Consider the following 112,553-nt stretch of genomic DNA (forward strand, 5'->3'; position numbering starts at 1 on the left):
GCAAAGAAGGGCCATACACCTTTCAGGGATTTGACCTTCTCAGCCGCATTCGAACGCTCGCCTCGCGGAGCGTGTTCTGGGCGCAGGATCGCCACGACGTAGATCGCGAGCATATAGAAGGCGAGCCCGAGCAGGCCGGGGATAACGCCGGCAATAAACAGCTCACCAATATTGGTCTGCGTCAGAATGCCGTAGATCATCAAAATGATCGATGGGGGAATCAGGATGCCAAGCGTGCCACCTGCGGCAATCGAGGCTGACGCGAGCGAGTCTGAGTAGCCGTACTTCTTCATGCTTGGGTAGGCGACCTTTGACATGGTGGCCGCGGTCGCTAGGCTTGATCCACAAACCGCGCTAAAACCGGCGCAAGTTACCATGGTAGACAGTGCTAAACCGCCGCGGATGTGGCCAAGATAAGCGTTAGCTGCGCGGAACAAGTCCGCTGCTATTCCGGTCTTCGATAGGATGTTTCCCATTAGTATGAATAGCGGTACAACCGCTAGGTCATAGGAGAATACCGCGTCAGAAATTGTCATCGATAGCATGGTGATTGAGGTTGAGTATCCATAATCCCAAGCGATACCGAAAAAACTAACGGTCATTAGAGAGAAGGCCAGAGGTACGCGCAAAAATGCGAGTAGTAGTACCGCAGCCAGACAAATTATACCCAGAGTCATAGCGCCTCCTCCGTGTGAACATCGTTGTGGCGACGCGCTGGAAGTAGACTCGCCAGGGCGCCTGCAAAAGCGCCAACAGCAAATAGGTAGTACATGTAAGCGCGCGGAATCAGCAGTTCGTGGCTTACTTCTAGGATGTCTGCGGCGTCTTTAGCAGCGACGATAAACTGGTAACCGATCAGGCCTAAAACGGCTGCTACCAGCAGTTGGATAAGTAAGTGCCACCAGCGCATGGAGTCGCGCATCAGAAAGCGGTCGAGTAGGTCGACACAGAGGTGTCCACGAGCCGCAGTCAACAGTGGTAAGCCGGAGAAGACGATGATTGCCATTAGGTGTTCAGTGAGGTCATGCGCGCCGTAGATCGGAGCATTAAAGAAACGCCGTCCAATAACATCAGCAAAGGTCAGTAGGACCATCGCAAGTAGTGATAGGATTAGTACAACCTCAATCACCTTGAACAACCTGCTAATTAAAGTACTCATCGCACTTCCCCATATTGCAAAGCGGCTACCAAGGTAGCCGCAATTTTAGTCGTATTGCTTAGTTAGTAGCGTAAGACTCGTAACGCTCACGGTGGTACTTAACGACCTCCCATGGGCTGTTAACACCGAAATCTTTCGCTTCAGCAGCCCACTCTTCAAGCAGTTTTTGGCGAGAAGCGATGATCATGTCCATCAACTCCTGTGAAGGTGCATGGAATTGATGACCTTCCGCCTTCAGTTTCGCCTCAGCGTCAGCACTCTGAGTGTCAAAGGTTGAACCCCAAAGACGCGCGAATGCATCACCAGATACTGCCATTACCGCTTCCTGATCAGCAGCAGACAGCGTGTTCCATTTGCCTTCGTTCATTGCGAGGAAGAACGCCGCATCGTAGAAGCCATTCGGGATCTTAGTGTGGTGGTTCAGGACGCCGTCAACACGGAAGTTAACTACGGACTCCATTGGGTGGAGTGAACCATCGATAACGCCGCTGTTTAGCATTTCGTAGGCTTTGGTGGCTGGCGCCGCAACTGGAATAGCTCCTAGACCTTCGATCAGAACTTTCTGGATCGGACCGCCCATGCGGAACTTCTGGTTCTCGAAGTCAGCAGGTTTAGACATCTCAGCAGTGCCGTGGTTGATAACGCCAGGGCCCAGTGTGCCTACACCTAGCACTTTTACGCCGTCAAAGACCGGATTTGACGCCAGATGCGTGTTGTACGTATCCCAGAGTGCCTGTGATGAAGCTTCAGCACTGTCACCGGTGAATGGCACTTCTGCAAACCATACAGCTTTGAAACGTTCTGGTTCGTATGTCCAGTTACCCCAGGTGATGTCAGCAACGCCTTTACGTGCCAGTTCCCAATGCTGTGGTGGGCTACCAACAGCTTTTGGCAGGATGCGAACAGTGACGCGACCTTCGGTCGCTTCGTTAACATCTTCAGCCCAATCTTTCAGGATGCCACTGACAAAGTGCGCCGGTGGTACCCAGTTAGACATTGTCAGTGTCGTTGCGTTTACGTTGAATGATAGTGTGGTTGCTAGCGCTGTTAGTGCTGCACCGCCTACTATTTTTGTTTTTAGGTTCATAGGTCAGTCCTCTCGATCAGATTCTATCGGTTTTGGTCGTGGAAAAAATGCTCACAGAGTGCCAGCCATAGCTGAGCACCCGTAGAGAGCGATTCGTCGTTGAAGTCATAGTGTGGATTGTGCACGCTGCACGGCCCAACACGTTCGCCACCGGAGTGGCCGTTATCACCGTTGCCGATCAGCAGGTAACACCCAGGTACCTGCTGCAACATGTAGGCGAAGTCTTCGCTACCGGTCAGAGGGAGTGCTTGTGCATCAACCTCTGCCGTGCTGAATACTTTGGATGCAGCTGCGATAATCTCTTCGGTTGCCGCGCTGTCATTCACTAGGACGGGGTATCCAAACTTGTAATCTATCTGGATTGAACAGCCGAACGACTTTGCCTGAAAGTCGGCCAGTTCACGAATTCTCGCTTCAAGTGTTTCACGCACCTTGGGTTGAAGTGCGCGTACGCTCAGCTCAAGCTCGGCTGTAGTTGGGATAATGTTGTAGCTATGGCCCGCATGTACTTTTCCGACGCTGATTACGCCGGTATGCATTGGATCAATATTGCGTCCTATAATGCTCTGCAGGGCGATGATGGTGCCGGCCAGTGGCTGAGTCGGATCGATCGCCATGTGAGGTAGGCCGCCGTGACCGCCTTTCCCCTTAAAGGTGAGCTTTACAAGATCCGATGAGCACATGAATGGACCCGGACGGAATGCCAGACTGCCCACTGGAACGCCAGGGTAGTTGTGTAGGGCGAATATCAGATCGCATGGGAACTTATCGAATAGTCCGTCTTCCATCATGCGCTGTGCGCCACCGCCACCGCCAACCTCTTCAGCGGGTTGGAATATAAGGTTTAGCGTGCCGTTGAATCCATCGACATCGAGTTCTGATATCGCTTTCGCCGCGCCAAGCAGAATTGCCGTGTGTCCATCATGACCGCAGGCGTGCATCTTTCCAGGATTGCGACTCTGGTAGGGGAGGCCTGTCTCCTCTTGAAGAGGAAGGGCGTCCATGTCAGCGCGAATACCGATTTTAGGGCCGGTACCGTCTCCGAAAACACGTTGGCCAACCAGACCGGTGATCGCGAAGCCTGAAGTGACTTCGTAGCCCCAACTTGTCAGAAGGTCACGAACCAGCGCGCTGGTCGCCTCTTCTTCGAAACCAAGCTCTGGGTTGGCGTGAATCTGATGACGCCATTCGCGCATTAACTCTGTAGGTAGCTCGTATTTGGTCATAATCATTCAATGAGTTTTTCTTGTTTGTAACGCCAATGTATCTCATCTATGATCTGTCAAAAGACTCAAAAGCAACTAGGTGATCTAAATTTGGTGTCACTAAAATGAAGCAACAGCAGATACTTGCACTGGTCAAAATTGCTGATACGGGTTCCATTAGAGGCGCGGCAGAGTTGATGAACACCAGCCAGAGCGCCCTGACTCGGGCGATGCGGGAGCTGGAGGAGTCTCTCGGGGCAGAGATTCTGAATCGTAGTTATCGCGGTGTCAGTTTTACTCCTGCCGGCGAGGCGTTACTAAAACGCGCTCGCCTAATCGTTGAGACCATCGAACGCGCCCAGCAGGAGGTGCGTCAGATCAGTGCTGGTAAAGGCGCCAAGGTCGCTGTGGCGATTACCCCGGTTGTGGCTGCGACGGTTCTGGGTGATATATATCGCCAATTTAAACTGCAGATGCCAGATGCGCAGTTGGTATTCACCGAGGGTTTGCTCACTAGTATTGTGCCAGGATTGATTGAGGGGCGGCTCGACTTTGGCGTGGCTATCGCCTCGCAGGCAGCGCTCCCCAGCGAATTGATATTTGACCCCTTAGCTGATGTGCTCAATGCAGTTGCCGGACGTGAGGGGCATCCTTTGGCGGGAGCGAACAGCTGGAGTGAGTTGTTAGAGGCGCCCTGGGTTCTCAATCAGACCCTGGGCAGCAGCTCAAACGCTTTTCTAGACTGGCTCGAAACAGAGGGGTTAGGACGGCCTAAAGAGGTTGTGCAGTGTACTTCGCCACAGATCATGCTGGAGATGATGCGTCACTCTGATCTGATTGGTCTGGCTCCGGCGCGCTATATCACCGATCCCAAATCGGGCAGTGGTGTTGTCCCTTTCAATATCACTCCGCTTCCGCCGCTCGTTAAGCTTGGTATTGTGCGTGTGCGGGGCGTACCTTTAACGCCGGCGGCGCAGCTGTTTGAGACATTGGTTAAGCGGTTACTGCAGAGTAACTTTGCCGATGAATTGAGCTCGCCGATCTTCGAATAGATGCAAAAGCCGCAACGGTTGTTGCGGCTTGCTAGAGTGATGCTTGGTTGAGATCTAGCCGCGGTAGTAACGCTGTTCGACAAACGGCATTTTGCACACCTGCAGTGGAAGCTGTTTACCACGTACTTCGGCAAAGACTTCAGTATCGACAGCTGCATAGGCCGGATCGATATAGGCCATCATAATCGGCTTTTCAATTGTCGGGCCGAAGCTTCCGCTGGTAACAACGCCAATTTGCGCTCCGTCAGCGTTAAGCAGCGTCGCACCCTCTCGAACGGGCGCTTTGCCCAGAGCGATCAAACCGACACGCTTGCGGCTGTAGTTCTTCTCAGCTATCTGCTGGTAGATAATATTCGCGCCGGGGAAACCGTAAGCACGCTCACCGTCGGCACGACGGACTTTGCTGATAGCCCAAAGCAGACTGGCCTCTACGGGGGTTGTAGTGGGGTCCAGATCATGTCCGTAGAGGCACAAGCCTGACTCCAAGCGCAACGAGTCACGTGCGCCTAAGCCAATCAGTTCGACCTCGGGCTGAGCCAGGATCAGTCGGCAAAGCGCTTCAGCCTGATCTGCCGGGATTGAGATCTCAAATCCGTCTTCACCGGTATAGCCCGAACGACTGACGATGCAATCTACACCCTCTACGCTCAGATAGCGTGAGTCCATGAACACCATATCGGCGCTCTCTGGGCAGAGGCGTTTGAGGACTTTACCGGCTGCTGGGCCTTGAAGCGCAACGAGGGCACGATCCGCCAGTTCAACGACTTCGGCATCGAGTTTATCCTGCATCATGGCGATATCGGCTTGCTTGCAGGCAGCATTTACCACGACGTAGAGATGATCACCAAAGTTCGTCACCATAAGGTCATCTTCGATGCCGCCTTGATCGTTAGTGAAGATCGCGTAGCGCTGCTTACCCTTGGGTAGATCGCAAACGTCAACCGGCACGATTGACTCAAAGCTGATTGCCGCACGCTCGCCTGATACACGAACCTGACCCATATGGGAGACATCGAACAGGCCTGCTTGGTCGCGCGTATGAAGGTGCTCTTTGCGCACACCGAGAGGATACTGCACCGGCATCTCGTAGCCTGCGAAGGGCACCATCTTGGCTCCCATCTCAACATGAAGGTCATATAAAGGCGTGCGTTTAAGCTGCTCGCTCATCGTTTACTCCTGCGCTCGACAGTCTAAATGTCTGTTTCGTTCAAATGATGAAAGTTTCCAATAGGAAACAAAATAGCGGTGCACCTTTGCTGATGCAAGTGAAAATTGATCAAAAAAGAGTCATCAGGCTGTCACCCAGAGGACCTCTGCGTCTACTTCACTAGTAGAAACCAAAGCGTGGCCCATCTCGCAGTCGTAGTAGGCGCTATCGCCTTGGTTGAGTTCGATCGGCTCATAAAATTCGGTGTAGAGAATGATCGAGCCGCTTAAAACATAGAGAAACTCCTCACCCTCATGACGCACCCAGTCAGAGTAATCGTTCCAATCCCGTGCGTGGACACTGGTTTTGAACGGCACCATTTTCTTGTTGGATAACTGCGTAGCGAGCAGTTCATGCTCGTAGGTGGGTGTGGGATGGGGCTTGCCTGTGCCTGCACGAGTGATGTCACGGCGGCCCGCGCTGGGAGCGGGTTTTATGTTTTCATTTTTAGGTTCTGTAAACAGCTGAGGTAGAGCAATACCGAGGCCTTGTGCGAGTTTTGAGACGGCGGCAAAGGTTGGTGAGATCTGCTCATTTTCAATCTTTGAGAGTGTTGAGCGCGCCAAGCCAGTGAGTTGGCTCGCCTGTTCTAGCGTGAGATTTTGTGCCAGACGCAGCTCTTTAACACGTTTACCCAAAGCGAGGGGTTGAACCGTCGATTCGACATTGTTGCTGGTAATTTTCATCTGCGGTTGCGTGCTCATTCTGCTGTCCTGTATTTGACCATCCGTTGGTCACTGGAAGCCCTTTGCGAGCTCTTGAAATCTCGTGGCTAGTCTATCTTTAAATGATTCTTAGGAGAATATTAAGAGACGATCTGAGCCAAAATTCCCTCGATAGTATCATATATTTCCTATAAGAAACTTTTTCATTGATTGAGAGAGGCTTGAGTGGTAATTTTGCGCAATCTAGATTGAGGTGTTTCACCATGACACTTAGCTTGTTTGACCTATTTAAGATCGGTATCGGTCCGTCGAGCTCACATACTGTGGGCCCCATGGTGGCCGCCCGTAGGTTTTTGGACGAGTTGAGCGTTGCGGGTGAGCTACTTCAAGTAAAGCGTGTCAGGGTCGATCTGTTCGGATCCTTGGCCCTGACCGGTAAAGGGCACTCGACCGATTCTGCTGTCATTTTAGGCCTGCTGGGCGAGCGTCCCGATCTAATTGATCCGGCGAATGTTGCCAGCCTGCTGGACGCTGTTGCTGCCACTAAGCAGATCAAGCTGGGTAGAAGTACGTTAGTGGAATTCACCGTAGAGACTGATCTCTGTTTCAATAAACAGACCTTTCTCCCGGAACATGCCAATGGCCTGAGCTTCCTCGCTTTTGATAGTAACGGCATGGTTTTGCATGAGAGCACCTTTTTCTCCATCGGGGGCGGTATTGTTTGTAGCCGTGACGAGCTAGTTCTTCAGCAGACCCAGTCGACTCTTCCCGATGTGCCTTTCCCCTTCGCTAATGCGATTGAACTAGAGAAGCTATGCGACCAGAACGGCTTGAGCGTCGCGCAACTAATGCGCGCCAATGAAGCAGCCTTACATCCAGGGCTCGATATCGATGCACAGCTGATGAAGATATGGGATGTGATGCAAAGTGCAATTGAACGTGGTTGTGCGTCCAGCGGGGTATTGCCTGGGCCGCAAAAACTGCGTCGTCGTGCCCCAGCACTCTTCAAAGAGTTAACCGAACGCTCAAGACGAGGCAGTGTAGATCAGTTCGAAATGATGGATTGGGTGAGCCTCTACGCGATGGCGGTCAATGAAGAGAATGCTGCAGGCGGGCGCGTAGTGACCGCGCCGACAAATGGTGCTGCTGGGGTTATACCGGCCGTGCTGAACTACTATTTGCAGTTTTCTACCGCAGCCACTGACGAGGGGATAGCTGAGTTTCTACTGACCGCTGGCGCTGTTGGGCTGCTGTATCAGCGCAATGCATCAATCTCGGCAGCAGAAGTCGGCTGTCAGGGCGAGATTGGCGTCGCCTGCTCGATGGCTGCAGCCGGTCTTTGCGCAGTGTTGGGCGGAACAGTTGGGCAGATTGAGAACGCGGCCGAAATTGGTATGGAGCACAATCTCGGTCTGACTTGCGATCCGATTGGCGGATTGGTCCAGGTTCCCTGCATCGAACGCAATACTATGGGCGCAGTTAAAGCGATCAATGCGGCGCGTTTGGCGCTGCGTGGCGACGGAAAACATCTAGTGTCTCTGGATTCGGTGATCAGCACCATGCTGCAGACCGGTCGAGATATGCAATCCAATTACAAAGAGACCTCTTTGGGTGGTCTGGCAGTTAATGTAGTTGCCTGTTAATCAGGCAAGCAGTTTAGGAGTTTCAAATGAGCGTTTCGGCTAATTACAAATTCGCAGCATCGCACGAGTGGATCAGCCTCGAGGGTGATGACGTGGTCTGCATGGGTATCTCTGATCACGCGCAAGAGGCGTTGGGCGATCTTGTATTCGTAGAGCTGCCTGAAGTGGGCGCGACCTTCTCCCAAGGTGACGAATTTGGCGTAGTTGAATCGGTTAAAGCCGCGTCCGATATTTACGCACCGGTTAGTGGTGAGGTGATCGAGGTGAACACTGAGCTTGAGGACGCCCCTGAACTGCTGAACAGCGAGCCCTACACAGATGGCTGGATCTTGAAGCTAAAGTTGAGCGATCCAAGCGAACTTGACGAGCTGATGTCAGAAGCGGATTACCTGGCATCCCTCGAAGAATAAGATCACGGAGTAGTTATCATGAGTGAACAGTCTCTCTCTATCGAACAGTTAGTAAATGGCGAGGAATTTATCGCTCGCCATATCGGTGTAGACGCCTCTGCCGAAGCGACTATGCTCGAATCACTGGGTGTCGACTCCGTTGAAGGGTTGATGGCCCAGACATTGCCAGCGGCGATCCGCCAGGCGACGCCTCTAGCAACCGGTGTGTCAGTTACGGAGCAAGCGGCTCTGGAAGAGCTCAAAGCCTTGGCCAAACAGAACAAGGTCAACAAAAGCTACATCGGTATGGGCTACACCAATACGTTGGTACCCTCTGTCATTCTGCGTAACGTTCTTGAAAACCCAGGTTGGTACACGGCCTACACTCCCTACCAGCCAGAGATCTCTCAGGGTCGTCTTGAATCACTGCTGAACTTCCAGCAACTGGTGATGGACCTGACCGGAATGGATCTGGCGAACGCATCGCTATTGGATGAGGCTACGGCTGCTGCCGAGGCGATGACTCTGTGCAAGCGTTCAAATCGTAAGAAGAGCGACAACTTCTTCGTCGCTGACGATGTGCATCCACAGACAATTGATGTGTTGCGCACCCGTGCGGAGTATTTTGGCTTCACTTTAATTATCGGCAAAGCTAATGAACTCGCGGATCATGATGTGTTCGGTGCGCTGGTTCAGTACCCAGGCACCTACGGCAATATTACCGATTTAGAGTCAGTCATTGCTGCGGCTAAAGCCCAGCATGCAATGACCTGTGTCGCCGCTGATCCTATGGCGCTTGTGCTTCTGAAGTCACCCGGTTCGCTGGGCGCTGATGTCGTGCTGGGCTCTTCGCAGCGTTTTGGTGTGCCGATGGGCTTTGGTGGTCCGCACGCTGCCTTCTTTGCTGCCAGTGAAAAGCTAAAACGCTCAGTACCGGGTCGTATCATCGGTGTATCGGTAGATTCACAAGGTAAACAGGCGCTGCGTATGGCGATGCAGACGCGTGAGCAGCACATCCGCCGTGACAAGGCTACGTCCAATATCTGTACCGCGCAGGCACTGTTGGCCAATATGGCAAGCTTTTACGCCGTCTATCACGGTCCTGAAGGTCTTCGTCGCATCGCTGAACGCGTTCACCGCTTGACTGCTATTTTGGCTAAAGGTCTGAAGGCGTTGAGCATCAAGAGCAACGATAGTTACTTCGATACGCTGCAGGTGCAGACCGGTTCAATGACTCAGGCGGCTTATGATCGGGCGCTGGAAGCGGGCTGTAACCTGCGATGGATTGACGGTGAGACACTCGGCGTCACCCTGGACGAGACCACCACACTGGCGGATGTCGATGAGCTACTGACAATCTTTGCCGGCACGCCAAATGGTTTAGATCTTTCCGCCATTGATGCCGAAATCCAAGCTGGCGCTGCGACTGGAATTCAGGCGGATCAGCGTCGCACTGATGCGATTTTGACGCATCCAACATTCAACTCATATCAGAGTGAGACCGAGATGCTGCGGTACATGAAGCGTCTCGAAAACAAAGACTACTCGCTGGTGCACGGTATGATTCCGTTGGGCTCATGTACGATGAAGCTCAATGCGACGACTGAGATGATTCCAGTCACCTGGCCAGAGTTCGCCAATATTCACCCGTTCGCGCCGCGTGATCAGGTGCAGGGATACCTGACGATGATCGGTCAGCTACAGGATCAGCTGGTCGAGATTACCGGCTACGATGCGGTTTCGATGCAGCCTAACTCGGGCGCTTCTGGTGAGTACGCTGGACTGTTGGCTATTCGTAAGTACCAGGCCTCTATCGGCGAGGGCGCGCGTGATGTCTGTTTGATTCCTTCTTCGGCACATGGCACTAACCCTGCTACCGCTTCAATGATGGGGATGCGTATCGTCGTCGTGGGTTGTGACGAGCAGGGTAACGTTGACGTTGAAGATCTGCGAGCAAAAGCGGATAAGCATGCCGCCGAACTCTCCTGTCTGATGGTGACCTACCCATCGACGCATGGTGTATTCGAAGAACAGATCCGCGAGATCTGTGGCCTTATTCACGAGCGTGGTGGCCAGGTCTACATCGACGGTGCCAATATGAATGCGATGGTTGGACTGGCTAAGCCAGGTGATGTGGGTGGTGATGTCTCTCACCTGAATTTGCACAAGACTTTTGCCATTCCGCACGGTGGTGGTGGCCCAGGTATGGGGCCTATCGGTGTTAAAGCGCACCTCGCGCCGCATCTGCCAAACCATAAGGTGAGTCCGATTGCAGGTCTCGCAGCTGAGAACGGTGCAGTATCTGCAGCCACCTATGGCTCAGCTGCGATTTTGCCAATCAGCTGGCTCTACAATCGTATGCTCGGCCAAGAGGGTTTGCGTCGCTCAACGGAGACTGCAATTCTGTCAGCTAACTACATCGCCAACCGTCTACAAGAGCACTTCCCAGTTCTCTATCGCGGGCATGCAGGACGCGTTGCGCACGAATGTATTATCGATATTCGTGATCTAAAAGAGGCGAGCGGAATCTCTGAAGAGGATGTGGCTAAGCGCTTGATGGATTACGGTTTCCATGCGCCAACGATGTCGTTCCCTGTACCGGGCACACTGATGATTGAGCCGACTGAGTCTGAGTCTCTCGCGGAACTTGATCGTTTCTGTGACGCTATGATTAGCATCCGTGCTGAGATCGCGCAGGTAGAGCAGGGAATCTGGCCGCTGGAAAACAACCCTCTGGTGAATGCTCCGCACACCCAGTCTGATCTATTGGCTGAGTGGAATCGTCCATACAGTCGCGAAGTAGCCGTTGCGCCGGCTGGCGTGCGTTTGGATGCGAAGTATTGGCCTACGGTAAACCGCGTTGATAACGTCTACGGTGATCGTAACTTCGTCTGTTCTTGTCCGTCGATCGATAGCTATCAGGACGAGGAGGAGCTCAAGCAGAGTGCTTGAGTGAGTGCTGAACCCGTAAAAAAGGGCCGCTACTGTACTAGGTAGCGGCCCTTTTTTGGTCGCCTAATACGCTTTGCGTACAACACTCGTACCCTAATTCAATTCTGTGACTAAGAGTGGGGATTCCGCCCGCGCCAGCACTCGATCTTCGTCGTCAATCAGTTCAGCAATACAAAAGAGTAGGTTGCGGCCAGGTTTATCAATCCAAGCCCGCACTCGCTGTCTGCCAGGGTAGACCGGACGGTAGAACTGCGTCTGCATATTCACAGTGATCACCGTCTGTCCGGCTTCAAGTGAGGATAGCGCGGCATAGGCGAGGCCCGTGTCTAGTGCCATGGTTGCAGCGCCGCCCTGTATCACACCGTTTCCCTGCGTGAACTGCTCGCTGAGTGTCAATGCCATCTCTACGCGACCTTTCTCTGCGCTCAAAATAACGTAATCGAGCAGCCGGGAGAGTGGTGTGGCTGTGACCGGCACATTCGTTTGAGCGTTCTCGATCATCCCTGCTAGAAGTGCTTGTTCAGAATTTGAGTTCATTGCCATAAGGATCACCTGTCACATAGCGATAGCTTAATAGGAGAAGCATAAAAAAGCGGCACGCCTGTCAAAGCAGGGGTGCCGCTTAATCTCAAAGAGATTACTGGTAGCTACGGAAGGCTGCTAGTGCTGCTTCAGCATCTACACCACGATCAGCGACAGACTCAACCCAGGTTTTGTCCAGACCTTTCATAGTGTTCTTCATGTCAACAGCGAGCTTCTCGTAAACATCAACCATGTGGATGTTGGTACCAACTTCTTTGGCATGAGTCATACCGATAGCGTCCATATCCTGCCAGATTTTACCCTGGGTGCGAGATAGGTTTTCGCCCATCGCTGCCCGGATAGCTGCTGCATCTGCAGGATCCAGATCTTCCATAAACTCTGGGTTCGCAACGAAACTGAATACAGTGGTGTACAGCGCTGTTGGGAATACTGTTAGGTGGTTAGCCACTTCAGAGAGTTTGAAGAACTTGTGCTCACCGATTGGCAGGAAGGTACCATCAACAACACCCTGCTGCAGTTTTTCGTATGAGCTGGGTGCTGAGCCGCCCACTGGAGTGACTTCTAGACGCGCAGCGAGGTCATTGACCATACCACCGCCAAGACGGATCTTCTTGCCCTTCAGATCGTCCAGGCTGTTTACAGGGAATTTAGTGTGCATTACACCTGGAGCGTGTACCCACATACCCAGCAGTTCCAGACCTTCGTACTCGTTCGCGTCTGCAAAGAACTCCTGCTGAACTTTCCACAGTGCAACTGAAGCAGTTTCGGCATTTGTTGTTTCGCCAGGGATCTCTGCAACACCAGTCAGTGAAAAGCGGCCCGGAGTGTAAGCGTTTACGCCCCATGAAGCGTCAATGATGCCATCTTCAACTGAAGAGTAGATAGTTTTTGGGTGACCCTGGAAGTTCTCGATCACAACTTTAACGCGACCCTCAGTCGCCTCTTCAACTGCTTTTGCGAAAGCAGGCATAGCAACAGAGTTCTGCGGGTGAGTCGGCGGCAGCCAGGTTGCAACACGCATGGTTGTTTCGGCCATCGCGTTGAAAGAGATTGCAGCACCAACAGCAGCGCCAAGAACTTTCAATTTCAGGTTAGTCATTTTCTATGTTCCTCGTGGAGTTATTTTTATAGTCAATCAAGCAGTAGAAGGGATTCGACGAGTCACTTCCACTGCACCTTAGTCGAACCCGCTAGCGATAGAGCAGCTCCGGCAAAAATAGAGTGATCGGTACAAAGGCGACAATTAGCGCCAAGCGAACAATATCCGCACACCAGAAGGGAGTTACACCTTTAAAGATGGTACCGGTGCGTACATCTCGCAGCACGGCGCTCAATACAAAGACGTTCATGCCCACAGGTGGTGTAATCAGGCTGATCTCGGTGACAACCACAACCACAATGCCGTACCAGACAAGGTCAAAACCGAGGCTGTCCACCAGAGGGTAGAGCACAGGTACGGTCAACAGCAGCATCGATAGGCTCTCAAACACCATGCCCAGCAGGATGTAGATCCCTAGAATCACCAAGATAACGACCATCGGGGAGACATCGAGTGACTGCACAAATTCCAACAGGAAGGTTGGTAGGCCCGCGCGGTTAATGAAGTCCGAGAAGATCAGCGCACCGATGATGACACCGAATAGCATGGTGGAGGTGCGCGCTGTGTCAGAGAGTACTTCGTAAGTTGAGACCAGTGTCAGCTTTTTACGACCAAGAGCGATAACGAAGGCCCCTGCTGCACCGATACCAGCCGCTTCTGTCGGTGTGAATACACCCAGATAGATACCACCCATTACAATAGTGAATAGCAGCAGTACACCCCAAATGCCTTTGAGTGCGCTGATGCGCGCTGCCCAGGTCGAACGTTCGCCAGCGGGGCCTGATTTAGGGTTGCGCATAACGACCCAGCGCACGGCAGCCATATAGAGGATGATGCCCAAGAGACCCGGAATGAAGCCGGCGGCAAACAGCTCGCGGATACTGGTTTCAGTCAGAAGGCCATAAATAACGAGAATGACTGAAGGGGGAATGAGGATACCTAAGGTGCCACCGGCAGCAATTGAAGCGGTTGCTAAAGAGTCTGCATAGCCAAATTTACGCATCGGTGGCAGCGCAACTTTGGCCATTGTTGCTGAGGTTGCGAGGCTCGAGCCACAGATGGCTGAGAAACCACCACAGGCCACAACGGTCGACATCGCCAGACCGCCGCGACGATGGCCGAGGAAGGTATAAGCAGCGTTGTAGAGCTCGTGAGATAGGCCGGATCGCGTTACGAAGTTACCCATCAGGATAAACAGCGGTACCACTGATAGCCCGTACTCCTGCGCCGTCTCAATAACACGGTTCGATGCCAGTGTTAGCGAGGCTTTCCAGCGGAAGTCGAACATGTTTTCAAACGTGAGGCCCTGCAGAATCGCAAAGCCAAAAAATCCGACAATTGCCATAGCAAAGGCAATCGGCATACGCACGACAAGAATCAGGAAAATTAGAAGAGCAAAACCAATAACGACAGCTTCCATGTTATCTGCTCCTTATTTCGCTGACTTGATGATGCGGTACATGCCATACGTGATCATGCCCAAGGCAGTGAACCAACTCATGATGGCGATATACTCGATGAGGTAGCCGACCGGCAGCTCGAGATACTCGGTCACTTCGCCGCGACGCAGCTTACGAGCGCCGAGTTGCCAGATGCGAACACCGACTACGTAAAAAGAAGTTGAGATCGCGAGCGCGGCAAACATTGATAGCAGGCGAACCAGTTTGGGGCCGAGGATATTGTCGAGTAGGTCAACGAGAATGTGACCGCCACGCCAGGTAACGACGGGCATCTCGGCGAAAATAATAATGGCCAGCCCCAACTGGGTGATCTCAAAAGCGCCATCAACACCATTGTTGAATAGATAACGCCCACCAACATCGGCAACAGTCAGGATCATCAAGAAGAAGAGTCCGGCCGCAGCCACCATTTCTAGACCAAAAGCGATCCATCGCAACGGGCCAGGTTCCGGGTAATGTTGGTCCAACCACTCAGCTCTGGTCACGTTGAGCTCTCCTCAGATATCTCATCAAACAGTTAAAGCACTTCAAAAAACATCAGCTCAACGCAGTCAGGACGACGGATGCCGGTGCCGATAAACAGGCGCTCGGTAATCCATTGAAAGCGTTCCGCTGAGGTTTCAAAAATAGGGGTGCATTTGAAATAGACTTGGTCGGGGTCGACCGGTACACCAGCCATGATGTTGGCGGTTACCTCCTCACTGGCTGCACGCAGTGCGCGATTGGCAACAAAGATGGTTTCACCTTCGTCCGTTTCGAGCACGTAGCGAGCATCGAGTTCAGCTAGGCGAGGTGTAACGATACGCTGATAATCAGCTCCGCCAGCCAATACGCGTCCTTGCCAGCCGTCACCAACCACGGTGCCACCGATAATGGGAATCACTCGGCGAGTGCCGAATTGCGCAGCACCGATCTCTTGTGGCGGTGCAATCTCAACCTTCAGAGTAGCGAAGGGTTTTAATTCCGGTGTCTTCACTGCGTTACTACTTCACTGGTGCTTTGTAATTGTTATTCACGTCAGCTTATCTGACAGTGGTACTGTTGTACTACAACATTGTTGTGAAGTACAACTAATTATCTTTGGTTCTAGACCTTTGTCTTAGCCCGCCTTCTGCACGAGCGTTAAAATATCGTAGCTGGCGACAAGCTCACCATTCTGGTTAGTTACCTCAACATCCCAACTGACAACACCAACCGGATCGCCTTTGGGTGTTGTCTTGCCCTGATCAATCTTCGTTTTACAGGTCAGGCGCGCCTGAATGGTATCGCCAATCCCTACTGGGTTAACAAAACGCAGGGTATCCAGGCCGTAGTTCGCCAGTACAGGACCAACGCCCGGGTCCACAAACAGACCGGCTGCTGCAGACAGCACGAAATAGCCATGCGCGATACGCTTCTCAAACATTGAGTCGCGCGCGGCATCCTCATCAAAGTGCATATAGAAGTGATCGCCCGAGAGGCAACCAAAGTTGACGATATCAGCCTCAGTCACAGTGCGGCGGTGGGTCAGCAGGGTCTGTCCAATCTGCAGCTCATTGAAGTTAAAGCGGAAGGGGTGAATCGGGTTCTCGACTCGATCCGCGCCACGAATATACTCGTTGGTCACTGCGCTGAGCATGGTCGGTGAGCCTTGAATTGCGCTGCGTTGCATATAATGCTTCACGCCGCTGATACCGCCGAGCTCTTCGCCGCCACCCGCACGCCCTGGACCGCCATGCTTAAGCATCGGTAGGGGTGAGCCGTGACCGGTCGACTCTTTGGCGGAGCGCTCATCGAGGATATGCACACGTCCGTGCCATACGGCTATCGCCGGCACCACCTGAGCTGCGATTTGTGGATCGCGTGTTACCAGCGTTGTGACCAGTGAGCCCTTGCCACGGGCTGCAAGCTCCAGCGCCTCTGCGGTATCGCGATAGGGCATCAAAGTACTGACTGGTCCGAATGGCTCGATATCATGTGCGCCACCCTCGGCTTGAGGGTTAGTGTTGAGTAGTAATGTCGGTTCGAAGAAAGCGGCCGCGTCTACACCTTCTGGAGCGCAGTCTGCACCGCGACCAAAGACAACTTCACTGCTCTGTTTAAGTTGCTCTAGCTTCTGTGAAACATCAGCGCACTGATCAGCAGAGGCTAGGGCGCCCATGCGTACGGATTCGTCCGCAGGGTTGCCAACAGTCGTCTTGGCTAGTCGTGCTTGTAAGCGTTCACTTACAGGATCGATCAGATTCTCCGGTACTAGGATGCGACGGATCGCGGTACATTTCTGTCCCGCTTTAACGGTCATCTCGCGCGCAACCTCTTTAACGAAGAGATCAAACTCGGGGTCCTCTGGTTTTACATCAGGTGCCAGCATCGCACAGTTAAGTGAATCCGCCTCGGCATTAAAGGGGATCGAGTGATTAATCAGGTTCTGATTAGCACGCAACATTGCGGCTGTGATGGCCGAGCCTGTAAAGGTAACAATATCCTGGCCTTCAAGCCGGTTGAGCAGGTCGCCTGTACCGCCGATCACGAGTTGAAGTGCGCCCTCAGGCAGTAGACCTGACTGCTGCATCAATCGCACGCACGCCTCAGTGAGGTAACTGGTTTGGGCGGCTGGTTTTACGATACACGGCATCCCTGCAATAAAGTTGGGTGCAAACTTCTCCAGCATGCCCCAGATCGGGAAGTTAAACGCATTGATATGCACCGCCACACCCTGGCGCGGGACCAGTACATGCGAGCCGAAGAACTGACCAATTTTTCCAAGTTGGGTTGCGGGGCCTTCGTGGATCAGGTTGCCTGATGGCAGCTGATTACGCCCCATACTGGCGTAGGCAAACAGCGTCGCCGTACCTCCCTCTATATCGATCCAGCTATCGGCACGTGTTGCGCCTGTATGAGCCGATATCGCGTAGAGTGTCTCTTTATGTTCGACTAGGTACTTGCCGAGCGCGCGCAACGTCGAGGCGCGCGATTGAAAATCCATCTGCAGCAGGGATTTGTGGCCAGTGCTCTTGGCAAAATCCACAGCTTGGCCAAAATCGAGGCTCTCCTCATGGGTGTAGTAGACCGTTTCGCCGGTGATCGCGCTGTTGAGTGGCTGCTTGGTACTAGATCCGATCCACTCGCCGGCAATGAAGCTCTGCAGTGTTGGGGTCGATGACATGGTTTTTAGCTCTCTTTTGTCGTTATTTTGAAAAGGCTGAGTGAATAGGCTGCGTACATCAGGCTGTCTGTTAGATCTCGTCGAAGTCCAGTACAACGCGATCGGAAATAGGGTAGGACTGGCAGGAGAGGACATACCCGGCTTTTACCTCGTAGTCCTCGAGGCCGATGCTGACATCCATATCTACCTCACCCTCGATTACCTTGCATTTACAGGTTGAGCAGACGCCCGCTTTGCACGAGAAGGGCAATTCAGCACCGTGTTCGTTACCAGCATCCAGCAGGTTCTGGCTATTTTGCGCCAGTTCAAAGGTCCGGCGATGGCCATCACGAATCACCTCAATCTCTGAGATATGTGTTTCGCGCTGGGCCGCTTCAGCACGGGCCGCCTGTTTAGCGCCGTCTATCTGTGCGCCAAACAGCTCAAAATGCACGCGTTCTCTGGGTGTGCCCGCTTTAATAAGCTCTTCACTGACCGTCTCAGTCATCTGCTGGGGGCCGCAGATAAAGGCCGCAGTTAGCCCTTTAACATCAATCCAGCGGCTAAACAGTGCCTGACACTTTTGCGCATCAATATGACCGTTGTAGAGATCGATATCCTGCTGTTCGCGGCTGAAGACGAAGATCAGATTAAGGCGCCCCATGTAGGCGTTTTTCAGATCCTCAAGCTGATCACGGAACATGGTCGAACCGGTCGCGCGGTTGCCGTATAGAAGGGTGATGTTCGATTTCGGTTCCTGCGTCAGAATGGTCTTCACCTGCGACAGGATTGGGGTGATGCCGCTACCTGCTGCAACCATTAGATAGCTACCCTGGCGCTGCGGATCAATATCGATATAGAAGTGCCCGGTTGGCTCCATCACCTCAATGGTATCGCCAATTTGCAGTTGATCATTTGCGAAGTTGGAGAAGAGGCCGCCGGCAACGCGTTTGATCGCCACACGCAACTCACCCTCATCAACCCCGCTGCAGATTGAGTAGGAACGACGCACCTCTTCACCGTTGATCTGCGCTTTCAGGGTCAGGTTTTGCCCCTGATGAAAACGGTAGTTGTCGCGCAGAGCGTCAGGAATTGAGAACGCGAGAGATACTGAATCGCGTGTCTCCTGACGGCGGTCGGCGATGCTCAAACTGTGGAAGTGACTCATTCGCGATAAACCTCGTTATATGCACTTGAAGTAGTCGAAGGGTTCAAGGCAGTCGTTGCATTGATAGAGCGCTTTGCAGGCAGTAGAGCCGAATTCGGTAATCTCTTTAGTGTTGCTGCTGCCACATAGCGGGCACTCAATAATCTTGTCGAAGCTTGGCTTGGCGGCACTGCCGACTGGTGGGGCAATGCCGTAGGCTTTAAGGCGCTCGCGGCCGCGCTCAGTAATCCAGTCGGTGGTCCAGGCGGGCGCGAGTTGCTGCTCTATCTGTACCGCCTCAAAACCTGCTCCGGTCAGAGCGTTTTTGGCACTCTGCTCGATATGTTCGGTCGCTGGGCAGCCGGAGTAGGTGGGTGTGAGTACCACACGAAGCTGGCCTGCACGCCACTCGATCTCACGGACGATGCCCAGATCAGTCAGACTGATCACGGGTACTTCTGGATCCATAACCTCGTCTAACACTTGCCAAGCGCGCTCGATCGCTAGTGTATCTGCGGCTGGCTGGTCGCTGGCGATTAGATCACCAGTTGGCATCGGGGTAAGCCCGCGGCAGGAATTGCATCTCGGCCAGAATGTAACCAAGGCTTTCGCTGTGTAGACCGTCTTTGCCGCTCAGATAGTTGCGCGCGGCAGGCTCGGGCTGATTTAAAGTCGCCTCGCTCAAAACCGGAGTAACCGTACCGATCCAGCGTTGATGCAGGCTACTGGCATCGGGAACAACCCTGTCTGCCTCGAGTTGCGCTAGATACTCAGCCGGCATCGCGAACTCAAAAGTGTAGTGCCACACCTTATCTATGGCGGCCTGCATGCGGATATGGCTCTCGTCCGTTCCATCCCCCAGCCGTTTTACCCACTCGCTTGAACGGCGCAGGTGGTAGGTCACCTCTTTGAGGGATTTAGCCGCGACAGCCGCCATGCGCTCGTCGCTGGAGTTGCTGAGTGACTGCAACATGGCGTAGTGCCAACTATCAAACAGGAACTGCTTCGCCATCGTGACACCAAAATCACCGTTGGGTTGCTCTACCATCAGCAGGTTACGGTAATCTGATTGATCACGGTGGAATACCAGGTCATCAGCCGTGCGGCCATCGTTGATACGCTCGGCAGCGTACTCCAACCAGTTACGGGCCTGCCCGACGAGGTCGAGGCCAACGTTCATCAGCGCAACTTCCTCTTCGAGGGCTGGCGCACCGCCGACCAGTTCACACAGGCGCTGGGCCTGCACCATGGCGCTATCACCCAGCTGGAGCAGGAGTTCGGTTAAATCATCATATCTCTGCATCGGATTCGCCTTACATGTGTCCGACTTCGTCAGGCAGTTCGTAGAAGCTGGCATGACGATAGACCTTGTCATCAGCGGCATCGAACAGTGCCTCTTTCTCATCGCTAGCTGTGGCGGTAATCGCGGTAGATGGAACCACCCAGATACTCACGCCTTCGCTGCGGCGGGTGTAGAGGTCGCGCGCATTTTCGATCGCCATCTCAGCATCAGCAGCATGTACACTGCCGACATGCTTGTGGTTAAGGCCGTGTTTGCTGCGCACAAATACTTCAAAAAGGGTCCAGTCAGCCATCGATACTCTCCTGCTGGTTACGCAGCGTTACGTTGTTGTTTTTTCTTCGCGTGAGCGATTGCCGCCTCGCGCACCCAGGCGCCTTCATCGATCGCCTTTTTGCGCTGAGCGACGCGTTCTCTGTTACACGGACCATTGCCTTTGAGCACTTCGTAGAACTCACTCCAATCGATCTCACCAAACTCCCAGTGACCTGTCTCTTCGTTGTACTTAAGGTCTGGGTCTGGGACGGTACAGCCAAGAATCTTCAGTTGAGGAATCGTCTGGTCGATAAAGCGCTGACGTAGTTCATCATTGGAGTGGCGTTTAATCTTCCACGCCATCGACTGCGCCGAGTTAGGCGAGTTGGCATCAGACGGGCCGAACATCATCAGCACGGGCCACCAGAAACGGTTGATGGAGTCCTGCACCATTGCCTTCTGCGCATCATTACCATGCGTCATCATATGCAGCAGGATTTCGTAACCCTGGCGTTGATGGAAACTCTCCTCTTTACAGACACGGATCATCGCGCGTGCATAGGGGCCGTAAGAGGTGCGTTGCAGTGGGACCTGGTTGACGATAGCCGCTCCATCAACCAACCAGCCTATGGTACCCATATCGGCCCAGTTCAGTGTTGGGTAGTTGAAGATACTGGAGTACTTCGCCTTACCCTCGTGCATTCTCTGCACCTCTTCATCGCGATCGGCACCGAGTGTCTCCATCGCAGAGTAGAGGTAGAGGCCGTGGCCAGCTTCGTCCTGAATCTTCGCCATCAACTGCAGCTTGCGCTTGAGTGTCGGCGCACGTGTCACCCAGTTTCCTTCGGGCAGCATACCAACAATCTCTGAGTGGGCATGTTGTGAGATCTGGCGAATCAGTGTCTTGCGATACGCTTCGGGCATCCAGTTTTTCGGCTCAATTTTGATATCCGCGTCAATGCGCTCTTGGAAGGCGCGCTCCTGCTCGGACATCGACTCCAGGTCACGAACACCCTTGCTACCGGTCTCTACCATCTGTGCATACATCAGTCGGCTCTCCTGATTAAACTGCATTTATGATACCTAAAGTAACTTTAATTAGTAAGTTTTGTATCATATTGAATCGAAAAAATAGCCTGAAAAATCTGCATCACAGTTTGATCAGGCTTGCTGGGTCACGGGAGTTAGCTGTTTCTCTCGTCCCAGACGCGTTTTGCCTTACCCTCAGAGCGGGCGATGGTGCCTTGGTCGCGCAGGGTGACGGCTACGCTAATACCCACTGAAGATTTCACATGGTGTTTAAGCTGGCTGACCAGCTCTTGCTGCTCTGCGGTGCTGAGGTTAGCCCCATCCGGGCGCAACTCCACATGTACGTTCATATTGTCGAGGTTGCCTTCGCGCGTCAGGTGAATCTCGTAGTTCTCTGAGAACTGCGGGATCTTAACCACCTCTTCCTCAATCTGCGTCGGGAAGACGTTAACCCCACGGATAATCATCATGTCATCGCTTCGGCCCGTGATCTTATCAATACGGCGCATCGGGCGAGCTGTACCCGGTAGTAATCGAGTCAGGTCGCGCGTGCGGTAGCGGATCATTGGTAGGCCCTCTTTTGTGAGTGTGGTGAACACCAGCTCACCCATCTCACCGTCCGCGACAGGCTCGCCGGTTTCAGGGTTAATGATCTCGGGGTAGAAGTGATCCTCCCAGACGGTTGGGCCGTCCTGAGTTTCGCCGCACTCCTGCGCCACGCCTGGTCCCATAATTTCTGACAGGCCATAGATGTCAGTCGCGCGAATATCGAGTCGACGCTCAATCGACTGACGCAGGTCGTTGGTCCAAGGCTCGGCGCCAAAGATCCCCAGTCGCAGTTTCAGTCTGTGTGGATCAACGCCCTGGCGCTCCATCTCATCCGCGATATTAAGCATGTAGGATGGGGTGACCATGATGATATCCGGATCGAAATCATGAATGAGGCGCACCTGTTTCTCTGTCTGTCCGCCGGACATGGGGATTACCGTACAACCGAGGCGTTCGGCACCATAGTGTGCGCCCAAGCCGCCAGTAAAGAGGCCGTAACCGTAAGAGACATGGACTTTGTCACCCGGTTTGCCGCCGGCAGCGCGAATCGAGCGCGCCATCAATTCGGCCCAAGTGTCGATATCGTTCTGGGTGTAGCCGACAACGGTTGGTTGCCCGGTGGTTCCGCTTGAGGCGTGTAGACGAACAATCTGATTCATCGGCGTTGCAAACATACCGTAGGGGTAGTTATCACGCAGATCACTCTTGTAGGTAAATGGCAGCTTTGCGATATCGCTTAGTTGTTTGATATCACTGGGGTGTACACCTTTTTCATCGAAGCGCTGTTTGTACATCGGTACGTTGTCATAAGCGTGCTGCACGCTCCACTGCAGACGTAACAGCTGCGTGGCGCGTAGCTGATCAACCGATGCAGTCTCTAGTGGATCAAGGCGGTCAGGACGGAATTCGTTTAATTTGTTCATCATCACTCTCCTCAACTACTTGCCACTAAACTGCGCAGGACGTTTCTCTATAAAGGCCATAACACCTTCGCGATAATCAGCTGAAGCGCCGGCCTGACTCTGTAACTGCTTCTCCAGTTCAAGCTGCGCACTCAGATCGTTAGTCTGGCTAGCTGCAAGCGCCTGTTTGGTCAAGGCTAAACCTAGAGTAGGTTGGTTAGCAAAATGAGTCGCCAGTTTGGTCGCCTCTGCCTGCAGTTCCTCATCATCAACCACTGAGTAGATCATGCCCCATTCTAGAGCTTTCTCGGCGCTCAAAGGTTCGCCAAGCATCGCCAGCTGTTTAGCGCGCGCCATGCCGACCAAACGCGGCAGGAACCAGGTTCCACCCGAGTCAGGTATCAGCCCGATCTTACAGAACGCCTGAATAAACTTGGCCGAACGTGCCGCGATAACAAAATCACAAGCGAGCGGAATGTTCGCGCCGGCACCTGCCGCTATGCCGTTTACAGCACAGATGGTTGGCATAGGTAGGTTGCTGAGCTTCTCCAGCATGGGGTTGTAGAAACGCTCGATAACGGGCGCCAGATCTGGCATGGGATCGGCCGGTTTTACCAGTGGATCGGAAAGATCTTGTCCAGCGCAGAAGCCGCGCCCCTCGCCGCTGAGAAGCAACACGCGCACGCTTGAATCCTGGCTAACCTGTTCGAGTGCCTGGTACATCTCAAGGTGCATCGCCTTGTGGAATGAGTTGAGCGTCTCGGGTCGGTTAAGACTGATTCGGGCAATACCCTCCTCGACCGAGAATAGAATGTGTTCAAAGGCCATCGCTCTGAGCTCCGGTTTTTATAATTATCTAATCGATCAATCAAGATTGGCTTAAAAATAGATACAATTCAATCTCAAAAACAATAAATCTTGTATCACTTTTGCTCTAGCCCTACTCTTACTGGACTCCATCAAGATCAACTAAGGTTAGTTAATGTATCAACCCGCCAGCCTGGCATCGCTCTTAGAACACTTTCAGCAGCAGACGCCGCTGCGTGCTTCTTCGCTCATTATCAGTGTCTGGGGTGATGCACTGGAACCGCGCTCGAGTTCGGTTTGGCTTGGCAGTCTGATTAAGCTCTTTGAACCCTTTGGCATAAACGAGCGTCTGGTTCGTACATCGATCTTCCGCTTGGCTAAAGATGGTTGGTTGACTAGCGAAAAGGTGGGGCGGCGCAGTTACTACCAACTGAGCGACTCCGGGCATCAGCGATTCGAGGACGCCTTCCGACGCGTCTACGGCAGTGCCCAGACCAGTTGGGATGGCCGCTGGTTGCTGGTAAATCTGCATCTGTTGAGCACTGAAGAGCGCAAGCTGATTGTAGAGCGTCTGCAGTTACTCGGTTTCGGCCCTTTTGGCAGCTCGCTCTATGCAAGCCCATCGATTGAATCCGCCAGTGTCGAAGCGCTAGTGCGTAAGATGGGTTTAGACAATCGGGTCGTTTTGTCAGTAACCGAAAGCAGAGGCACGAAGGCAGATCCCGCAATGCAGGCTCTGGTCCATCAGGGTTGGAATCTCGAAGAGCTTGAGCAGGGCTATCAGAGCTTTGTGCAGGTTTTTCATAAGCTGTGGCAGGAGATCAAGTCGCGCGAGAACCTCGAACCTCAATCTGCCTTTATGGCTCGTACACTGATGATCCATGAGTATCGCAAGTTGGCGCTTCGTGACCCCTCGCTGCCGGACGCTATGCTTCCGAAAAATTGGTCGGGGCATAGTGCGCACCAGCTCTGCAGGAACCTCTATCACCGGCTTACACCAGCTACAGAGCGCTGGTTAGGGGATTCGCTCGAATCGGCGATGGGTCCGATGCCTGGACCGAATCACAGTTTTTACCAGCGTTTTGATTGCATCTAGCGTTGCAAATGAATGAGCGATGTAGCGCAAAGCGCTGTTTCGCGACCTGCTGCAGCCGACAAATAGAAGCTGTCCTTTTCGCGCAATACGCTGCGCGTACAGCGCTCCTACATAGGAGTGAGAATCGTTCCATTCAAACGGTGTGATTTACCCCGAAACAGCGCGATCAGTTCACCCGCTTCGTTCTCAACCTGGATATCATAAACACCTGTGCGGCCACGCTGCGCCGTGCGACTCGCCTTAGCGGTCAACCGTTCGTCAGTGTGCGCCGCATTCAAGTATTCAATAGCCACAGACGCTGCAACGTTGGGTTCATTCTCACTGTTGCAGGCAAACGCAAATGCGCTATCCGCCAACGAGAAGATCATTCCGCCGTGACAGGTGCCGTGCCCGTTGGTCATCCAATCTTGTACCTGCATGCTCAGTGTCGCTGTGCCCGGCGAAACCGCATCTATCTGGATCCCCAGATGATCGATCAGGCCATCTCCCTGTTTCAGTGCATCGCGACAGGCTTCGGCAAGCTGTTGAGAATCGCTCATCTTCACTCCTCGGTTTAGCGCTTAAAACTCGGATCCTGGCGTTCAACGATTCGAATCATCGCGGCAAGCGAATCTTCGCCTGCGCCGTATTTCGGGTTAAAGTTGAGCGAATCACGTACACAGTTATTCAGTACCTGCTCCGGGATCTCCCTCGCTTTGCCCATGGAGCTGGTCGCCAGTTGCACTTCGCAGGCACGCGTCAGCAGCCACATCAATGAGAACGCCTGCGCCAAGGTGGAGCCGATGACTACCGGCCCATGGTTACGCAGCAGTAACAATTGCTTGTCACCTGCGCTGGCCAAGATACGCTCGCCCTCATCGGCATGCACCGTAATCCCCTCGAAGTCGTGATAAGCGATCTTGCCGTAGAGCTGAGCTGAGTAGAAGTTGGTAAAGCTCAACCCCTCATCCAGACAGCAAACCGCCATGGTCGGCGTGGTGTGCACATGCATCACGCAATGAGCATTAGAAACGCGTTTGTGGATCTCGCCGTGGAAGGTAAAACCGGCTGGGTTAATCGGCCAGTCAGAGTGTCCGATGATATTCCCGTCGATATCGACCTTAACCAGATTAGATGCCGTGATCTCGGAGTAGTGCAGGCCAAAGGGGTTGATCAGAAAGTGATCCGCACCCCCTGGTGCGCGCAGAGAGATGTGGTTGTAGATGAGCTCCTCCCACTTCAGGTGCGCAAATGCTCGATACACCCCCGCGAGCTGAACACGCGCCTGCCACTCTTCATCAGAATACTGAGTTGGGTGCTCATAATATTTGGCCATCGCGATTCTCTTTTCAGAAAATGTATTTCATCTAATGCTATCGGCAATAGGCTGTTGAAACTAGCTTTTGCTAACTAGGGTCAACACTCAGCACGCAATCTCGACCCTCTGGTGCCTGTTGCAAACGGTCGCACATCCATGTGCGCTCGTCTAAACTAGTACACCGAGACCCGGATGACCGGCAGGTTGCCCAGCCCTTCAAGTGTCTAGCTCCCTCAGATGCTGTTAGGGCGCCGGATTAGGCTGACCGGCATGAATCTTATTGATCGCCTTAAGCTGATCCTTGTCCAACGTAATCTCTTGAGATGCGATGTTGGCTTTCAGCTGTTCCATAGTGGTCGCGCCAATAATCGTAGAGAGCACAAATGGCTGCTGACGCACCCACGCCAATGCCATCTGCGCTGGATCCATCCCCCAGCTCTCGGCTAGGTCGCAGTAGGCATCGATCGACTGAGTCGATTGTGGGCTGCTGTAACGGGCGAAGCGTTCGAACAGGGTGATACGCGCTTTCGGTGGTTTGGCACCATTGCGGTACTTGCCGCTCAGAGCGCCAAAAGCCATAGGCGAGTAGGCCAGTAGGCCCACATCCTCGCGGTGCGAGATCTCCGCCATACCGATCTCGTAGACGCGGCTCAGCAGGTTGTAGACATTCTGTACCGATTCGATCTTCGGTAGACCCATAGAGCGTGCCAACTCGATGTAGCGCATGGTGCCCCAGGGGTTCTCATTCGAAAGACCGATTGATCGAATCTTGCCGCTCTTGATTAGCGTCTGTAGCGCCTCTAGTGTCTCTTGAATTGGCGTGTCATCGCTCTCGCGGTGACGGTAGCCGAGCTGACCAAAGATATTGGTGCTGCGCTCTGGCCAGTGCAGTTGGTAGAGATCGATGTACTCGGTCTGCATACGGCGCAGACTGTCGTCGACCGCCTGGGTTAGGTAATCGAGGTTATGCTTAGGGCCGCCGCGCAGGTAGTCCATGCTGGCGCCGGGGCCGGCTGCCTTAGTGGCGATTACCCAATCTTCACGGCGACCATTCTTTGCCAGCCAACTACCGATGATCTCTTCTGAGCGGCCAGCTGTTTCGGCAACCGGCGGTACCGGATACATCTCGGCGCAGTCCATAAAGTTGATGCCGTTATCGAGCGCATAGCTGATCTGCTCATGCCCTTCAGCCTCGGTATTCTGCTCGCCCCAGGTCATGGTGCCGAGGCAAAGCTTGGATACGGCGCGGCCGTTAATTGTGGTTAGCGACATGTTGGCTCTTCCTTAAACGGTATCTTGTTTGGGCTTAACTTTCTTACCCACTTGAATGGTTTTTCGGTTCGGCTCAGCTTCTGTCAGTGCGCTGCACTCGACACAGCTCTCCAGCGAGATCTCGGCCAGCGCCATATAAGCTTCGGTACCCGAGTGTTTCCAGGTCATCTCTTGCTCGCTTAGCGGGCGAGACACTTTTGCAGGAGTACCGAGGATCATCGATTCTGCCGGCATCTGATCGCCGGTTTTCACAAAGCTGTGGGCGCCAACAAAAGAGCGTGCGCCAATTTCAGCCTTGTCCATAATGGTTGCACCCATGCCGATCAGTGCGCCTGTACGAATAACACAGCCATGCAGTGTGGCACCGTGACCGATGTGGCCGTAGTCTTCAACGACAACAGTAATGTCCTGAAAACTGTGTACGACCACACAGTCCTGGATGTTAACACCCTCGCCTAAGTGGATGGGGCCAAAGTCGCCCCGTAGGCTCGCTAGAGGGCCGATATAGCACTTGGGCCCAATATGCACATCACCAATAATAACGGCGGTAGGGTGGACGTAGGCGCTAGGGTGTATAACGGGAGTTACTCCGGCGAGTCTGTAAATAGGCATAGATCAACAATCCGGTACTTTTTAATCGAAAGATGTAATATATTGCATATTCGCGCCAATGAGTAGAACTAATAACAAAGGTCCTTTATGAGTCTCGATGCCGCTCAATTCCCCTCGCTACTGCTGGAGCCACAGGGCTCTGTACTTCTGATCCGCTTCAATCGCCCGCGTGAGCTTAATGCCCTCTCAACCGATATGCTCGGCCAGATAGCCGGCGCTCTCGTGCAGGCGGATGCTGATCCTGAGGTGAAGGTGAGTGTTTTGACAGGTGGTCAGCGTGCCTTTGCAGCGGGCGCGGATATTGACGAGTTACAACGCAAAACCGGCGCAATGGTTGCCACTGATCCGCGCAATGAGCACTGGGCAGCAATCCGAAATCTGAATAAACCGGTTATTGGTGCCGTGAATGGTTTCTGTTTGGGTGGCGGCAATGAGTTGGCGATGCTGTGCGACTTCCTCCTAGCTGGCACCAATGCTCAATTCGGCCAGCCCGAGATCAATCTCGGAATTTTGCCAGGTGCCGGTGGAACCCAGCGTCTGGCCGCACTGGCCGGTAAAGGGATGGCGATGCGCTGGATCCTCACCGGTGAGTTTATTGACGCACAGCAGGCATTGAGTATTGGGTTGGTGACTGAGGTGTGCGAGCCCGAGCTGACTGAGGAGCGCGCCTTAGCATTAGCGCAGATGATCTGTAAGAAGGCTCCATTGGCGATTACCGAAATAAAACAAGCGATCAAAGCGGCAACTGACACTCCGCTGGACGCGGGGCTTGCGGTTGAGCGTGAAGCCTTTGCGCGCTTGTTGGACTCTGAAGATAAACTTGAGGGGATCGCTGCGTTTAAAGAGAAGCGCGGGGCGAATTTCACCGGGAAGTAGTGGATGGAACTATTGTGCATTGACATGAATCACTAAAGCGCACTATAAATCATATTATAATTTATTTGAGGATGAGACATGAGCGTTGAGCGTCTGCATGAAGTGCTGCAGCCCGTGACCGAATGGCTAGCCGATAAGGCGATCGGTTCTGAACTAACCGAGGATCTAAACGCGAGTTTTTCTGCTGGCAGTGATTGGTATCAAGAGGTGCTATCGCTTTGTCAGCAGGGGGCTGCTGAGGGGTGGGTTTGTCAGTATGAGGCCGGCGGCATTAAGTATGGGCGCGTGTTCAAGCCGAGCGCTGAGCTAAACAACTTCTCAGTTGATATCGTGCTAATGAAAGATGTAGTCGGTCCGCATCACGCCCATCCTCAAGGCGAAGTCGATCTGGTGCTGCCTCTGACTGCAGGCGCAGCCTTTGACGGTACATCGGAAGGTTGGAAGGTCTATCCGCCAGAGAGTGCGCATAAGCCGACCGTTACAGGTGGAGAGGCCTACGTAATCTATTTCCTGCCCAACGGAGAGATTAAATTCACCCGCTAGGGCGTGCACACAGAACAAACGAACAGAGTAAGAATCGAACCCCTTAGAATTACTCAGTCTTAAGAATTACATAGAAAGTAACGACCTATATAACAATAAATAGGACACGAGAGATGAACCAGAATCTAAGCAGCGCTGATCACAGCGTCGTGCCTCCTCAGATCACCATTCCACGTCAGTACAACGCCGCGCGTGACCTTATGGGTCGCAACCTCGAGGCGGGGCGTGGAGATAAAACCGCATACATCGACGACCAAGGTAGCATCACCTATGCGCAGCTCGACGCGCGTTCGAGCGCGTTTGGCTCCAGGCTCAACAGCCTGGGTCTGCAGCAGGAGCAGCGACTTTTCCTCTGTGTGCTCGACTGCATCGATTGGCCAGTGGCTTTCCTCGGCTCGATCAAAGCAGGTGTAGTTCCGGTGGCCGCCAATACACTGCTGACGCCGAAAGACTACGCCTACATGCTCAGCGATAGCCGCGCCAAAGTGGCTGTGGTATCGCCAACGCATCTGGAGATGTTTTTAGAGCTGCGCAACGAAATCCCATCGCTTGAGACGATTGTTGTAGCAGGCAGCGAGCGTGATGGCGCCGATCTCACGGTGGCAGAGTTAGAGCAGGGCGGTGATCGCGCGTTTGTGGGGGCTGATACCACCTGTGATGACCCCTGTTTTTGGCTCTACTCGTCGGGCTCCACCGGTGCTCCGAAAGGCACTGTGCACATTCAATCGAGCATCATTCAGACAGCTGAACTTTTCGGTACGCAGGTCTTGGAGATGTCCGATAAGGATGTGATCTTTTCTGCCGCTAAACTGTTCTTTGCCTACGGTTTGGGTAATGGACTGAGCTTCCCAATTGCTGTGGGTGCGACCACCATATTGATGGCAGAGCGTCCCACACCCGATGCTGTCTATAAGCGCTTGGTGGATCATCAGCCAACCGTATTCTGCGGTGTACCAACTTTGTACGCGGGCATGTTGGCGGCGCCTAACAAGCCGTATAAAGAACAACTTGCGGTGCGTGTCGGTACCTCCGCGGGTGAAGCGCTGCCAGAAGAGCTACAGACCCGTTGGCGTGAAGCCTTTGGTACCGAAATTATCGATGGCATCGGTTCTACTGAGATGCTGCACATCTTCCTATCTAACCGACTCGATGATGTGGCGCCGGGCACTACCGGTAAGCCAGTACCGGGCTATGAAGTGAAGTTGATTGATGCTGAGGGTAACGAGGTCCCTCAGGGAGAGATCGGTGACCTGATTATCAAAGGCCCAAGCAGCGCAATCATGTACTGGAATAACCGTCTTAAGTCGGTCGCGACCTTCCGCGGTGAGTGGACTTTCAGCGGCGATAAGTACCTGGTGAACGAACAGGGTTACTACGTCTATGCAGGTCGCTCTGATGACATGCTCAAAGTGAGCGGCATCTATGTGTCACCTGCTGAGGTCGAGGCGACTCTTATCAAACACGAAGCCGTGCTTGAGGCAGCGGTTGTCGGTGCAGCTGATGAAAATGAGCTGATCAAACCTAAGGCGTTTATCGTGCTGCAGCAGGGTGTTAGCGGTGATGATGCACTGCGCGCGCAGCTCAAGGATTTCGTTAAGGCGAATCTGGCACCACACAAATACCCTCGTTGGTTTGAGTTTGTAGAGGATCTGCCAAAGACTGCGACAGGTAAAATACAGCGCTTCAAACTGCGTGCCTGATTGTTACTCAGTTGAGAACAGATAATGACTCAATTTCTAACAGTCAAAGGGGCTCTACTTGAAGTAGAAACCTTCAAGGCAGAGTCCGGTCGTGCTGCGGATACCGCATTGGTGTTGCTGCATGAAGGTCTGGGTTGCATTGCGCTATGGAAAGACTTTCCGCAACGCCTTGCTGATAAGACCGGTTTGGATGTGGTTGCCTACAGCCGTATGGGCTATGGCAACTCCTCGCCAGTCGAGACGCCACGCCCGCTAAATTACATGCAGATTGAGGGAGAGGATTGGGTGCCCGAGGTGCTCAACCTCTTGCCCTACAAACGCTTTATTTTGGTCGGTCACAGTGATGGCGGCTCCATTGCTCTGGTGCACTCCGGCTCTCATCCGGGAGAGCGACTGCTGGGTACGGTGACGCTCGCAGCTCACGTCCACAATGAACCTCTTTGCGTTGCGAGTATCGAGAAGGCGAAAGAGGCCTATGAGTCCGGCACTCTGCGTGAGGGCTTGGCGCGTCATCATGGCGATAATGTGGACTGCGCCTTCTGGGGTTGGAATCAGGCCTGGCTGCATCCAGATTTTCTCGACTTTAATATCGAAGAGTATCTGCCACGCATTGAAGTGCCCGTGCTCGCCATTCAGGGTGAGAAGGACGAATACGGTAGTAAAAAGCAGGTAGACACCATTGTTGCGTTAGCGGGAGGCCCCGCTGAAGGCCTGATGATCCCTAACTGTCGCCACTCGATTCACCGCGATGCGCAAGAGACGCTGCTCAACGCGGTCGATACTTTTTCCAAACAACTAGTTTCTTAATTTAGGTAGTACTTTTTATATGCGTATGCAGAGTTACATTGCAGGGCAGTGGCAGGATAACGGTCAAGTTGTAGGCCAAGCTCACTGTGCTCTTGATGGTTCAGTGATGGCAGAAATAGCTGGGCATGACCTAAACGGCGGGCAGATTCTTGATTATGCTCGCAACGTCGGCAGTCCCGCGCTGCGTGAGCTAACTTACTTGCAGCGCGCCGAACTGATCAAACAGATTGCAGCAGTGCTCGGTGAGAACAAAGATCGCTATGCCGAGCTTAGCGCCAGAAACAACGGCGCAACGGCGATGGATACCTTCCTTGATGTTGAGGGCGGTATAGGCACGATGAAGTACTACGCTTCTATTGGTAAGCGCCTAGGCGAGCGTCGTTGGATGGCGGAAGGGGATTTGGAGCAGCTCACGAAAGATGAGAACTTCCGTGCTCTGCACGTGCTGACGCCGATTCGTGGTGCCGCTGTTCATATCAACGCCTTCAACTTCCCTGCTTGGGGTATGTTGGAGAAACTGAGCGTATCGCTCTTATCAGGTGTTGCGACTGTGGTTAAACCGGCAGCTGCGACCCTCCCGGTAGCTTGGGCTATGGCGCAGGACATCGTAGCGGCTGATATTTTGCCGGCTGGAGCTTTTACGTTCTTGGCGGGCGGTGGCCGAGATCTGGCTGACTATTTAACGTCAGAGGATGCACTGGCCTTTACCGGCTCAGCGGACACAGCTGCCATGTTTGCGGCTCATCCACGCATAATCAGCGAGGCGGTCCGTTTCAATGCCGAAGCAGATAGTATTAACTCGATTGTGATGGGGCCAGATCTTACGCCAGAGTCCGCCGGCTTTAAATCGTTTGTGCATGAAGCCTCAAAAGAGATGACGGTGAAAGCGGGTCAGAAGTGTACCGCGGTACGGCGCATTTTTGTGCCGGCTGCACACCTTGAAGCAGCTCAAGCGGCATTGATCGCCAAGCTCTCCAAAAACGTTCTGGGTAATCCTGCGGATGAGGGCGTAACTTACGGCCCGCTTGTTAGTGCCTCTCAGAAGCAGGCGGCGGTTGAGGGTGTGGCCGCCCTCTCATCCGAGACTGAGGTTGTGTTTGAAGGTGCCGCAGGTGGGAATTCAGAAGGCTTCTACTTCACGCAGAAATTGCTGCTATGTAAGGAACCCGCGACAGCCAAAACGGTACATGAAACTGAGGTGTTTGGTCCCGTTGCGACGCTAATGCCTTACGAGTCCGAAGAACAGTTGTTTGACCTAGTGCGTCGCGGCGGCGGCTCGTTGGTCAGCTCAGTATTCACGAACGACGATAACTTTATGATTGAAGCGGTGCAGCAATTGGGTACTACTCACGGCCGGTTACTGTTTGTAGATGACAGTATCAGTCGCTCGCATACCGGTCACGGTAATGTCATGCCGATGTGTATCCACGGCGGCCCAGGGCGCGCCGGTGGTGGTCAGGAGTTGGGTGGCCTGCGTGGTCTCAATTTCTACCATGCGCGCACTGCGGTGCAAGCTAACTTAGCGCGGGTCACTGCGCTGCAAGAGGGGTAAAAATTCTATGTCACTGTCAAACACCTACGAGTGTCTGCAGGTCAGTGAGGCGAACGGGGTGGTTGAGCTTAAGCTTAGCCGCCCCGATCGTCTTAATGCGTTTAGCAAAACCATGCATGCTGAGCTGAAGCTTGCGCTCAAAGAGGTCGAGCGTTTTGAGGGTTTGCGCGTGTTAGTACTCACTGGCGAAGGCCGGGCATTTTGTGCCGGACAAGACCTTGAGGAGCGTCGTATTCCTGAGGGGGAGCCCAAACCTGATCTTGGCGACTCGCTGAAGAATATCTACAGCCCCTTGGTAATGCGTCTGCGTAAGCTTCCCGTACCTGTTGTTGCGGCCGTGAACGGTGTGGCGGCAGGAGCAGGTGCCTCTCTGGCGTTAGCCTGTGACATTATCATTGCTAAACGTAGTGCTAAATTCACCTTCCCATTTAGCTATCTCGGATTGATCCCGGATGCCGGTGCCACCTCGAGTCTTGTCCGTGCGGTTGGTCAGGCGCGTGCGATGGCGATTGTGATGTTGGGTGAGGTTGTTACCGCTCAGCAAGCAGCCGACTGGGGTTTGATCTGGAAAACGGTCGACGACGAGGCATTTGATGCAGAGGTTGCTGCCTGTGCGCAGAATTTGGCCGGCCGACCTGCTTTGGGTATGGAGATGGCCAAGCGTGCACTCTACCGTGCGTCGGAAAATGATTTTGAAACTCAGTTGGAGCTCGAGAGCCAGTGCCAGAAGTTGGCCGGTCGTAATCCGCTCTACTGGGAAACCGTGCAACAGTTTTTGGATAAGAAGTGAGCCTTATGAACTACAGAACTCAAGCAGAGATTAAAACTGTTGGCGTTATCGGTGCTGGCACCATGGGAGCGGGTATCGCTCAGGTCGCTGCGCAAGCGGGTCTTGATGTAGTGCTGTTCGATTTGAGCTCAGAGGCTCTCGAACGTGCTAAAGCGAACCTGCGCAAATCGATGGATAAATTGGTCGCTCGCGGCAAGTTCAGTGCTGCTGATGCTGAGGGTATCTGTGCTCGTGCCAGCTACGCCAGTGAGCTGCAAGCAGTTTCTGGCTGTGATCTGGTGGTAGAGGCGATTGTTGAGCGCTTGGATGTGAAACAGAAACTGTTTGCTGATCTTGAGGCGATATGTGCGCCAGAGACGATTTTGGCAACGAATACTTCGTCGATCTCCGTGACAGCGATTGGTGCTGGGCTCAAAGACCCTGCACGTCTGGCGGGTCTGCACTTCTTTAATCCAGCGCCCATTATGAAGCTGGTTGAGGTGATTAAGGGTCTGGCAACCGACCAGGCAGTTATCGATACCTTACTGGGGCTTGCCAAAGGCTGGGGCAAGGTTGCAGTAGCCGCGAAGAGCTCGCCTGGCTTTATCGTAAACCGGGTCGCGCGTCCGTTTTATGCCGAGGGTCTGCGCCTCGCTGAAGAGGGTGTGGCTGAACCTGCGCGCATCGATACCCTAATGCGTGAAGCGGGCGGATTTCGCATGGGTCCATTCGAGTTGATGGATCTGATCGGACAGGATGTAAACTACGCAGTGACCTGCTCAGTCTTTGATGCTTACTATCAAGACCCACGATTTAAACCGTCGTTGATGCAGAAAGATCTGGTCGACGCGGGATGGCTTGGCCGCAAGAGCGGGCGTGGATTTTATCAGTACTCTGAGGGTAAGCCTGTCACGGCTCCACTGGAGTGGGATGAGATCCGCTTTGGCGGCTTCTTTAATATCAGCAGCGTGGTTGAGTCCGCTGCGATCAAACCGCTGATCGACCGTATCCAAGCACGCGGTATCGAAATCCCCTCGCGCTCTGAGGGCGTTGATGGTGAGATCCAGTTCAATAATGGCGCGACCCTTGTGCTGACAAACGGCCAAACGACTCTCGAGCGATCGCTGGAAGAGGATAATCCGCTGCTGATCCAGATGGATCTGGCACTGGATTACGGCAGCTGTGAATCACTGGCGCTATCAACGCATCCAGAGTGTCCCGAAGAGGTGTGGACGGAAGTCTACGCAATGTTTGATTTCATAGGTGTGAAAACCCGTGTCGTAAAAGACCTGCCAGGGCTGGTCGTGATGCGTACGGTGGCAATGCTGATTAACGAAGCGGCTGATGCGCTGCACTACGATATTGCGGATGCGGCCGGCATTGACGCTGCGATGCAGTCAGGCGTCAACTACCCAACAGGACTGTTAGGCTGGGCCGACAAAATTGGTACGGCTTATATCGCAGATGTACTCGATAACATTAGCCTCTTCTACGGTGATGACCGCTACCGCTTGTCGCCCGCTTTGAGTCAGCGTGCGCTGATCAATGCGCCTTTTTACCCAGTTAACTAATCGGAGATCAATCATGAGTGAAGCTTTTATTTGCGCGGCAAAACGTTCGGCGATTGGTCGTTACGCGGGTGGTCTGGCAGCGGTACGTCCAGACGATATGTTAGGTCAGATTATCGCCGGTACCTTGGCGCAGGTTGAGGGTCTCGACCCCGCGTTGATCGACGATGTGATCATGGGCTGTGCTAACCAGGCCGGTGAAGATAACCGTAACGTGGCGCGCATGTCGGTGCTGTTGGGTGGTCTGCCGACTTCGGTACCGGCTGCGACTATCAACCGTCTCTGTGGTTCTGGTTTGGATGCTGTTGGCACCATTGCGCGAGGTATTCGTGCCGGAGATCTGCAGATTGGCCTCGCTGGTGGTGTGGAGTCTATGACGCGTGCGCCTTTTGTTATGGGCAAAGCCGACACTGCTTTCGGTCGGGCACAGAAACTTGAAGATACCACGATGGGCTGGCGCTTGATCAACCCTGTGATGAAAGCGACGCACGGTATCGATTCGATGCCGCAGACGGCCGACAACGTGGCGGTTGAGTACGGTATCTCACGCGAGGCGCAGGATGAGTTCGCCTTTCACTCTCAGGCTAAAGCCGCTGCTGCTCAAAAGGCCGGTCTGTTTGCCGAGGAGATCCTGCCGATTGAGATCCGGGATCGCAGAGGCAATGTGACTACTTTTGAAGTCGATGAGCATCCGCGTGAGACCACTTTGGAGAAACTCGCGACGCTGCGCACAGTTAATAATGATGAAAGCGCAACAGTCACCGCTGGTAACGCTTCAGGTATTAATGATGGCGCCTGTGCGGTTCTGATTGCCAGTGAAGAGGCGGCCAAGCAGCATGATCTAACGCCGCGTGCGCGCGTGTTGGGGATGGCTACTTCCGGCCTTGATCCGCGCATTATGGGCGTTGGCCCAATCGAAGCGGTGAAAAAGGCGTTGCGTTTGACTGGGCTCACGCTGGATCAGATGGATATCATCGAATTGAACGAAGCCTTCTCTGCGCAGGCCCTTGGTGTACTGATCGGTTTGAACCTAGATCCAAAAGATCCGCGTCTTAACCCTCAGGGCGGTGCAATAGCGCTGGGCCACCCTCTTGGTATGAGTGGTGCACGTCTGGTGACGACTGCACTGCATCAATTGGAGCGAAATGGCGGTAAATATGCACTATGCACCATGTGTATCGGTGTAGGGCAGGGTATCGCTGCCGTTATCGAGCGAGTTTAGAGCGGCTCTAGTGAACTATATTGGTAGTTGTGTGCGTAGGAGTGCATAATATTTCGAGTTGTGTGGAAAAATATTGCATTTTATTGTTGTAAATCAATTTAATGTGAAATATAGTGCATATCAACAAGTGAGAAACATAAGCACAACTATAAAATTTTTCGGAAATATGCAGAGATGATCAACTTTCAGACCAGCCCAGCCCAGTACAACCACTGGAAACTAGAATTCGAAGGCGAGGTTTGTCGCCTGATTATGGATGTAAACCCGTCGGCTACGTTGGCAGAGGGCTACGAGCTCAAGATGAACTCGTACGACCTCGGCGTAGACATTGAACTGAACGATGCACTCCAGCGCATCCGTTTCGAACACCCTGAGGTTAAGTCTGTTGTGATCACCTCTGGCAACGAGAAGATCTTCTGTGCCGGTGCGAACATCAAGATGCTGGGTCTCTCGACGCACGCTCACAAGGTCAACTTCTGTAAGTTTACCAACGAAACTCGCAACTCTATTGAAGATTCAAGTGAGAACTCTGGCCTGAAATTCCTCTGTGCGGTGAACGGCACAGCTGCGGGCGGTGGTTACGAGTTGGCGCTGGCAGCTGATGAGATCTACCTGATTGATGATGGTAAAACGTCTGTCTCTCTGCCAGAGGTACCGCTGTTAGCAGTACTGCCCGGTACCGGTGGTCTTACGCGCGTAGTCGATAAGCGTAAAGTACGTCGCGACCGCGCAGACATCTTCTGTTCAATCGAAGAGGGTGCCGTAGGTCAGAAAGCGGTTGATTGGCGCTTAGTCGACGCATCAATTCCGCGCTCGAAGTTTGCTGATGCCGTGAGCCAGCGCGCAGCAGAACTGGCGGCACTGTCTGACCGTCCAGGTGGCCAAGGCTGTGAACTCCAGCCGCTGACGCGCACAATCACCGATAGCGGTGTTGAATACTCTACGGTTTCAGTTGAGGTAGATCGCGAAGGGCGCACTGCAACTGTGACCATCAAAACGAATGATGCCGCGATGCCAGCTGATGCTAATGCTGCTTTGACTCAGGGTTCTGACTTCTGGGCGCTGCGTATGACGCGTGAACTTGACGACGCAATTCTGCACCTGCGTGCAAATGAGCTGGAAGAGGGCGTTATGATCTTTAAGACAGCAGGCGACCTAGATGCAGTCCTCGCGGCTGATGCCTTCTTGCAAGCAAATGCGGGTCACTGGTTCATTCGTGAAACCATCGCTTACTTCAAGCGTGTAATGAAGCGTGTTGATATGACATCTCGCACGTTGGTAACCCTAGTGGAGCCAGGCAGCTGTTTCGGTGGTCTACTGGCCGAACTGATGTTTGCCGCTGATCGCTGCTACATGCTCGAAGGTCAGTTCGAAGGCGACGATACCCCAGAAGCACAGGTTGCTCTGACAGCAATGAACTTCGGCACGCTGCCAATGAGTAATGCTATCTCACGCCTGGATACCCGTTTCCTGGGCGAGCCAGAGTCAGTTGAGAAAGCGCAGACAACGATCGGTCAAAAACTGGATGCTGCGGCCTGCAATGAGCTGGGTCTAGTGACTGACGCACTTGACGATATCGACTGGGAAGATGAAGTACCACACGTGATTCAGTCACGTGCGAGCTACTCACCGGATGCTCTGACTGGCTTGGAAGCTAACTTGCGCTTCGCTGGCCCAGAGACCATGGAAACTAAGATTTTTGGACGTCTCACTGCTTGGCAGAACTGGATCTTCCAACGTCCAAATGCAGTTGCAGAGGGTGGCGCCCTGAAACTGTACGGTACAGGTACACGCCCAACTTACGATTTCAAACGTGTGTAAGACACTGTTAATACACACTAAATAGTACGGAAGGTTTGGAGATTACAACAATGAGCACTGATGTTCGCGTAGAAGTAAATTACGATGACCTGATTCCAAACAACGTCGGCCTGTCGGAAGACCGTCGTCTGCTGAAAGCATTGGAAGAGTGGCACCCTAAGTTTCTAGAGTGGTGGGGTGACCTGGGTCCAGATGGCTTCAATGACAAGGAAGTTTACCTGCGTACCGCGGTGGGCGTAGATCCTAAAGGCTGGGCTGTTTTTGGCCACGTTAAGATGCCTGAGTACCGTTGGGGTGTCCTGCTGGCTCCACAGGTCGAGGGTCGTACCATTCCGTTCGGTAAGCACAAAGGCGAGCCAGCTTGGCAGGAAGTTCCAGCTGAGTACCGTTCACTACTGCGTCGCATGATCGTGGTACAGGGTGACACTGAGCCTGCGTCAGTAGAGCAGCAGCGTCATCTGGGTGCGACAGCGCCCTCACTGTACGACATGCGCAACCTGTTCCAGATCAACGTGGAAGAGGGTCGTCACCTCTGGGCAATGGTCTACCTGCTGATGAAGTATTTCGGTAAGGAGGGTCGTGAAGAGGCGAAGATGATGCTGGAGCGTAACTCAGGCAACGAAGATAAGCCGCGTATCCTGGGTGCTTTCAACGAAGAGACACCAGACTGGTTGTCATTCTTTATGTTCACTTACTTCACTGACCGTGACGGTAAGATGCAGCTTGAGTCTCTGGCTCAGTCCGGTTTCGACCCACTCTCTCGTACCTGCCGATTCATGCTAACCGAAGAGGCGCACCACATGTTCGTTGGTGAGTCTGGCGTGATGCGTGTGTTGGAGCGCACCTGTCAGGTGATGAAAGAAGCGGGTGTCACTGACCCTAGCGACATCGAAGCAGTGCGTGCGTTGGGCGTAATTGACCTGCCGACCATTCAGAAGAAGTTGAACTTCCACATGGCTGTAACGCTGGACCTGTTCGGTGCTGAGCTGTCGACTAACGGTGCTGCTGCGTTTGAAGCGGGTATCAAAGGTCGCTACATGGAAGAGAAGCTCGACGACGATCATCAGCTATACAACGACAAGTACCCAGTACTGCAGGTTGTTGACGGTAAACTGGTTGAAGTTGAAGAGGATGCAATTGCTGCGATCAATGGTCGTCTGCTGGATGACTACATCAAGGATGCAACTAGCGGAATCAAGCGTTGGAACAAAGCGATCGCTAAAGCTGGCGTTGAGTTCGAGCTGGTACCACCGCACAAAGCCTTCAACCGCAAGATTGGTACATTTGCTGATATTCACGTTACACCTGCTGGTGAGATCGTTGATGCGGCTACCTTTGAAGCGAACCTGGAAAACTGGTTGCCAAATGACTCGGATCTTGAGTTTATCAACAGCTTGATGGTTCAGTGCACCGAGCCAGGGCAGTACGCGAACTGGATTGCACCACCGAAGGTGGGTGTTAACCAGCAGGCGTCTGACTTCGAGTACGTCAAACTGGCTTAAGCCTCTGCCTCTAAATTGAGGCAACTCGCTCGGCGCCGCTCCTCCCCTGAGCGTGCGCCGAGCAGACTAATAAAAGAGAAAAATTCGAGAGTTATCATCATGACATCTTTGCGCCAGCACCTAATTGATCCTGAAGTTTGTATTCGTTGTAACACCTGCGAAGAGAATTGCCCGGTAGAGGGTGCGATTGAGCACAACGATGACAACTATGTTGTTAATGCCGACCACTGTAACGGCTGTATGAGCTGTATCGCACCTTGTCCGACAGGGGCAATCGATAGCTGGCGCATGGTGACTGAGGCCTACTCGCTAGAGGATCAGTACTCTTGGGATGAACTGCCTGAAGAGATTGAGTTTGAGAACCTCGAAGAGGGCGAGGCTGGCAACTCAGAGGTAACTGAAATTTTGGATGTGGCTCATGCTGGCAGTGGCGCAGTACCTGCCCCAGCTACGGCGAGCACGCCGCAAGTAAACCTCTGGACTCGTGAGAAACCCGCTATCGCCAAAGTGACCGGTAACTTCCGCATCACTGACGAAGATACCGAGTCAGATATTCACCACATCGTTCTAGACTTTGGCTCCCAGAGCTACCCGGTTCTCGAGGGTCAGTCGATTGGTATTATTCCTCCCGGCGTGGATGCTAAGGGCAAGCCGCATCTGGTACGTCTCTACTCTATTGCGAGTGCACGCGATGGCGAGCGCCCGGGGTATAACAACCTGGCTCTTACGATTAAACGCGTCACTTTTGAAGCCGATGGCGAGCAGAAGCAGGGTGTGGGTTCGGGTTACATGTGTGACCTACAGAAGGGTGATGAAGTTCAAGTGACTGGCCCCTTCGGTAGCACATTCTTGATGCCTAACGATCCAGACGCAAATCTAATGATGATCTGTACTGGCACAGGTGCAGCACCTTTCCGTGGTATGACGGAGCGTCGTCGCCGTCTTGCTGCGAATGGTAAGGGTAAGATGATGCTCTTCTTTGGCGCGCGTACGCCGGCTGAGCTGCCGTACTTCGGTCCGCTACAGAAGGTTCCCGTCGGTCTGTTGGAACAGGAGCTGGTATTCTCCCGCTCGGGTGATGAGAAAGAGTACGTGCAGGATCGCATGCTTAAACGCGCTGATGACGTCGCTGCCTTGCTAGCTGACAGTAACACCTACATCTACATCTGTGGCCTCAAAGGCATGGAAGAGGGTGTAGAGGCGAGCTTCAATCAGATTTGTGCCGATAAAGGGTTGGATTGGTCTGAACTGCGTGCTGAACTCAAGTCTCAGGGCCGTTACCATATCGAGACCTACTAACCAGCGTTAAGGGCCTAAGATGCAGGCACCGCTTATCTACAAACGTCGCCCCCAGTGGGGCGACACCGACGCTGCCCGTATCGTCTACACGGGTAAGATCGCTGACTATATTCTCGAGGCGATCGATCACCTCATGCGTGAAGTGCTTGAGATGCCTTGGTTCGAGCTCAACCTTGATGAACAGATTGGTACTCCCTTCGTCTCCGTGAAATATGATATCTTTGCGCCGTTAACACCGCGTGGTGAGCTGGAGTGTAAAGTGCTGGTTAATAAGGTTGGCCAGTCCTCCGTAGGCTTTCATGTGGTGATTCGAAATCACGAAGGGAAGCGCTGCGTCGAAGCAGAGACGGTTAACGTGTTCGTCAATAATAAGACGATGACTAAGATCGATATCCCACCCAAATACAGAGAGCGACTGGAGGCCTACGTGGCCGCTTGCGGAGAGATGGATGTCTGAACTACGAACTCAACTGCCTCAGGGCGAAGCTGACCTCGATACCTATATCGAGCTGATTGGCAACCGAGTTCGTGCGCTGCGTGCCAAACGCGGTATGACCCGCAAGGGTCTGTCGAAAGACTCTGATGTGTCGGAGCGCTATCTGGCGCAGCTCGAGACCGGCAAGGCCAATATCACCCTAGCGGTGCTATGGCGTATAGCAGAAGCCTTCGATATACCCTTCTCTGAACTGATTCCCGACAAAAGCCGTGATGGCATTAGCCCGCTGCTCTCCAACTTCCTTATTCGTCTGGATGCTGATAAGCAGATGACTGCGCTGCAGTTACTGAAGCGCCGCTTCAGTGAGCAGATTAATGCGGGTCACGGTATTGCACTAGTAGGCTTGCGCGGTGCCGGTAAGACAACGCTGGGTCAGCAATTGGCTGATCAGGCGGGTGTGCGCTTTATCCGTCTCACTAGTCTGATGGAAGAGCTGGCGAATATGTCTGTGGCCGAGATGCTCGATCTGGGTGGCCAGAAGAAGTTCCGCCGCGTAGAGGCTCAGGCGCTGGAACATGTGTTGGAGTTGAATGAGCCAGTTGTGCTTGAGACTGGCGGATCGCTGGTATCGCAGACTGAGACCTTCAATGCGCTGCTTGAGAACTTCTTCTCTGTATGGGTTAAGGCCTCTCCTGAAGAGCATCTGCGTCGTGTAATGGACCAAGGCGATACGCGCCCAATGGATGGTTTCAAAGAGGCGATTGAGGATCTGAAGCTGATCCTTGAAGAGCGCGAACCTGAGTACCGCCAAGCGGACTACGTGTTAGATACTTCTGAACGCACCGAGGTAGATTGCCTTTCAGAGCTGCGAAAAGTGGCCGGTGCCTTTCTGGCGTCCGAGCGAACTTAGGTTAACACTACTCACGAGAAAGTATCTCGATCCGCGAAGAGTCTGCGTCGCAGGTAACCTTCACCAGAAGTTTCGGACAATCGGTTTGCGTAGCTATAGTGAAGAGCTCTTTTATTGGGAAGTCGATAGGTACCGGAATATCCAGCGCCATAGCGGATGCGCATACACTGCGAGCTATACCCAACGCGGAACCGTAGTCGGTTGCAAGTTCTCTATTGAATAAAAAGTATGCAGACGCATCCGAGCGCGTGATCGTTAGCTCGGTCAGATAGAGGTGAGATTTCTCTTGCCTACCCATTTGTATGTCCAGCAGTTATGAGTAATAAGCATAACCTGTTTGCAATCACTTGCAATTCAAACGTTAAGAATAATTCTCATACCCTACTACCAAAAGGAATGTTTTCGGTTGAAGTGCAGTCATCCCAGAGGCCAGCGGTTTTTATTCTGCTGCAAATAGTTAATAATCGTTGTATATAACAACAATTCGCCGGAGCCTGTGCCGTGCAACTCTACAGTTTCTGTTTTAGCTCAACTTCATATCGTGTCCGCATCGCGCTGTCGCTGAAAGGGATCGAACACGACTACGTGGGTGTCAATTTGCGCGCCGGTGAACAGCGTAGCGAATCATACGTTCAGTTGAACCCGGCGAAAGGCGTTCCTGTGCTGGTAACTGATGCTGGCGATGAGATTACTCAATCGATGGCGATCCTCAACTACCTCGAGGAGTGCTTTCCAGAGCCGGCTCTGCTACCGACTGATGCTCTGGCTAAAGCTCGAGTACTGGAACTGTGCAACATCATTGCCTGCGATATGCATCCTGTGAATAACCTGCGCATTCTGGCCTATATCCAAGGTGAATTGGGTGCCAGCGATGAACAGAGGGATGCGTGGTACAAGCATTGGATTGCGGAAGGTATGAGCGCTGTTGAAGCGCAACTGAATAAGCACGGTTTTGGGGACTTCTGTTTCGGTGATACACCGACGCTTGCCGATGTCTGCTTGGTTCCCCAGGTCACCAATGCGCTGCGCTTTAACTGTGATATGAGTGCTTATCCAAGAGCTATGGCAATCTATCAGCACTGCACCGCGCTACCCGAGTTTGAGCGTGCAGCCGCCGCAAATCAGCCCGATATGATCAAATAATAGGGGCAGTATCATGACCACGTTAGGAACCCTCGAAGAGTTACCCATTGAGTATCGTGATGCACTGACTGAACGCAATCTAGTACCGCTTTGGCCAGCAATGCGCTCGGTGTTGCCATACAAAGTGCCGACGCGAGACACCTCGGTTATCAACTGGGACTACCAGAGCATTCGTCCACTGCTGATGCAGGCCGGCGAACTGACACCGATTGAGAAAGCCGAGCGTCGCGTGCTGATTCTGGCCAATCCCGGTCATGGACTAGAGAATATCCAAGCTACGCCGAGTATCTACCTTGGTATGCAGCTGATTCTGCCCGGTGAAACTGCTCCTAACCATCGCCATACCCCCAGCGCAGTGCGCGTGATTGTGGAGGGTGAAGGTGCCTTTACCACTGTGGATGGTGAACCCTGCAAAATGGAGCGTGGCGACCTTATTCTTACGCCCGCCGGCAAGTGGCACGAGCATACTCATGAGGGGGATGGCCCGATCGTATGGTTGGATGTGCTCGACCTGCCGCTGATGTACCGTCTAAACGGCTCTTGGGCGATTGAGGGCGAGTTACAGAGCAGCGATAAAACCCGCGATAAATCCTACTCGGACTACAGCACTTCAGGCGTGGTGCCTAATATCGGGTTCCAGCGCGTGAACGATAGTTCACCCCAGTTGCGTTACCCCTGGTCGAAAACTCGTGCCTGTCTGACGGAGATGGCGCTTGAACACGCCGAGGGCCTGCTGAGCATCTCCTATGTGAATCCCGAAAGTGGCAAGAGTATCTTCCCGAGCATCGGCTTTGGGGCGATTATGCTGCGCCCGGGTGAGAGTCAGCGTCTTCCTAAACGCACGACACCGGTCGTGTTTCATGTAATCGAAGGCGCCGGAGCCATGGCTGTTGAGGGGCATCCTTCAACGGATGGTTCACCGCTCGCTTTTGTCGAAAAAGATACACTGAGTGCGCCGGGTTACACCCATATCACGCTAACTAATAGCTCAACGACTGAGCCCCTTTTCTTGATGACGGCTGACGAGAGTCCGCTGCATGAATATCTGGGTATTTTTTAAACCCTTTTTGAATGAGACTGATCAGATGAGCGATAACCTCCTTTTCGCCCCTGTGCCACAAGCAACCGCTGAGATTGCTGGCACCGATGTACGTTTCCCTGTTAACCGTATTTTTTGCGTAGGCCGTAACTACATGGCGCACGCGCAAGAGATGGGCGCGCCGGTCGACAAGAACACGATGGAGCCCTTCTACTTCATAAAAGATGCGCGCACAGCCTTGATTCCCAGTGGTAGCAGCATCGACTACCCGTTGAAGTCCAACAACTACCACTACGAGATGGAGTTCGTCATCGCTATCGATAAGCCCGGCTTTATGGTGGCTGAAGAGGAAGCAGACGAGATTATCTACGGCTACGCCTGTGGTCTGGATATGACTCGCCGAGACCTGCAGTTGATCGCGCGTGAAGTGGGCCGCCCTTGGGATTTCGGTAAGAACTTTGAGCAGTCGGCAGTACTCTCGCCGATCGTTCCGCGCAGCGAAGTGGGTACGATTACCGAAGGTGCCATTGAACTGCGTGTTAACGGTGAAACTAAACAGTCTTCGGACCTCAACATGTTGATCTGGAATGTCCGCGAGATCATCGCGCACCTGTCTCAGTTCTACCATCTGCAACCGGGTGACCTGATCTACACCGGAACGCCTGAGGGTGTGGGTCCGGTGGTATCGGGCGATAAGATTGAAGGCAGCGTAGCGGGTGTTGGCTCGATTGAGTTGACCATTCGTTAAGTCGGATTAGTTAGTAGGGGAAGCGCATGCTCTATCGTAACTTTGCAACCGCAGAAGAGATCCAGGCTGAGTACGATCCTGCTTTAGTCAGCGATCGTGATGCTGCAATAGAGCGCTTCGCCGAATTAAGCGCAGCAGCCACAGAGGCGATGCCAAACTGGTATTCACATCAGTTTGGTGCCACTGAGGCTGAGTACATCGATATCTTCCCCAGCGGCGTCCCTGGGGCGCCTGTGCATATCTTCATCCACGGCGGCTACTGGCGCGCAATGAGCGCTCGCCAGTTTGCGTTCGTGGCGCAGAAATTGGTCGAGCAGGGCGTCACAGTGGTGCTGACCAACTACGGCCTCTGCCCTGATGTGCGCATGGGTGATATTGTTGACCAGACGCGCGAAGCGATCGCTTGGGTCGCACGTAATACGTCCCAGTTAGATGTGGATGCGAGCCGCGTGACGATCTCAGGTCATTCAGCCGGCGGCCATCTTGCGGCAATGATGCTGGCGACTGATTGGACAGGCTACGGCCTACCGAAAGATCTGATAAAAGGTGCGATCCCATTGAGTGGCCTGTTTGATCTGGGTCCTTTTCCGCACTCTTGGTTGCAACCGGCACTCAACCTGACCGATGCAGAAGTGGCTGGAAACAGCCCTCTGTTCCTGCCTGTGCATACCAGCGCCAAGGTGCTGATTCGATATGGCGGCAAAGAGCAGTCCGAGTTCGCGAGACAATCTAACACCTACGCTGAATACCTCGCTTCCCAGGGCATAGACGTGGACTGCAAACCTCAAGAGGGCGCAGACCACTTCACCATCCTAGACCCCTTCCTGCTCGACGAAGCCGAGTTCGTACAGGACATACTCAATTTCGTGTAGAGGCCTCGTGTAGGAGCGATCTGCGCAAAGCGCACGTTCGCGACCGATTAGGGTCGGCCAATACGCTTCGCGTACAAACCTCCTACAGAGCGATCGGCATAAAAGCCTACCTACTTAGGTTGGGTATATTTGTGGGTCAAAAAAGCGGGTGGTACCCCTTTTCTAGACTCTTGTTTGCCAAGGATGGCAAACACGAAGCGCCCAAGGACGGCTCGCAGCGTGTCTAGAAAAGGGGTAGCACCCGCTTTCGGTGGATCTCTCCGCTAAAGGCCTAGGTAGTTATGCCGTGCGTCTTCGTCGGCGTTGAGCTCATCGGAGGTGCCCGACCAAACAACCTGCCCCCTCTGCATGATGTAGTGCACATCTGCCAGCTTCACTAGGTCGTGCAGGTTCTTATCGACGACAAGAATAGACAGCCCGCCTTGGCGAATCTCTGCCAGTGCCTGCCAGATACGCTGGCGCACTAGTGGAGCGAGACCCTCGGTTGCTTCATCAAGAATCAGCAGCTTCGGGTTTGTCATTAGCGCACGGCCGATCGCTAGCATCTGCTGCTCACCGCCGGATAGCAGGTTACCCATAGAGCTGGCGCGCTCGCCAAGCTCGGGAAATATCTCCAACACACGTTCAACCGTCCAAGGATTGTCATTGCCCAGCGGATTGGCCGCGGTGGCAATAAGGTTCTCCATGCAAGTCAGGTTAGGGAAGATCTGACGACCCTCGGGAACCAGCCCCAAGCCCAAACGCGCGATCTTGAAGCTTGGCTGCCCAAAGATCTCTTTGCCTTCAAATTTGATACTGCCGGCCTTAGGTTTTACCACACCCATAATTGAGTTGATGGTCGTGGTTTTACCCATACCGTTACGGCCCATCAGCGTCGCGACCTGACCAGCCTGAATCTCCAGATTCACACCGAAAAGCGCCTGGCTGTTGCCGTAACTGGTCTCTAATGCTTCTACTTTTAGCATCGGTTACTCCTCACCCAGGTAGGCGTGCTGAACTTTCTCGTTATTGCGAATCTCGTCCGGTGTGCCGGTGGCAATAACATGCCCGTAAACCAATACCGATATACGATCCGCCAGCGCGAAGACCGCATCCATATCGTGCTCGATGAGCAGAATGGTGTGGTCGCCTTTGAGCGAAGTTAAGAGTTCGATCATCTTGCCTGTCTCGTCAGGACCGAGGCCAGCCATGGGCTCGTCGAGTAGCAACAGGTCAGCATGTGCAGCCAAAGCTACACCAAGCTCCATATTGCGGTGCTCACCGTGCGAGAGCTCAGAGGTTTTCATCTGCGCTTTTTCGGCCAGTCCTACCTTTTCCAAGATCTCCATGGCACCGTTTTGCAGACGCTTAACGGAACGCGCCGGTTTGAAGAAGCGGAAAGAGTGGCCATCACGCGCCTGCAGCGCTAGGGCGATGTTCTCCTGCACGGTCATATCCAGAATCAGCGAAGTGATCTGGTAAGTGCGTGCAATACCCATGTGCGCACGCGTATGCGGCGGCTGATGGGTAATGTCTTTGCCCTTGTAGATAATCTTGCCAGATGTAGGCGTTACAAAGCCCGATAACTGCGACACCAGCGTCGTTTTGCCGGCACCGTTAGGGCCGATGATAGCATGCAGCTCGCCCGGAATTAGCTCAAGGTTAAGGTCGTCCGTAGCCGTTAGACCGCCGTACTGTTTAACCAGATTTTGTACCTGAAGAATCGCCGACATCACTTATCCTCCTTGCCACGCAGCAGGGCAGAGATGCCGCCACGGCTAAACATCACCACCAGAACTAGCATCAAGCCAAACGGCAGGTGCCAGTAGACGGTGTAACCAGAGAGGATCTCCTCAAGTACGATAAACGCAATCGCACCCCAGACAGGGCCAAAGATGGTCGCAACACCGCCCAGAATCACCATAAACATCAGGTTGCCCGAGCGCGACCAGTCCATCATCTCGGGTGAGATAAAGGCGGTAAAGTTGCCCAGCAGCGCGCCGGCGTAACCACAGATAGCCCCTGAGATTACATATGCAACCAGACGGTAGCGGTAGGTCGGGTAGCCGATCGAGACCATACGCGCTTCGTTACCTTTACTGCCGCGCAGCACCATACCGAAGCGTGAGTTCACCATCAGATGTACCAGCCACATGATCAGCGCCAAAGAGGTGAACGAAATCAGGAAGAACTGAATTGGGTCATCAAGCGAGATCAGCGGGAACTCTGAGCGCATATCAATTACTAGACCGTCATCGCCGCCGTACTCCTCGATCGACATGATCAAGTAGTAGATCATCTGGGCGAAGGCCATGGTGATCATAATGAAATGGACGCCTTTCACTTTCAGGCTGATTGCGCCGGTCAGCAGCGCAAACAGAGCACCAACCCCGATTGCGAGGCCAAAGTGGAAGAAGCCGTTGGTGCTGGCAATCGCATCCCAGCCACCATAGATCTCATGGTAGGCGGGGATGCCGACTGCATAGGCACCTAAACCAAGGAAGGCAGCGTGGCCGAAAGAGATTAAGCCACCAAATCCCAATACGAAGTTAAGACCGACAGCCGCGATCGCAAGGATCACCAAGCGCGTAGCCAAATCGAGATAGAAAGCATTGCCGGTGTAGTAAAAGATGAGTGGCACAATCAACAGCAGCGCCATCATGCCCCAGCTGCTCAGCCCCTTACCCAAAATATTGCGCATCATAAACTCCTTAAATTAACGCACTTTAGGTGGGAACAGACCCGCCGGTTTGAAGTAGAGCACCGATGCCATCAATAGATAGATCAGCATGGACGAGATCGCCGGTGCCGAGTTCTCAGCCGCTTCTGAGGACATAAATAGCGCGAAGATATCGTCCAAAAAGGCGCGGCCTAGCGTGTCGATGACACCGATAATAATGGCTGCGATAAACGCACCTTTCATCGAACCGATACCGCCAACAATGATCACCACGAAGGCCGTGATAATAATGTTGTTACCCATACCCAGCGAGGCTTCGGTAATCGGAGCGATCAGCATGCCCGCAAGGCCTGCCAATACGGCACCCATCGCGAACACGAGCGAGAAGAGCGTTTTGATATCCACGCCCAGCGCAGAGACCATGGTGCGGTTAGATGCACCGGCACGAATCAGCATGCCCAGGCGCGTATAGTTCACCATCCAGAAGAGACCCGCCGCCGAGGCAAGCCCCGCAGCGATAATCAGTAGACGGAAAACCGGAATTTGAATGTCGGAGGTCAGTGACACCTGCCCTTCGAGATAATCTGGCAGCGGTACAGAGATGCCATTAGCGCCCCAGATGATGTGCGCCACGGTATCAATAACCAAGATCGCGCCAAAGGTACCCAGTACATGGTCTAAGTGGTCTCGCTCATAGAGCTTGCGGGCGACAATAATCTCAAACAGATAGCCAAAAATGCCGATCAGCGGTAACGAAATGACCAAGGCGATTAAGAAACTGTCGAAATAGAAGGTCAACGAAGCACAGATAAATGCGCCCACCATATAGAGCGAGCCATGTGCGAGGTTAACAAAGTCCAAAATACCAAAGACGAGGGTCAGGCCAGACGCTACCAAGAAAAGCAGTAGGCCGAGCTGTAGACCATTGAGTCCCTGAATGACCAGAAGTGTGGTATCCACGATGCCACTCCGTGTAATTGGGTAACTTAATTAAAATGAGGGGGCGCAATGCCCCCTCGGGTAGATCAGCAGATGCTTACTTGAGCTTACACTCAGGTGCGTAAGGGTCCTGACCTGGCTCGTATACAGTGCCAACAATCTTCGAAGTCCAAACGCCGTCTGAACCTTCTACGAATTCACGTAGGTAGAGGTTCTGGATTGGGAAGTTGTTGTTACCGTAGCTGTATTTACCACGAACTGAGTCGTAGTTGACCGACTTGAATGCTGCGCGGAACGCATCACGATCTTTAGCGCCATCAGCGGCTTCAACGGCTGCTGCGATCGCCTTAATAGTGTCGTACGCCTGTGCACCGTAGTAAGAGGGGTAGTGACCGTACTCAGCTCTAAAGTCGGCTACGAATTTTTTGTTTGCAGCATTGTCGATGGTTGGGTCCCAGATCTGCGTGGTCTGTGAGCCCAGCGCTGCAGTGAAGCCTGCACCCTGCAGTTTAGGCAGAGAGATCGCGTCGATAGTGAAGGAGGTGTAGAGCGGCATAGACTCTTCAAGACCTGCCTGCTGGTACTGCTTGATGAATGCACCCGCAGCTGCACCAGGGTAGAAGACCCAGATTGCCTCTGCGCCAGACGCTTTAGCTTTTGCCAGTTCTGCAGAGAAGTCTAGCTGAGCATCTTTACCCCATTTGGTCAGATCCTTACCAACGATCTCGCCTTTGAAGGTGCGCTCAACGCCTTTCACCATGTCCTTACCGGCAGCATAGTTTGGCGCCATCATGTAGAGCTTCTTGATGCCAGCTGCATTCATCTGATCACCCATAGCCATTGGGCCCAGGTCGTTCTGTACGCCGACCGAGAACTGGTCCTCGTGACAGAGTTTACCCGCGGCCGGTGATGGGCCTGCGTTTGATATGATCAGGAATTTATCATTATCCAGAACAGACTTACGTGAAGCCAGCAGTACGTGAGACCAGATGTAACCTGCAACGATGTCTACGTTGTCCTGTTTAACCAGACGGTCAGTCGCCTGCTTACCCGTGTCGGGTGCGAAGCCGTCGTCTGCAAAGATGACTTCGAGGTCGTGGGAGCCCGCTTTGCCACCGAGGTGTTTCATCGCTAGGTTTACGGCGTTCTGCATATCCTGGCCGATGATCGCCGCTGGAGTGGTGAGGGTGGTTACGTAACCGATCTTAACTGTGTCTGCGATTGCAGAACCGGCTATAACGCTAGTTGCGAGCGCAACTGCAGCAGTAAGTTTTTTCATTATTCTATCCTGTCGATGGTTAAGCCGAGTATTAGTCAGCTCTTATTCTTATACGTCTGCTCTCACTGTTTTCGTGTCGCTCAGATTCGAGAGCGGCCTCAAAAACATGGTCTATGATGCCGATAAAATCTACATCTTTATGCACTATAATGCAACTTCTTCTGTATTTCTACACTTTGTTGCAGGTTAATGCATGCCCTTATCCTACATAAGTGGATGGATTTTTGTAGTGAAATCGGCTGGTTTTTGCTCCTCTTTGGTTGTAGGTCTCTTAAATCGGGTAGATCAGTGAGTTGAGAATCATATCGTTGTCGAATACACAGATACGCGACTGCAGCTTTAATCCGCCATCAGTCTGTTTCAGCTCATCGATGTAGCGCCCTACATTAAACACCTGCGCGATGCCGTCATTCTTGGTGCGAAAGACGGCGTAGTTTGCTTCAGAGTGAATCCTGTCGCCTTCGGTTCTGATCACTCGGGGCGCCGATACCAGATGGGTTTGGTGATAAGGGTCATGAAAGATCGTTTCGGTGACACCGTAGATACGATCTTTGAGCATTCCCATCCCCTCCATCGAGAGGGTAGCCATCGGTAGATTACGATCGAAGTTCTCACGCGATTGGATGCGATAGAGACAGTCATCGGTGAACATCGCCATCCAGTCGTCCCAGCGCTCTTGATCAATCGCGGCGGCGTTGTCTTGATAAAAATTGGCAAGTTCCAGATAGAGATGGGTCGTCATTTTTAAATCTCCATCATCTTGCGCCAGTAGTCGTACATGCCGCGGATGAGGGTCTCCGAGACCATATGATCGGTGTTTTCTATGCCTCTGCCGCCGAGTTCAGCGAGTGCGCGGTGGAAGGGTTTCTGCTCGAAACCTTGTTGCGAAAACTCTATCACTTCCCCGTCGTCGGCCGAGACAAAGCCGGCCGGCCCAAATAGGTTTGCCTGGCGCAGACGCCGCTGAGTCATCTCAGGGGTGTCATCCTCATACCCGAAGTGTGTCCAGACAAAATCGAATGAGCCGTGGCCATTAGGTTGTATATGGCGGGTGCTCACACTGTTGACCTGCTGTTGCAGAATGACACTGGGGAATATCGTCATCATTACCGCTGTTGGGCCGTTCCACCAAGGCTCCACCTCTACATCAAGGAAGCGTGGATCGTTTAGCTCCATGTGCTCTTTGAAGCTCGAGACATTGGTGGTCTGCTTATCTTTGCCGCCCGATCCGCGAGTGGAGATCATCGCTGCGTGGCGGAAGTGCGGATCCATTTTCAGTTCGGACCGGTTATCAGCGCGCCATAGACCAAAGGTGACAAACCAAGTGTGGAGCAGCCCTGGATGGTAGGGGTCTTTAATGTTCTCCATCATCAGCTTCCAGTTACCCGGAATGCGCTGCTTGTTGTAACCTAGCAGGGTGAGCTTACGGCCGTTAAACATGCGATCGAAGTAGTGCAGCATATCGCTGCCGATATACTCTTCGAACGACTCCATGCCTAGGTCGAAGGTGGCAAAAACCACACCGCCACGACGTGCTACGCGCAGTTTGTTGAGACTGTGTTCGGCGGTGTCAAAATCCTTTGGCATGCCGCCCTTCCACTCGCCGTCTTGCTTTACGCCGCGTTTGAATGGCACGCCGAGAAGCTTGCCTTCGAGGTCGTAGTACCATTGATGATAGGGGCAGGTGAAGTTGTCGGTATTGCCATGGTTTTTGCGGCAGAACTGCATCCCGCGGTGGGCGCAGACATTCTCAATGACCTGGATGTCCGCTTCGCTCGAGCGCACCATAATCACTGAGCGTTCGCCAATAACCGTGCGTTTGAAATCACCGATTTCTGGAATTTCAGCCTCGAGGCCAACGTAACACCAGTGGTTGGTGTAGAAGAGCTTTTCTAATTCGCGTTTGTAGATATCCGCATCGGTGTAGGCCCAGAAGGGGATGCGGCTGGTGTCTAACTGATCCCATACCTGATGAGTCGGTATGATCTGATCCTTGTCCATGAGAGTATGCTGCCCTCTATTCGGGTTTAGTTATTATGGCCCTAGCTAATCACAAACCTTATGATTTGGCACCCGTTAGTTGAACCGCATCGCGATTGGAGAATCAATGTTCCGAGGTATTTTCCCAAAAACGCACTGGAGCGATCTGCTCGATCATCTTGAGCGTGACGCACAAGAGATCGTGGAGGTGGAGATCTGTCGTGATGGAGTGGTAGTCGACCATACACTGGTGTCGTTTATCTCAGAAATTGATGATGACGTGACGCTGCTGATTGAGCGTGATGAGCTGCTGAAGACTCGTACACAGGGGTTGGTGGAGTTGAAGTACGAGTCGAATGACACGCTGCTGGTCGAGGATTCTGCTAGCGGCCAGCGCTGGATCGTGCCGCTGGTGCGGCCGATCTACCTGCACTGATTAAGTGGCTGTCAGAAGCCGACGCCGAACATCGCCTCCAGGTCATGCGACGAGTAGGCCTTGAAGGCGAGCATGGTTTCGGTCGCTTCTATTGCATCAAAACCCGCTAGTCGGTTGGTAATTAGCTCAGACAGCTCGTCGTTAGTGACGACACGTGCCAGTGCTACGAGGTCGTAATTACCGCTGACAGAGAAGACTTCAGTGAAGCCTTTAATGTCGGCTAGTTCGGCAGCGGTCTGCTGGATTTTCTGACGCTGAACTTTCAATAGGACAATTGCAGTTACCACAATTAAATCTCCTCTTTTTGGTCAGTTTAGGCGCTGGTCGTTGTGCTGGACAAGTGGTTCGGCCATTTCGTTGATTTTGTGGGTGAATTTAATGTTCAAACAGCGATTCTTAATTTAATCTTAAGAGGTGTTGTTGCGGGGGCGTGATTTAGGTGTACGGCGATCCAATTAAGGTGTTAGTTACAGGGGCGAATGGCCAGATCGGTCGGGCTTTTGTGCAGCAGGCGAAAGATGAAGAGAACTTCGACGTCGTTGCCTACGACCACAAGCACCTAGATATTTCTGACGCAGCTGTCGTGGATGCGCGCTTGGCTGATGAGCTGCCGCACTACGTGGTAAACTGCTCGGGCTTTAATAGCGTTGACTCTGCTGAGGCGAACTCTAGCCTGGCGATGAGCGTGAATGCTGACGGTGCGGGTAACTTGGCCAAAGCCTGCGCTGAACTCTCTATCCCACTGCTGCATATATCAACCGACTATATCTTCGATGGTCACTACGACAGTGGCTACACCGAGAATGATGAACCTGCACCGCTCGGTGTGTTTGGCAAATCCAAACTGCAGGGTGAACTCAATATCCGCGCGCAACAGCCGCGTCATATTATTCTTCGAGTCAGTTGGCTGTTCAGTGAAACCGGGCGCAACTATTTAACTCGCGTCCTTGAGCAGGCGCGTGAGTACAAGGTACTGCGCGCGGTTGATGATCGTCGCGGCTGTCCGACCTCATCAATGGATGTGGCTCGCGTTCTGATAGCTATTCTTAAACAGCTTGAGTGCGGCTCCGAAGCCTGGGGTACCTATCACTACTCCGGCGCAGAGATCACCACACGCTACGCTTTCACCGAGGCAATTATCGCCGCAGCCAGCCAGTATGAAGAGCTGGCCGTGCGTAAGATCAAACCGATTCCCAGCACCGAAGAGAGCGGCGCCGAGCGTCCAACCTCTGCGGTTCTTAAATGCACCCGTATCCTCAACACCTTCGGTATCCGCCAGCGTCCTTGGCGTGTGGATCTGCAGCGATTAATTCGTGAGATTTATGGCGAGGATGGGTCTAAGGTGGTGCAGCCGACCGTTGAGACTCGGGCTGAGGCGCTTGGATCCTAGATACGGCATGATCGTCCTGTAGGAGGCATCTTCGCGAAGCGAAGGTGGCGACTTTCTGCGTCTTGAGAGGGCTGCTCTGCTCGCGGTGGGGTAGCTAGAGACGCCGTAAACACATCCGTATGGGCTTGGTGTTCGCATCCATGCGAACAACACTCTAGCTATCCCCACCCCGAGCTGAGCAGCCCCCGCGATGTGAGTATCCCGAGTCTCTGAGCTTATAAAGAGTGGTGCGCAGCGTTGCTGCGCTAATTCACCTTCGGTGAATTGAGGCATCGCTCGGGGCCAACTGTAGGAGCTCAATTTATTGAGCGGCCCTCCCACAGTATGCTGAAGAATCGCCGCCGTTTTTTCGGTCAGGCCATGCTGCTGTCCTAGTAATTCATCTTAGTGCAGTGCAGTATAAGGAGGTTCAGCAACAGGGATGTGTTGTGAGCCTGTAAAGATTGATAAAGTTGGGCTCTATTTTCGTGGCAGGCGCGTAGATAGAGAGACATGGGCACTAAAGTGCTATTTAACTGAATAACAAGAAAACACTAAGATTTCAGTATGACAGTCCCACTCAAACTCATCGATAAATTTGGCCGTCACATCGACTATGTGCGCCTCTCCGTCACCGATCGCTGCGATTTCCGGTGTGTCTACTGCATGGCCGAAGAGATGACCTTCCTGCCACGTGATCAGGTGCTAAGCCTGGAAGAGATCTATGAGGTTGGGGCGGCTTTCGCTCGTTTGGGCGTGAATAAACTGCGTCTAACAGGCGGCGAACCGCTAGTTCGTAAAGGTATTCTTTCGCTGATTCGGCGCTTGGGCAAGCTTGATGTTGAGTTAGTTATCACCACCAATGGCTCGCAGCTACCAACGATGGCAGATGACCTTGTGGCTGCGGGCGTGAAGCGCATCAATATCTCTTTGGATACGCTCAACCCAGAGCGTTTTAAGGAACTGACGCGCAAAGATAAGTTCGATCAGGTGATTGCCGGTATTGAGGCTGCGTGCAAAGCAGGCTTCAAGAAGGTCAAGCTCAACGCAGTTATTCTGAAGGGTCGTAACGATGATGAGGTTGTCGATCTGGTTGATTTTGCGCGCGAACGCGGTTTGGATATCTCCTTCATTGAAGAGATGCCGCTGGGTGTAATTAGCGAGCACGATCGTGAAGAGGCTTACTGCTCCAGCGACGAAGTACGTGCGATGATTAACGCGCGCTATCCGTTGACCAAAACTGAAGAGCAGACGGCAGGGCCATCAACCTACTACCGAATGGCTGACTCTGAAACGCGTGTTGGGTTTATCTCGCCTCATTCACACAACTTTTGCTCAGAGTGTAACCGTGTTCGCGTCACTGTTGAGGGGCGTTTGCTGCTCTGCTTGGGCAATGAGCACTCGATGGATCTGCGTGAGTTGTTGCGCTCTGAGCCGGATGAAGCCAAGCGCGCTGCAATGTTAGAGAAAGCATTGATCGATTCGATGGATCTCAAACCTGAGAAGCATCACTTTGATCTGGCCAACGAGCCACAGATTTTACGTTTCATGAACGCCACAGGCGGCTAATTTAAAGCGATTAAAATCCCTGAATGAACGATCGTACTGTCGATTTTTTATCTGAGCTAAGCCTCGGCCAACTTGAGGCGCTTCAAGCTAAATTAAATGCAAAGATAGCCGCTGAGGCGGAGCGAAAGCGCCGCCCCGGCACGATTCCACCGGTTATGTCGAATGACGTCAGTAAGGCCGCGGAGGCACTGGGTTTGGATATCTCCAGTTTGATGCGTGATGTGCAGCGCAAGAGCAGCAAATGATCTCTGCGCTGTGTAGATTGATTCTGAAGTTGATTGGCTGGCGTATCCCTGCTGAGTTGCCAGCAGCAGATCGCTACGTGCTGATCGGCTACCCGCACACATCAAACGTAGACTTTTTTATCGCGATGCTAGCCAAGGGCGCACTGGGCCTGAAATTTCATTTCGTGGCCAAACACACGCTGTTTTGGTGGCCGCTGAGCTCCATCCTTCGCGCATTGGGCGGTATTCCGGTAGATAGGCGCTCAAGCAACGGTTTTATTGGTCAGCTTGTACAGCGCTTTGAGCAAGCCAAAGCGAAGAACGAGCCATTGGTTGTGGGCATGATGCCGGAGGGTACGCGCTCGTACCGTGAGTTCTGGCGATCAGGATTCTACTATTTGGCAGGTGAAGCTGGTGTGCCGCTGGTGGCTGGATACATCGATTACAAAACCAAGACGCTGGGATGGGGGCCGCTGACGCAGCTCAGCGGTAATCCGGAACAGGATCTGGCACAATTAAACGAGTTTTACGCCGATATTCAGGGTAAGTTTCCTGAGAAAGCGGCACCAATACGTTTTCGCTCCGCAGTTGAAAAACGCGGATAAGAGCAAAGGAAGCAGAGATGGCAGCAAGCGATACAAAAGCGAGTTTAGGAATTGCGGTACTGACGGTGTCAGATACACGTAGCTTCGAGAATGATACTTCGGGTGATTACCTGGAGAAGGCGGTAAAAGAGGCGGGCCACGAAATGTTAGACCGTGCTTTGGTGCCTGATGATGTCTACATTCTGCGTGCGCAGGTGTCGCACTGGGTGGCGGACCCTGAAGTTCAGGTGATTGTGAGCACTGGCGGTACTGGCTTTGGCCTGCGTGATTCAACCCCCGAAGCGCTCAAGCCACTGTTTGATAAAGACGTTGAAGGCTTCGGCGAGATGTTCCGTAAAGAGAGCTGGAATAAAATCGGCACCTCCACCATCCAGAGCCGCGCCTTTGCTGGCCTCGCGAATGGTACGCTAATCGTCTGCTTACCCGGTTCTACCGGTGCCTGCCGCGATGGCTGGGCGATTCTGGAGTCGCAGCTCGATAGCACCCACAAGCCGTGTAACTTCGTTGCGCTGCTGAATCAGGTCAAAGAGATGCGCCTCGAGCTGCAGAAAGGCTGATACGAACGTGACCGAAGACAGCCGTTGGAAACAGCGCTTTCAGCAATTTGATAGCGCACACTCCTTGCTGCTGCAGGCGTTAACCATAGAGACGCCGTCAGTGGTTGAGCGCGCGGGTGTCGTGCAGTTTTTTGAGATCTCCTTTGAGCTGGCGTGGAAGTTGTTGAAGGACTATTTAGAGGCTGAGGGCTTCTCTCCAGTCGGCCCGCGCGATGCGATTAAACAGGCATTTCAGTCTGGTTTAGTTGAGGATGGTCACGCTTGGATGCAGGCGTTGACCGATCGTAACCTTACAACGCACACATACAACGAAAAGACAGCTGTTGAGGTAGACGACAAAATTCGGAACCGATACGCACCGCTGTTGGCCGCATTGCACGCCAGTTTCAAGGAGCGGATCGGTGAGTGATACGGGGCTAACTGAGAATGACTTGGATGTCATTGTATCAGCCGTTGCTGCGTTTAAATCGGTTCAGGATCTTGTACTCTTTGGTTCGCGTGCCAAGGGTAGTTATAAACGGGGATCTGATGTGGACCTTGCGCTCAAAGGTGATGAGCTGACGTATGAAGACCTAGTTCAGATCGAACTAGAACTTAATGAGAATCGTCCATTGCCCTACAAATTTGATGTTGTTGACTACCACCGGCTTGATAATCCAGAACTTAAATCACACATCGATAGAGTCGGCGTGAATTTGTATCACCGCGAGGCGTGACTTGAAGAATCTTCCCCCTTTGATGCCGCTAGACGAAGCACGCGATAAGCTGCTTGCGTCACTACCACTCCTCTGTGGGACAGAAACCCTGCCCACCGATCAGTGCGCGGGTCGAATTTTGGCTGAAGACGTGGTTGCGCCGATCAATGTTCCGCCGGCGCCGAACTCGTCGATGGATGGTTACGCAGTGCGTTTTGCGGACCTTGATGGCTCAGAATTACCGGTTAGTCAGCGAATCCCAGCGGGTCATATGCCGCAGCCACTGCAGCCAGGCACCGCAGCGCGCATCTTTACCGGTGCAGAGATGCCACCGGGTGCCGATACGATCGTTATCCAAGAGGATGCACAGGTTACTGAATCCGGCGCCATCCGCGTTACGGATATGCCAAAACCTGGTGAGTGGGTGCGCCCGGCCGGCATGGACCTGAAACAAGGTGAAACCATTCTGACGGCTGGCACGCGCATTACACCGCCCGCCGTTGGTGTAAGTGCGTCAATGGGGCTATCCCATCTCAACGTTTACAAGCCCTTAAGAGTAGCGCTGATCACCACGGGTGACGAACTGGTGGAGCCAGGGCAGCCGCTGGCACCGGGCAAGATCTATAACTCCAATATTCAGATGATCGGTACGCTGCTGGAGCAGGCTGGTTTCGAGTGGGTCCGCATACCTCGCGTCGAGGATGACCGCGAGGCCACCGTTGCTGCTCTGAAAGAGGGTGTTGCGCAGGCGGATGCGGTACTGACCATTGGCGGTGTGTCGGTCGGTGAAGAGGACCATGTGAAAGCGGCGATTGAATCACTGGGTACGCTGAATCTATGGCGCATTCGCTTGAAACCAGGTAAGCCCTTTGCCGCAGCAGAGATAGAGGGTACGCCGATATTCAGCTTGCCAGGCAACCCCATGTCGTCGCTGGTCACCTTCTCACTGTTGGCTCGCCCCTGTTTGATGCACCTGCAGGGCGCTGTTTATAAAGCGCCACTGTCTATACCGGTAGAGGTTGGCTTTTCGCGCGAGGAGCAGAAACGAGATGAGTACGTGCGTGTTGCTCTTATTGATGGCGTCGCGAAAACCTTGGTGAGTCAGAACTCTGGCGTGCTGAGTTCGGCGCTGACAGCGGACGGGCTGCTACATCTTCCTGCATTCGAACCTATTGAGGCCGGGAAGTCTTACGCCTTTATCCCCTTCAGCGCGCTATTGAATACCTAACGGTGTTTATTCCTAAGTGCTGTTTGTAGACAAGAACGATGCATAACGCCCGAGAAACACATAGAATAGGCGGCTAATTCAAGCTATCTCCCTGAATCGATGACCGACTCCCAAGCTATCACTGCCGACAATCATACCGATCAAGACCCGTTCCACGATATTCGTCCTTACCGTGATGATGAAGTCTCGCAGGTGCTGTTTAACATTCTGCACGACAATGAATTTATCGATGCGCTGACCAAGTATCAGTTTCCCAAAGCGTCAAAGTATGTCGGGTTCCTGCTTCGACCGGTGGTAAAACAGGTATTAGCAGCTCGTATTGGCGACGTGTCGAGCGTCAAAGAGTTCCAGCAGTTGGTCGAAAGCTACATGGCGAAGATGATCAACCGCACCACAACGAAGTTGAGTTGCAGTGGTATCGAGAATCTTGATCCTGAAGAGGCTTACCTGTTTATCTCCAACCACCGTGATATCGCAATGGATCCCGCATTCGTTAACTGGATGCTCTACCACAACGGTATGGACACGGTGCGTATTGCGATTGGTGATAATCTGCTGCGCAAGCCCTATGCGTCGGACCTGATGCGACTGAATAAGAGTTTTATCGTTAAACGCGGTGTGCAGGGGCGTGAGCGCCTAACTGTGCTGACTCAGCTGTCGCAGTATATCGACCACTCTATTGTCGGCGGTCACTCGATTTGGATTGCGCAACGCTCTGGCCGCTCCAAGGATGGCGACGATCGTACCGATCCTGCGATGCTCAAGATGCTGCATATCGGCCAGCGCAAAGCGCGCAGCTTTGCGGAACAGGCGAAACGCCTCAACATTGTTCCGGTTTCCATCTCATACGAACTCGACCCCTGTGATGCTATGAAGGCGACGGAACTGGCTGCCTTGGCTGAGGATGGCGAATACAAGAAGAGCGAGTTTGAGGATATCCAGAGTATAGTGCGAGGTATCACCGGCGATAAAGGCCAGGTGCATGTGGCGTTTGGTGAGGTGATCACTGCTGATTTCGAAGATGATGAAGCACTGGCAGCAGAACTAGATCGCCAGATTCATGCGAACTACCGACTGCATGCGACCAATCTCGCTGCGGCTGGCGAGGGTGATGCAGAAGCGAATGCCAAACTTGAAGAACGTTTAGCGCAGGTAGATGGCACTGCTCGCGAGATTCTGCGTAAGATGTATGCCAAACCGGTTGAAAACCAACGCGCTGCCTTGAAGGCGAGTGAAGAGCTAGGCACTGGAGAAGAAGAATAATGTCTGAATTTACCCATATCGATGCTAAAGGTCAGGCGCGCATGGTGGATGTCTCTGAAAAAGAGGTGACCTTCCGTGAAGCCCGCGCTGAAGGGCGGGTCCGCATGAATCCTGAGACGCTGTCTTTGATTATTAATGGCGGTCATAAAAAAGGTGACGTTATCGCCACCGCACGTATCGCCGGCATTATGGCGGCCAAGCGCACTTCCGATCTGATACCAATGTGCCATCCGCTGATGCTCAGCTCGGTGAAGGTTGAACTGACACCCAACGAAGCCGATAGCTGCGTGGATATCACTGCCGTTTGTAAGCTCTCCGGCCAAACTGGCGTAGAGATGGAAGCGCTTACGGCGGTTTCGGTAGCAGGGTTAACCCTTTACGATATGTGTAAAGCCGTTGATAAGGGCATGATCATCGATCAGGTACGCCTGATAGAGAAGAAAGGCGGTAAATCAGGACACTGGAGTGCGGAATAAATAATTATGCTAAAAATAATCTACTTCGCCAGCCTTAAAGAGAAAATCGGCCGCTCTGAAGAGCAGCTTGAACTGCCCGCGAACGTTGAGACGCTTGCCGAGCTAATCGCGCACTTAGGTGAACTCCACGGATCTGCTTGGACTGATGCAATTACCAGTACTCCAGTTCTAACCGCTGTTAACCACGAAATGTGTGAGCGCGGTGAAAGCATCAAAGATGGTGACGAGATCGCCTTCTTCCCGCCGGTAACCGGGGGTTAAGCGGTGAAGCTCATCGGCGCTATCCGCGCACTTATCTATTACGCGGCCTTCTATCCCATGACGATTTTCTGGGCAACGCTATCGCTTATTGTTGCGCGTTTTTTGCCGTTCAAGCCGCGTTTCTATTTCGTCACCGCCATCAACTACTTCTACATCTTCTGGTTACGCATCGCCTGTGGCGTAAAAGTGAATGTTCAGGGGCGTGAGAACCTACCCAAAGAGGGCGCTTACGTTGCTATCGCTAACCATCAGAGTGAGTGGGAGACGATCTACTTCCAGCTTTTAATTCAGCCTCAGGTGGTTGTGCTCAAACAAGAACTTCTAAAAATTCCGTTCTTCGGTTGGGCGCTGGCGCTGCTAGAACCCATTGCGCTGGACCGTAGCCAAAAGCGCGGCGCACTCAAAGTGCTGCTAGAGCAGGGTAAAGACCGGCTATCGCGCGGTATTCCGCTACTAATATTTCCTCAGGGTACACGACTGCCCGCAGGCGAAATGGGCAAGTGGAACAAGGGTGGTGCGATGCTTGCCGTCAGTAATCAGGTGCCGATGGTCGGCATCGCCCACAATGCAGGCCGCTTCTGGCCCGGCAAAAGCTTGATCAAAACACCGGGCACCATCGACGTGGTGATCTCTCCTGTGATCACGACTCAAGATCGCACTGTTGATGAGGTTCACACTGAAGCGGTTGAGTGGTTAACGCCCACCCTAAAAACCATCAACGCCTAATTACTGTTAATTCATAACTCTTCTGCTATTATGGATATACCTATTGTATATCCGTGAGGCGTGTATGGAGAGTAGTTCTGTTTTCAAAAGTAATACGACCCAAGCGGTTCGCCTGCCAAAAGCCGTCGCCCTACCCGATGAGGTGAAACGGGTCGATATTATTGCGCTTGGTAGAGCCCGTTTGATCGTGCCTACGGGAGAAGGGTGGGATAGTTGGTTTGATGGTCCGAGGGTTACTGATGACTTCATGTCTCTCCGTGATCAGCCTGCTGATCAGGAGCGCGAAGGTTTCTGATGCTCAAATACCTCCTGGATACAAACATCGTTATCTACACAATGAAGAACCGTCCCCCTGAGGTTAGAGCTGCGTTCACGCAACACAATGACCAGATGGCGATCTCAAGTATCACCTATATGGAGCTCGTTTATGGAGCGGAGAAATCCTCTAATCCCGAGGCGAACCTAGTTGCGATTGAAGGATTTGTAGCGCGACTCGAGGTGTTAGATTATGACACCAATGCTGCTGCTCATACTGGGCAACTCAGAGCCGAGCTTGCAAAACAAGGAACACTAATCGGGCCATACGATCAGATGATCGCCGGGCATGCGCGCTCACTTGGTTTAGTCTTAGTCAGTAACAACGAAAAAGAGTTTGCACGAGTCCCTGGAATCCGACTTGAGAACTGGGTGTCTTAGTGCATTATTACACCGCGTCGTATCGCCATTTCAAACAAGTCTAAAAACCGCGACATTTTCTTTTTGCAAGTCTTACAACCGTCTCATTTCCTATGTTAATCTCTGTTCACAACTTGAACATATAGAAACCGCACGGTGGCAAGCCGGGGCGGTAGCGTGTCTAAAGCCCTCTAATGCCTGATACTAACCTCGAATACGACTACCGGATTCTCGAGAAACTCGAGGATCAACCTGATATTAGCCAGCGCGAGCTCGCTGAGCATCTCGGGGTGAGTGTGGGTAAAGCGAACTTCGTCCTAGGTGCGCTTATCGATCGCGGACTGGTAAAGGCCGAGAATTTCAAGAAGTCGAACAACAAAGCGGGTTACCTGTATCTTCTGACGCCCAAAGGGCTGACAGAAAAAGTAGCGATTACCGCACGCTTTCTGCACAGAAAGCAAGCGGAGTGCGACCGACTCAAAGCCGAGATCGAACAAATTCAGGCCAAGCTAAATGGCTAGTAGTCACATGGTTTATTTACCCAAAGCGCGGGCTGCACAGAAGGATTCGCAGAGATGAAAATCGCAGTAGCAGGCACAGGCTACGTCGGCCTCTCAAACGCCGTTCTCCTCGCACAACACAATGAAGTGGTAGCCGTTGATATTCTCGAAGCGAAAGTAGAGATGATCAACGCCCGTAAGTCACCCATTGAAGACAAAGAGATCGAGGATTTTCTAGCTAAGCGTGAGTTGAATCTCACTGCGACAACCGATAAGGCGAAGGCGTATTCGGGGGCTGATTTTGTCATCATCTCCACCCCAACGGATTACGACCCGAAAACTAACTACTTCAACACCTCCAGTGTCGAAGCGGTCATACAGGATGTGATAGCGGTAAACCCCGATGCGCTGATGGTCATCAAATCGACCATCCCAGTTGGATTTACGCGCGAAGCGCGCGAGCGATACGAGACAAATAATTTGATCTTCTCGCCAGAGTTCCTACGAGAAGGCCGTGCGCTTTACGACAACCTGCACCCATCGCGTATCGTAGTGGGTGAGCAGAGCGATCGCGCCACAACGTTCGCTAATCTGTTGGCGCAGGGCGCGGTGAAAGAGAACATTGATATCCTCTTCACCGGTAGCACCGAGGCAGAGGCGATTAAGTTATTCGCTAATACCTACTTAGCTATGCGTGTTGCGTACTTCAACGAGTTAGATACCTATGCCGAGACTCATGGGCTAGATAGCCGCCAAGTGATCGACGGCGTATGTCTAGATCCGCGTATCGGTAATCACTATAACAACCCAAGTTTCGGTTATGGCGGTTACTGCTTACCTAAAGACACTAAGCAGCTCCTGGCAAACTACGAAGATGTGCCGTCAAACATCATTCGCGCAATTGTGGATTCGAATACCACGCGTAAAGACTTTATTGCAGATTCGATTATTCGCAAGAACCCAAAGGTTGTTGGTATTTACCGTTTAGTCATGAAGACCGGTTCTGACAACTTTCGCGCATCTGCAATCCAAGGCGTGATGAAGCGTATAAAAGCCAAGGGTATTGAAGTGGTTATCTATGAGCCGGCGTTACATGAAGATGAGTTCTTTAAATCGCGTGTGATTCGAGACCTGGATGCATTTAAGGCTGAGAGCGATGTGATCATTGCAAATCGACGGTCAGACGCATTGACTGACGTAGCTGATAAGGTCTACACCCGCGATCTGTTTGGATCTGATTGAGCCTTCGTACTGGGTTCGTCCAGCTCTGCTGGATTAACATCATCCACCCAGCTCTGAAGGTATCGAAGAGTTGTGCTCTCTTTAGTCCACCCGCCGCGCAGCATGATTTTTTCGATGGGTACACCCGCGCGCAGAAGATCCAGCGCAGCGCCGACTCGGAATGAGTGCCCCGATAGGTTGGGTAGATGGCGTAACCGCGAGCGGTATTGAAGGTCTACTAGGATTGCAGTGACTGACTCCGGGCGCAGAGGGCCTGCAAGGTTGTTACCTCTGCGAACTGCTCTGAGAATCTGTCCTTCATTAAGAGAGATGCTCTCGCTCCAGGCCTTGATTAGGTTACTGAGCGTGTCGCTTATAGGAATTAAACGTCCTTTGCCCGTTTGGTCGGTCTTGGAGAAACGCAAAAAGAGACCACAATTTCCGTCCGGCAGTTGTTGTAGATCTTCGAAGCGAAATGAACAGATCTCAGCTCGGCGTCGCATGGTTTCATAACCGAGCCTTAATAGAAGTTGATTACGTTGGCCCGTGAGAGAGTCATCGCAGCGTGTCAGTATCTGTTCAATGAGATCCCAAGTAAGCGGGTAAGCCTGTTTTTGATGCCGCCCAATCTGGCGGTGCATGCGTTTTAAGGCAAGTTTTACCTCAGGTGACTTAGTGGGGTCTTCTAACTTTGCGAAGAAACAGATGCTACTCAGCGCATCAACTCTGCGACGGATTGTGGCGCTTTTATGTACCCTTTGCATAGCCGCAATATAGCTTGCTACGGCTTCAGCCGTCACTGGAAATAGCGAAAACTTCGTCGTTGATATCCAGTTTGCATAGTGCAAAAAGTCACCCCGGTAAGCGGTGCGAGAGTTGGCCGAGAAGGCGCCATCGATGGAGTCCAAGAGCGCATCGATAAACTGTTCGGGACTAGGCTGCATGGCTATTTCTCGCCTCGTTGCGGGGGTGTTTGGTGTTGTAGAGCAAGCTGAACCTCGAGAGATGCGGGGTTTACATCATCGACCCAGGCTTTGAGATAGCGCAGGGCAGTGGAGCGTTTACGCCAGCCACCGCGCAGCATGATTTTCTCGAGCGGAACGCCACTGCGCAGCATGTCCAGTGCCGCACCGACACGAAAAGAGTGCCCTGTGAGTTTGGGTAGATGCGACAACTTCGCGCGGTTCTGCAGATCGCACAGAATCGGGTTGATCGCGCCGCTTTTAAGTGGTCCGAGTTCGCGCTTGTCTTTGCTAATAGCACGCAAGATAGGGCCCTGTTTTAGTGCTAAGCGTCGGCTCCAGCGATCTATGCGTCGCGCTAGCAGGTCGCTAATGCTAATGATACGTCCCTCGCCCTCTTGGTCTGTTTTTGAGAAGCGCAGTAGTAGTGCATGGCGAGCGTCAGGTAGTTTGATGAGGTCGTCGAATCTGAAGCTGCAGATTTCAGCACTTCGGCGCATGGTTTCGTAACCGATCCGCAGCAAAAGTTCGTTACGCCGACCCATAAGAGAGGCGTTACAGCGGTTAAGGAGTTGTTCGAGGATGTCACGCGTGAGCGGGTAGGCCTGCTTCTGGTGCCGGCCCAGTCTGCGATACATGCGTCGCAGGGCGAGCTTAACCTCGGCGGATTTAGTGGGATCGTCTAGTTTTGCGTAGAAGCAGATTGCACGAAGCGACGTTATACGGCTATGAATCGTGGCGCTTCTGTACCCGCTCTGCATGGCTTCAATATAACTTGCTAGATGCGCCGGCTGTATTGGAAAGAGGGGTAGAGCATTAGACTCTGCCCAGCGCGCATAGTGTAAGAAGTTACAGCGATTGGACTTTAGGGTGGCAGGCGAAAATGCGCCCTCAAGTTTAACAAGTAGCGCATCGACGAAACGCTCGGCTTCCTTGCTCATAGTCAGATCCTCCTTGATCTGTTCTTAGCCTAGGCTGACTTTACTGAAAAGGCTAACTTATAGAGCGTACGCCAATTTAAGACTGATTTAGAGGTCGTTTAATAGGTCGCAACGGCTTGATAAGACCTTATTTAAGGTCTATATTTAGGTCTTATCCATTAGTGCGGAGAATTTATATGCCACGCCAAGTCTTAGCTGATCTGTGTGTCAGCATTTCGGAGCTGAAGAAAAATCCGAGTTCGGTTGTTGCGCAAGGCGAAGGCTTTCCGGTTGCGGTGTTGAATCACAACGAGCCAGATTTTTATTGTATTCCGGCCGCTGCTTGGGAAGAGATTACAGATCGTCTAGAGGACGTCGAACTCAATATGATCGCAGATGAGCGCAGTAATCAGGCGCTCATAGAAGTCGACCTAAATGACTTATAAGTTAGCATTCAGAGTCGAGGCAAAACAGGAGTGGGATAAACTCTCGGCAAATGTTAAAGAGCAGTTTAAGAAAAAACTTATCGAACGCTGTGCTCATCCGCATGTACCCGCGTCGAGACTGTCGGGTTCCAAAAATAGGTACAAGATAAAGCTCCGCCAAGCAGGCTTCAGGCTGGTGTATGAAGTTAATGACAACACGGTCACCGTAATCGTTGTTGCGGTTGGAAAACGAGAGCGGAATCTTGTTTATAAACTTGCTGTGAAACGGCATTAAGCGACGAGAGTGTGAGTCGCCTTCGATGAACCATCAAAAGATTGATACGACATTCTATTTGAAACACATATCAGCACTGGAGCGTGCTTTCGCTATGCTGCATTGCATAGTCTCATTACCACGGATGAAACCGAGAGCTGGTTGCAATATGGGGACAATCGCAACTGCACGAGCCATGACTATGGCGAGAAACTAGCAAATACCACCTTGCTGCTGATCTCGGAATTTATCATTGATGCTAAGCGGCTGGCAGACGTCCTAGGTGCTGCTTAGAGACAAGGATCACAAAGAAATTGTTCGGCTAGCCAAAGAGTCGTTTAAAAAGCCGGTAAAAATCTGGGCTTGTGGAAGTCGCGTCAATGGTATGGCGCACGAAGGTAGTGATCTTGATTTGGTAGTGCTACCCGATGGCTATGACCAGGTTGATCTCGGTGAAGTCCTCACTATCAAGGACCTGTTGCAAGAGTCCTCAATACCGATTTTGGTGCAGGTTTTAGATTGGAATCGAATCCCCGATAGCTTCCGAGAAAACATTCTGAAGGAATATGAAGTGGTTCTTTAGGGAGGGTTGAATGGTTGGCCGTATGTCAAGGTCGATAGGCGTAGAGTAGCTGCCCTAATACTATCGTTGTCTCAACCTTGTTATTTTTAACTGAACTAAAGGCCCCGCTTATAGTTGAAAAAGTCCCATTTCGGGACTACTATTTTCCTTATGAGAATCATTGCACTATCAACCCTCAAAGAATTTTGGGAAAAGTATCCGCAATACATCGATGCAAAGGAGCCGGTGTTGGCTTGGTACCGTTATGCGTTAGCGGCTGACTGGAAAACGCCCTCTGATGTAAAGCAAGACTTTCGCAGTGCAAGCATTCTCAAGGATGGACGAGTGGTGTTCAACATTGCAGGAAATAAGTATCGACTTATCGTTTGGATAAACTTCACATATAAGGTTGTCTATGTGCGATTTATTGGAACTCATAAACAATACGACAATGTTGATGCTCAAACGATCTAGATGAGGAGAATTGTGATGGATATCAAACCGATAAAGAGTGATTCAGACTATCGCTCTGCACTCGTCGAAGTAGAAAGCCTAATGATGTCAGGCCCCGACACGCCTGAGGGCGAAAAGTTGGATGTCATGATTACGCTGATTGAAGCCTATGAAGCGAAACACTTTCCGATGGAACTGCCTGACCCAGTAGAGGCAATTAAATTCGAAATGCAGCGCAAAGGTCTGAAAGCAAAGGATTTGGAGCCGATGATCGGTAAGAGGAATCGCGTCTATGAGATTCTCAATCATAAGCGCTCACTGACTCTGAAAATGATCTGGAAATTGCATGAGGGGCTAGGAATACCTGCAGAGTCCTTAATAAAACCCCCAAAAGCTCATGCTTAGTTAAGTAGCTGAGCCATATTGATGTATCTAGCATAGGCAGCGATACGTGGCCCTTATGCGTTTTCAATATCTCTGTCTAATCAGTTGGTTACGAAAACTGGTTTGTAAAAATAGCAATTAAGTTTGTAAAGAAATAAGGCGATTCTGCGGGAAGGCTTGATCGTATTTTGACGAAACAGCGCTTTACCGCAATAGAATGCTGTTAGTAAGTTGCTACGGCACATAAGGATGATTTGTGGATATATCTAGTCTCAAAATTGCCGTTATAGGCCTCGGCTATGTTGGTTTACCGCTGGCTGTAGAGTTTGGTAAAGATCGGCCTGTAATCGGTTTTGATATAAATGAGAAACGTGTAGCTGAGCTCAAGGCTGGTTACGATGCGACGTTAGAAGTTGATGAAGTTGCACTGAAGCAAGCAACTGGGTTGGTGTTCGAATCGGATGTGGCGAAACTGCACGACGCTAATTTTTATATAGTCACCGTACCTACGCCAGTCGATGAAAATAATGCTCCAGACCTTACACCACTGCGAAAAGCGTCTGCGATGTTAGCCACGGTGATCAAAAGCGGTGATATTGTAGTGTACGAGTCCACAGTTTACCCAGGTGCCACAGAAGAAGTCTGCATTCCTATCATCGAAAAAAACAGTGGGCTTAATTTCAACGTGGACTTTTTCGCGGGCTACAGCCCTGAACGTATCAATCCAGGTGACAAAGTCAATACTCTCCGCAAAATCACGAAGATTACTTCCGGATCTACCGCAGAAGTGGCTAGTTTTGTGGACGAGGTCTATAACATTGTTGTCGACGCCGGTACACACAAAGCGAGTTCCATCAAAGTCGCCGAGGCTGCAAAGGTTATAGAAAATACTCAGCGCGATTTGAATATAGCGCTAATCAACGAATTGTCGATGATTTTCAGACGTTTGGGTATTGATACCCATGAGGTTCTAGAGGCTGCCGAGACAAAATGGAACTTCATGCCGTTTAGACCTGGTCTTGTTGGGGGCCATTGCATCGGTGTTGATCCCTATTATCTAACCCACAAGGCTCAATCTGTGGGGTATGTCCCTGATGTTATTTTGGCCGGTCGACGCATCAATCGTGGTATGGGGGCATTCGTTGCGAAAGATTTAATGATGGCGATGCTTAAGAAACGAATACATGTAGATGGTAGTCGCGTACTGATTTTAGGTGTCACTTTTAAGGAAAATTGTCCCGATATACGTAATACAAGGGTGTTAGACATTTCATCAGAGCTGAACGAGCTAGGTGTTAATATCGATTTTTACGATCCTTGGATAAGCCAGGAATGCTTCAGCGATTTCTGCGGTGAGAATATGTTGGCAAGCCCGAGATTAGGATGTTACGACGCTGTTGTTCTGGCTGTTGGTCATACAGTATTCAAAGAAATGGGCGCTTCTACAATAAGAAGTTTTTGTAAGCGGAATCATATTTTTTATGACGTTAAAGGTGTCTTTCCAAAAGAAGATTCAGATGTGCGACTGTAATTTTCATGAGGTTCATCGTTATCTTTTTTATCTAGGCCAGCTTGCTAATTTATAGGTTTAAAGAAATGAAAAAAGCATTAATAACAGGTGTTACCGGGCAAGACGGCTCTTACCTAGCAGAATTTCTACTGGAAAAAGGATATGAGGTGCATGGTATCAAGCGGCGTGCATCGCTTTTCAATACCCAGCGCGTGGACCACATATATCAAGATCCTCATGTAGACAACGCCAACTTCGTGCTGCACTACGGTGACTTGACGGACTCCTCCAACCTCACTCGAATTCTGCAAGAGGTGCAGCCAGATGAAGTGTATAACCTCGGTGCTCAGTCTCACGTGGCTGTATCATTCGAGTCTCCAGAGTACACTGCAGATGTTGACGGTATGGGGACGCTTCGTCTGTTAGAAGCCATTCGTTTCCTAGGGCTGGAGAACAAAACTCGGTTCTACCAAGCGTCAACATCGGAACTTTATGGGCTGGTTCAAGAGATTCCGCAGAAAGAAACAACTCCTTTCTATCCGCGATCTCCATACGCGGTTGCAAAGCTCTACGCCTACTGGATAACCGTAAACTACCGCGAAGCCTACGGAATGTATGCATGTAACGGAATTCTCTTCAACCATGAATCACCGCGTAGAGGAGAGACTTTCGTAACCCGAAAAATCACCAGGGGACTAGCAAACATCGCGCAAGGACTGGAAGATTGTCTTTATATGGGTAATTTGGATGCTCTGCGTGACTGGGGACACGCAAAGGATTACGTACGTATGCAATGGATGATGCTACAACAAGACCAACCGGAGGATTATGTAATCGCTACCGGAGTACAGTATTCCGTGCGTCAGTTTATAGAGTGGTCTGCCTTAGAGTTGGGAGTCCAACTGAAATTTGAGGGTGAAGGTGTCGAGGAGAAAGCTATAGTAACCGGAATAGACGGTGATAAAGCTCCTGCGCTTGATGCCGGTGATGTGATCGTGAGAGTAGACCCACGATACTTCCGCCCTGCTGAGGTTGAGACCTTGCTAGGCGATCCAACCAACGCTAAGCAGAAGCTCGGCTGGGTGCCTGAAATCACTGTGCAAGAGATGTGCGGAGAGATGGTAGCAGAAGATCTGAAAGTCGCGCAACGACATGCGTTCTTGAAAGCTAACGGACACAATGTGCCGGTATCTATTGAGGAAGGTCGTTAAAATGTCGTCCACTAGCATTTTTGTAGCCGGTCATCGTGGAATGGTGGGAAGCGCCATCGTTCGTCAGTTAGAAAAAGACCCTTCAAATCAAGTTATCACAGCAACGCGTGATGAACTTGATTTGACCAACCAAGCACAAGTATTTCAATTCTTTAAGAACAACGCGGTCGACCAGATTTATTTAGCTGCAGCGAAGGTTGGCGGCATTCACGCGAACAATACATATCCAGCTGAGTTCATCTATCAAAACCTTATGATAGAGGCGAACATTATTCATGCCGCGCATATAACTAACATCCAGAAGCTTTTGTTTCTCGGTTCTTCCTGTATTTATCCAAAACTTGCAGAGCAACCTATGAGAGAGTCCGCGCTTCTGACAGGAACGTTAGAGCCTACAAATGAACCGTATGCCATAGCAAAGATAGCCGGCATTAAACTGTGTGAAAGTTACAATCGGCAGTATGGACGTGATTACCGTTCTGTTATGCCGACTAACCTTTATGGGCCGGGAGATAACTACCACCCTGAGAATTCTCACGTTATACCTGCGCTAATTCGTCGCTTTCACGAGGCTAAAGTTAATGATGCTCCAAGTGTTGTTGCTTGGGGCTCTGGTACCCCAAAACGTGAGTTTTTGTTTGTAGAAGATATGGCAGCTGCCAGTGTGCATGTTATGAATCTAAGCTCGGAGATCTACATACAATGCACTGAGCCTATGCTGTCTCACATTAACGTCGGATCTGGTCATGATTGTACAATCAAGGAGTTGACGGAGTCTGTGGCTCTCGCGGTTGGGTACAGAGGTGAGATTGTATGGGATCTGAGTAAGCCTGATGGGGCGCCCCGTAAGTTATTAGATATCCGGCGGATATCTGGACTGGGTTGGGAGCCACAAGTGGCTTTAATGTCCGGATTGAAAATAGCTTATAAAGACTTCTTGCTCAACGGGTAGCTAGTGGCTTCAGATATTTTGATTTTGGGAGACTCGCTGTCTTTCGGGCGACCAAAGTATTCAGTGTATTACAGGAATACCTGGCCATATCAATTAGTAGAACGCGGACTTCGGGTGTTGAATAGAACCAGAGGTGGAAGCGGTATAAAAGATGTGCTATCCGAGCTAACCACCCTTAATAACTATTACATGCCAAGGTCACTTTGCGGAGGCGAGCATCGATTTGACTTGTGTTTAATTCAAGTTGGAATAGTGGACCTCACTCCCCGCTTAGGAAGTAGACTAGCTCTTAAAATATTGCAAGCTACACCAGTAGTTAGGTTAGCCGTCAAGTACCTGCTTAGACAGCCTTGGGCGTACAAATTAATAGGTCGGCCGTGGGTCGGCGAGAATCAGTTTCAATCTACCTTAGTGAAGTTAGGTAAGGAGCTTCATTGCGCATCTAAGGATTTTTATTTTATTTCTATCTGCCCTCCTTTTCATAATTTGAAGGAGAATTGCGGGGATTTTACAGATGTGGTCGATAGCTATAACGGATTAATTGATAAAGTTTTTCCAGGAAAACGAATCACTATAGATTTCAAGGCTGATTTAATATTGCCAGACGGTCATCATCTCAGTAAGGAAGGGCATGATGCTGTGGTAAACAAAATTATCGATATACTCGAAGTTGAACGGTAAATTAGTTATAGATGAAAAATAGAATGCAGAATATTTTGATTGTAGGTCTTGGGCAATTGGGTTCTCGATATCTTCAAGGCTTACTATCCGGGAACTCAAGTATCTACATCGACATAGTTGAGCCAAGTGACGAGTCGTTTAGCAGGGGGATGGGTGTTATTGGTAGCGAAGCTGATGTTTGCAGTTCAGTCATCTCCCGAGTTAGCTTGGATGAGCTTAAATCGCATTACAGTGTCTGTATCGTTGCTACTTCGGCAGCTCCACGCGCACAAATAATTGAAAAACTAGCTGCTATTACCAACGTAAAAAACTGGGTCTTAGAGAAAGTTCTTGCTCAAAGTGAACAGGAGCTTGAGCAGATCGCAGAGTCTGTTAAATCATGCGATTACGCGTGGGTGAATACACCGCGTCGGCGGACTTCGATTTATCGAAAGCTCAAGACACTGTTACACAATGTAGAACCAATAAGTTTTCGTGCAAACTTTCCAGGTATGGGGCTGGGCTGTAACTCCATACATTTTATTGATGTAGTTTCTTGGTTGGTCGATAGTGAGGTTGATAACATTACCATCAATGCGCCCGAAGGCTGGAAACCGTCAAAACGTGAGGGGTACAGTGAGTTTGACGGTCAAATGATGGTAACTTTTGTGGATGGTAGTGAACTACACATAGACAGCAATGCTGACGTACCGAGCTCTGTAACCGTCATGCAAGGCGATCGAGCATTGCTTATTGATGAAAGCAACGGTATCACGGAAGGAAACCGCTTGTATCCGTGTAGAGTTGAATACCAGAGTGAAATGAGCTTTTCCCTGGTTGAAGATATCCTTAAATGTGAGATGGGTGACGGGCTTCCATCTCTTCAGCAATCCATTCAGCAGCACATTAAACTGTTTGCGGCTATCCGTGGCTGTGAAACTCTTCAAACAAATCCAGATTTAGGTTTACCAATTACATGAGTGGTGTGTTAGTAGTCGGGGCCGGCGGCATGGCTGAGGCTTATCATAAAGTTTTAAGTTCGATGGGTGTTAAATTTGATATCGTTTGTCGAAGTGAGGCTTCCGCAGAACGTTTTTTCCAGAATACAGGCTTTAGGCCGACTCCTGGCGGTGTAGATCAATACCTCGAAGCCACGGTTCCTGAATACGCCATCGTTGCTACAGGTGTTGAGCATCTTTACGAAACATCAAAAGTCCTTTTGAAAAAAGGCGTAAAGCAGCTTTTAATCGAAAAGCCTGGGGCGACCTGTATCGAACATCTTCTAGATTTAAGTGACTTAACTAATACTGAAGGTGCAAATGTTCACATCGCTTATAACCGCCGGTTCTATGCGTCTGTGTCCAAGTTAGTTGATCTATTAGAAGTAGATGGGGGTGTTCAGTCACTCTCATTCGATTTTACTGAGTGGTCGGATCGAATAGCTCCGCTTGTAAAGGGCGAGGGTGTAAAAGAAAAGTGGGCCCTCGCTAACTCGACGCATGTAATTGACCTGGCATTCTTTATTGCAGGCAAACCTGCTGAATTGTCGACGTTCGTGAGCGGAGGTCTGCATTGGCACCCGAGTGGAAGTTGCTTCGTTGGTTCAGGCGTGACGGATGAGAATGTACTGTTTTCGTACCGTTCGGATTGGGATTCCCAAGGCCGATGGGGTGTTACTGTATATTCGAAAAACTACTCATATTTACTTTGTCCGCTAGAGGGGCTTAGCAGGATACCCCGTAATTCGATAGTGTCCGAACAGTTAGAGTTAGACGACAAGTTGGATCTTGATTACAAACCAGGTCTCTACAAACAGGTTCAAGGCTTTCTAGATAGGTCAACAAACAGCATGTGTTCGTTGGAAGAGCACATCGATCTCTTTACAACTTATGAGCAAATTGCGGGATATAAAATTACGTGAATACTGACACAGTTCTTAACTTGATTGGCCGTGATCGCTTTTTGTTCGAAGCAGATATCAGAGTACACACTCAGCAACTTAGTGAGATAGTTGGCCAATCGAGGTTTCTGGTACTTGGCGGGGCAGGCTCCATTGGTCAAGCGGTTACTAAGGAGATATTTAAACGTAATCCGCGTAAGTTACATGTAGTAGATATTTCAGAGAACAATCTGGTTGAACTTGTGCGAGATATCCGAAGCTCATTCGGGTACATCGATGGTGACTTTCAAACCTTTGCTCTAGACATTGGTACATTAGAGTATGATGCCTTCATTAAATCCGATGGTGAATATGACTACGTTCTAAATCTAAGCGCCCTAAAGCATGTTCGTAGTGAAAAAGACCCTTTTACACTGATGCGCATGGTTGACGTGAATGTTTTTAATACTGATAAAACCATTCAGCAATCTTTAGACGCAGGTGTGAAAAAGTACTTTTGCGTATCGACTGACAAGGCAGCTAACCCAGTCAATATGATGGGTGCATCCAAGCGCATCATGGAAATGTTTCTAATGCGCCGAAGTGAACAGATAGCTATCTCTACGGCACGATTCGCCAATGTTGCGTTCTCTGACGGATCCCTGCTGCATGGATTCAATCAACGTTTACAGAAGCGACAACCATTAGTTGCGCCAAATGACATAAAGCGCTATTTCGTAACGCCCCAGGAGTCCGGTGAACTTTGTCTAATGTCCTGTTTGCTGGGTGAGAATCGAGATATTTTCTTTCCGAAACTAAGTGAGTCGTTACATCTAATCACTTTCGCAGAGATCGCAGAACGGTATCTACGTGAACGCGGCTTTGAACCTCACCTTTGTACCACTGAGGAAGAGGCGCGGTCGCTAGCGAAAACACTTCCTGAACAGGGTAAATGGCCCTGTTTGTTTACTGGTAGCGATACAACTGGTGAAAAAGATTTCGAAGAGTTCTTTACTAAGAGAGAAACACTCGATTTGAAGCGTTTTACCAACTTGGGTGTTATCAAGAATCAGCCAGAATACGATGAGGAAAAGTTATCATATTTTGAGTCGAGTATCGCCGAGATGAAAACTCGGTGCGAATGGAAAAAAGCTGACCTAGTAGATCTTTTTCATAACATGATCCCCGATTTCGGACACAAAGAAACAGGGAAATATTTAGACAGCAAAATGTGAGCTAACGTGAGCGCTAAGTTAATAAGTTTTGTACGCGACTATTATCAAACAAAAGAATTTATTCCTCTTCATGCTCCCGTATTTCAGGGACGCGAATTGGATTACGTCGCAGATACTATTAATTCGACGTTCGTTTCGAGTGTCGGCTCATACGTTGATCGGTTCGAACAGGACATCGCCGTATACACAGGTTCTGAAAGAGCTGTTGCGACCGTTAATGGTACCGCTGCACTACATATTGCACTGAGACTGGCCGGTGTTGAAGCGGGAGATTTAGTCATTACACAGCCACTCACATTTGTTGCAACATGTAACGCGATAGCATACTGCAATGCTGAGCCAGTGTTTGTTGATGTCGATCGCGAAACATTGGGGCTGTCAGCAACTGCGATGAGTGCGTGGCTGGAGCAAAATGCGTTCGTCGATGATGAGGGTGTTTGCCGAACTACAAATGACAAAAGAGTCGTTAGAGCTTGCGTTCCAATGCATACCTTCGGTCATCCTGCAGATATCGATGGCTTATGTCATGTTGCAGCGGCATGGGGGCTGGTGCTTGTAGAGGACGCTGCTGAGTCTCTGGGTAGTTTCTACAAAGACAAGCACACAGGAACCTATGGGAAGATAGGGGTCTTGAGCTTCAACGGCAACAAGATCATGACCACTGGCGGGGGTGGAATGATCCTAACCGACTCTGATAGTGGATCGCGCGCAAAGCACATAACGACAACAGCGAAACAGCCTCATCCTTACGAGTACGTCCACGACGAAATTGGATACAACTATCGAATGCCGAATTTAAATGCGGCACTCGGTTGCGCTCAGTTGGAGCAAATCGAAACGTTTATTGAGTCCAAACGTAATCTAGCGCAAGCATACAGAGCGGCACTGCGCGGCGGTGATTTATGTTTTGTGGCTGAACCCAAAAACTGTCGATCCAATTATTGGTTGAATGCTGTAATGTGCGAAGATCTAGCGCATCGAGACTCATTGCTAGAATCGACAAATAAGCAAGGTGTGATGACTCGGCCTATCTGGGCGCTAATGAATCACCTAGATATGTATCGGAACTGCATGCGCGGCACTCTGGAGAACTCTGAATGGCTTGAGGCCAGAGTTGTCAATCTACCGAGTTCGGTAGTGAACGCGGTAAGTTAGGAGTTTATAGTTTTGAAACGTATAGCAGTGTTCACCGGGACTCGATCCGAGTACGGCCTTCTTTATTGGATTATAAAACGAATTCATGAGTCAGATACCTCCGAACTGCAGTTGTTGGTTGGCGGCATGCACCTCTCACCTGAATTTGGAATGACTGTAAATCAGATTGAGAATGACGGTTTTCCAATTACCGATAGACTCGAGTTTTTACTATCCTCTGATTCGGCTGTAGGGATTGCTAAATCAATGGGCTTAGCGCTGATAGCCGCAGCAGAGTCATTTAGCAGAAATAAGCCTGATCTAGTTGTGCTACTAGGAGACCGTTTTGAGTCGATGGCTGTGGCACAAGCGGCTATAGTCGCTCGAATACCGATTGCACACATACACGGAGGAGAGGCGACCGAGGGATTGATTGATGAAGCTGTACGACACAGCATTACGAAGATGGCGCACTTACATTTCACTGCGACAGAGACCTACCGTGATAGAGTAATCCAACTCGGTGAGAGGCCGGAGCACGTTTTTAATTTTGGTGCCCCCGGGATCGACAGCATTAAAAGACTAAACTTGTTGCCGCGAACTGCGCTTTCAGAGGCGGTAGATTTTAATATCAATGGGAATTATTTTTTAGTTACATATCATCCAGTTACTCTTGAGCCGGATGGCGCAGTTAATTCCCTAAAGAGTTTGTTACAGGCACTTGATAAATTTCCTAAACATCAAATTATCATTACGTATCCAAATGCCGACACACATGGGCGTAGGTTGCTCGAAGTTCTTGATGATTACCAGGTCAAAAACTTAAGCAGAGTTAAATTAGTAAGCTCACTAGGACAACTGCGTTATCTAAGTTTAATGAAATATTGCGATGCTGTTATCGGAAACTCATCAAGTGGGTTGATCGAAGCTCCTTCATTTAATGTGCCTACGGTAAATATTGGAAATAGACAGCAAGGTCGAGTATTTGGTGACACTGTGATCAATACAGATGACCGGTATGAATCTATATACTCTGCAATTTCTATAGCTTTAAATCCTGATTTTAGAGATAAATGTGCTGGTTCCCTAAATCCCTATGGTTTAGGTATGGCATCAGATAGGATTGTAGATGTCATCGAAAGTTCCGAATTAAATAATCTGATTTTTAAGCCCTTCCACGACCTCAAGGTGCCGCAATGAGAGTCGGTTTCATAGGTTGTGTTGAGTCCAGCGCAAAATTCCTCGAAGTTCTGTGTGCCATAGAAAGAGATGACATCGAAGTAGTGGGCGTTGTTACGCTCTCGGCGTCAGCGGTTAATTCGGACCACTGTGACTTAGCTCCGGTTTGTTCGCGTTATGATATTCCTTACTTTTATCATGAGCGAAGTAACGCAGCAGGAAGTAGAGAGTTTCTCAAAGGGCTAACTCCAGACGTGATCTATTGCTTCGGCTGGAGCTACCTGCTTGACGAGAGTCTCCTCTCGCTTGCACCTTTGGGAGTAATCGGATTTCATCCCGCGAAACTACCCCAGAACCGAGGACGTCATCCAATAATTTGGGCGCTTGTGCTTGGTCTAGAAGAAACCGCCTCAACCTTTTTCAAAATGGATTTAGGTGCCGATAGCGGACCGATACTTAGTCAGAAATTAATTAAGATAGAGTCCTGCGATAATGCTACATCACTCTACGAGAATATTTTGGCTATTGCTAAGCGGCAAGTTCATCAGTTGACGATTGATCTAGCAGATGGAGTAGCAATCTTTCAAGAACAGGATCATAACAGCGCCACTTATTGGCGTAAGCGTTCTAGAAAAGATGGGATTATAGATTGGCGTATGCATGCTAGCACCGTCCACAATCTCGTTAGGGCATTAAGCAGACCATATCCGGGGGCTGAATTTATTTTCGAAGGCCAACACATTCAAGTTTGGGATTCGGAGATCGCTGAAATAGCATATCCGAAGAATATAGAGCCGGGAACAGTGCTAGAAGTTAACTCAAATAGTTTTGTCGTAAAGTGTGCTGATAATACGGCGATAAAAATTAAAGAAATATCCCCTCAAATAGAACTCGAAAAGGGTAGATATCTGTGAAAGAAAAGGACTCCAAGTCTGTTTTAGTTATCGCACCGCACCCAGATGATGAATCGTTGGGATGCGGCGGCACCCTGTTGCGGCATAAGTGTGATGGTGACGAAATACATTGGCTGATAATTACAGGAATGTCGTCGGGGCAAGGCTTTTCTTCAGAGAAGATTTCTGACCGACAAGCCGAAATCGCTGAGGTCGATAAGTCGTACGGTTTTAAATCAACATTTGAGCTAGGGTTTCCGCCAGCGCAGCTTGATACATTGCCGATGGGAGAAGTTATCTCCGCGATATCAAAGGTGGTAACTGATATTCGACCGGATACGGTGTACACCGCTTATCGAAATGACGCTCACACCGATCATCAGGTAGTTTTCGATGCAGTGATGGCTGCCACGAAAAGTTTTCGATATCCATTTGTCAAAGAAGTACTAGCGTACGAGACGATTTCTGAAACTGATTTCGGTTATAAGCCAGAGGACGGCGGATTTAAGCCAAATGTCTTTGTAGATATCGTCGAACATTTATCGAAGAAGCTGGAAATACTGGATATTTTTAAATCTGAAATGGGCGAGTTTCCTTTTCCACGTAGCCGAGAAGCTATATCTGCTTTGGCAAAAGTTCGAGGTGTCCAGTGCGGAGCGCTCGCTGCTGAAGCTTTTATGTTAATCAAGGGTATAAGATGAGAACGTTGATTATTGCTGAAGCGGGTGTGAACCATAACGGCAGTGAAGAGTTGGCATTTAAATTAGTCGATGCTGCGGCTGAAGCCGGTGCCGATGTTGTGAAGTTCCAAACTTTTAAAGCGCAGAGTTTGGTTACCGCCAGCGCAGAACAGGCAAAGTACCAAACCGCGAATATAGGTAAAAAAGAGTCTCAGCTAGAGATGCTTAGTAGACTTGAATTGTCATATGAAGCACATCATCGCTTGCTAAGTTACTGTGCGGAAAAACGAATAGAGTTTCTGTCTACAGCCTTTGATTCTGAAAGCCTAGATTTTCTAGTTAATGACCTAAAGTTAAAAACACTAAAGATCCCCTCCGGAGAAATCACGAACGCGCCGTTTATATTGGATCATGCTCGTACCGGCTGTGATTTGATAGTTTCTACTGGAATGTGTGATCTGGCCGATATCGAAGCGGCGCTCGGCGTTATTGCCTTCGGCTACACCACCGACGAAACAGCCGAGCCATCGATTCACGCTTTCAAACAGGCGTACTCGTCAGCTGCAGGGCAGGATGTACTCAAGCGAAGGGTAACTTTACTTCACTGCACGTCTGAATATCCTGCGCCCTTGAACGAAGTTAATCTGCGGGTTATGGATACACTAACGCAGGCTTTTGGTTTGGCAGTAGGTTATTCCGATCATACAGCCGGCATCGCAATACCCGTTGCCGCTGTAGCCCGCGGTGCAACGCTCATAGAGAAGCACTTTACGTTGGATCGCGAGATGGAGGGGCCTGACCACAAAGCATCACTAGAACCTGAGGAACTGAGTTCTATGGTAGCTGCTATTAGGGCTGTAGAGATCGCACTAGGGGCAGCTATCAAATCTCCCACTGATTCTGAATCAAAGAACAGGGCTGTAATTAGGAAAAGCTTAGTGGCGGCGCAGGATATCTCACAAGGCGAGGTATACTCCGAAGCCAATATGGGTATTAAACGACCAGGAACTGGCATTTCACCGTTTATGTACTGGAGCCTCTTAGGGAGAAAGGCTGTGCGCGATCTGAGTAGCGGTGATCTAATCGATGGTTAGTTCAGATAAACCACCTGTTGTTATTCTAGGTGGGGGCGGGCATGCGAGCGTTCTGGCTGAAATTTGCATCGAGCAAGGTCGGGAAATACTTGCTATCGCATCTCCCGAGTCCATTCTGACACGCCAGATTTTTCAGGGCCTCACGCACCTTTCCAGTGATGAAGAAGTCTTGGAGTTTTCAGCGGAGCACGTTGAATTAGTTATCGGTGTTGGTGGATTGCCCGGCAGTGAAGTACGTAAGCAGTTGGCATCTAAGTTTTCCGAATTGGGTTATCGTTTTGCAACAATTGTATCCACCTCTGCAGTCGTATCGCGAACAGCGATATTGAGTCAAGGAGTGCAGGTGCTACCGCGTGCAATAATAAATACAGGTGCATCGGTCGGTATGCACTCAATAATAAATTCAAGTGCTGTAGTTGAGCACGATTGTCTATTGGAAAGCTTTGTTCATATAGCTCCAAATGCCACTATTTGTGGGAGTGCAGTCATTGGAAAGGGGGCTGTGATTGGCCCTAATTCCGTAGTAGCCCAAGGGCTGAATATTGGACCCCATTCAATTGTTGGTGCCGGTGCGAGCGTCGTCCGATCTATAGGGAGTTATTCCAAGGTTCTGCCGGCTCGAACATCCACAACAATTTGGACAACAGCATGAAAAATTGGCGAGATACAGTAGTACAATCCGACGCAAATATCAGGGATGCCCTAAGAGCATTGAGTAAAGGTGCGCAAAAAATTGCTTTAGTGTGTGATGAGTCGGAGCGTCTGGTTGCTGTAATAAGCGATGGCGATATACGGCGTGGTCTGCTTTCTGAACTCCACATGGATGATCCGGTGTCATTGGTTGCGAATACTACTCCACGGGTGGCTAAACAGGGTATTACACATAAAAAAATTAAAGAAATCTTGGTGGAAGAAAATCTTAACGCACTACCAATTCTAGATGAAGAAAATCGGGTGATTGAGCTTCATACGCTAGCTAGTATTGACGAACGACAAGAACTCGAAAATCCTGTCTTTATCATGGCTGGAGGCTTTGGTACTCGATTGCGGCCGCTAACAGACAACTGCCCCAAACCTATGCTGCCTATCGGCGATAAGCCAATACTTCAGCACACAATAGAGCGTTTAAGGAAGCAGGGCTTCCGCAAGTTTTTTATCTCGACCCATTATCTTCCAGAGCTGATTAAGCGGCACTTTGGAGATGGCAGTGCATTCGGTGTAAGCATATCTTACGTTCACGAAGAGGTGCCGCTCGGAACAGGTGGCGCATTGGGGTTGCTACCAGCCGACTTCTCTGAAAAACCATTAATACTTCTAAATGGCGATATTCTGACTGATTTGGATTTTGGGGACATCCTCGAATCACATAATAGTAAAGGCGCCGATGCAACTATGTGTCTTCGAGAGCAAGAGACATCTCTCGCCTATGGCGTCGTGGAAGTCGCAGAAGAAAATGTCACTGGAATGGTAGAGAAACCAACTTATCGTCATCTGATAAATACAGGTATGTATGTGCTTTCAAATTCATGTGTCAAATCAGTAGAAAGGGGCGCTCGCATTGACCTACCTTCATTGTTAGAACAAAGGATCAAAGAGGGCCAAAATGTAAACGCCTTCACGTTCTATGGTAAATGGATCGATATTGGCCAAATGAACGACTACCTCCGCGCTCAGTCAACTTTTAAACAAATGGGCTGAAAGATGAATATAGCGATAATACCAGCAAGAGCGGGATCAAAAAGGTTGCCTGGGAAAAATATCAAAAATTTTAATCAAAAACCGCTCATAGATTGGACAATTCTTGCTGCTCTTGAATCCGGTGTGTTCGATAAGATAATTGTTAGTAGCGACAGTGAAGATATTTTGAAGCGAGCTAACGCATATGGGCTGACGGATCAATATTTAAGGCCAGGTAACCTCTCGACAGATGATGCAACAACGATAGATGTATTACTGTACGAAGCCGCAAGAGTGCAGTCTGAATATCGCAGTTTGATAAATACAGTTACTTGCTTACAACCGACCTCGCCACTCAGGACACAAGAAGATATCCGTAGTGCTTTTGATATTTTTCGAAGTCACGGTCACGATTCGATCGTCAGTGTATCAGAACCTTGGAACCCTCCAGAATTCGTAATGCGAGTGACTTCCTCTGGTACGATAAATTTAAGTCAAATTGACGATTTGAAGCGATCTCAAGATCTAGCACAAGGTTTTGCTCTGAATGGAGCAATTTATCTTTCAAAATATGAAACTCTAGTAGGTAAAAGAGGTTTTTACACGAATAATACTGGGGTGTATTTAATGCCTCGAGAGAGGTCATTCGATATTGATGACGAGGTCGATTTTAAGATTGCCGAATTGGTGTCGAAGTACATGTTGATGTGAAGTAAAAAATCTAATGACACAGCCAGTGTCTAGGTTTTATATAACAGCTATGTTTAAGGGTTAGTGCTCTATTGGCTGGTTTTAATGCAGATAGTGCAATGGGATCGGATGGTTAAGTTAATACTAAGATATTTTATATGGCTATGCTTATCGACAGGGTTTAATTATTAGCGATGAGAATTGATCGTCATTAGAATGAAAATAAAACAAAAACTTAGTGGTAAATTAAAATACCATGCCGCGAGCGCGATAGTTCTTTTTTTATCGCAGTTTATCTCCGCGATTGTTTTAGCAAAAATGTTGTCGCCAAGCGAATTTTCTGTGTTAGGAGAATTTCTAATCTACACAGCAATTGCGCTTCCGGTTATATCCTTTATGTCACAAGGATACTACGGGAAAATGATATCACAGAATATAGATCACGCTGATGTGAAGTCTGCAAATAATACCTTGTCCTTCTCTATTTTTCTACTGTTTGCGGTTTTTGGGTATTTTTATGGACTAGGTTTTTCTTTTCTAATGGCAGTATTCGTGTCTTTTGTGCGCTATTTTATTACTGTCAAACGAATGGTTAGCTTGATTTCGGAAAGCCACAAGGATTTTGCAGTTATGACTGCTATCCCAAGCTTATTATCTCTAGCGATTACACTTTTAATCTTTACCGTAATAGAAACAACTATCGAAAATCGCTTGATTGCAATATTTGCTGGTGAACTGATTGTGTTTGCTAGTTTCGCACGCAAAGAGCGCTTTAGAGTAGATTTCCAAAAAGGAAAGGAATTGTTGGTCTATGGGCTTCCACTTGTGTTATCAACAATTCCGATGTGGTTCGTTGTGCAGGCAGATAAAATATCTGCCCAATATTTTTTCGATAGAAAAGTTCTCTACATAATAACTGCTGCAGGAGTGATTTCTGGCGCTCTGGTCCAATTTAACCAGTTTTTTATTAGCTATAATTCTCCGAGAGTTTACAGTAGTTACGCAAAAGGAGAGTACACAGTAAGTCGATTGATTTTAGATACTTTACTTCTTTTTATATTTACCTTAATTATAGTGCTAACTATGTATGGTTTAATTAACGTGTTTCCAGAATATTTTCTTTCAAAAGAACTTGAGGAGTTAATTCCGACAATCTCAATTTTCTTCATACCTGTCGTGATTTTGAATAGCTATCGGTTCTCAGCTATATGCGTCGAAGCTAGCGGTCGCACAAAATATAAGTTGATATCAAGTATTTTAGCTACATTAATAAGTTTGTTGGTGGTTATTATTTTTTATTCTATAGGATATAGTGAGCCAGTTCTGTCCCCGTTTTGGGTCTCTCTGACTGCTTCTATCACTTTTTCAGTTTCAATGGTTTTTTTTGCGACGCGATTGATTACATTAAAGAATAATCAATCTAAAAAAAGTGGGACTCTGTAATTTTATATTGTGAATTTAAAATGACTAAATTAGATGCAGCCGCCCGACTCTTTGTGATAATACCAGTTTATGGTCGGCTAGAGTATACTAAGCGCTTTCTGAATTCAGCTATGGATGCATTCCCAAAAAGGTTCGAGGTTGTTTATATTATAGTAGATGACGGGCCAGGGAAGGAGCACGAAAGCCTTCGATCAACTAATATTGCCATAGTTGGAGGAACAGGGCACTTGTATTGGGGAGGGGGGATTAATCGTGGTGTTGAATACTTAGATCGTAATTACCGACCAATAGAGTCGGATTTAGTAGTATTCGCTAATAATGATGTAGCTTTAAAAAAAGACCTTGTTGCAGATTTGCTTACAGCAGTTGCCGGCAAAGAGCGGTGGATAGTACACCCAATGTTGAAAGATCAGGACGACAATTATCTTAGTCCTGGGAGTCAATTGAAACATTGGTTCCCATTCGTAACTAGAAGAATCCTCTCGGTTGGCGACGGTCTAGTGAGAGCTGACTTTCTAAGTGCTCGATTTATGTTTATGAAGAGAAATACCTTGCGAGAGTTAAATGGTATCTCACCTAAGTTACCACATTATGGTGGTGATAATGAGTTTTCCTACCGGGCCAAAAAAATGGGGATTGGTGTGTTCATTGATACTGACCATGTTATATCGGTAGATGAGCGAGCTACTGGACTTAAGGTTAGCTCTGTTAAAAGCTTTAGCAATTTCGTCCGATCGTTCTTTTCAATTAAATCACCCCATTGTATTAAGTATCGTTATTTTTTTTGCAGATCTTTCTTTGGGCCGGTGGTCTCTTTTTTAATTACCGCCGGGATGTTTTTTAAGAGTATAATTCAGTTTGCACTGGCGCGATGAAAAGCATTATTAGTGTTTCTGCGTGGCGTGATATATCTTACGCTATCCAGCTGTACGAAGATAAATGCGTCGGTGATGAGTTGATTATCTTGACTCAGAGTCGCAGTATTTATGACTATATAAAATCGCTTGAACTTGGTAATACCAGTATTTTATTGTTTGAAGTCGTCCAGCAACCATTGTTTTTTCGCCTTTTTTTTGACTACTTTCGCCTTAGGTTTTTTCTGGGTAGAATTCCGAGAGATGTTCATGGTATTTATTTCTTTACGAATTATTTTGATTACGTTTCGTTTTTTCTTTTATCAAAATTTCCAGATAGCGTGGAGAAGAAATTTATTGATCACTATAATATTAAGCGTGAAAAGACTGTAAGGTTGCCTGCGGTTCTGAAGGCTAAACTGGCAGTCTACCGCATTTTAGGTAATTCGACACTAGGTTTGTCTCAAGATGGCTTTATTCCCATCTTTGATTTACCTGCATCTGTCGAAGTATTAAAGCCTTCCCCGGTTCCTGAATCAACACTTTTAAAGTATCAGCAATCTCCAGAGACTGAATCGCGAGTCTTGTTAGTCGCAGGGGGGGATGAAGCTGACGATACAGTGCTTAATGAGTTCCTCCATCAGTTACAAGATCGGGAATTCAGGGTTGACCTAAAACCACATCCGCGTCGCTCATCATTAGCATTCAGTACTACCGGTGGCTCGAAGGTACATATTCTCAACGCGGTTATTCCATTTGAGCTAATGATGACTAAACAATACGACGTTGTGCTCGGTTGCCGTAGCGCCAGTTTAGCTTCGTCGACTGATGGGCAGCGATCGGTTTCCCTTCTTTATCTTATGAGCACGTTAACAGAGGAGGAAAAGTGTCGCTACCGAGATTATCTCTGTTCGTTGAACGATTCTATCGTTTTTCCCCAGTGTTGGACTGATGTTTGGTGTATACTTTCCCATCCTTTTGGGATGAAATCCATATGAGTCCGTTTTTGTCTGATCTTTATCGTTGGAGTGCTTCCTGGTCGATTAAGGTGAGACTTCTATTTCGTCAAACCGTTCGGTACCACTTTTCGAGTGTCCTCCTACCGGGAAACATATTTCAGGGCGATAACCTAATCGGTCGAAATAGTGTTGTCGGACGTTCATACCTCGGTAAATACAGTTATGTAGGGTCTGATAGCCGAATTATCTCAACGAAAATTGGAAGGTATTGCTCGATTGGCGATAACGTCAGAACTTGCCTTGGTCGACATAAAGTCGATGCAGTTTCAACTCACCCATTGTTTTTTTCTAGAACTCCGCCAACAGGACGTCCTTTAGTTGGCGCACAAGGCTTTCAAGAGCACAAGTTTCTTGAGTCTGGTTATGTGGTTGAGATTGGCAATGATGTATGGATTGGTAGTCAAGTGTTGATTAGTGATGGAGTACGTATTGGTAACGGTGCAGTTATAGGAATGGGCAGTGTTGTGACATCTGATGTTGAGGATTTTGATATAGTTGCAGGGGTTCCAGCTAGGTCGATTAGGAAACGCTTTGACGAAGACAAAATATCCGCGTTAGTCAACTCCAGTTGGTGGGACGGAGATATAGACTCTGTTGACGTAGAAAGTTTAGTAGCGTTGCTTAAAAGATGAGTAGATAGCCGATGGGATTGTTTCGTAAAGTTTATGTGCCCTCTGGGCTTTGTTTTCCCAATTATCTATTCTTTTCGCTGATTGTTGTTACGTTCATTTATCGATCGCATTGGGGTGGAGGTGCGGAGTTTTTCCTCTTTACGGTGCCATTTTATACACTGTCTGTAACAATTTTCTTATTGTTTTTTTTCAAAGACAGTAAGGGAGTGGTTTTGGTTGCTCCTCTTTTAATTCTTTTTATTATCGTTTTCATCTGCCTTTTTCATGCTTTGCTGATTGGTCTAAGTGTTCCCGGTTTTAATTTGGCCAAAATGGTTAGGGCTCTGCTACTTATTTTGAGTTTTATTTTAGTGGGCTATTATTTTTCTTTATGTGATCAGGTTCAGTTAGGCAATAAATTTATAAATGCATTTTTTATCATATTTTCGATAGGACTTATTTTATTCGTTGTTGATAAAAGTATGGTCTCGATATTCGATTATGGTGTTTGGCGTTTTAAAATGTTCATGGGCGAGCCCTCAGCCGTAGCCGCACCAGTAGTCGCTTTGATTATGGTTTCTTTGATGAAGCGAAGGGTGCTGATGCTTGCTGTCGGCCTGGCTGCTCTTTTTTTATCACACTCCATGATCGCGCTACTCGTTCTCTTGCTTTCAGGATGTGCCATTTTCATGTCATCTAAAAAGCGCTTCTTTGTGGTTTATGTCATATTGGGGATTGCTGTGACTTACCTGCTTTTGAATTTCTTTCCCGAGTTGTCTTTAAGAGTGGATGCTTTGTTTGATGCGATTTTTAAATCTCATTCGATTTACGAAATTCTTACCAACTCAAATATTAGATCTAGAAATCTTGCAGACACCTATTTAGAAATTATTAGACGCGGTGATTATTTTGGGTACGGTTTAAATCAATATGGCACGTTAGCAAACGATCCTGAATTTAAACCATTTTCGCTTGGCCATTGGTTACTCCTAGGATTCGGTATCGTTGGTGGTGTAGTATTTATGATTTGTACATTATGGATATTGAAGGTACTTACAGTCCAAAGGATTTATTGGCTTCTCCCTTTCGTGATAGCAGCAGCAGTCAATAGTTCACAGGGTCTCATTCTGCAGGGTTATTGGTTCATAGGCTTAGGTTACGCTTTAAGTTCTTGTACTCAAAAGTACACTACGGAGTATCATCGGGCAGATGCGTTTGGATTGAAGAGTTGATTGTTATTGTCTTGGACTTCACTCACTCGTATTACCGGTTTGAGTTATGCTATCAATCGAATGTTTAAAGTTGCTTTGGTTAGGGAATGAAAATAACATATTTACATCAATACTTTAACACTCCGTCCATGACTGGTAGTACACGGTCATATGAATTCGCTAAGCGGATGGTTGCTGCAGGCCATGAGGTAAATATGGTTACCAGCTTTCGAGGATCGGAAAGTCGGACGCGCTCTTGGTTTACGACTTGTGAGGATGGCATCAATATTCACTGGTATCCCGTACCTTATTCGAATCAAATGAGTTATGTGAATCGGCTCGTTGCTTTTATATCGTTCGCGAAAGCGGCAGCTAAGAAGTTAAGGGAATTGGAAGCTGATGTTATTTTCGCAACGAGTACTCCACTTACAATCGCTCTGCCTGCGGTGTTTGCGTCTCGCAAGAAAAAGATTCCATTGGTATTTGAGGTTCGGGATCTGTGGCCAGAGATGCCAATAGCAATGGGCGCTTTAGATAATATGGTTCTCAGGGCCGCAGCCTACAAGCTCGAGAATTGGGCTTACAGAAACTCGTCTGCCGTCGTTGCTTTGTCTCCAGGGATGAAGAACGGTGTCGCCTCAACTGGGTACTCTGATCGCCGAATAGCAGTAATTCCCAATTGTTGCGATAATGTCGAATTTACTCGTGATCTTGCCGCTGCTCGTAAATTTCGAGACCAGCGGCCTTGGCTAGGTGATAGCCCACTTTTTGTTTATACGGGGACATTTGGGAAAGTTAATGGTGTTGGATACACGGTAGAATTGGCAAAGGCACTACGGGAGCTTTCTTCCAACGTTCGCATTCTTCTGGTCGGAGATGGCTCCGAACGAGCGAACCTAAAGGTTGCGGCTCAGCGGGCTGGTGTGTACCAGTATAATTTATTTATTGAGGACCCTCTTCCGAAAATGGATACACCTGCATTGCTGAGCGCTTCGACTATTGCATCCAACCTCGTGATTGACTTGCCGGAAGCTAGAGCAAACTCGGCCAATAAGTTCTTCGATGCTTTAGCCGCAGGAAAGCCTATCTTCTTGAATCATGGAGGATGGATGCATGATCTTGTTGCTGTTTATGATTGTGGGCTACCAATGTGGGGGAAACCTATCAAAGAGGTAGCAGCTATTCTTGATAGCAAAATGAATGACGAGACTTGGCTGGCAAGTGCTGGCCTGTCAGCGCGCAAACTGGCTGAATCTACCTTTGATCGGGATCTATTAGCGCAGCAACTTATGGATGTGCTGCAGGCAGCTGTTGATGGAAGATCCTCTGAAGTGCAAGAGATTGCACCCGGCAAATATGTTTAAGCGCCTGTTTGATGTTACATTTTCGATACTGGGGTTGTTTCTACTTACACCCGTTCTTCTCTTAGTTGTTGGACTCCTTTATTGGAAAATCGGCTCTCCAGTTCTATTTCGTCAGACGCGACCCGGTATAGGTGGGAAGCCTTTTGAGATGATCAAATTTCGCACTATGCGGGACGCGGTTGACGATGCGGGTAATTTGCTTCCGGACTCTGAACGCATGACTCCTTTCGGTCATTTTCTCCGTTCTACTAGTTTGGATGAATTGCCGGAGCTTTGGAATGTTTTAAAGGGTGATATGAGCTTGGTTGGCCCGCGTCCCTTATTAATGGAGTACCTGCCACTGTACTCGGCAGAGCAGTACCGTCGCCATGACGTGCGACCTGGTGTTACGGGTTGGGCTCAGGTTAATGGTCGTAATGCGATCAGTTGGGACGATAAATTCAAACTCGATACATGGTATGTTGATAATCGCTCATTATGGTTAGATTTAAAGATCATTTACCTTACGATCAAGAAAGTTCTGGTGCGCGATGGTATCTCTGCAGAGGGCCAAGTAACGATGTACAAGTTTACGGGCTCTCCCCGTGACTAAGCGACTTGCGATACTAGGTGCGAGTGGTCACGGTAAAGTAGTAGCTGAAATCGCGCTCGAATGTGGATGGACTGAGATCGTTTTTTTTGACGATGCTTGGCCGAACCTATCTCTAAACGGCTGTTTCGATGTGGTCGGTAATACCGCAGCGCTCGTTGAGCAGATTCGCGACTTTGATGGGATTCATGTTGCAATAGGCAACAACCGTGTGAGGCTAGAAAAGTTTGAGTTTTTGCGCTCTCGTGGAGCTGTGTTGCCACCCTTGGTGCACCCTAGGTCTGTAATAAGTAAATCTTCATTCTTAGGCGATGGAACGGTTGTTATGGCTGGCTCCGTTGTTAATGCAGATACGACTATATCTAGTGCCTGTATTTTGAATACAGGAAGCACCGTTGATCACGACTGTAGTATTGGAGAGGGCGTTCACGTCTCTCCGGGCGTTAATGTTGCTGGTGGAGTGAAGATCGGTCGGCTGAGCTGGATCGGAATCGGCGCCGCTGTAATTCAAAGCGTCTCTATTGGTTTCGATGCCCTAGTCGGTGCTGGTGCTGTTGTATTGTCGGATGTTCCTGATGGGATACGCGTTGCTGGTGTTCCCGCAAAATCTATTTCCTAATTTTTCTAAGAGTTTCTAAAAATGTTAAACGGCCCGTTTTCTCCTTGGCCATCATTTTCTGATGAAGAGGCCTCAGCGGTACAGAATGTCTTACTGTCGAATAAAGTGAATTATTGGACGGGGCAAGAGTGCCGGGAATTTGAGCGGGAGTTTGCCCGTTTTTCTGAAACTGAATACGCCATTGCAGTGGCAAACGGAACGGTTGCCCTTGATCTCGCCTTCAATGCGCTAGAAGTCGGTAAAGGCGACGAGGTGATCGTTACGCCCCGTACTTTTCTTGCGTCGGTGTCCAGTATCGTCAACGCGGGTGCAATCCCAGTGTTTGCTGATGTAGATCCTGATACTCAAAATATTACAGCTGAGACAATTAAAGTCGTTCTCACACCTAAGACAAAGGCGATCGTCTGCGTTCACCTAGCCGGGTGGCCATGTGATATGGATCCGATTATGGCGCTAGCAGCTCAGCATAATCTCTATGTGATAGAAGATTGCGCTCAGGCTCACGGTGCGTCTTATAAAGGTCGGTCTGTTGGTTCGATTGGCCATGTAGGTGCTTGGTCATTTTGCCAGGATAAAATCATGACCGCAGGTGGTGAGGGCGGCATGGTTACCACTAATGATCGCGAGCTGTGGTCGAAAATGTGGTCATTCAAGGACCATGGCAAGAGTTGGGATGCAATTTACAATCGCGAGCACCCTCCCGGTTTTCGTTGGCTGCACGAGTCGTTCGGTACTAACTGGCGAATGATGGAGATGCAGGCGGCGATCGGGCGTATCCAACTTACGCGTATGCCTGAATGGTCTGAAACGCGTTTAAAATACGCTGAACAGATTTGGCAGGCGGCCCGCGAAACAAAGGTATTGAGAGCGCCACAATTAAGATGCGAGGGATGCGACAGTTGTGATGCGTCCGCTGGGTGTAGGCATGCAGCATATAAGTGCTACGTTTTTGTCGAGAACGGCAAGCGCGATCAGTATATGACTGAAATCAATGCGCGCGGTGTGCCGTGCTTTTCGGGCTCGTGCTCTGAAGTGTATTTGGAAAAAGCATTTGACGGTACAGGCTTTCGCCCGGAAAGCCGCTTACCAGTCGCAAAAGAGTTAGGGGAGACGAGTTTGATGTTTCTTTGCCATCCCACCTTGACTCAAGAAGAGATTGATTTGACGTGTCGGGTAATTAAGGAAGTTTGTGTTTGATACACCCCAGCCACCTCAAGTCTTAGCTCAAAAATATCGATGTACAAAGTGTCCCGTCTGAAATAAATCTATAAAACAATACATATTCCGAATCGAGATGTTCGGTTATACTTTAGGCTTGTTGGGTCTCTGGAAAACACGTTGCAATGGATCGCTTTAGCCCTTGGATAATTAAGTTTCTCTCCCTACCGCGCTCAGCTAAGCGGGCCGTTATGGTTTTTGCTGATGCAGGCGCCCTTGTTTTGGCGTTATGGTCTGCCTTTGCACTGCGTCTATCTGACTGGTGGCCGCACACATATCTAGCAGAGGCTTGGTCTCTTTTTGTTGTTGCTCCTGTCGTTGGCGTCCTGATTTTTGTGAAGCTGGGTATGTATCGCGCGGTTGTGCGGTACATGAACGTCAAGTTGCTGCAATCGGTCGCGCTGGGTGTTTTCCTTCTGGTTGCTGCGCTTTATTTAGCGGCAGTGACGTTTGATATTTGGCGTGTCCCTCGCTCCATCCCCCTGATTTTCGGGCTTTCAGCCTGGCTCTATCTTGGTGGTAGCCGAATAATTATTCGCAGTTATTATCACTGGTTGACAACTAGCGCTGGTAAAGCCAATGCGACGTTGATTTACGGCGCTGGTAGCGCGGGTGCCCAGTTAGCCTTGGCACTGCAGGCATCTGGTGAGGCACAGCCGATTGGCTTCATTGATGATGACCCCAAATTATGGCGCAGTAGTGTGTGTGGTTTGCCGGTGCATAGTCCACATGCGCTGGAAAAGCTGCTAGCGACGCAGCGGGTGAAAACAGTACTGTTGGCAATGCTGAATGTTACACCCCAACGCCGTCGCGCTATTTTGGACAGGCTCGCTCCACTGGGGCTCGAAGTTAAAACCATGCCAACGCTGCGCGAGCAGTTGGCGGGCAGCTCCCTCGAAAATGTTAGGCAAATTGAAGTTGAGGATTTGTTGGGGCGTGACAGCGTTGCACCGCGTCAGGAGTTGCTCTCGCGCTCCATTGCTGGGAAGTCTGTCTGTATTACGGGGGCTGGGGGCTCTATAGGTTCTGAGCTTGCCCGTCAGGCGCTCGCAAATGGCGCTGCAACATTGGTGTTGTTTGAGCAGTCTGAGTTTGCTCTGTACGCCATTGAGGGTGAATTGCGCAATCAGATTGAAATTCACCAATATACTTGCCAGCTCATACCTATCTTAGGATCAGTGCTTGATGAGAAGCGCCTCGAGCATGCTCTGCGTCATTACAAGGTATGTACTCTGTATCACGCCGCGGCATACAAACACGTACCGCTGGTAGAACATAACGTGCTTCAGGGGCTGCAAAATAACGCAATTGGAACTCACATTGCGGCTAAGACGGCGGTTCGGTGTGGGCTTGAGCGTTTTGTGCTGATCTCTACAGACAAAGCGGTGCGTCCCACCAATGTGATGGGGGCCAGTAAACGCTTGGCCGAAATGATTGTGCAGAACTTAGCCCTGCAAGCTGACATCCCCACAATTGTCTCCATGGTGCGCTTCGGTAATGTGTTGGGCTCCTCGGGTTCAGTAGTGCCGCTGTTTCGTAAGCAAATTGAAGCTGGCGGGCCGGTAACGGTTACTCATCCAGATATAAACCGGTTCTTTATGACTATCCCTGAAGCGGCCTCGCTGGTTATTCAGGCAGGTAGCATGGCCAAAGGTGGCGATGTGTTCGTCCTCGATATGGGAGAACCGGTCAAAATTGCTGATCTCGCCCGCCAGATGATTCAGCTTTCTGGTAAGAAGGTACTGGATGAGGCGCATCCAAACGGTGATATCGAGATTAAGTTCTCGGGATTACGTCCCGGGGAGAAGCTGTACGAAGAGCTGCTAATCGGTAATAACGCTACCGGTACGTCTCATCCAAAAATTATGACGGCGGATGAAGAGTGTGCCTCATCGGAAGCGCTTGGGGCCGCACTGCGTGACATAGAGCGTGCTATTGAAATAAACGATAGTGAGTTGGCGCGCGATACACTTCTGCGTATAGTCGGCGACTACAAGCCGTCTAGCGACAATGTTGATTTGCTAAGACCAGTCGGCTCTAGCCTGTCAAAAGGCGCTAACGTTCTGAAATTTAATTGATATACATACGATTCGAGTAAGGAAATCCCTCTGATGGTGGATGATGTGCGTCCTGCGTATGCGGATGATGAGATTGATTTAGTTGAGCTGCTGCAGACAATCTGGGATGGGAAGTGGACGGTTGTTGGTATTGCCGTTTTAGCTGCGGTGTTTGGTGGTTTATTCGCATTTTTACGCCCTGCGAGTTTCGTTGCGACTACTGAGATTAAGCCGATTACGTCGACTCAGGCACAGGCGTACCGAGCCAACAATGCGTTGGGGTTCTTCGAAATATCTCCGGCTCAACTGCGAGGACTATTTATTGAACAGCTCGAAGAACGCAGTCTTTTTGAAGCAGCCATTCGCAAGCATGAGCTTATAGTTCCCGCCGACTTTGAGAGTGAAGCCGATTACGAGGCGGCAATTGTCGCACTGGCAGCAGAGATTGCTATTCAACCGCCGGTTAATGTTGATGGCGAGGAGAAGGGCGAGATTCGTCGCAATTGGTCGGTTGTTTTCGAGGGAACAGACGCGGATAAATGGCTAGCTGTATTGACGGACGTAAAGCAGGGCTCAACTGAGGCAGTTCGCTCTGGGCTTGTCGATCGGTTTAATACATCTTTGGCTGTTTCGAAGCAGAGTAAAGCGTTTCAGCTTGAAGACATAGAAACGCGCATGGAGAATGCGAAGGCTGACTTCGACAAGCAGATGCGTGAATTTGAGTTGATACAAGGCTTCGAACTTGAGGATGTCCGAACTCAAATCGACAATACGTTAGCCGACTATGAACGCAAAACCAAAGATCGCTTGGCATTCTTACGTGAGCAAGCCGCTATCGCCCGCGAGCTTGGTGTCGCAAAAAACACGATCGAGGCTCAAACCTTCTCATCGTCAAGTGGCTTTGTCGCGAACGTCAAGACGGATACACCCTTTTATCTTCGGGGTTACGAAGCTATTGAGAAAGAGATCGAGCTGATCCTAGCTCGCGAGGAAAAAAGTTCGTTTGTTGAGGGACTGCTAGCACTCGAACAACAGCGCCGTCAGTTAGAGCAGGATCAAACGCTTCAGCGTGCTGATGCCAAGAAGGAGTTTTTAGCAGAGCTAAAGGCACTTGAAATTGAAGAACGCAGCATCCTTCAGGATGAGACTCTCAACCGTGCGGAGGGGCTTTTCAAGTCGACTCCTGCTAGCGACCCGAATCTGTTTTCAGCTGTTGAGATGGAAGTTTTTGCGACCGAGATTGAGTCCAAAAGTAAACGCTCTCTGATATTGGCCCTTAGCCTTGTATTGGGCGGTATGGTGGGTGTGATCTTCGTTCTTGTACGGTCTGCGATGCGCAAGCGCAAGTCAGTCTGAGTTAGACTGGGCGTTAAGTGTGACGGGACCTTCGGGTCCCGTTTTTCGTCTACACTTGTAAAAGGGACGAATCGCTATCTAGGGATCTGATTTTTAATGTCTTTCATCGAAACTCGCACTGACCTATCCAGTTCGCAGCGTATGCTTTACGCGCTGTTCACGCTCACTTTTCTAATTCTGCCGTTCTACTACCAAGATAACCTGGGTGGCGAGGGGATGAGTCTGCCGTTTAATGCGGTGATTTGGGTTGGTTTGGTTGCTCTGATCGGTACCGGCTTATTGGTTATGATCCATCAAGGCGTTTGGGTGAAAACACCCTATCTGGGCCTGCTTGGCCTATTCCCGCTTGGCATCGTGATTAGTGGATTTATTTCGGGCATGGAAAGGCCCGGTGAGTGGCTGGTTCGCTTGGGTGTCATTGTGGGTGGCATGCTCTTCTGGTTTGCTATTCTCCAGTTTCGCCTAAAGCGACGTGATATTGAGAACTTGCTCTACTTGCTATTAGCTTCAATGCTTCTGCATGCCATGGTCGGTTTGTTACAGATTGTGCCCGAGCCGTTGTTGAAAGGCTGGATTCCGGTAGCGCCGGGTAGCAAGTTCTTGGGAATGTTTCAGCAGCCTAACCTACAGGCGTCGCTGATGGCGACTGCTGCGGTGCTAGCGCTCTATCTTGCAGCAGTTCCAAGTTTTACAAAGCAGCGCTGGCCTATGAAGGCACTGGTCGTTCTGACGCTTGGGCTTGCCGTTTTAGAGGTGGTTGGGTCTGGCTCTCGCGCGGGTTTGCTTGGGTTGAGTCTGGCGCTGGTACTCATGTTAGGTTCGCGCTGGCGAGTATGGATTAAGCGTCCTGCCTGGAGCCTGTTGTTTCTAGCGATCATCGTTTTGGGTGGCTATGGTGGTATTCGTGTTAGCGATGGTGCGCTGCATGCCTATTCAAAAGTGGAGCAAATGGCAGAAGCTGGCGCTGATGTGCGGCCACATATTTACCGTATCTCCTTTGATGCTTTTATGGAATCACCTCTTACCGGTCACGGCATAGGTAGCTTCCAGAGCGTGTTTCAGAATCAGCGTATAGCTTATGAGGCACAGTTTGGTCCCACACCTGTCGCGCCCGCACCGCGTTTCTCGCACCCGCATAATGAGCTGTTATTTTGGATGGATGAGGGCGGTTTAATTGCTCTAGCGGCCATTTTCGCGGCATCGCTTGCTGTCTTGCTTCAGTTAGTCCGCTTGGGCTGGCAGCGTGGTGGGGCCGTTGCTGCGCTGTTAGTGCCAATTGCTTTGCATACCCAGGTGGAGCTACCGTTTTATATATCCACACTGCACTGGCTCGTTCTGCTTGTTCTGCTAGTGGTCTGTTTTTACCCCGGCGCTCAGCAGAAACCGGTCAAGCTTTCTGTGGGGGCTTCGAGCCTGATTAAAGGCTCGGTATTCGTTGTTGTGCCGCTTCTAAGCGTTTTTCTCTCACACAGCTTGCTGGCTCAAACTGGGATCATGCAGTATTTGAAGGGTAGGGGTGCGCAGCCGGCGCATCTGAATGTTGCGCTAAATAACCTCTATTTCCGCGAGACTGGCGAGTATTTCACGATGCGTGCGCTGATGTACTCGGATATCCAGCAAGGCAAGACGGATAATTTGGGGCTGTTTGTGGCGTGGGCTGAGCCGTTTCTTGAGCAGATTCCGGACATTCAGATATTTCAGGATCTTGCGATTGCCCATCAACAGCTGGGCAATTCGGAGTCGGCGCTTGCTGTAATAGAGCGCGCTCATGCGATTTACCCGGCGCAGCAGCAGGTTGCTGAGGTGCGTGAACGGTTGTTGCGAGGGGAACGGCTCATCAGCGGTGCTGACAGCAAAGCAGCTACCACAAACTAGCAAACACTGGCTTCTGCTACTGTTTTCTCATGTTTGGCCCGTAGTACGCACCGAGTGAAAGCCCTAGCCATACCCAAAACCAAGCATTCACCCAGCCACCGTGGAAGTTGTTATGCGTGTTTATGGGCCAGAAGTAGGCCCAGAACGCGAGCACCGTTGCGGTTGCTAGTAAGGTGGGTTGTGCGAATATGTTGAGCGTCAGTCGTGTCAACATAATGTAAAAGAGTACTAAACCAGCTAGACCAACCCAGCCTGCGCCGGAAAGTGTCTCCATTACCACTTGATGTGTATGCGCTGCTCCTTGGAGTTTATGAGGCGAGTCAGGGTCGTCTATCTCACTAATCCATCGCACGCCGGCAGGCGAATCGACCAGAGGGGCCGCATAACGGTAGTTGTTTACTCCTGCACCAAATCCTGGATTCTCATTTCCAATCGCTACTGCGACAATCCAGATGTCTAGGCGGCCAGAAAGTGCCTGGTCTAGTGTTTCGAGTGATGGGTTCTGAAATACGACTAGTGTCTGGTTTAGTTTAGAACTAAGACCTGGCTGTTTGATTATCCAACTACCTGCAAACATGACCAGTGCGATCACGCCAAATATGCCAGGTATGCTCTAGCGGACGGGCGGTAGCCACGCACCCAGGCCACAATCGGCAGCGCCAAAAGGGTGGTTATTACCGACACCCACGAGGAGCGTGTGCCACTAATCCAACACAGGCCCACGATGAATAGTCCCGCCAATAGGGCTATTACGAAATGTCCACGCGCCCACAGACCTATCGAGATAAACGCAAATAGAGAGCGCATGATCACCCCCATCATTAATCCTCCGTCGTAATAGGGGTTGTTTGGGGTGTGCATCCCTTGGTTATGAGAGCCGCCTGGCCCGAAAGGATTCGTTGGATCAAGGTATTGCCAGACTGCGAGAGTGCCCCAGAGCAGGGCGATGGAAGAAATAATGTAAAGCGAGGGTACTATCGAAACGCCTTGCTTGAGTCGTTTGTAGAGGAAGTAGCCGGCCAAGAAGAACAGTGGGTAGGTTCCAACGAACACCATGCTACGTCCGACATCTATGGAGCCTGGCGTGGATAAAACAGCTGGGATCCATATACAGGCTCCGAGGCCGAGTAGCCATTTGGTACCCTGCTCTAAAGAAGCTGTTCTCACCTCTTTGAAAAACATCGCCCCGCCTATAATCGCCATTATGAAAAGTGGGTATCAAAGTGTTTTGCCGATTGGTAGCAGAAAGAAATACAGGCAAAGAAGAAGGGTGAAATCGTGTTTGCGGAGAAAGCGCATGTGTAGTCCTCAGATAACAGGCTGCCGGATGCCGTGATCTGGATTTTCAGTCTAGGGGAATTGTCCGTGAGTTGTGCTAGTAGTGATAGCGACACTGAGCGATGTAAAGCCGATCTCTGTCCACTCGATACACGATGCGATGTTCGCGATCTATGCGGCGGGACCAGAAACACGACTAGTTATGTTTCAACGGGCCTGGGTGGCCGGGCCTGCCTGTTGAATGTCTAGATATAATTTTCAAACATACTGATGCTTCACTCACTCTAGATTCTTATTGAACTCTCGGTAGGTTTTTACTCTCGGCATTTTCAATTTTTCCAGCTCTCGGGAGTGAATCCTCAGTGACAGGCTTAACTAGTTGTTTTGTATTTATTGAGTAGGTATTTCCACAATTTGTTAACAGATTTATCCACAAAAATAGGCGTGGGACGGGCTAAAAAATCCCATAGAATTTTTAGTTATATGGCCGTTGCAAAGTGCAAACCAATCTGCAATGCAATGTGAGAATGCTTGGTTTTTGTGACATTTAAGCGCGGTTTTGGAAACTTTTGTCGCTATCTTTTTGTGGATAATCTGTGGAAAAGATCATTCAGTTATAAGCGATTATGCTCTTTAAAATTACTTTCGATCTGAATTTGGCAAGTCCAAATTCCTTGTCTAGATTTTAAGTCGAGACGAGGGCACGGATGCTCAAGACGCCAAAGGAGTTGGAGTAAGTCTCACGGATAGGAGGTCAAGGATGATCGCTAAGCTTCAGGGATTTGAGGGTTAACTATCCGAGCTGTAAGGCCGACAGGGAGAGCACGACACCGAGTTACAAGGATGGTGACTAGATGGTAGGTAAAGGAATACCTCGCTTTCATGGAAGAGTGAACTCTACGGCCCGAGGGGGTAGCCAGATGGCTACCCCCTCATTTTTTATCCGAAACGACAATTGAAGTTAGTTCTGAATAATTGCTCCGTATCAAACTATAAATAGTATTGAAAAAAGTGCTTTAAAGAGTACGATGGCTGTTGGGCTAGTGTGAGGTAAAGCTAATGAACACCCTAACTGCAAACGACTTAAAAATACGTGGTATCTCTGCCGTTGAAGCGAGCCTTGAGCACGAGGAGGAGGTGATTATTTCTGTCCGTGGACAAGATAAATACGTGGTGATGGATATCGCGAAGTACTCGAAGTTGAGAGAGCTTGAGTTGGAGCTTGCCGTGCAAGAAGCGAGAGCGGATTATCATGCTGGGCGCTTCGTAACGGAAACTCCGGCTGAACACGTTAAACGTTTGCGCAATGAACTATAAGCTTGTCTACACAGAGAGCTACTTGAAGCGGGAGAGGAAATTCTTCAGGCGTCATCCTGAGCTTTTGGGACAGTATGAGAAGACGCTGATGTTGCTAGAGCTAAATCCTCACCACCCGTCTCTTCGACTCCATCAGCTCAGTGGAAAGTTAGATCAGCTGTATTCGGTCTCTATCAATATGAGCTATCGGCTTGTAATGGAGTTCCTTATTTTAGATCGGGAACTCGTATTGGTGGATGTTGGTGATCATGACAGAGTTTACAGATAAGAAACGCGAGACATTGCAAACAGTTACTTCAGCTGAAACTGAGCAGCGGGATGCCTGGTTGGAAGAAAATAGAGCTGCTTTGGAAAGCTCCAATCGATATGTCGAAGAGTCTGGTTTGCCGCTAGGCGAGTATCGGATGGTTTGAATCTAGTGTGTGCGGCATAGTAATAACAATAAAAAACGGCCTATTGGCCGTTTTTTATTGGGTCGCGAAATAGGTTTTGCCTACATCGCTCCTACATCAAGCTGTATTAGCCGGCGTATTTCTGGAACACCAGCGTAGAGTTGGTGCCGCCGAAGCCGAAGCTGTTGGACATGACGCGCTGCAGGTCTACACCGTCCATGCGCTCGCGCACGACGGGTAGGCCTTCGGCTTCTGGGTCCAGCTCTTCGATGTTCGCTGAGGCTGTGATGAAGTTGTTCTCTTGCATCAGCAGACAGTAGATCGCTTCCTGTACGCCTGTTGCACCCAGTGAGTGGCCTGCCAGCGACTTGGTCGAGCTCACTGGTGGCATGTTATCGGCGCCGAAGGTCTCTTTCATCGCTTTCAGCTCCTGGATATCGCCCGCTGGGGTCGATGTGCCGTGGGAGTTGATGTAGTCGATTGGGCCGTCAACAGTGGCCATTGCCTGCTGCATACAGCGCATTGCGCCTTCGCCGCTTGGGGCAACCATGTCGTAACCGTCTGAGGTAGCGCCATAGCCAACCAGTTCCGCGTAGATTTTCGCACCGCGCGCTTTGGCGTGCTCAAGCTCTTCGAGTACCAGCATGCCGCCGCCACCGGCGATGACGAAACCGTCACGGTTTGCATCGTACGCGCGTGAAGCCTGTTCCGGTGTCTCGTTATATTTGCTTGAGAGCGCGCCCATTGCATCAAACATGACAGTGAGTGACCAGTGCAGCTCTTCACCGCCACCGGCAAAGATTACGTCCTGTTTGCCGAGCTGAATCAGCTCCATCGCGTTACCGATACAGTGTGCTGAAGTAGCGCAAGCAGAGGTGATTGAGTAGTTTACGCCCTTGATCTTGAATGGCGTTGCCAGACACGCAGAGACAGTAGAGCCCATGGTGCGTGTAACGCGGTAAGGGCCCACGCGGCGCACGCCTTTGTCACGCAGAATGTCTGCAGTCTCAACGATATCCGCTGAAGATGCGCCGCCCGAACCTGCAATCAGGCCAGTGCGCACGTTGGATACCTGATCTTCTGTCAGACCAGAGTCTTTGATCGCCTGATCCATTGCGATGTATGAGTAAGCCGCGGCGTTACCCATGAATCGACGCAATTTACGGTCGATCATCTCGTCTAGGTCGATATCGACGCTGCCTGCCACATGGCTGCGGAAACCCAGGTCGGCATACTCTTGCTGGAATTTGATGCCTGACTTGCCCTCTTTTAGGGAGTCCAGAACGCTTGCTTTATCTGTGCCTAGGCAGGAAACAATACCCATGCCAGTAACTACAACTCGACGCATCGAATCTCTCTCTATATCTGTTGCGAAGTCCGCCTAAGCGGGCTTAGAAGTTTTCGGTACTTGTGAACAGGCCGACCTTCAGGTCGGTCGCGGTGTAGATTTCGCGGCCATCCACTGAAACGGAACCGTCAGCAATACCCATTACCAGTTTGCGCTCGATAACGCGCTTCATCTGGATGTTGTAGGTCACCTTTTTGCTGGTAGGCAGTATCTGACCGGTGAATTTAACCTCACCTGAACCTAGCGCGCGGCCGCGGCCTGGGTTGCCTTTCCAGCCTAGGTAGAAGCCAACAATTTGCCACATCGCATCGAGGCCCAAACAGCCCGGCATGACGGGGTCTTCAGGGAAGTGACACTCGAAGAACCAGAGGTCCGGGTGGATATCGAGTTCAGCGATGATTTCGCCTTTGCCGTGCTCGCCGCCCTCTGCGGAGATCTTGGTGATGCGGTCCATCATCAGCATGTTGCCAACGGGTAGGCGCGCATTGCCTGGTCCAAACATTTCGCCGTAGCCGCAGCTCAGCAGCTCGTCACGATTGAAAGAGGAAGGTCTAGTCATGGTCTCTCTTTTGTCTTTCGGATTTGTAAAAATTTGCCGAAGTATACCTTTTTAGGACTCGCTAAGCACGATATCGATCAGTTAAAGTGGCGGGAATGAGTATCCGCTGGGGAAAATAGGTAGATGGAACACGGGTTTTGGCACAAACGTTGGGCTAATTCTGAGATTGGTTTTCACCAAAAAGAGACGAATAACTGGCTGCAACAGCACTGGCCACTGCTGGGTGCAGAGGGTGAGTCCCAAGTGCTAGTACCGCTCTGTGGTAAGAGCAAAGATATGCTCTGGCTGCGCGAGCAGGGGCATGAGGTGTTGGGCGTAGAGCTCAGCGATATTGCGTGCCGCGACTTTTTTGTTGAGATGGGCGCAGAGGTTACAGCCACCCAGGGCCCGAAATTCCATACCCGTGAGCTAGACGGTATCACTTTGCACTGCGGCGACTTCTTCAAACTAGATGCTGAGGATATCAGCCGCGTGGGGGCGGTGTATGATCGGGCCGCATTAATCGCGCTGCCTCACACTATGCGCAAAGAGTACGCCGCGCACCTGAAATCGATTCTGCCCAGCGGTATGCGGGTGATGTTGATCTGCCTTGAATACGACGAGCAGCGCGAGTCGCCGCCGTTTTGCGTAACAGAGACTGAGGTGCGCAAGCTGTATGAGCCGGAGTTTACTGTTGAGCTTATGGATGGCGCGGAGTTGCCGGATGGGCGCTTTGAGGGTGAGCGCGAGAAGGTTTACTTTTTGACGCGGCAATAGTTTTTCTGGGGGGAGGTTTGGCGGGTCGAGACCCGCCCTACGGCGGTTACGCTAAGAAAATGGATCGGGTTGAAACCCGACAGCGACTTGGATATCGCCTCCTCGGCTGCGCCAAAAAGCCTCCTACAAGGCTCGGTAGAAGCGATCTAGGCGAAGCTTAAGTTCGCGACAAGCCCCCTTTTAGTGTGTGCGCTCAATCGCTATGTCCGCAATCTGCATCAACGTCTCTTTAAACGACGTATCCGCCAATCCGGCAATCGCACTCTTCGCTAGCTCAACCTGCTCAACCGCCTTTTCACGGGTGTAATCAACCGAGCCGTTACGCTGTACTGTTTCAATAACCGGTGTGAGATCCTCAAGTCCGCCCTGACGGATCGCATGACGGATCAGCTCTTTGTCTGCATCGCTGCCGACGCGCATGGAGTGAATCAGTGGCATGGTGGTCTTGCCTTCTGCCAGATCATCTCCCACATTCTTACCCAGAGTCTCAGCATCCGATAGATAGTCGAGAAGATCATCGACAATCTGGAAAGCGATTCCGAGATGGCGGCCATATAGACGCATCGCTTCGCGATCATCGGCTGATGCATCCGCTAGAATCGCACCCACTTCAGTGGCCGCTTCAAACAGCATGGCAGTTTTACCCAGTACAACCTGCAGGTAAGCATCTTCGCCCAGATCGGGGTTGCGCTGGTTAAGTAACTGCAGCACTTCACCTTCAGCGATCACAGTGGTGGCGTTGGAGATCACTTCCATCACATCCATTCTGCCGATCTCAACCATGATCTGGAAAGCGCGTGAGTAAAGGAAGTCGCCGACGAGTACGCTGGGCGCATTGCCCCAGTTTGCGTTGGCAGTGGCTTTGCCGCGGCGTAGCTCAGAGTGGTCGACCACATCGTCGTGTAGCAGCGTGGCTGTATGAATGAATTCGATAACGGCCGCTAGCGGAACATGCTTTTCGCCCTTGTAACCACAGGCGTTGGCAGCCAGCAGGACTAGCAACGGGCGCAGGCGTTTGCCACCGCTCTCTACTATATAGTGTGCGATACGCTCGACCAGCGGCACATTTGAACCGAGGTTATTCAATATATAGTGGGTCACCGCGTCGAACTGCGGTTCTACTAGTGGGTTGAGCTGGTGTGGTTGCATCTGCTTTCGCCGGCCAAATAGATAACCGCAGGATGCTAGGTGTTAGGGCAGGGTGTGTCAATACAACCTGGGTTTTAGGCTCTTGTTTGACGCCTAGAAAAGTGTTGAGTTCGCCGGGGTTATTCTGTAGTATTGCGCGCCTTGAGCCTGTCCACCTTCGCTCCCTATGAGAGGGTGGTTCATAACTCACTGAGTTAATGAGCATTTTGCCCTTCGCAGTAGGTTTCGTTTCCTAGTAGCCGGGCAGGCCGTAATTGGAGAAAACTCAATGTTTGCAGTAATCGTAAGCGGTGGTAAACAGTACCGCGTACAGGAAGGTCAGACCCTTAAAGTAGAAAAACTGACTGCTGAAGCAGGTGCTGCTGTCGATTTCGACCGCGTTCTGCTGGTTAGCAATGGCGACGACGTTAAGGTTGGCGCGCCAGTTGTTGAGGGTGCTAAGGTTTCTGCTGAAGTGGTTTCACACGGTCGTGGTGATAAAGTTAAGATCATCAAGTTCCGTCGTCGTAAGCACCACATGAAGCGTCAGGGTCACCGTCAGTGGTTCACCGAAGTGAAAATCACTGGTATCAACGGTTAATCAAGGTTTAGGAGAGTAGAGAATGGCTCATAAGAAGGCAGCGGGTTCAACGCGTAACGGACGCGACTCACAGTCAAAACGCCTTGGTGTTAAGCGCTTTGGTGGTCAGGTAGTTTCAGCGGGCAGCATCATCGTGCGTCAGCGCGGCACTAAGTTCCACGCTGGCACCAACGTTGGTCTGGGCAAAGACCACACTCTGTTTGCGAAAGCAGACGGTGTTGTTAAGTTCGAAATCAAAGGCCCGAACAACCGTAAATTCGTTAGCATCGTTCCTGCCTGAGGAATCTAACGAAGATAGAAAAAACTCCGCTCAGGCGGAGTTTTTTTGTTTATTAGGGTCATTGAGTGGCTCTGTAGGAAATGAGATGGACCCACCCACTCTGTGCCAAGATTGGATTTCGCATTCAATCAAGTACGGCATCCAAGAAGGGGGTCCACATGAACAAGACTAGCATTATTGGTATCGATCTGGCGAAGAGTGTTTTTCAAGCTCACGGTATGACGAGCAGTGGTAAGCAGACGTTTGCGCGTCAGCTCAAGCGCGCGGAGGTCGCCAAGTTTATAGCTAAACAACCCAAGTGCATTATTGGTATTGAGGCGTGCAGCGGTTCTCACTATTGGGCCAAGTTATTCAAGCAGTATGGTCATGATGTGAAGATCATCCCGCCTAGCTACGTAAAGGCGTACGTGCGGGTTAATAAAAATGATAAACGGGATGCCGCAGCGATTGCAGAGGCAGCGTCCCGAGAGCAGGCGCCGGTAGTAGCTGTTAAAACGACGGAACAGCTCGACCTACAGGCTCTGCACCGAGTCCGCGAAGACTCGGTTAACAACCGTACGCGCATCGGTAATCGGATACGGGGACTACTTGCTGAACAGGGCGTCGTAGTTAAGCGTGGACATGCTGCAACTCGCTACGAGGTCGCGTTGATACTTGAGGACGCTTCGAACGGGTTAAGTTACGGTTTAAGAGAGATCATTGCCGATCTCAGAGAGGAGTGGCTACGCTGCGATGATCGAGTTGATTACTACACCTCACGGATCGAAAAGATCGCTAGGTCTGATGCGCGCTGTAAACGGTTGATGACGATACCTGGTGTAGGCCCAGTCATATCGACCTTGCTGGTTGCGTATGCGGGGAATGGTCAATCATACCGGGGCAGTCGCGACCTAGCCGCCTCGTTAGGCTTGGTGCCCGCCCAGCACTCAAGCGGTGGTAAAGACGTGTTACTGGGGATCAGTAAACGAGGAAATCGACAGTTGCGCAAGCAACTGGTACACGGCGCGAGGGCTGCATACCGCTCACTAGAGAAGTGGCCCGAAAGCAGTCGCCTTGGCTTGTGGGCACAAGGCTTGAGGGCTTCAGGCAAGCACGTAAACAAGATCGTGGTAGCGATCGCAAACAAGCTGGCCCGTATCGCCTGGAGCTGCTTAGTAAACGAGAGAGATTACAAAGCGTTGTAACCAACGCAGTACGGAGCCTGCCCAAGGCAGGATAAATAGAGTTAAACCCAACCAAAGAGTTGCGCAGAACGTTAAGACACGACAGATAAGATCGACTTGCTGAAAATCTGAAGATCCCTGTGGCTCATCAAGAAGCCGGGTAGGAGATAAGAACAGCAAGAGCACATCTCATAATGGCCCGGGTGGATACGCCCAAACTGAGAGGCCGGATATAAGCGTGCAATCTACTTCTATCGAGTCAAAACGGTCTTGCAACAAACGGGTGGGTCCATATAAGCGATCTACGCGCAGCGTACGTTCGCGACAGGTCCGGCGCTGGGTCGGGAAATACGCTTCGCGTACATCCCTCCTACAGCAACGCCATAAGAGGAGGTAAAATAGGCACACTCTCGGTTTCGAGAGCTCTATGTTCAGAGAGCGTCCCTATTTTTCCTCCTGAACCCCGAAGAAGGTGACAAATGTGCCTTAAAGGGGTCTGACCCCTTTAGGAGAAGAGTATGAAGTTTGTAGATGAGGCGAGTATCACCGTCCAGGCCGGTAAAGGCGGGAATGGATGTCTGAGTTTTCGCCGTGAAAAGTATATCCCTAAGGGTGGTCCTGACGGAGGTGATGGTGGTGATGGCGGTTCGATCTTTGTCGAAGCGGACGAGAGTCTGAATACCCTAATCGACTACCGCTACACCCGTCGTTACAACGCCCAGAATGGCGAGGGCGGCCAAGGCCGTCAGTGTACCGGCTCCAAAGGTGAAGATCTGGTGCTGAAAGTGCCCGTGGGTACCACTGTTGTTGATATCGACACGGATGAGGTGCTTGCGGACCTAACTCAGATTGGTCAGCGCGAAAAGGTGGCACAGGGTGGTTGGCACGGGCTAGGTAACATGCGCTTTAAAAGCTCTGTTAACCGTGCGCCACGTCAGACGACTAAAGGCTCTGAGGGTGAGTTACGTAATCTGCGCCTCGAGCTGCGCGTGCTTGCCGATGTCGGTCTGCTGGGTTTGCCGAATGCTGGCAAGTCGACGCTGATTCGCTCTATCTCTGCTGCGAAGCCTAAGGTGGCGGATTATCCGTTTACTACGCTAGTGCCGAATTTGGGTGTGGTGCGTACAGAAGCGCATCGCAGCTTTGTAGTAGCAGACATCCCCGGAATTATAGAGGGTGCGGCGCAAGGCGCTGGCCTGGGTATTCGCTTCCTCAAGCACCTGGCGCGTAACCGTGTGCTGCTGCACTTGGTTGATATGGCGCCTTGGGATGAGACAACGCCTGCGGATGCGGCAGTCACTGCCGTTAAAGAGTTGCACAACTTCTCTGAGACCTTGGGTCAGCAGCCGCGTTGGTTGCTGCTGAACAAGCTCGATATGGTACCTGAAGAGGAAGTTGAAGAGCGTTGTCAGTCTGTGATTGATGCGCTTGAGTGGGATGGTCCGGTCTATCGTATCTCCGCGCTGAACAAGCAGGGTCTGACACAGCTAGTGCATGATCTGCAGGAGTATCTGGATGAGCGTAAAGAGGCGATCATCGAGAAGCCTGAGCTCGCGGAAGAAGAGCACGCACTGCGTCAGCAGATCGACCGTGAAGCACGTGAGAACATGGAGCGTCTGCGCGCCGAGGCGCGTGCGCGTCGTGAAGCGGGTGAAGATGATGATTGGGATGATGATTTCGACGACGATGATTATGACATCGAGGTGGAGTACGTTCGCTAATGAGTTCGCGTTCGCGTCTTACCGGTAAAGGGCGTTGGGTTGTTAAGATCGGCAGTGCACTGCTGACTAACGACGGTGCTGGCTTGGATCAGGCGGCGATCGAGAACTGGGTGTCGCAGATCGCTGAGCTGACCCGCAAGGGTATTGAGGTGGTGTTGGTCTCTTCCGGTTCGGTGGCTGAGGGTATGACGCAGCTGGGTTGGACTGAGCGCCCAAGCGAGATCTCGAAGCTGCAGGCTGCTGCGGCTGTGGGCCAGATGGGGTTGGTGCAGGCGTACGAGTCGAGCTTCAAGTCGCACCATATCAAGACCGCACAAGTTCTGCTAACACATGATGACCTGTCCAACCGCAAGCGTTATCTAAACGCTCGCTCGACGCTACGTACTCTAATCGAACTAGGTGTAGTTGCGGTCGTCAACGAGAATGACACGGTTGTGACCAGTGAAATTCAGTTTGGCGATAACGACACACTCGGTGCGTTGGTTGCCAATGCTGTGGAGGCTGATGTGCTGCTTCTGCTGACCGACCAAAACGGTCTCTACAATGCAGATCCTCGTTCAAATCCTGATGCGCAACTGATCTCTGAAGGGCGTGCTGAGGATGAGCGCTTTATCGCGATGGCGGGCGATGGTGGTCGTTTGGGTCGCGGTGGAATGGCGACTAAGGTGCGCGCGGCCCGTTTAGCGGCGCGTTCGGGTGCCGTTACGCTGATCGCAAGCGGTCGCGAAGAGAATGTATTGCTCAAGCTCGCAGCGGGTGAAGATATCGGTACGCTGCTGATCCCTGAGCACGGTCGTCAGGCTGCGCGTAAACACTGGATTGCCGGGCATCTTCAGGCGCGTGGTCGACTGTATCTTGATGAAGGTGCGGTTAAAGCACTTGTCTCGGGTGGTAAATCACTATTGCCAGCAGGTGTGCGCAAGATTGATGGCGAATTTTCGCGTGGTGAGATGGTTGAGCTGATTGGGCCGGATGGGGCTTTGGTTGGTCGAGGTCTGGTGAATTACGGCGCGGTAGAGACGGTTCAGATCATGGGGCATGCCAGCCAAGAGATTGAGTCGCTGATTGGGCATATCTCAGAACCTGAGTTGGTTCATCGCGATAACCTGGCGCTGGTTTAAACGAGGACTACCCCTAATTTTTGTACGAGGGATGTACCGCAAAGCGGTATTTCCCGATAACCGTAATCATAGGTCGCGAACGTGCGCGTTGCGCAGATCGCTCATACGTTTTTCAAAATTCAGGCATAAAAAAGCCGAGGTCGATGCCTCGGCTTTTTCGTATCTAGGCTCTTTATGAGCTTAAGCTGATCGCTTAAGCAAGCGCTTTGATGCGAGCGTTCAGACGGCTCTTAGTACGTGCAACGGCAGACTTGTTGAAGATGCCTTTGTTTACAGAGCTGTCGATTATTGGCTGAGCAACTTTGAACGCATCGTTCGCAGCAGCCTGATCGCCTGAATCGATCGCTTTCTGAACTTTCTTGATGTAGGTACGTACCATGGAGCGCAGGCTAGCGTTATGCTGACGACGCTTCTCCGCCTGGCGAGCACGTTTACGGGATCCTGCGGAATTTGCCACGGTCCGGCTCCTTTAAAATTAGTTAAAAATACCTTTGCGGTGCGGTTTGGAAGTGCACCTCAAATCGGGATGCGAAATTATTCCTATCTTGGTCTTTGGTGTCAAGCCCGTTTCCCTGTTATTTCGCTATTCCTAGGAATATTGCAAGGCAGCGTTCGATCTCGATAAGTCTGTTCTGGTCGATTTTGCCGAAAGGAGGTCCGAGCTTCTCTTTTTTTGTGGTCAGTATTTTGTCCACCATTACTTGAGAGCGTCGTTTAAGGCCGTTCGTTGCTTGTGGTTCCAATGTCACGCGAAGCAGGGGCGCATCCACTATCGAACTGGTGATGGGGAGAATCGTGACGCTTGAGTGTGTACTAAAAGCATCGCTTTGGATAACGAGTGCTGGTCTAGGTTTGCCGTAATCACCCTGTACCGCGACAGTCACTAGGTCCCCGCGCTGCATCACTCCCAACCCTCAGTGTCCGATGCTGCCTCTTCCATGACGTGCATCAAAACTTCGTCCTCTGAGTCGGATGCCAAGATCAGTGCTGTCTGGCGAGCGCATTCCTCTAAAAAGCCAGTCCGGCGCGTATCCGGTACCCAGAGTTGAACTGGCCTAAAGCCCCGAGCGCGAAGAGCATCGCGATGTTTTTGCACGCGAGAATTAGTATTTGCCATAGTATTTCACCTCGTTACATGTAACTTAGTTTAGATTGGGTGGCCGTTACATGCAACTCTGTGGGTGTTGGGGTAATGATCTTATCGGTTGACCTGCCGCGTTAGCAGCGGATAATTCACGGCATATACCCGAAAACTAAGGATCACTGGTGAGCGACGGAAAGACTCAATCTGCAGGACTGCTGCGCTCTAGCCTTGTGGTGGGCGTGATGACGATGTTGTCGCGGGTGCTAGGGTTGATTCGTGATGTGGTGGTTGCGGGTTACTTTGGTGCCAGCGGGGCGTCGGATGCGTTTTTTGTTGCGTTTAAGATCCCTAACTTTTTGCGTCGTCTGTTTGCTGAGGGTGCCTTCGCACAGGCTTTTGTGCCGGTGCTGTCGGAATATCGGACTCAGCGTGACTTGAGTGCGGTGCAAGAACTGGTCAATCGAACTGCGGGTAGCTTGGGTTCGGTGCTTCTTGTGGTTACGCTGATCGGTAGTCTGGGATCGCCGGTACTTGCGATGCTTTTTGCCCCTGGGTTTTACATGTCCGGCTCCGAAAGCTTCCCGTTGGCGTCGGATATGCTGCGCATCACCTTCCCTTACCTGATGCTGATCTCGCTCACCGCCTTTGCTGGTTCCATTCTGAACTCTTATGAGCGGTTTGCCGTTCCAGCATTCACCCCCGTGCTTCTAAATGTCTGTTTGATTGGTTCGGCTATCTTCCTCAGTCCGCTCTTTGATCCGCCGATTATGGCGATGGCCTGGGGTGTGTTTATGGCGGGCGCGGTGCAGTTGGCGTTTCAGTTGCCGTTTCTTGCAAGGCTGCGTTTACTCCCTAAACCTCAAGCAGGTTGGAATGATGAGGGCGTGCGCAGAATTCTGAAGTTGATGCTGCCAGCCTTGTTCGGTGTGTCAGTTGCTCAGATTAACCTGCTGTTAGACACCGTTCTTGCCTCGTTCCTGCAGCAGGGGAGTGTCTCTTGGCTCTACTACTCCGATCGCCTTGCTGAGCTGCCTCTGGGCGTATTCGGTATCGCGATCGCAACCGTGATTTTACCTAGCCTCTCTCGTAAACATGCTGAAGCTTCGCCGGAGAAGTTCTCGCAGATGCTAGATTGGGCGCTGCGTATGGTGATGCTGATTGGTGTGCCGGCCGCTGTTGCGCTTATTGTGCTCTCCAAGCCGCTACTGACGACGTTGTTTCACTACGGCGCCATGACTGAACGTGACGTTGAGATGGCCTCAATGAGTTTGCAGGCTTATGGTCTTGGATTGCTCGCCTTCATGTTAATTAAGGTTCTGGCACCAGGTTATTTCTCGCGCCAGGATACTAAAACGCCGGTGAAAATTGCGGTTATCGCTATGGTCGCTAATATGGTGTTTAACCTCGCGTTGATCTTCCCGTTAGCTCATGCGGGGCTCGCTTTGGCCACGGCGCTCTCAGCATTTTTAAATGCCGGGCTGCTGCTGCGAGGTCT

123 protein-coding genes and 1 pseudogene (2 of these 124 cut by a window edge) are annotated in these 112,553 nt (G+C 50.7%); 81 read left to right on the forward strand and 43 right to left on the reverse strand.

Annotation, left to right across the window (positions count from 1 at the left end; all coding sequences use genetic code 11):
- The 4 genes in view from AC1WNR_RS03015 to AC1WNR_RS03030 are tightly spaced (at most 58 nt apart) and all read right to left on the reverse strand, a layout consistent with a single transcriptional unit that may run on beyond the window.
- Positions 1–677, reverse strand: partial view of a TRAP transporter large permease gene (locus AC1WNR_RS03015; protein WP_481643061.1) — the 5' portion only. It extends 616 nt beyond the left edge of the window; 677 of the gene's 1,293 nt are visible here — the first part of the coding sequence; its start codon is at positions 675–677; the stop codon falls past the left edge of the window.
- Complete coding sequence (locus AC1WNR_RS03020) at positions 674–1,159, reverse strand: TRAP transporter small permease (protein WP_481643062.1); 486 nt, start codon at positions 1,157–1,159, stop codon at positions 674–676. The genes AC1WNR_RS03015 and AC1WNR_RS03020 overlap by 4 nt, the downstream gene beginning before the upstream one ends.
- A gap of 58 nt (positions 1,160–1,217) precedes the next feature.
- Positions 1,218–2,246 (reverse strand): TRAP transporter substrate-binding protein, encoded by a 1,029-nt coding sequence (locus AC1WNR_RS03025; RefSeq protein ID WP_481643063.1) that lies wholly within the window; start codon positions 2,244–2,246, stop codon positions 1,218–1,220.
- Between the two features lie 23 nt (positions 2,247–2,269).
- The gene (locus AC1WNR_RS03030; RefSeq protein ID WP_481643064.1) at positions 2,270–3,472 is read right to left on the reverse strand and encodes a M20 aminoacylase family protein; all 1,203 of its coding nucleotides are present in this window, start codon (positions 3,470–3,472) and stop codon (positions 2,270–2,272) included.
- Positions 3,473–3,576: 104 nt separating this feature from the next.
- On the opposite strand from AC1WNR_RS03030, the gene AC1WNR_RS03035 reads away from it, so the two are divergent.
- Positions 3,577–4,503: a LysR substrate-binding domain-containing protein gene (locus AC1WNR_RS03035; RefSeq protein WP_481643065.1), complete on the forward strand. Its 927-nt coding sequence runs from the start codon at positions 3,577–3,579 to the stop codon at positions 4,501–4,503.
- Between the two features lie 54 nt (positions 4,504–4,557).
- Here the strand turns inward: AC1WNR_RS03035 and gcvT are convergent, their stop codons facing one another.
- Both gcvT and AC1WNR_RS03045 read right to left on the reverse strand, forming a co-directional pair.
- Positions 4,558–5,670, reverse strand: a complete 1,113-nt coding sequence (gene gcvT / locus AC1WNR_RS03040) for a glycine cleavage system aminomethyltransferase GcvT (protein ID WP_481643066.1) — start codon at positions 5,668–5,670, stop codon at positions 4,558–4,560.
- 123 nt (positions 5,671–5,793) lie between these two features.
- Complete coding sequence (locus AC1WNR_RS03045; protein ID WP_481643067.1) at positions 5,794–6,414, reverse strand: helix-turn-helix domain-containing protein; 621 nt, start codon at positions 6,412–6,414, stop codon at positions 5,794–5,796.
- Positions 6,415–6,638: 224 nt separating this feature from the next.
- On the opposite strand from AC1WNR_RS03045, the gene AC1WNR_RS03050 reads away from it, so the two are divergent.
- The 3 genes from AC1WNR_RS03050 to gcvP are packed head-to-tail and all read left to right on the forward strand — an operon-like array spanning position 6,639 to position 11,359.
- Complete coding sequence (locus tag AC1WNR_RS03050) at positions 6,639–8,018, forward strand: L-serine ammonia-lyase (RefSeq protein ID WP_481643068.1); 1,380 nt, start codon at positions 6,639–6,641, stop codon at positions 8,016–8,018.
- Between the two features lie 26 nt (positions 8,019–8,044).
- Positions 8,045–8,428, forward strand: coding sequence for a glycine cleavage system protein GcvH (gene gcvH / locus AC1WNR_RS03055; RefSeq protein WP_481643069.1), 384 nt, complete (start codon positions 8,045–8,047; stop codon positions 8,426–8,428).
- Between the two features lie 18 nt (positions 8,429–8,446).
- A complete protein-coding gene (gcvP, locus tag AC1WNR_RS03060; protein WP_481643070.1) occupies positions 8,447–11,359 on the forward strand; it encodes an aminomethyl-transferring glycine dehydrogenase in 2,913 nt (970 codons plus the stop codon).
- Positions 11,360–11,452: 93 nt separating this feature from the next.
- Here gcvP and AC1WNR_RS03065 read toward each other — a convergent pair whose 3' ends face one another.
- The 13 genes from AC1WNR_RS03065 to paaG form a co-directional block, all read right to left on the reverse strand.
- Positions 11,453–11,902, reverse strand: a complete 450-nt coding sequence (locus AC1WNR_RS03065) for a PaaI family thioesterase (protein WP_481643071.1) — start codon at positions 11,900–11,902, stop codon at positions 11,453–11,455.
- A gap of 94 nt (positions 11,903–11,996) precedes the next feature.
- Positions 11,997–13,001 (reverse strand): TRAP transporter substrate-binding protein, encoded by a 1,005-nt coding sequence (locus tag AC1WNR_RS03070; protein ID WP_481643072.1) that lies wholly within the window; start codon positions 12,999–13,001, stop codon positions 11,997–11,999.
- Between the two features lie 91 nt (positions 13,002–13,092).
- Entirely contained in the window at positions 13,093–14,421 is a 1,329-nt protein-coding gene (locus AC1WNR_RS03075; protein ID WP_481643073.1) for a TRAP transporter large permease, read from the reverse strand.
- A gap of 12 nt (positions 14,422–14,433) precedes the next feature.
- Positions 14,434–14,946, reverse strand: a complete 513-nt coding sequence (locus tag AC1WNR_RS03080; protein ID WP_481643074.1) for a TRAP transporter small permease — start codon at positions 14,944–14,946, stop codon at positions 14,434–14,436.
- Positions 14,947–14,978: 32 nt separating this feature from the next.
- Positions 14,979–15,437: a DUF3237 domain-containing protein gene (locus AC1WNR_RS03085; protein WP_481643075.1), complete on the reverse strand. Its 459-nt coding sequence runs from the start codon at positions 15,435–15,437 to the stop codon at positions 14,979–14,981.
- A 123-nt stretch (positions 15,438–15,560) separates the two neighbouring features.
- The gene (paaZ, locus tag AC1WNR_RS03090) at positions 15,561–17,606 is read right to left on the reverse strand and encodes a phenylacetic acid degradation bifunctional protein PaaZ (protein WP_481643076.1); all 2,046 of its coding nucleotides are present in this window, start codon (positions 17,604–17,606) and stop codon (positions 15,561–15,563) included.
- A 70-nt stretch (positions 17,607–17,676) separates the two neighbouring features.
- Entirely contained in the window at positions 17,677–18,753 is a 1,077-nt protein-coding gene (paaE, locus tag AC1WNR_RS03095; RefSeq protein WP_481643077.1) for a 1,2-phenylacetyl-CoA epoxidase subunit PaaE, read from the reverse strand.
- A 15-nt stretch (positions 18,754–18,768) separates the two neighbouring features.
- Positions 18,769–19,287 (reverse strand): 1,2-phenylacetyl-CoA epoxidase subunit PaaD, encoded by a 519-nt coding sequence (gene paaD, locus AC1WNR_RS03100; RefSeq protein ID WP_481643078.1) that lies wholly within the window; start codon positions 19,285–19,287, stop codon positions 18,769–18,771.
- Positions 19,274–20,035 (reverse strand): 1,2-phenylacetyl-CoA epoxidase subunit PaaC, encoded by a 762-nt coding sequence (gene paaC, locus AC1WNR_RS03105; protein WP_481643079.1) that lies wholly within the window; start codon positions 20,033–20,035, stop codon positions 19,274–19,276. Before paaC ends, paaD begins: the two co-directional genes overlap by 14 nt.
- 10 nt (positions 20,036–20,045) lie before the next feature.
- On the reverse strand, positions 20,046–20,327 hold the full coding sequence (gene paaB / locus AC1WNR_RS03110; protein ID WP_481643080.1) for a 1,2-phenylacetyl-CoA epoxidase subunit PaaB: 282 nt from the start codon (positions 20,325–20,327) through the stop codon (positions 20,046–20,048).
- A 17-nt stretch (positions 20,328–20,344) separates the two neighbouring features.
- Positions 20,345–21,334: a 1,2-phenylacetyl-CoA epoxidase subunit PaaA gene (gene paaA / locus AC1WNR_RS03115; RefSeq protein ID WP_481645354.1), complete on the reverse strand. Its 990-nt coding sequence runs from the start codon at positions 21,332–21,334 to the stop codon at positions 20,345–20,347.
- A gap of 137 nt (positions 21,335–21,471) precedes the next feature.
- The gene (gene paaK, locus AC1WNR_RS03120) at positions 21,472–22,788 is read right to left on the reverse strand and encodes a phenylacetate--CoA ligase PaaK (protein WP_481643081.1); all 1,317 of its coding nucleotides are present in this window, start codon (positions 22,786–22,788) and stop codon (positions 21,472–21,474) included.
- A 15-nt stretch (positions 22,789–22,803) separates the two neighbouring features.
- On the reverse strand, positions 22,804–23,595 hold the full coding sequence (gene paaG, locus AC1WNR_RS03125) for a 2-(1,2-epoxy-1,2-dihydrophenyl)acetyl-CoA isomerase PaaG (RefSeq protein WP_481643082.1): 792 nt from the start codon (positions 23,593–23,595) through the stop codon (positions 22,804–22,806).
- Between the two features lie 154 nt (positions 23,596–23,749).
- Here paaG and paaX point away from each other — a divergent pair, with 154 nt between their 5' ends.
- Positions 23,750–24,670 carry a phenylacetic acid degradation operon negative regulatory protein PaaX gene (gene paaX, locus AC1WNR_RS03130; protein WP_481643083.1) on the forward strand — a complete coding sequence of 307 codons (921 nt, stop codon included), beginning with the start codon at positions 23,750–23,752 and terminating at the stop codon, positions 24,668–24,670.
- A 107-nt stretch (positions 24,671–24,777) separates the two neighbouring features.
- On the opposite strand, the gene paaI is transcribed toward paaX, so the two are convergent.
- The 4 genes from paaI to AC1WNR_RS03150 all read right to left on the reverse strand — a co-directional run bounded on the left by paaI (position 24,778) and on the right by AC1WNR_RS03150 (position 27,851).
- Positions 24,778–25,209, reverse strand: a complete 432-nt coding sequence (gene paaI, locus AC1WNR_RS03135) for a hydroxyphenylacetyl-CoA thioesterase PaaI (RefSeq protein WP_481643084.1) — start codon at positions 25,207–25,209, stop codon at positions 24,778–24,780.
- Positions 25,210–25,223: 14 nt separating this feature from the next.
- Positions 25,224–25,985 (reverse strand): class II aldolase/adducin family protein, encoded by a 762-nt coding sequence (locus AC1WNR_RS03140; RefSeq protein WP_481643085.1) that lies wholly within the window; start codon positions 25,983–25,985, stop codon positions 25,224–25,226.
- Between the two features lie 225 nt (positions 25,986–26,210).
- Positions 26,211–27,239 carry an NADP(H)-dependent aldo-keto reductase gene (locus AC1WNR_RS03145; RefSeq protein WP_481643086.1) on the reverse strand — a complete coding sequence of 343 codons (1,029 nt, stop codon included), beginning with the start codon at positions 27,237–27,239 and terminating at the stop codon, positions 26,211–26,213.
- Between the two features lie 12 nt (positions 27,240–27,251).
- A complete protein-coding gene (locus tag AC1WNR_RS03150; protein WP_481643087.1) occupies positions 27,252–27,851 on the reverse strand; it encodes an acyltransferase in 600 nt (199 codons plus the stop codon).
- An 87-nt stretch (positions 27,852–27,938) separates the two neighbouring features.
- Between AC1WNR_RS03150 and AC1WNR_RS03155 the strand changes: the two genes are divergently transcribed.
- The 13 genes from AC1WNR_RS03155 to AC1WNR_RS03215 all read left to right on the forward strand — a co-directional run bounded on the left by AC1WNR_RS03155 (position 27,939) and on the right by AC1WNR_RS03215 (position 42,856).
- Entirely contained in the window at positions 27,939–28,727 is a 789-nt protein-coding gene (locus AC1WNR_RS03155) for an enoyl-CoA hydratase-related protein (RefSeq protein ID WP_481643088.1), read from the forward strand.
- Between the two features lie 78 nt (positions 28,728–28,805).
- Complete coding sequence (locus AC1WNR_RS03160) at positions 28,806–29,270, forward strand: 4-hydroxylaminobenzoate lyase (protein ID WP_481643089.1); 465 nt, start codon at positions 28,806–28,808, stop codon at positions 29,268–29,270.
- A 113-nt stretch (positions 29,271–29,383) separates the two neighbouring features.
- Positions 29,384–30,970 carry a benzoate-CoA ligase family protein gene (locus AC1WNR_RS03165; RefSeq protein WP_481643090.1) on the forward strand — a complete coding sequence of 529 codons (1,587 nt, stop codon included), beginning with the start codon at positions 29,384–29,386 and terminating at the stop codon, positions 30,968–30,970.
- 24 nt (positions 30,971–30,994) lie between these two features.
- Entirely contained in the window at positions 30,995–31,777 is a 783-nt protein-coding gene (locus AC1WNR_RS03170) for an alpha/beta fold hydrolase (protein ID WP_481643091.1), read from the forward strand.
- Positions 31,778–31,796: 19 nt separating this feature from the next.
- Entirely contained in the window at positions 31,797–33,329 is a 1,533-nt protein-coding gene (locus AC1WNR_RS03175; protein WP_481643092.1) for a 3,4-dehydroadipyl-CoA semialdehyde dehydrogenase, read from the forward strand.
- Positions 33,330–33,336: 7 nt separating this feature from the next.
- Positions 33,337–34,119 (forward strand): enoyl-CoA hydratase-related protein, encoded by a 783-nt coding sequence (locus AC1WNR_RS03180; RefSeq protein WP_481643093.1) that lies wholly within the window; start codon positions 33,337–33,339, stop codon positions 34,117–34,119.
- 5 nt (positions 34,120–34,124) lie between these two features.
- Complete coding sequence (locus AC1WNR_RS03185; protein ID WP_481643094.1) at positions 34,125–35,669, forward strand: 3-hydroxyacyl-CoA dehydrogenase; 1,545 nt, start codon at positions 34,125–34,127, stop codon at positions 35,667–35,669.
- 13 nt (positions 35,670–35,682) lie between these two features.
- The gene (gene pcaF / locus AC1WNR_RS03190; protein ID WP_481643095.1) at positions 35,683–36,888 is read left to right on the forward strand and encodes a 3-oxoadipyl-CoA thiolase; all 1,206 of its coding nucleotides are present in this window, start codon (positions 35,683–35,685) and stop codon (positions 36,886–36,888) included.
- 174 nt (positions 36,889–37,062) lie between these two features.
- Positions 37,063–38,709, forward strand: coding sequence for a 2,3-epoxybenzoyl-CoA dihydrolase (gene boxC, locus AC1WNR_RS03195; RefSeq protein ID WP_481643096.1), 1,647 nt, complete (start codon positions 37,063–37,065; stop codon positions 38,707–38,709).
- A 50-nt stretch (positions 38,710–38,759) separates the two neighbouring features.
- Positions 38,760–40,211 (forward strand): benzoyl-CoA 2,3-epoxidase subunit BoxB, encoded by a 1,452-nt coding sequence (gene boxB, locus AC1WNR_RS03200; RefSeq protein WP_481643097.1) that lies wholly within the window; start codon positions 38,760–38,762, stop codon positions 40,209–40,211.
- 99 nt (positions 40,212–40,310) lie between these two features.
- The gene (gene boxA, locus AC1WNR_RS03205) at positions 40,311–41,510 is read left to right on the forward strand and encodes a benzoyl-CoA 2,3-epoxidase subunit BoxA (RefSeq protein ID WP_481643098.1); all 1,200 of its coding nucleotides are present in this window, start codon (positions 40,311–40,313) and stop codon (positions 41,508–41,510) included.
- A 19-nt stretch (positions 41,511–41,529) separates the two neighbouring features.
- Positions 41,530–41,967 carry an acyl-CoA thioesterase gene (locus tag AC1WNR_RS03210; protein WP_481643099.1) on the forward strand — a complete coding sequence of 146 codons (438 nt, stop codon included), beginning with the start codon at positions 41,530–41,532 and terminating at the stop codon, positions 41,965–41,967.
- The gene (locus AC1WNR_RS03215; protein ID WP_481643100.1) at positions 41,960–42,856 is read left to right on the forward strand and encodes a helix-turn-helix transcriptional regulator; all 897 of its coding nucleotides are present in this window, start codon (positions 41,960–41,962) and stop codon (positions 42,854–42,856) included. The genes AC1WNR_RS03210 and AC1WNR_RS03215 overlap by 8 nt, the downstream gene beginning before the upstream one ends.
- Before the next feature lie 7 nt (positions 42,857–42,863).
- Here AC1WNR_RS03215 and AC1WNR_RS03220 read toward each other — a convergent pair whose 3' ends face one another.
- Entirely contained in the window at positions 42,864–43,154 is a 291-nt protein-coding gene (locus AC1WNR_RS03220; RefSeq protein ID WP_481643101.1) for a hypothetical protein, read from the reverse strand.
- Positions 43,155–43,357: 203 nt separating this feature from the next.
- Here AC1WNR_RS03220 and maiA point away from each other — a divergent pair, with 203 nt between their 5' ends.
- From maiA to AC1WNR_RS03240, 4 genes are read left to right on the forward strand one after another with little or no spacing between them, the layout of a single operon-like run.
- Positions 43,358–43,999: a maleylacetoacetate isomerase gene (maiA, locus tag AC1WNR_RS03225; protein ID WP_481643102.1), complete on the forward strand. Its 642-nt coding sequence runs from the start codon at positions 43,358–43,360 to the stop codon at positions 43,997–43,999.
- 13 nt (positions 44,000–44,012) lie between these two features.
- Positions 44,013–45,059: a cupin domain-containing protein gene (locus AC1WNR_RS03230; RefSeq protein ID WP_481643103.1), complete on the forward strand. Its 1,047-nt coding sequence runs from the start codon at positions 44,013–44,015 to the stop codon at positions 45,057–45,059.
- A gap of 25 nt (positions 45,060–45,084) precedes the next feature.
- Positions 45,085–45,786, forward strand: a complete 702-nt coding sequence (locus AC1WNR_RS03235; RefSeq protein ID WP_481643104.1) for a fumarylacetoacetate hydrolase family protein — start codon at positions 45,085–45,087, stop codon at positions 45,784–45,786.
- A gap of 26 nt (positions 45,787–45,812) precedes the next feature.
- Positions 45,813–46,658 carry an alpha/beta hydrolase gene (locus tag AC1WNR_RS03240; RefSeq protein WP_481643105.1) on the forward strand — a complete coding sequence of 282 codons (846 nt, stop codon included), beginning with the start codon at positions 45,813–45,815 and terminating at the stop codon, positions 46,656–46,658.
- A 263-nt stretch (positions 46,659–46,921) separates the two neighbouring features.
- Here AC1WNR_RS03240 and AC1WNR_RS03245 read toward each other — a convergent pair whose 3' ends face one another.
- From AC1WNR_RS03245 to AC1WNR_RS03275, 7 genes are all read right to left on the reverse strand, one after another.
- Positions 46,922–47,623 (reverse strand): ABC transporter ATP-binding protein, encoded by a 702-nt coding sequence (locus tag AC1WNR_RS03245; protein ID WP_481643106.1) that lies wholly within the window; start codon positions 47,621–47,623, stop codon positions 46,922–46,924.
- Positions 47,624–47,626: 3 nt separating this feature from the next.
- Positions 47,627–48,370: an ABC transporter ATP-binding protein gene (locus AC1WNR_RS03250; protein ID WP_481643107.1), complete on the reverse strand. Its 744-nt coding sequence runs from the start codon at positions 48,368–48,370 to the stop codon at positions 47,627–47,629.
- The gene (locus tag AC1WNR_RS03255; protein WP_481643108.1) at positions 48,370–49,338 is read right to left on the reverse strand and encodes a branched-chain amino acid ABC transporter permease; all 969 of its coding nucleotides are present in this window, start codon (positions 49,336–49,338) and stop codon (positions 48,370–48,372) included. The genes AC1WNR_RS03250 and AC1WNR_RS03255 overlap by 1 nt, the downstream gene beginning before the upstream one ends.
- Positions 49,339–49,353: 15 nt before the next feature.
- Positions 49,354–50,277, reverse strand: a complete 924-nt coding sequence (locus AC1WNR_RS03260; RefSeq protein ID WP_481643109.1) for a branched-chain amino acid ABC transporter permease — start codon at positions 50,275–50,277, stop codon at positions 49,354–49,356.
- A 76-nt stretch (positions 50,278–50,353) separates the two neighbouring features.
- Positions 50,354–51,535: an ABC transporter substrate-binding protein gene (locus tag AC1WNR_RS03265; RefSeq protein WP_481643110.1), complete on the reverse strand. Its 1,182-nt coding sequence runs from the start codon at positions 51,533–51,535 to the stop codon at positions 50,354–50,356.
- 271 nt (positions 51,536–51,806) lie between these two features.
- The gene (locus AC1WNR_RS03270; protein WP_481643111.1) at positions 51,807–52,277 is read right to left on the reverse strand and encodes an aromatic-ring-hydroxylating dioxygenase subunit beta; all 471 of its coding nucleotides are present in this window, start codon (positions 52,275–52,277) and stop codon (positions 51,807–51,809) included.
- A 2-nt stretch (positions 52,278–52,279) separates the two neighbouring features.
- Positions 52,280–53,536: an SRPBCC family protein gene (locus AC1WNR_RS03275; RefSeq protein ID WP_481643112.1), complete on the reverse strand. Its 1,257-nt coding sequence runs from the start codon at positions 53,534–53,536 to the stop codon at positions 52,280–52,282.
- Positions 53,537–53,642: 106 nt separating this feature from the next.
- Here AC1WNR_RS03275 and AC1WNR_RS03280 point away from each other — a divergent pair, with 106 nt between their 5' ends.
- Positions 53,643–53,951, forward strand: a complete 309-nt coding sequence (locus tag AC1WNR_RS03280) for a hypothetical protein (RefSeq protein WP_481643113.1) — start codon at positions 53,643–53,645, stop codon at positions 53,949–53,951.
- 11 nt (positions 53,952–53,962) lie between these two features.
- Here AC1WNR_RS03280 and AC1WNR_RS03285 read toward each other — a convergent pair whose 3' ends face one another.
- Entirely contained in the window at positions 53,963–54,238 is a 276-nt protein-coding gene (locus AC1WNR_RS03285; RefSeq protein ID WP_481643114.1) for an Lrp/AsnC family transcriptional regulator, read from the reverse strand.
- 152 nt (positions 54,239–54,390) lie between these two features.
- On the opposite strand from AC1WNR_RS03285, the gene rfbD reads away from it, so the two are divergent.
- From rfbD to AC1WNR_RS03365, 16 genes are all read left to right on the forward strand, one after another.
- Complete coding sequence (rfbD, locus tag AC1WNR_RS03290; RefSeq protein WP_481643115.1) at positions 54,391–55,341, forward strand: dTDP-4-dehydrorhamnose reductase; 951 nt, start codon at positions 54,391–54,393, stop codon at positions 55,339–55,341.
- Between the two features lie 546 nt (positions 55,342–55,887).
- On the forward strand, positions 55,888–56,889 hold the full coding sequence (moaA, locus tag AC1WNR_RS03295) for a GTP 3',8-cyclase MoaA (RefSeq protein ID WP_481643116.1): 1,002 nt from the start codon (positions 55,888–55,890) through the stop codon (positions 56,887–56,889).
- A gap of 23 nt (positions 56,890–56,912) precedes the next feature.
- A complete protein-coding gene (locus AC1WNR_RS03300) occupies positions 56,913–57,134 on the forward strand; it encodes a hypothetical protein (RefSeq protein WP_481643117.1) in 222 nt (73 codons plus the stop codon).
- The gene (locus AC1WNR_RS03305; RefSeq protein ID WP_481643118.1) at positions 57,131–57,718 is read left to right on the forward strand and encodes a lysophospholipid acyltransferase family protein; all 588 of its coding nucleotides are present in this window, start codon (positions 57,131–57,133) and stop codon (positions 57,716–57,718) included. The genes AC1WNR_RS03300 and AC1WNR_RS03305 overlap by 4 nt, the downstream gene beginning before the upstream one ends.
- A gap of 17 nt (positions 57,719–57,735) precedes the next feature.
- Complete coding sequence (gene moaB, locus AC1WNR_RS03310) at positions 57,736–58,275, forward strand: molybdenum cofactor biosynthesis protein B (protein ID WP_481643119.1); 540 nt, start codon at positions 57,736–57,738, stop codon at positions 58,273–58,275.
- A 7-nt stretch (positions 58,276–58,282) separates the two neighbouring features.
- Complete coding sequence (locus tag AC1WNR_RS03315) at positions 58,283–58,684, forward strand: nucleotidyltransferase substrate binding protein (RefSeq protein ID WP_481643120.1); 402 nt, start codon at positions 58,283–58,285, stop codon at positions 58,682–58,684.
- Positions 58,677–58,991, forward strand: coding sequence for a nucleotidyltransferase family protein (locus AC1WNR_RS03320; RefSeq protein ID WP_481643121.1), 315 nt, complete (start codon positions 58,677–58,679; stop codon positions 58,989–58,991). Before AC1WNR_RS03315 ends, AC1WNR_RS03320 begins: the two co-directional genes overlap by 8 nt.
- Before the next feature lies 1 nt (position 58,992).
- A complete protein-coding gene (locus tag AC1WNR_RS03325) occupies positions 58,993–60,198 on the forward strand; it encodes a molybdopterin molybdotransferase MoeA (RefSeq protein WP_481643122.1) in 1,206 nt (401 codons plus the stop codon).
- Between the two features lie 99 nt (positions 60,199–60,297).
- Complete coding sequence (locus AC1WNR_RS03330; protein ID WP_481643123.1) at positions 60,298–61,461, forward strand: 1-acyl-sn-glycerol-3-phosphate acyltransferase; 1,164 nt, start codon at positions 60,298–60,300, stop codon at positions 61,459–61,461.
- Positions 61,461–61,937 carry a cyclic pyranopterin monophosphate synthase MoaC gene (moaC, locus tag AC1WNR_RS03335; RefSeq protein ID WP_481643124.1) on the forward strand — a complete coding sequence of 159 codons (477 nt, stop codon included), beginning with the start codon at positions 61,461–61,463 and terminating at the stop codon, positions 61,935–61,937. Before AC1WNR_RS03330 ends, moaC begins: the two co-directional genes overlap by 1 nt.
- A 6-nt stretch (positions 61,938–61,943) precedes the next feature.
- Complete coding sequence (gene moaD / locus AC1WNR_RS03340; protein WP_481643125.1) at positions 61,944–62,198, forward strand: molybdopterin converting factor subunit 1; 255 nt, start codon at positions 61,944–61,946, stop codon at positions 62,196–62,198.
- 3 nt (positions 62,199–62,201) lie between these two features.
- Entirely contained in the window at positions 62,202–62,924 is a 723-nt protein-coding gene (locus tag AC1WNR_RS03345; RefSeq protein ID WP_481643126.1) for a lysophospholipid acyltransferase family protein, read from the forward strand.
- 64 nt (positions 62,925–62,988) lie between these two features.
- The gene (gene vapB / locus AC1WNR_RS03350; protein ID WP_481643127.1) at positions 62,989–63,219 is read left to right on the forward strand and encodes a type II toxin-antitoxin system VapB family antitoxin; all 231 of its coding nucleotides are present in this window, start codon (positions 62,989–62,991) and stop codon (positions 63,217–63,219) included.
- On the forward strand, positions 63,219–63,620 hold the full coding sequence (vapC, locus tag AC1WNR_RS03355) for a type II toxin-antitoxin system tRNA(fMet)-specific endonuclease VapC (protein ID WP_481643128.1): 402 nt from the start codon (positions 63,219–63,221) through the stop codon (positions 63,618–63,620). Before vapB ends, vapC begins: the two co-directional genes overlap by 1 nt.
- A gap of 173 nt (positions 63,621–63,793) precedes the next feature.
- Entirely contained in the window at positions 63,794–64,120 is a 327-nt protein-coding gene (locus AC1WNR_RS03360) for a MarR family EPS-associated transcriptional regulator (RefSeq protein WP_481643129.1), read from the forward strand.
- 54 nt (positions 64,121–64,174) lie between these two features.
- Positions 64,175–65,341: a nucleotide sugar dehydrogenase gene (locus AC1WNR_RS03365; RefSeq protein WP_481643130.1), complete on the forward strand. Its 1,167-nt coding sequence runs from the start codon at positions 64,175–64,177 to the stop codon at positions 65,339–65,341.
- Here AC1WNR_RS03365 and AC1WNR_RS03370 read toward each other — a convergent pair.
- Both AC1WNR_RS03370 and AC1WNR_RS03375 read right to left on the reverse strand, forming a co-directional pair.
- On the reverse strand, positions 65,311–66,264 hold the full coding sequence (locus tag AC1WNR_RS03370) for a tyrosine-type recombinase/integrase (RefSeq protein ID WP_481643131.1): 954 nt from the start codon (positions 66,262–66,264) through the stop codon (positions 65,311–65,313). The two genes, AC1WNR_RS03365 and AC1WNR_RS03370, sit on opposite strands and share 31 nt — an antisense overlap.
- A 2-nt stretch (positions 66,265–66,266) precedes the next feature.
- Entirely contained in the window at positions 66,267–67,223 is a 957-nt protein-coding gene (locus AC1WNR_RS03375; RefSeq protein ID WP_481643132.1) for a tyrosine-type recombinase/integrase, read from the reverse strand.
- Between the two features lie 176 nt (positions 67,224–67,399).
- Between AC1WNR_RS03375 and AC1WNR_RS03380 the strand changes: the two genes are divergently transcribed.
- The 33 genes from AC1WNR_RS03380 (at position 67,400) to AC1WNR_RS03540 (ending at position 98,310) form a co-directional block, all read left to right on the forward strand.
- Complete coding sequence (locus AC1WNR_RS03380; protein WP_481643133.1) at positions 67,400–67,648, forward strand: type II toxin-antitoxin system Phd/YefM family antitoxin; 249 nt, start codon at positions 67,400–67,402, stop codon at positions 67,646–67,648.
- A complete protein-coding gene (locus AC1WNR_RS03385; RefSeq protein WP_481643134.1) occupies positions 67,638–67,922 on the forward strand; it encodes a type II toxin-antitoxin system RelE family toxin in 285 nt (94 codons plus the stop codon). Before AC1WNR_RS03380 ends, AC1WNR_RS03385 begins: the two co-directional genes overlap by 11 nt.
- Before the next feature lie 69 nt (positions 67,923–67,991).
- Positions 67,992–68,195 carry a nucleotidyltransferase substrate binding protein gene (locus AC1WNR_RS03390; protein ID WP_481645355.1) on the forward strand — a complete coding sequence of 68 codons (204 nt, stop codon included), beginning with the start codon at positions 67,992–67,994 and terminating at the stop codon, positions 68,193–68,195.
- A complete protein-coding gene (locus AC1WNR_RS03395; protein WP_481643135.1) occupies positions 68,185–68,484 on the forward strand; it encodes a nucleotidyltransferase family protein in 300 nt (99 codons plus the stop codon). Before AC1WNR_RS03390 ends, AC1WNR_RS03395 begins: the two co-directional genes overlap by 11 nt.
- Positions 68,485–68,634: 150 nt before the next feature.
- Entirely contained in the window at positions 68,635–68,937 is a 303-nt protein-coding gene (locus tag AC1WNR_RS03400; RefSeq protein ID WP_481643136.1) for a type II toxin-antitoxin system HigB family toxin, read from the forward strand.
- 15 nt (positions 68,938–68,952) lie between these two features.
- A complete protein-coding gene (locus tag AC1WNR_RS03405) occupies positions 68,953–69,321 on the forward strand; it encodes a helix-turn-helix domain-containing protein (RefSeq protein WP_481643137.1) in 369 nt (122 codons plus the stop codon).
- Between the two features lie 235 nt (positions 69,322–69,556).
- A complete protein-coding gene (gene tviB / locus AC1WNR_RS03410) occupies positions 69,557–70,831 on the forward strand; it encodes a Vi polysaccharide biosynthesis UDP-N-acetylglucosamine C-6 dehydrogenase TviB (protein WP_481643138.1) in 1,275 nt (424 codons plus the stop codon).
- A 65-nt stretch (positions 70,832–70,896) separates the two neighbouring features.
- Entirely contained in the window at positions 70,897–72,021 is a 1,125-nt protein-coding gene (gene gmd, locus AC1WNR_RS03415) for a GDP-mannose 4,6-dehydratase (protein WP_481643139.1), read from the forward strand.
- 1 nt (position 72,022) lies between these two features.
- Positions 72,023–72,973: a GDP-L-fucose synthase gene (fcl, locus tag AC1WNR_RS03420; protein WP_481643140.1), complete on the forward strand. Its 951-nt coding sequence runs from the start codon at positions 72,023–72,025 to the stop codon at positions 72,971–72,973.
- 3 nt (positions 72,974–72,976) lie between these two features.
- Complete coding sequence (locus tag AC1WNR_RS03425; RefSeq protein ID WP_481643141.1) at positions 72,977–73,654, forward strand: SGNH/GDSL hydrolase family protein; 678 nt, start codon at positions 72,977–72,979, stop codon at positions 73,652–73,654.
- A gap of 23 nt (positions 73,655–73,677) precedes the next feature.
- The gene (locus AC1WNR_RS03430) at positions 73,678–74,613 is read left to right on the forward strand and encodes a Gfo/Idh/MocA family oxidoreductase (protein WP_481643142.1); all 936 of its coding nucleotides are present in this window, start codon (positions 73,678–73,680) and stop codon (positions 74,611–74,613) included.
- On the forward strand, positions 74,610–75,554 hold the full coding sequence (locus tag AC1WNR_RS03435) for a Gfo/Idh/MocA family oxidoreductase (protein ID WP_481643143.1): 945 nt from the start codon (positions 74,610–74,612) through the stop codon (positions 75,552–75,554). Before AC1WNR_RS03430 ends, AC1WNR_RS03435 begins: the two co-directional genes overlap by 4 nt.
- A complete protein-coding gene (locus tag AC1WNR_RS03440) occupies positions 75,551–76,747 on the forward strand; it encodes a UDP-N-acetylglucosamine 4,6-dehydratase (RefSeq protein ID WP_481643144.1) in 1,197 nt (398 codons plus the stop codon). Before AC1WNR_RS03435 ends, AC1WNR_RS03440 begins: the two co-directional genes overlap by 4 nt.
- Before the next feature lie 6 nt (positions 76,748–76,753).
- Positions 76,754–77,902 carry a LegC family aminotransferase gene (locus AC1WNR_RS03445; RefSeq protein ID WP_481643145.1) on the forward strand — a complete coding sequence of 383 codons (1,149 nt, stop codon included), beginning with the start codon at positions 76,754–76,756 and terminating at the stop codon, positions 77,900–77,902.
- Positions 77,903–77,914: 12 nt separating this feature from the next.
- Positions 77,915–79,081: a UDP-N-acetylglucosamine 2-epimerase gene (neuC, locus tag AC1WNR_RS03450; protein WP_481643146.1), complete on the forward strand. Its 1,167-nt coding sequence runs from the start codon at positions 77,915–77,917 to the stop codon at positions 79,079–79,081.
- Positions 79,078–79,974: a methionyl-tRNA formyltransferase gene (locus AC1WNR_RS03455; protein ID WP_481643147.1), complete on the forward strand. Its 897-nt coding sequence runs from the start codon at positions 79,078–79,080 to the stop codon at positions 79,972–79,974. The genes neuC and AC1WNR_RS03455 overlap by 4 nt, the downstream gene beginning before the upstream one ends.
- Positions 79,971–80,654, forward strand: coding sequence for a PIG-L deacetylase family protein (locus AC1WNR_RS03460; RefSeq protein WP_481643148.1), 684 nt, complete (start codon positions 79,971–79,973; stop codon positions 80,652–80,654). Before AC1WNR_RS03455 ends, AC1WNR_RS03460 begins: the two co-directional genes overlap by 4 nt.
- On the forward strand, positions 80,651–81,727 hold the full coding sequence (neuB, locus tag AC1WNR_RS03465; protein ID WP_481643149.1) for an N-acetylneuraminate synthase: 1,077 nt from the start codon (positions 80,651–80,653) through the stop codon (positions 81,725–81,727). Before AC1WNR_RS03460 ends, neuB begins: the two co-directional genes overlap by 4 nt.
- Complete coding sequence (locus tag AC1WNR_RS03470) at positions 81,720–82,379, forward strand: acetyltransferase (RefSeq protein WP_481643150.1); 660 nt, start codon at positions 81,720–81,722, stop codon at positions 82,377–82,379. The genes neuB and AC1WNR_RS03470 overlap by 8 nt, the downstream gene beginning before the upstream one ends.
- Positions 82,376–83,425 carry a nucleotidyltransferase family protein gene (locus AC1WNR_RS03475; protein WP_481643151.1) on the forward strand — a complete coding sequence of 350 codons (1,050 nt, stop codon included), beginning with the start codon at positions 82,376–82,378 and terminating at the stop codon, positions 83,423–83,425. Before AC1WNR_RS03470 ends, AC1WNR_RS03475 begins: the two co-directional genes overlap by 4 nt.
- A gap of 3 nt (positions 83,426–83,428) precedes the next feature.
- Positions 83,429–84,115, forward strand: a complete 687-nt coding sequence (locus AC1WNR_RS03480) for an acylneuraminate cytidylyltransferase family protein (RefSeq protein WP_481643152.1) — start codon at positions 83,429–83,431, stop codon at positions 84,113–84,115.
- A 195-nt stretch (positions 84,116–84,310) separates the two neighbouring features.
- Positions 84,311–85,537, forward strand: coding sequence for a lipopolysaccharide biosynthesis protein (locus AC1WNR_RS03485; RefSeq protein WP_481643153.1), 1,227 nt, complete (start codon positions 84,311–84,313; stop codon positions 85,535–85,537).
- A gap of 20 nt (positions 85,538–85,557) precedes the next feature.
- Positions 85,558–86,412 carry a glycosyltransferase family 2 protein gene (locus tag AC1WNR_RS03490; protein ID WP_481643154.1) on the forward strand — a complete coding sequence of 285 codons (855 nt, stop codon included), beginning with the start codon at positions 85,558–85,560 and terminating at the stop codon, positions 86,410–86,412.
- The gene (locus AC1WNR_RS03495) at positions 86,409–87,389 is read left to right on the forward strand and encodes a hypothetical protein (RefSeq protein ID WP_481643155.1); all 981 of its coding nucleotides are present in this window, start codon (positions 86,409–86,411) and stop codon (positions 87,387–87,389) included. Before AC1WNR_RS03490 ends, AC1WNR_RS03495 begins: the two co-directional genes overlap by 4 nt.
- Positions 87,390–87,397: 8 nt before the next feature.
- Positions 87,398–88,042 (forward strand): CatB-related O-acetyltransferase, encoded by a 645-nt coding sequence (locus tag AC1WNR_RS03500; protein ID WP_481643156.1) that lies wholly within the window; start codon positions 87,398–87,400, stop codon positions 88,040–88,042.
- 11 nt (positions 88,043–88,053) lie between these two features.
- On the forward strand, positions 88,054–89,253 hold the full coding sequence (locus AC1WNR_RS03505; protein WP_481643157.1) for a hypothetical protein: 1,200 nt from the start codon (positions 88,054–88,056) through the stop codon (positions 89,251–89,253).
- Positions 89,254–89,339: 86 nt separating this feature from the next.
- On the forward strand, positions 89,340–90,596 hold the full coding sequence (locus tag AC1WNR_RS03510; RefSeq protein WP_481643158.1) for a glycosyltransferase family 4 protein: 1,257 nt from the start codon (positions 89,340–89,342) through the stop codon (positions 90,594–90,596).
- A complete protein-coding gene (locus tag AC1WNR_RS03515; protein ID WP_481645356.1) occupies positions 90,589–91,188 on the forward strand; it encodes a sugar transferase in 600 nt (199 codons plus the stop codon). Before AC1WNR_RS03510 ends, AC1WNR_RS03515 begins: the two co-directional genes overlap by 8 nt.
- Entirely contained in the window at positions 91,181–91,804 is a 624-nt protein-coding gene (locus tag AC1WNR_RS03520) for an acetyltransferase (RefSeq protein ID WP_481643159.1), read from the forward strand. The genes AC1WNR_RS03515 and AC1WNR_RS03520 overlap by 8 nt, the downstream gene beginning before the upstream one ends.
- Positions 91,805–91,825: 21 nt before the next feature.
- Positions 91,826–93,001: a DegT/DnrJ/EryC1/StrS family aminotransferase gene (locus tag AC1WNR_RS03525; protein WP_481643160.1), complete on the forward strand. Its 1,176-nt coding sequence runs from the start codon at positions 91,826–91,828 to the stop codon at positions 92,999–93,001.
- Between the two features lie 146 nt (positions 93,002–93,147).
- Positions 93,148–95,100: a polysaccharide biosynthesis protein gene (locus AC1WNR_RS03530; RefSeq protein ID WP_481643161.1), complete on the forward strand. Its 1,953-nt coding sequence runs from the start codon at positions 93,148–93,150 to the stop codon at positions 95,098–95,100.
- A gap of 33 nt (positions 95,101–95,133) precedes the next feature.
- A complete protein-coding gene (locus AC1WNR_RS03535) occupies positions 95,134–96,435 on the forward strand; it encodes a Wzz/FepE/Etk N-terminal domain-containing protein (RefSeq protein ID WP_481643162.1) in 1,302 nt (433 codons plus the stop codon).
- 96 nt (positions 96,436–96,531) lie between these two features.
- Positions 96,532–98,310: a PglL family O-oligosaccharyltransferase gene (locus AC1WNR_RS03540; RefSeq protein ID WP_481643163.1), complete on the forward strand. Its 1,779-nt coding sequence runs from the start codon at positions 96,532–96,534 to the stop codon at positions 98,308–98,310.
- Positions 98,311–98,326: 16 nt separating this feature from the next.
- On the opposite strand, the gene AC1WNR_RS03545 is transcribed toward AC1WNR_RS03540, so the two are convergent.
- The 3 genes and pseudogenes from AC1WNR_RS03545 to AC1WNR_RS03555 all read right to left on the reverse strand — a co-directional run.
- Positions 98,327–98,902: an O-antigen ligase family protein gene (locus AC1WNR_RS03545; RefSeq protein WP_481643164.1), complete on the reverse strand. Its 576-nt coding sequence runs from the start codon at positions 98,900–98,902 to the stop codon at positions 98,327–98,329.
- On the reverse strand, positions 98,899–99,492 hold the full coding sequence (locus tag AC1WNR_RS03550) for a hypothetical protein (protein WP_481643165.1): 594 nt from the start codon (positions 99,490–99,492) through the stop codon (positions 98,899–98,901). The genes AC1WNR_RS03545 and AC1WNR_RS03550 overlap by 4 nt, the downstream gene beginning before the upstream one ends.
- Positions 99,493–99,685: 193 nt before the next feature.
- Positions 99,686–99,766, reverse strand: a pseudogene (locus AC1WNR_RS03555) (type II toxin-antitoxin system YoeB family toxin); the annotation flags it as partial.
- 881 nt (positions 99,767–100,647) lie between these two features.
- Between AC1WNR_RS03555 and AC1WNR_RS03560 the strand changes: the two are divergent.
- Together AC1WNR_RS03560 and AC1WNR_RS03565 are read left to right on the forward strand one after the other, a co-directional pair.
- A complete protein-coding gene (locus tag AC1WNR_RS03560) occupies positions 100,648–100,905 on the forward strand; it encodes a type II toxin-antitoxin system prevent-host-death family antitoxin (RefSeq protein ID WP_481643166.1) in 258 nt (85 codons plus the stop codon).
- Positions 100,906–101,153: 248 nt separating this feature from the next.
- Positions 101,154–101,318, forward strand: coding sequence for a type II toxin-antitoxin system CcdA family antitoxin (locus AC1WNR_RS03565; RefSeq protein ID WP_481643167.1), 165 nt, complete (start codon positions 101,154–101,156; stop codon positions 101,316–101,318).
- Between the two features lie 106 nt (positions 101,319–101,424).
- On the opposite strand, the gene fabB is transcribed toward AC1WNR_RS03565, so the two are convergent.
- The gene (gene fabB, locus AC1WNR_RS03570) at positions 101,425–102,645 is read right to left on the reverse strand and encodes a beta-ketoacyl-ACP synthase I (protein ID WP_481643168.1); all 1,221 of its coding nucleotides are present in this window, start codon (positions 102,643–102,645) and stop codon (positions 101,425–101,427) included.
- Positions 102,646–102,688: 43 nt separating this feature from the next.
- Positions 102,689–103,204: a bifunctional 3-hydroxydecanoyl-ACP dehydratase/trans-2-decenoyl-ACP isomerase gene (gene fabA / locus AC1WNR_RS03575; protein ID WP_481643169.1), complete on the reverse strand. Its 516-nt coding sequence runs from the start codon at positions 103,202–103,204 to the stop codon at positions 102,689–102,691.
- Positions 103,205–103,327: 123 nt separating this feature from the next.
- On the opposite strand from fabA, the gene tmpT reads away from it, so the two are divergent.
- Positions 103,328–103,960, forward strand: a complete 633-nt coding sequence (tmpT, locus tag AC1WNR_RS03580; RefSeq protein ID WP_481643170.1) for a thiopurine S-methyltransferase — start codon at positions 103,328–103,330, stop codon at positions 103,958–103,960.
- 180 nt (positions 103,961–104,140) lie between these two features.
- Here tmpT and AC1WNR_RS03585 read toward each other — a convergent pair whose 3' ends face one another.
- Complete coding sequence (locus AC1WNR_RS03585; RefSeq protein WP_481643171.1) at positions 104,141–105,109, reverse strand: polyprenyl synthetase family protein; 969 nt, start codon at positions 105,107–105,109, stop codon at positions 104,141–104,143.
- 268 nt (positions 105,110–105,377) lie between these two features.
- Between AC1WNR_RS03585 and rplU the strand changes: the two genes are divergently transcribed.
- From rplU to proB, 5 genes are all read left to right on the forward strand, one after another.
- Positions 105,378–105,689 carry a 50S ribosomal protein L21 gene (gene rplU / locus AC1WNR_RS03590; protein WP_481643172.1) on the forward strand — a complete coding sequence of 104 codons (312 nt, stop codon included), beginning with the start codon at positions 105,378–105,380 and terminating at the stop codon, positions 105,687–105,689.
- 22 nt (positions 105,690–105,711) lie between these two features.
- Positions 105,712–105,969: a 50S ribosomal protein L27 gene (rpmA, locus tag AC1WNR_RS03595; protein WP_481643173.1), complete on the forward strand. Its 258-nt coding sequence runs from the start codon at positions 105,712–105,714 to the stop codon at positions 105,967–105,969.
- A 158-nt stretch (positions 105,970–106,127) separates the two neighbouring features.
- A complete protein-coding gene (locus tag AC1WNR_RS03600; RefSeq protein ID WP_481643174.1) occupies positions 106,128–107,153 on the forward strand; it encodes an IS110 family RNA-guided transposase in 1,026 nt (341 codons plus the stop codon).
- A gap of 497 nt (positions 107,154–107,650) precedes the next feature.
- On the forward strand, positions 107,651–108,853 hold the full coding sequence (gene cgtA / locus AC1WNR_RS03605) for an Obg family GTPase CgtA (protein WP_481643175.1): 1,203 nt from the start codon (positions 107,651–107,653) through the stop codon (positions 108,851–108,853).
- A complete protein-coding gene (gene proB / locus AC1WNR_RS03610; RefSeq protein ID WP_481643176.1) occupies positions 108,853–109,974 on the forward strand; it encodes a glutamate 5-kinase in 1,122 nt (373 codons plus the stop codon). Before cgtA ends, proB begins: the two co-directional genes overlap by 1 nt.
- Positions 109,975–110,167: 193 nt before the next feature.
- Here proB and rpsT read toward each other — a convergent pair whose 3' ends face one another.
- From rpsT to AC1WNR_RS03625, 3 genes are all read right to left on the reverse strand, one after another.
- Positions 110,168–110,431: a 30S ribosomal protein S20 gene (gene rpsT, locus AC1WNR_RS03615; RefSeq protein WP_481643177.1), complete on the reverse strand. Its 264-nt coding sequence runs from the start codon at positions 110,429–110,431 to the stop codon at positions 110,168–110,170.
- A gap of 118 nt (positions 110,432–110,549) precedes the next feature.
- The gene (locus tag AC1WNR_RS03620) at positions 110,550–110,876 is read right to left on the reverse strand and encodes a type II toxin-antitoxin system PemK/MazF family toxin (RefSeq protein ID WP_481643178.1); all 327 of its coding nucleotides are present in this window, start codon (positions 110,874–110,876) and stop codon (positions 110,550–110,552) included.
- Positions 110,876–111,091, reverse strand: a complete 216-nt coding sequence (locus AC1WNR_RS03625; RefSeq protein WP_481643179.1) for an antitoxin MazE family protein — start codon at positions 111,089–111,091, stop codon at positions 110,876–110,878. Before AC1WNR_RS03625 ends, AC1WNR_RS03620 begins: the two co-directional genes overlap by 1 nt.
- Before the next feature lie 209 nt (positions 111,092–111,300).
- Here AC1WNR_RS03625 and murJ point away from each other — a divergent pair, with 209 nt between their 5' ends.
- Positions 111,301–112,553, forward strand: partial view of a murein biosynthesis integral membrane protein MurJ gene (gene murJ, locus AC1WNR_RS03630; protein ID WP_481645357.1) — the 5' portion only. Its footprint extends 241 nt past the window's final position; the window shows 1,253 of its 1,494 coding nt (coding positions 1–1,253); its start codon is at positions 111,301–111,303; the stop codon falls past the right edge of the window.

It is taken from the genome of Marinobacterium marisflavi, assembly GCF_982447095.1.

Excerpts from the sequence above, each read along its gene's own strand:
- AC1WNR_RS03020 (WP_481643062.1), bottom strand. The coding sequence starts at position 1,159 with ATGAGTACTTTAATTAGCAGGTTGTTCAAGGTGATTGAGGTTGTACTA.
- AC1WNR_RS03025 (WP_481643063.1), bottom strand. The coding sequence starts at position 2,246 with ATGAACCTAAAAACAAAAATAGTAGGCGGTGCAGCACTAACAGCGCTA.
- AC1WNR_RS03030 (WP_481643064.1), bottom strand. The coding sequence starts at position 3,472 with ATGACCAAATACGAGCTACCTACAGAGTTAATGCGCGAATGGCGTCAT.
- AC1WNR_RS03035 (WP_481643065.1), top strand. The coding sequence starts at position 3,577 with ATGAAGCAACAGCAGATACTTGCACTGGTCAAAATTGCTGATACGGGT.
- gcvT (WP_481643066.1), bottom strand. The coding sequence starts at position 5,670 with ATGAGCGAGCAGCTTAAACGCACGCCTTTATATGACCTTCATGTTGAG.
- AC1WNR_RS03045 (WP_481643067.1), bottom strand. The coding sequence starts at position 6,414 with ATGAGCACGCAACCGCAGATGAAAATTACCAGCAACAATGTCGAATCG.
- AC1WNR_RS03050 (WP_481643068.1), top strand. The coding sequence starts at position 6,639 with ATGACACTTAGCTTGTTTGACCTATTTAAGATCGGTATCGGTCCGTCG.
- gcvH (WP_481643069.1), top strand. The coding sequence starts at position 8,045 with ATGAGCGTTTCGGCTAATTACAAATTCGCAGCATCGCACGAGTGGATC.
- gcvP (WP_481643070.1), top strand. The coding sequence starts at position 8,447 with ATGAGTGAACAGTCTCTCTCTATCGAACAGTTAGTAAATGGCGAGGAA.
- AC1WNR_RS03065 (WP_481643071.1), bottom strand. The coding sequence starts at position 11,902 with ATGGCAATGAACTCAAATTCTGAACAAGCACTTCTAGCAGGGATGATC.
- AC1WNR_RS03070 (WP_481643072.1), bottom strand. The coding sequence starts at position 13,001 with ATGACTAACCTGAAATTGAAAGTTCTTGGCGCTGCTGTTGGTGCTGCA.
- AC1WNR_RS03075 (WP_481643073.1), bottom strand. The coding sequence starts at position 14,421 with ATGGAAGCTGTCGTTATTGGTTTTGCTCTTCTAATTTTCCTGATTCTT.
- paaZ (WP_481643076.1), bottom strand. The coding sequence starts at position 17,606 with ATGTCATCGACCCCAACACTGCAGAGCTTCATTGCCGGCGAGTGGATC.
- paaE (WP_481643077.1), bottom strand. The coding sequence starts at position 18,753 with ATGAGTCACTTCCACAGTTTGAGCATCGCCGACCGCCGTCAGGAGACA.
- paaD (WP_481643078.1), bottom strand. The coding sequence starts at position 19,287 with ATGCCAACTGGTGATCTAATCGCCAGCGACCAGCCAGCCGCAGATACA.
- paaC (WP_481643079.1), bottom strand. The coding sequence starts at position 20,035 with ATGCAGAGATATGATGATTTAACCGAACTCCTGCTCCAGCTGGGTGAT.
- paaB (WP_481643080.1), bottom strand. The coding sequence starts at position 20,327 with ATGGCTGACTGGACCCTTTTTGAAGTATTTGTGCGCAGCAAACACGGC.
- paaA (WP_481645354.1), bottom strand. The coding sequence starts at position 21,334 with ATGTATGCACAGATGGTAGAGACCGGTAGCAAGGGTGTTCGTGACCTG.
- paaK (WP_481643081.1), bottom strand. The coding sequence starts at position 22,788 with ATGAACAAATTAAACGAATTCCGTCCTGACCGCCTTGATCCACTAGAG.
- paaG (WP_481643082.1), bottom strand. The coding sequence starts at position 23,595 with ATGGCCTTTGAACACATTCTATTCTCGGTCGAGGAGGGTATTGCCCGA.
- paaX (WP_481643083.1), top strand. The coding sequence starts at position 23,750 with ATGTATCAACCCGCCAGCCTGGCATCGCTCTTAGAACACTTTCAGCAG.
- paaI (WP_481643084.1), bottom strand. The coding sequence starts at position 25,209 with ATGAGCGATTCTCAACAGCTTGCCGAAGCCTGTCGCGATGCACTGAAA.
- AC1WNR_RS03140 (WP_481643085.1), bottom strand. The coding sequence starts at position 25,985 with ATGGCCAAATATTATGAGCACCCAACTCAGTATTCTGATGAAGAGTGG.
- AC1WNR_RS03145 (WP_481643086.1), bottom strand. The coding sequence starts at position 27,239 with ATGTCGCTAACCACAATTAACGGCCGCGCCGTATCCAAGCTTTGCCTC.
- AC1WNR_RS03150 (WP_481643087.1), bottom strand. The coding sequence starts at position 27,851 with ATGCCTATTTACAGACTCGCCGGAGTAACTCCCGTTATACACCCTAGC.
- AC1WNR_RS03155 (WP_481643088.1), top strand. The coding sequence starts at position 27,939 with ATGAGTCTCGATGCCGCTCAATTCCCCTCGCTACTGCTGGAGCCACAG.
- AC1WNR_RS03160 (WP_481643089.1), top strand. The coding sequence starts at position 28,806 with ATGAGCGTTGAGCGTCTGCATGAAGTGCTGCAGCCCGTGACCGAATGG.
- AC1WNR_RS03165 (WP_481643090.1), top strand. The coding sequence starts at position 29,384 with ATGAACCAGAATCTAAGCAGCGCTGATCACAGCGTCGTGCCTCCTCAG.
- AC1WNR_RS03170 (WP_481643091.1), top strand. The coding sequence starts at position 30,995 with ATGACTCAATTTCTAACAGTCAAAGGGGCTCTACTTGAAGTAGAAACC.
- AC1WNR_RS03175 (WP_481643092.1), top strand. The coding sequence starts at position 31,797 with ATGCGTATGCAGAGTTACATTGCAGGGCAGTGGCAGGATAACGGTCAA.
- AC1WNR_RS03180 (WP_481643093.1), top strand. The coding sequence starts at position 33,337 with ATGTCACTGTCAAACACCTACGAGTGTCTGCAGGTCAGTGAGGCGAAC.
- AC1WNR_RS03185 (WP_481643094.1), top strand. The coding sequence starts at position 34,125 with ATGAACTACAGAACTCAAGCAGAGATTAAAACTGTTGGCGTTATCGGT.
- pcaF (WP_481643095.1), top strand. The coding sequence starts at position 35,683 with ATGAGTGAAGCTTTTATTTGCGCGGCAAAACGTTCGGCGATTGGTCGT.
- boxC (WP_481643096.1), top strand. The coding sequence starts at position 37,063 with ATGATCAACTTTCAGACCAGCCCAGCCCAGTACAACCACTGGAAACTA.
- boxB (WP_481643097.1), top strand. The coding sequence starts at position 38,760 with ATGAGCACTGATGTTCGCGTAGAAGTAAATTACGATGACCTGATTCCA.
- boxA (WP_481643098.1), top strand. The coding sequence starts at position 40,311 with ATGACATCTTTGCGCCAGCACCTAATTGATCCTGAAGTTTGTATTCGT.
- AC1WNR_RS03210 (WP_481643099.1), top strand. The coding sequence starts at position 41,530 with ATGCAGGCACCGCTTATCTACAAACGTCGCCCCCAGTGGGGCGACACC.
- AC1WNR_RS03215 (WP_481643100.1), top strand. The coding sequence starts at position 41,960 with ATGTCTGAACTACGAACTCAACTGCCTCAGGGCGAAGCTGACCTCGAT.
- AC1WNR_RS03220 (WP_481643101.1), bottom strand. The coding sequence starts at position 43,154 with ATGGGTAGGCAAGAGAAATCTCACCTCTATCTGACCGAGCTAACGATC.
- AC1WNR_RS03230 (WP_481643103.1), top strand. The coding sequence starts at position 44,013 with ATGACCACGTTAGGAACCCTCGAAGAGTTACCCATTGAGTATCGTGAT.
- AC1WNR_RS03235 (WP_481643104.1), top strand. The coding sequence starts at position 45,085 with ATGAGCGATAACCTCCTTTTCGCCCCTGTGCCACAAGCAACCGCTGAG.
- AC1WNR_RS03240 (WP_481643105.1), top strand. The coding sequence starts at position 45,813 with ATGCTCTATCGTAACTTTGCAACCGCAGAAGAGATCCAGGCTGAGTAC.
- AC1WNR_RS03245 (WP_481643106.1), bottom strand. The coding sequence starts at position 47,623 with ATGCTAAAAGTAGAAGCATTAGAGACCAGTTACGGCAACAGCCAGGCG.
- AC1WNR_RS03250 (WP_481643107.1), bottom strand. The coding sequence starts at position 48,370 with ATGTCGGCGATTCTTCAGGTACAAAATCTGGTTAAACAGTACGGCGGT.
- AC1WNR_RS03255 (WP_481643108.1), bottom strand. The coding sequence starts at position 49,338 with ATGCGCAATATTTTGGGTAAGGGGCTGAGCAGCTGGGGCATGATGGCG.
- AC1WNR_RS03265 (WP_481643110.1), bottom strand. The coding sequence starts at position 51,535 with ATGAAAAAACTTACTGCTGCAGTTGCGCTCGCAACTAGCGTTATAGCC.
- AC1WNR_RS03270 (WP_481643111.1), bottom strand. The coding sequence starts at position 52,277 with ATGACGACCCATCTCTATCTGGAACTTGCCAATTTTTATCAAGACAAC.
- AC1WNR_RS03275 (WP_481643112.1), bottom strand. The coding sequence starts at position 53,536 with ATGGACAAGGATCAGATCATACCGACTCATCAGGTATGGGATCAGTTA.
- AC1WNR_RS03280 (WP_481643113.1), top strand. The coding sequence starts at position 53,643 with ATGTTCCGAGGTATTTTCCCAAAAACGCACTGGAGCGATCTGCTCGAT.
- moaA (WP_481643116.1), top strand. The coding sequence starts at position 55,888 with ATGACAGTCCCACTCAAACTCATCGATAAATTTGGCCGTCACATCGAC.
- AC1WNR_RS03300 (WP_481643117.1), top strand. The coding sequence starts at position 56,913 with ATGAACGATCGTACTGTCGATTTTTTATCTGAGCTAAGCCTCGGCCAA.
- AC1WNR_RS03305 (WP_481643118.1), top strand. The coding sequence starts at position 57,131 with ATGATCTCTGCGCTGTGTAGATTGATTCTGAAGTTGATTGGCTGGCGT.
- moaB (WP_481643119.1), top strand. The coding sequence starts at position 57,736 with ATGGCAGCAAGCGATACAAAAGCGAGTTTAGGAATTGCGGTACTGACG.
- AC1WNR_RS03330 (WP_481643123.1), top strand. The coding sequence starts at position 60,298 with ATGACCGACTCCCAAGCTATCACTGCCGACAATCATACCGATCAAGAC.
- moaC (WP_481643124.1), top strand. The coding sequence starts at position 61,461 with ATGTCTGAATTTACCCATATCGATGCTAAAGGTCAGGCGCGCATGGTG.
- moaD (WP_481643125.1), top strand. The coding sequence starts at position 61,944 with ATGCTAAAAATAATCTACTTCGCCAGCCTTAAAGAGAAAATCGGCCGC.
- vapB (WP_481643127.1), top strand. The coding sequence starts at position 62,989 with ATGGAGAGTAGTTCTGTTTTCAAAAGTAATACGACCCAAGCGGTTCGC.
- vapC (WP_481643128.1), top strand. The coding sequence starts at position 63,219 with ATGCTCAAATACCTCCTGGATACAAACATCGTTATCTACACAATGAAG.
- AC1WNR_RS03360 (WP_481643129.1), top strand. The coding sequence starts at position 63,794 with ATGCCTGATACTAACCTCGAATACGACTACCGGATTCTCGAGAAACTC.
- AC1WNR_RS03365 (WP_481643130.1), top strand. The coding sequence starts at position 64,175 with ATGAAAATCGCAGTAGCAGGCACAGGCTACGTCGGCCTCTCAAACGCC.
- AC1WNR_RS03370 (WP_481643131.1), bottom strand. The coding sequence starts at position 66,264 with ATGCAGCCTAGTCCCGAACAGTTTATCGATGCGCTCTTGGACTCCATC.
- AC1WNR_RS03375 (WP_481643132.1), bottom strand. The coding sequence starts at position 67,223 with ATGAGCAAGGAAGCCGAGCGTTTCGTCGATGCGCTACTTGTTAAACTT.
- AC1WNR_RS03380 (WP_481643133.1), top strand. The coding sequence starts at position 67,400 with ATGCCACGCCAAGTCTTAGCTGATCTGTGTGTCAGCATTTCGGAGCTG.
- AC1WNR_RS03385 (WP_481643134.1), top strand. The coding sequence starts at position 67,638 with ATGACTTATAAGTTAGCATTCAGAGTCGAGGCAAAACAGGAGTGGGAT.
- AC1WNR_RS03400 (WP_481643136.1), top strand. The coding sequence starts at position 68,635 with ATGAGAATCATTGCACTATCAACCCTCAAAGAATTTTGGGAAAAGTAT.
- AC1WNR_RS03405 (WP_481643137.1), top strand. The coding sequence starts at position 68,953 with ATGGATATCAAACCGATAAAGAGTGATTCAGACTATCGCTCTGCACTC.
- gmd (WP_481643139.1), top strand. The coding sequence starts at position 70,897 with ATGAAAAAAGCATTAATAACAGGTGTTACCGGGCAAGACGGCTCTTAC.
- fcl (WP_481643140.1), top strand. The coding sequence starts at position 72,023 with ATGTCGTCCACTAGCATTTTTGTAGCCGGTCATCGTGGAATGGTGGGA.
- AC1WNR_RS03430 (WP_481643142.1), top strand. The coding sequence starts at position 73,678 with ATGCAGAATATTTTGATTGTAGGTCTTGGGCAATTGGGTTCTCGATAT.
- AC1WNR_RS03435 (WP_481643143.1), top strand. The coding sequence starts at position 74,610 with ATGAGTGGTGTGTTAGTAGTCGGGGCCGGCGGCATGGCTGAGGCTTAT.
- AC1WNR_RS03455 (WP_481643147.1), top strand. The coding sequence starts at position 79,078 with ATGAGAGTCGGTTTCATAGGTTGTGTTGAGTCCAGCGCAAAATTCCTC.
- neuB (WP_481643149.1), top strand. The coding sequence starts at position 80,651 with ATGAGAACGTTGATTATTGCTGAAGCGGGTGTGAACCATAACGGCAGT.
- AC1WNR_RS03470 (WP_481643150.1), top strand. The coding sequence starts at position 81,720 with ATGGTTAGTTCAGATAAACCACCTGTTGTTATTCTAGGTGGGGGCGGG.
- AC1WNR_RS03475 (WP_481643151.1), top strand. The coding sequence starts at position 82,376 with ATGAAAAATTGGCGAGATACAGTAGTACAATCCGACGCAAATATCAGG.
- AC1WNR_RS03480 (WP_481643152.1), top strand. The coding sequence starts at position 83,429 with ATGAATATAGCGATAATACCAGCAAGAGCGGGATCAAAAAGGTTGCCT.
- AC1WNR_RS03485 (WP_481643153.1), top strand. The coding sequence starts at position 84,311 with ATGAAAATAAAACAAAAACTTAGTGGTAAATTAAAATACCATGCCGCG.
- AC1WNR_RS03490 (WP_481643154.1), top strand. The coding sequence starts at position 85,558 with ATGACTAAATTAGATGCAGCCGCCCGACTCTTTGTGATAATACCAGTT.
- AC1WNR_RS03495 (WP_481643155.1), top strand. The coding sequence starts at position 86,409 with ATGAAAAGCATTATTAGTGTTTCTGCGTGGCGTGATATATCTTACGCT.
- AC1WNR_RS03505 (WP_481643157.1), top strand. The coding sequence starts at position 88,054 with ATGGGATTGTTTCGTAAAGTTTATGTGCCCTCTGGGCTTTGTTTTCCC.
- AC1WNR_RS03510 (WP_481643158.1), top strand. The coding sequence starts at position 89,340 with ATGAAAATAACATATTTACATCAATACTTTAACACTCCGTCCATGACT.
- AC1WNR_RS03515 (WP_481645356.1), top strand. The coding sequence starts at position 90,589 with ATGTTTAAGCGCCTGTTTGATGTTACATTTTCGATACTGGGGTTGTTT.
- AC1WNR_RS03525 (WP_481643160.1), top strand. The coding sequence starts at position 91,826 with ATGTTAAACGGCCCGTTTTCTCCTTGGCCATCATTTTCTGATGAAGAG.
- AC1WNR_RS03530 (WP_481643161.1), top strand. The coding sequence starts at position 93,148 with ATGGATCGCTTTAGCCCTTGGATAATTAAGTTTCTCTCCCTACCGCGC.
- AC1WNR_RS03535 (WP_481643162.1), top strand. The coding sequence starts at position 95,134 with ATGGTGGATGATGTGCGTCCTGCGTATGCGGATGATGAGATTGATTTA.
- AC1WNR_RS03540 (WP_481643163.1), top strand. The coding sequence starts at position 96,532 with ATGTCTTTCATCGAAACTCGCACTGACCTATCCAGTTCGCAGCGTATG.
- AC1WNR_RS03550 (WP_481643165.1), bottom strand. The coding sequence starts at position 99,492 with ATGTTTTTCAAAGAGGTGAGAACAGCTTCTTTAGAGCAGGGTACCAAA.
- AC1WNR_RS03560 (WP_481643166.1), top strand. The coding sequence starts at position 100,648 with ATGAACACCCTAACTGCAAACGACTTAAAAATACGTGGTATCTCTGCC.
- AC1WNR_RS03565 (WP_481643167.1), top strand. The coding sequence starts at position 101,154 with ATGACAGAGTTTACAGATAAGAAACGCGAGACATTGCAAACAGTTACT.
- fabB (WP_481643168.1), bottom strand. The coding sequence starts at position 102,645 with ATGCGTCGAGTTGTAGTTACTGGCATGGGTATTGTTTCCTGCCTAGGC.
- fabA (WP_481643169.1), bottom strand. The coding sequence starts at position 103,204 with ATGACTAGACCTTCCTCTTTCAATCGTGACGAGCTGCTGAGCTGCGGC.
- tmpT (WP_481643170.1), top strand. The coding sequence starts at position 103,328 with ATGGAACACGGGTTTTGGCACAAACGTTGGGCTAATTCTGAGATTGGT.
- AC1WNR_RS03585 (WP_481643171.1), bottom strand. The coding sequence starts at position 105,109 with ATGCAACCACACCAGCTCAACCCACTAGTAGAACCGCAGTTCGACGCG.
- rplU (WP_481643172.1), top strand. The coding sequence starts at position 105,378 with ATGTTTGCAGTAATCGTAAGCGGTGGTAAACAGTACCGCGTACAGGAA.
- rpmA (WP_481643173.1), top strand. The coding sequence starts at position 105,712 with ATGGCTCATAAGAAGGCAGCGGGTTCAACGCGTAACGGACGCGACTCA.
- AC1WNR_RS03600 (WP_481643174.1), top strand. The coding sequence starts at position 106,128 with ATGAACAAGACTAGCATTATTGGTATCGATCTGGCGAAGAGTGTTTTT.
- cgtA (WP_481643175.1), top strand. The coding sequence starts at position 107,651 with ATGAAGTTTGTAGATGAGGCGAGTATCACCGTCCAGGCCGGTAAAGGC.
- proB (WP_481643176.1), top strand. The coding sequence starts at position 108,853 with ATGAGTTCGCGTTCGCGTCTTACCGGTAAAGGGCGTTGGGTTGTTAAG.
- AC1WNR_RS03620 (WP_481643178.1), bottom strand. The coding sequence starts at position 110,876 with ATGCAGCGCGGGGACCTAGTGACTGTCGCGGTACAGGGTGATTACGGC.
- AC1WNR_RS03625 (WP_481643179.1), bottom strand. The coding sequence starts at position 111,091 with ATGGCAAATACTAATTCTCGCGTGCAAAAACATCGCGATGCTCTTCGC.